Annotated in this window: 113 protein-coding genes, 1 pseudogene and 1 riboswitch (1 of these 115 running past the window's edge); of the genes and pseudogenes, 69 read left to right on the top strand and 45 right to left on the bottom strand. The window is 48.8% G+C overall.

Annotation, left to right across the window (positions count from 1 at the left end; genetic code table 11):
• Both dnaK and AC5JLB_RS07010 read left to right on the top strand, forming a co-directional pair.
• Positions 1-2,244 carry the 3' portion of a molecular chaperone DnaK gene (gene dnaK / locus AC5JLB_RS07015; RefSeq protein ID WP_495873120.1) on the top strand. The gene continues 639 nt to the left of window position 1, outside the view, so 2,244 of the gene's 2,883 nt are visible here — the last part of the coding sequence; its start codon lies off the left edge, out of view; the stop codon is at positions 2,242-2,244.
• A gap of 82 nt (positions 2,245-2,326) precedes the next feature.
• Positions 2,327-3,337 (top strand): DnaJ C-terminal domain-containing protein, encoded by a 1,011-nt coding sequence (locus AC5JLB_RS07010; RefSeq protein ID WP_495873119.1) that lies wholly within the window; start codon positions 2,327-2,329, stop codon positions 3,335-3,337.
• A gap of 15 nt (positions 3,338-3,352) precedes the next feature.
• On the opposite strand, the gene AC5JLB_RS07005 is transcribed toward AC5JLB_RS07010, so the two are convergent.
• On the bottom strand, positions 3,353-4,165 hold the full coding sequence (locus AC5JLB_RS07005) for a sulfurtransferase (protein ID WP_495873118.1): 813 nt from the start codon (positions 4,163-4,165) through the stop codon (positions 3,353-3,355).
• A gap of 205 nt (positions 4,166-4,370) precedes the next feature.
• On the opposite strand from AC5JLB_RS07005, the gene AC5JLB_RS07000 reads away from it, so the two are divergent.
• Positions 4,371-4,553, top strand: coding sequence for a YqaE/Pmp3 family membrane protein (locus AC5JLB_RS07000; RefSeq protein WP_495873117.1), 183 nt, complete (start codon positions 4,371-4,373; stop codon positions 4,551-4,553).
• Positions 4,554-4,638: 85 nt separating this feature from the next.
• Here AC5JLB_RS07000 and AC5JLB_RS06995 read toward each other — a convergent pair whose 3' ends face one another.
• The 4 genes from AC5JLB_RS06995 to purH all read right to left on the bottom strand — a co-directional run bounded on the left by AC5JLB_RS06995 (position 4,639) and on the right by purH (position 8,311).
• Positions 4,639-5,205 carry a hypothetical protein gene (locus AC5JLB_RS06995; protein WP_495873116.1) on the bottom strand — a complete coding sequence of 189 codons (567 nt, stop codon included), beginning with the start codon at positions 5,203-5,205 and terminating at the stop codon, positions 4,639-4,641.
• A gap of 138 nt (positions 5,206-5,343) precedes the next feature.
• Entirely contained in the window at positions 5,344-6,060 is a 717-nt protein-coding gene (locus tag AC5JLB_RS06990; RefSeq protein ID WP_495873115.1) for a rhomboid family intramembrane serine protease, read from the bottom strand.
• A 114-nt stretch (positions 6,061-6,174) separates the two neighbouring features.
• Entirely contained in the window at positions 6,175-6,651 is a 477-nt protein-coding gene (locus AC5JLB_RS06985; RefSeq protein WP_495873114.1) for a DUF4079 domain-containing protein, read from the bottom strand.
• Between the two features lie 106 nt (positions 6,652-6,757).
• The gene (gene purH / locus AC5JLB_RS06980) at positions 6,758-8,311 is read right to left on the bottom strand and encodes a bifunctional phosphoribosylaminoimidazolecarboxamide formyltransferase/IMP cyclohydrolase (RefSeq protein WP_495873113.1); all 1,554 of its coding nucleotides are present in this window, start codon (positions 8,309-8,311) and stop codon (positions 6,758-6,760) included.
• A gap of 92 nt (positions 8,312-8,403) precedes the next feature.
• Here purH and AC5JLB_RS06975 point away from each other — a divergent pair, with 92 nt between their 5' ends.
• On the top strand, positions 8,404-8,844 hold the full coding sequence (locus AC5JLB_RS06975) for a PIN domain-containing protein (RefSeq protein ID WP_495873112.1): 441 nt from the start codon (positions 8,404-8,406) through the stop codon (positions 8,842-8,844).
• Positions 8,841-9,038 carry a hypothetical protein gene (locus tag AC5JLB_RS06970; protein WP_495873111.1) on the top strand — a complete coding sequence of 66 codons (198 nt, stop codon included), beginning with the start codon at positions 8,841-8,843 and terminating at the stop codon, positions 9,036-9,038. Before AC5JLB_RS06975 ends, AC5JLB_RS06970 begins: the two co-directional genes overlap by 4 nt.
• A gap of 235 nt (positions 9,039-9,273) precedes the next feature.
• Here the strand turns inward: AC5JLB_RS06970 and AC5JLB_RS06965 are convergent, their stop codons facing one another.
• Positions 9,274-9,576, bottom strand: a complete 303-nt coding sequence (locus AC5JLB_RS06965; protein ID WP_495873110.1) for a hypothetical protein — start codon at positions 9,574-9,576, stop codon at positions 9,274-9,276.
• A gap of 63 nt (positions 9,577-9,639) precedes the next feature.
• On the opposite strand from AC5JLB_RS06965, the gene AC5JLB_RS06960 reads away from it, so the two are divergent.
• The 34 genes from AC5JLB_RS06960 to prfA all read left to right on the top strand — a co-directional run bounded on the left by AC5JLB_RS06960 (position 9,640) and on the right by prfA (position 29,837).
• On the top strand, positions 9,640-10,308 hold the full coding sequence (locus AC5JLB_RS06960; RefSeq protein WP_495873109.1) for an alpha/beta hydrolase: 669 nt from the start codon (positions 9,640-9,642) through the stop codon (positions 10,306-10,308).
• A 156-nt stretch (positions 10,309-10,464) separates the two neighbouring features.
• The gene (gene isiD / locus AC5JLB_RS06955) at positions 10,465-10,677 is read left to right on the top strand and encodes a protein IsiD (RefSeq protein WP_495873108.1); all 213 of its coding nucleotides are present in this window, start codon (positions 10,465-10,467) and stop codon (positions 10,675-10,677) included.
• Between the two features lie 99 nt (positions 10,678-10,776).
• Positions 10,777-12,000 (top strand): bifunctional phosphopantothenoylcysteine decarboxylase/phosphopantothenate--cysteine ligase CoaBC, encoded by a 1,224-nt coding sequence (coaBC, locus tag AC5JLB_RS06950; protein WP_495873107.1) that lies wholly within the window; start codon positions 10,777-10,779, stop codon positions 11,998-12,000.
• A gap of 701 nt (positions 12,001-12,701) precedes the next feature.
• Positions 12,702-13,343 (top strand): 50S ribosomal protein L3, encoded by a 642-nt coding sequence (gene rplC, locus AC5JLB_RS06945; RefSeq protein ID WP_495873106.1) that lies wholly within the window; start codon positions 12,702-12,704, stop codon positions 13,341-13,343.
• 10 nt (positions 13,344-13,353) lie between these two features.
• Positions 13,354-13,986, top strand: a complete 633-nt coding sequence (gene rplD, locus AC5JLB_RS06940; protein ID WP_495873105.1) for a 50S ribosomal protein L4 — start codon at positions 13,354-13,356, stop codon at positions 13,984-13,986.
• On the top strand, positions 13,976-14,281 hold the full coding sequence (locus AC5JLB_RS06935) for a 50S ribosomal protein L23 (RefSeq protein ID WP_495696692.1): 306 nt from the start codon (positions 13,976-13,978) through the stop codon (positions 14,279-14,281). The genes rplD and AC5JLB_RS06935 overlap by 11 nt, the downstream gene beginning before the upstream one ends.
• 21 nt (positions 14,282-14,302) lie before the next feature.
• On the top strand, positions 14,303-15,166 hold the full coding sequence (gene rplB, locus AC5JLB_RS06930) for a 50S ribosomal protein L2 (protein ID WP_495696693.1): 864 nt from the start codon (positions 14,303-14,305) through the stop codon (positions 15,164-15,166).
• An 18-nt stretch (positions 15,167-15,184) separates the two neighbouring features.
• The gene (rpsS, locus tag AC5JLB_RS06925) at positions 15,185-15,463 is read left to right on the top strand and encodes a 30S ribosomal protein S19 (protein WP_495696694.1); all 279 of its coding nucleotides are present in this window, start codon (positions 15,185-15,187) and stop codon (positions 15,461-15,463) included.
• A gap of 10 nt (positions 15,464-15,473) precedes the next feature.
• Entirely contained in the window at positions 15,474-15,836 is a 363-nt protein-coding gene (rplV, locus tag AC5JLB_RS06920; RefSeq protein WP_495696695.1) for a 50S ribosomal protein L22, read from the top strand.
• Positions 15,837-15,868: 32 nt separating this feature from the next.
• Positions 15,869-16,621, top strand: a complete 753-nt coding sequence (gene rpsC, locus AC5JLB_RS06915; RefSeq protein WP_495873104.1) for a 30S ribosomal protein S3 — start codon at positions 15,869-15,871, stop codon at positions 16,619-16,621.
• A gap of 88 nt (positions 16,622-16,709) precedes the next feature.
• Positions 16,710-17,141: a 50S ribosomal protein L16 gene (gene rplP / locus AC5JLB_RS06910; protein ID WP_495873103.1), complete on the top strand. Its 432-nt coding sequence runs from the start codon at positions 16,710-16,712 to the stop codon at positions 17,139-17,141.
• A 3-nt stretch (positions 17,142-17,144) separates the two neighbouring features.
• Positions 17,145-17,357 carry a 50S ribosomal protein L29 gene (gene rpmC / locus AC5JLB_RS06905; protein WP_495873102.1) on the top strand — a complete coding sequence of 71 codons (213 nt, stop codon included), beginning with the start codon at positions 17,145-17,147 and terminating at the stop codon, positions 17,355-17,357.
• A 16-nt stretch (positions 17,358-17,373) separates the two neighbouring features.
• A complete protein-coding gene (gene rpsQ, locus AC5JLB_RS06900; protein WP_495873101.1) occupies positions 17,374-17,622 on the top strand; it encodes a 30S ribosomal protein S17 in 249 nt (82 codons plus the stop codon).
• Between the two features lie 17 nt (positions 17,623-17,639).
• Positions 17,640-18,008, top strand: coding sequence for a 50S ribosomal protein L14 (gene rplN, locus AC5JLB_RS06895; protein WP_495696700.1), 369 nt, complete (start codon positions 17,640-17,642; stop codon positions 18,006-18,008).
• Entirely contained in the window at positions 18,008-18,355 is a 348-nt protein-coding gene (rplX, locus tag AC5JLB_RS06890; RefSeq protein ID WP_495696701.1) for a 50S ribosomal protein L24, read from the top strand. The genes rplN and rplX overlap by 1 nt, the downstream gene beginning before the upstream one ends.
• A gap of 60 nt (positions 18,356-18,415) precedes the next feature.
• Positions 18,416-18,961: a 50S ribosomal protein L5 gene (gene rplE / locus AC5JLB_RS06885; protein WP_495873100.1), complete on the top strand. Its 546-nt coding sequence runs from the start codon at positions 18,416-18,418 to the stop codon at positions 18,959-18,961.
• 21 nt (positions 18,962-18,982) lie between these two features.
• A complete protein-coding gene (gene rpsH / locus AC5JLB_RS06880; RefSeq protein ID WP_495873099.1) occupies positions 18,983-19,384 on the top strand; it encodes a 30S ribosomal protein S8 in 402 nt (133 codons plus the stop codon).
• Between the two features lie 74 nt (positions 19,385-19,458).
• Positions 19,459-20,007 (top strand): 50S ribosomal protein L6, encoded by a 549-nt coding sequence (gene rplF, locus AC5JLB_RS06875; RefSeq protein WP_495873098.1) that lies wholly within the window; start codon positions 19,459-19,461, stop codon positions 20,005-20,007.
• Between the two features lie 3 nt (positions 20,008-20,010).
• Entirely contained in the window at positions 20,011-20,373 is a 363-nt protein-coding gene (gene rplR, locus AC5JLB_RS06870) for a 50S ribosomal protein L18 (protein WP_495873097.1), read from the top strand.
• A gap of 13 nt (positions 20,374-20,386) precedes the next feature.
• Complete coding sequence (rpsE, locus tag AC5JLB_RS06865) at positions 20,387-20,908, top strand: 30S ribosomal protein S5 (protein ID WP_495696706.1); 522 nt, start codon at positions 20,387-20,389, stop codon at positions 20,906-20,908.
• 59 nt (positions 20,909-20,967) lie between these two features.
• Complete coding sequence (gene rplO, locus AC5JLB_RS06860; protein ID WP_495873096.1) at positions 20,968-21,420, top strand: 50S ribosomal protein L15; 453 nt, start codon at positions 20,968-20,970, stop codon at positions 21,418-21,420.
• A 165-nt stretch (positions 21,421-21,585) separates the two neighbouring features.
• A complete protein-coding gene (gene secY, locus AC5JLB_RS06855) occupies positions 21,586-22,890 on the top strand; it encodes a preprotein translocase subunit SecY (protein ID WP_495696708.1) in 1,305 nt (434 codons plus the stop codon).
• Positions 22,890-23,438, top strand: coding sequence for an adenylate kinase (locus AC5JLB_RS06850; RefSeq protein WP_495873095.1), 549 nt, complete (start codon positions 22,890-22,892; stop codon positions 23,436-23,438). Before secY ends, AC5JLB_RS06850 begins: the two co-directional genes overlap by 1 nt.
• A gap of 191 nt (positions 23,439-23,629) precedes the next feature.
• Positions 23,630-23,860 carry a translation initiation factor IF-1 gene (gene infA, locus AC5JLB_RS06845; protein WP_026148794.1) on the top strand — a complete coding sequence of 77 codons (231 nt, stop codon included), beginning with the start codon at positions 23,630-23,632 and terminating at the stop codon, positions 23,858-23,860.
• Between the two features lie 101 nt (positions 23,861-23,961).
• Positions 23,962-24,075, top strand: coding sequence for a 50S ribosomal protein L36 (gene rpmJ / locus AC5JLB_RS06840; RefSeq protein ID WP_162424848.1), 114 nt, complete (start codon positions 23,962-23,964; stop codon positions 24,073-24,075).
• Between the two features lie 139 nt (positions 24,076-24,214).
• Positions 24,215-24,598 (top strand): 30S ribosomal protein S13, encoded by a 384-nt coding sequence (gene rpsM / locus AC5JLB_RS06835; protein ID WP_495873094.1) that lies wholly within the window; start codon positions 24,215-24,217, stop codon positions 24,596-24,598.
• A 111-nt stretch (positions 24,599-24,709) separates the two neighbouring features.
• Positions 24,710-25,105, top strand: a complete 396-nt coding sequence (gene rpsK / locus AC5JLB_RS06830; protein WP_495873093.1) for a 30S ribosomal protein S11 — start codon at positions 24,710-24,712, stop codon at positions 25,103-25,105.
• 127 nt (positions 25,106-25,232) lie between these two features.
• Entirely contained in the window at positions 25,233-26,171 is a 939-nt protein-coding gene (locus AC5JLB_RS06825) for a DNA-directed RNA polymerase subunit alpha (protein ID WP_495873092.1), read from the top strand.
• Positions 26,172-26,242: 71 nt separating this feature from the next.
• Positions 26,243-26,593, top strand: coding sequence for a 50S ribosomal protein L17 (gene rplQ, locus AC5JLB_RS06820; protein ID WP_495873091.1), 351 nt, complete (start codon positions 26,243-26,245; stop codon positions 26,591-26,593).
• A gap of 7 nt (positions 26,594-26,600) precedes the next feature.
• On the top strand, positions 26,601-27,452 hold the full coding sequence (gene truA, locus AC5JLB_RS06815) for a tRNA pseudouridine(38-40) synthase TruA (RefSeq protein ID WP_495873090.1): 852 nt from the start codon (positions 26,601-26,603) through the stop codon (positions 27,450-27,452).
• A 25-nt stretch (positions 27,453-27,477) separates the two neighbouring features.
• Positions 27,478-27,936 (top strand): 50S ribosomal protein L13, encoded by a 459-nt coding sequence (gene rplM / locus AC5JLB_RS06810; protein WP_495873089.1) that lies wholly within the window; start codon positions 27,478-27,480, stop codon positions 27,934-27,936.
• The gene (gene rpsI / locus AC5JLB_RS06805) at positions 27,936-28,343 is read left to right on the top strand and encodes a 30S ribosomal protein S9 (RefSeq protein ID WP_495696716.1); all 408 of its coding nucleotides are present in this window, start codon (positions 27,936-27,938) and stop codon (positions 28,341-28,343) included. Before rplM ends, rpsI begins: the two co-directional genes overlap by 1 nt.
• A gap of 68 nt (positions 28,344-28,411) precedes the next feature.
• A complete protein-coding gene (gene rpmE / locus AC5JLB_RS06800; protein ID WP_495696717.1) occupies positions 28,412-28,636 on the top strand; it encodes a 50S ribosomal protein L31 in 225 nt (74 codons plus the stop codon).
• Positions 28,637-28,715: 79 nt separating this feature from the next.
• Positions 28,716-29,837 carry a peptide chain release factor 1 gene (prfA, locus tag AC5JLB_RS06795; RefSeq protein ID WP_495873088.1) on the top strand — a complete coding sequence of 374 codons (1,122 nt, stop codon included), beginning with the start codon at positions 28,716-28,718 and terminating at the stop codon, positions 29,835-29,837.
• 225 nt (positions 29,838-30,062) lie between these two features.
• On the opposite strand, the gene AC5JLB_RS06790 is transcribed toward prfA, so the two are convergent.
• Complete coding sequence (locus AC5JLB_RS06790; protein WP_495873087.1) at positions 30,063-31,010, bottom strand: FkbM family methyltransferase; 948 nt, start codon at positions 31,008-31,010, stop codon at positions 30,063-30,065.
• Positions 31,011-31,258: 248 nt separating this feature from the next.
• Positions 31,259-31,666, bottom strand: a complete 408-nt coding sequence (locus tag AC5JLB_RS06785; RefSeq protein WP_495873086.1) for a VOC family protein — start codon at positions 31,664-31,666, stop codon at positions 31,259-31,261.
• Positions 31,667-31,859: 193 nt separating this feature from the next.
• Positions 31,860-31,952, top strand: a riboswitch (TPP riboswitch).
• A 7-nt stretch (positions 31,953-31,959) separates the two neighbouring features.
• Between AC5JLB_RS06785 and thiC the strand changes: the two genes are divergently transcribed.
• Positions 31,960-33,342, top strand: coding sequence for a phosphomethylpyrimidine synthase (gene thiC, locus AC5JLB_RS06780; protein WP_495873085.1), 1,383 nt, complete (start codon positions 31,960-31,962; stop codon positions 33,340-33,342).
• Positions 33,343-33,937: 595 nt separating this feature from the next.
• On the opposite strand, the gene AC5JLB_RS06775 is transcribed toward thiC, so the two are convergent.
• Positions 33,938-34,294, bottom strand: coding sequence for an Hpt domain-containing protein (locus tag AC5JLB_RS06775; RefSeq protein ID WP_495873084.1), 357 nt, complete (start codon positions 34,292-34,294; stop codon positions 33,938-33,940).
• A gap of 121 nt (positions 34,295-34,415) precedes the next feature.
• Positions 34,416-34,577 (bottom strand): hypothetical protein, encoded by a 162-nt coding sequence (locus AC5JLB_RS06770; RefSeq protein ID WP_495873083.1) that lies wholly within the window; start codon positions 34,575-34,577, stop codon positions 34,416-34,418.
• 243 nt (positions 34,578-34,820) lie between these two features.
• Here AC5JLB_RS06770 and AC5JLB_RS06765 point away from each other — a divergent pair, with 243 nt between their 5' ends.
• The gene (locus tag AC5JLB_RS06765) at positions 34,821-35,291 is read left to right on the top strand and encodes a hypothetical protein (protein ID WP_495873082.1); all 471 of its coding nucleotides are present in this window, start codon (positions 34,821-34,823) and stop codon (positions 35,289-35,291) included.
• A 72-nt stretch (positions 35,292-35,363) separates the two neighbouring features.
• On the opposite strand, the gene nrdJ is transcribed toward AC5JLB_RS06765, so the two are convergent.
• The 7 genes from nrdJ to AC5JLB_RS06730 all read right to left on the bottom strand — a co-directional run bounded on the left by nrdJ (position 35,364) and on the right by AC5JLB_RS06730 (position 42,892).
• Entirely contained in the window at positions 35,364-37,697 is a 2,334-nt protein-coding gene (gene nrdJ, locus AC5JLB_RS06760) for a ribonucleoside-triphosphate reductase, adenosylcobalamin-dependent (RefSeq protein ID WP_495873081.1), read from the bottom strand.
• A 222-nt stretch (positions 37,698-37,919) separates the two neighbouring features.
• On the bottom strand, positions 37,920-39,197 hold the full coding sequence (sbcD, locus tag AC5JLB_RS06755) for an exonuclease subunit SbcD (protein WP_495873080.1): 1,278 nt from the start codon (positions 39,195-39,197) through the stop codon (positions 37,920-37,922).
• Between the two features lie 17 nt (positions 39,198-39,214).
• Positions 39,215-40,027, bottom strand: coding sequence for an SDR family oxidoreductase (locus tag AC5JLB_RS06750; protein WP_495873079.1), 813 nt, complete (start codon positions 40,025-40,027; stop codon positions 39,215-39,217).
• A 235-nt stretch (positions 40,028-40,262) separates the two neighbouring features.
• A complete protein-coding gene (locus AC5JLB_RS06745; RefSeq protein ID WP_495873078.1) occupies positions 40,263-40,508 on the bottom strand; it encodes a hypothetical protein in 246 nt (81 codons plus the stop codon).
• A gap of 75 nt (positions 40,509-40,583) precedes the next feature.
• Positions 40,584-41,699, bottom strand: coding sequence for a non-hydrolyzing UDP-N-acetylglucosamine 2-epimerase (gene wecB / locus AC5JLB_RS06740; RefSeq protein WP_495873077.1), 1,116 nt, complete (start codon positions 41,697-41,699; stop codon positions 40,584-40,586).
• A 300-nt stretch (positions 41,700-41,999) separates the two neighbouring features.
• Positions 42,000-42,383, bottom strand: coding sequence for a hypothetical protein (locus AC5JLB_RS06735; protein WP_495873076.1), 384 nt, complete (start codon positions 42,381-42,383; stop codon positions 42,000-42,002).
• Between the two features lie 368 nt (positions 42,384-42,751).
• Positions 42,752-42,892, bottom strand: a complete 141-nt coding sequence (locus AC5JLB_RS06730; protein WP_495873075.1) for a hypothetical protein — start codon at positions 42,890-42,892, stop codon at positions 42,752-42,754.
• A gap of 218 nt (positions 42,893-43,110) precedes the next feature.
• Between AC5JLB_RS06730 and AC5JLB_RS06725 the strand changes: the two genes are divergently transcribed.
• A complete protein-coding gene (locus AC5JLB_RS06725; protein ID WP_495873074.1) occupies positions 43,111-46,611 on the top strand; it encodes a HEAT repeat domain-containing protein in 3,501 nt (1,166 codons plus the stop codon).
• 194 nt (positions 46,612-46,805) lie between these two features.
• Here the strand turns inward: AC5JLB_RS06725 and AC5JLB_RS06720 are convergent, their stop codons facing one another.
• Complete coding sequence (locus tag AC5JLB_RS06720; protein WP_495873073.1) at positions 46,806-49,232, bottom strand: CHASE2 domain-containing protein; 2,427 nt, start codon at positions 49,230-49,232, stop codon at positions 46,806-46,808.
• A gap of 648 nt (positions 49,233-49,880) precedes the next feature.
• Here AC5JLB_RS06720 and labA point away from each other — a divergent pair.
• From labA to AC5JLB_RS06695, 5 genes are all read left to right on the top strand, one after another.
• The gene (labA, locus tag AC5JLB_RS06715; RefSeq protein ID WP_495696732.1) at positions 49,881-50,399 is read left to right on the top strand and encodes a low amplitude/bright protein LabA; all 519 of its coding nucleotides are present in this window, start codon (positions 49,881-49,883) and stop codon (positions 50,397-50,399) included.
• 193 nt (positions 50,400-50,592) lie between these two features.
• The gene (locus AC5JLB_RS06710; protein ID WP_495873072.1) at positions 50,593-52,197 is read left to right on the top strand and encodes a 2-isopropylmalate synthase; all 1,605 of its coding nucleotides are present in this window, start codon (positions 50,593-50,595) and stop codon (positions 52,195-52,197) included.
• 101 nt (positions 52,198-52,298) lie between these two features.
• Entirely contained in the window at positions 52,299-53,099 is an 801-nt protein-coding gene (locus tag AC5JLB_RS06705) for a class I SAM-dependent methyltransferase (protein ID WP_495873071.1), read from the top strand.
• A gap of 25 nt (positions 53,100-53,124) precedes the next feature.
• Positions 53,125-53,958, top strand: coding sequence for a carbohydrate ABC transporter permease (locus tag AC5JLB_RS06700; protein ID WP_495873070.1), 834 nt, complete (start codon positions 53,125-53,127; stop codon positions 53,956-53,958).
• A gap of 99 nt (positions 53,959-54,057) precedes the next feature.
• Complete coding sequence (locus AC5JLB_RS06695) at positions 54,058-54,843, top strand: Uma2 family endonuclease (RefSeq protein ID WP_495873069.1); 786 nt, start codon at positions 54,058-54,060, stop codon at positions 54,841-54,843.
• 1 nt (position 54,844) lies between these two features.
• Here the strand turns inward: AC5JLB_RS06695 and AC5JLB_RS06690 are convergent, their stop codons facing one another.
• Positions 54,845-56,512 carry an ABC transporter substrate-binding protein gene (locus AC5JLB_RS06690; RefSeq protein WP_495873068.1) on the bottom strand — a complete coding sequence of 556 codons (1,668 nt, stop codon included), beginning with the start codon at positions 56,510-56,512 and terminating at the stop codon, positions 54,845-54,847.
• 88 nt (positions 56,513-56,600) lie between these two features.
• Between AC5JLB_RS06690 and AC5JLB_RS06685 the strand changes: the two genes are divergently transcribed.
• Entirely contained in the window at positions 56,601-56,774 is a 174-nt protein-coding gene (locus tag AC5JLB_RS06685; RefSeq protein WP_495873067.1) for a hypothetical protein, read from the top strand.
• On the opposite strand, the gene AC5JLB_RS06680 is transcribed toward AC5JLB_RS06685, so the two are convergent.
• Entirely contained in the window at positions 56,771-57,664 is an 894-nt protein-coding gene (locus AC5JLB_RS06680) for an MBL fold metallo-hydrolase (protein WP_495873066.1), read from the bottom strand. The genes AC5JLB_RS06685 and AC5JLB_RS06680 overlap by 4 nt on opposite strands.
• Before the next feature lie 295 nt (positions 57,665-57,959).
• Between AC5JLB_RS06680 and AC5JLB_RS06675 the strand changes: the two genes are divergently transcribed.
• The gene (locus AC5JLB_RS06675) at positions 57,960-59,708 is read left to right on the top strand and encodes a caspase, EACC1-associated type (protein ID WP_495873065.1); all 1,749 of its coding nucleotides are present in this window, start codon (positions 57,960-57,962) and stop codon (positions 59,706-59,708) included.
• Positions 59,709-59,784: 76 nt separating this feature from the next.
• Here the strand turns inward: AC5JLB_RS06675 and AC5JLB_RS06670 are convergent, their stop codons facing one another.
• Positions 59,785-60,396 (bottom strand): TetR/AcrR family transcriptional regulator, encoded by a 612-nt coding sequence (locus AC5JLB_RS06670; protein WP_495873064.1) that lies wholly within the window; start codon positions 60,394-60,396, stop codon positions 59,785-59,787.
• A 129-nt stretch (positions 60,397-60,525) separates the two neighbouring features.
• Here AC5JLB_RS06670 and AC5JLB_RS06665 point away from each other — a divergent pair, with 129 nt between their 5' ends.
• The 7 genes from AC5JLB_RS06665 (at position 60,526) to AC5JLB_RS06635 (ending at position 71,685) form a co-directional block, all read left to right on the top strand.
• Positions 60,526-61,830 (top strand): HlyD family secretion protein, encoded by a 1,305-nt coding sequence (locus tag AC5JLB_RS06665; protein WP_495873063.1) that lies wholly within the window; start codon positions 60,526-60,528, stop codon positions 61,828-61,830.
• 50 nt (positions 61,831-61,880) lie between these two features.
• Positions 61,881-63,872 carry an ATP-binding cassette domain-containing protein gene (locus tag AC5JLB_RS06660; RefSeq protein ID WP_495873062.1) on the top strand — a complete coding sequence of 664 codons (1,992 nt, stop codon included), beginning with the start codon at positions 61,881-61,883 and terminating at the stop codon, positions 63,870-63,872.
• Positions 63,869-64,975 (top strand): ABC transporter permease, encoded by a 1,107-nt coding sequence (locus AC5JLB_RS06655; RefSeq protein ID WP_495873061.1) that lies wholly within the window; start codon positions 63,869-63,871, stop codon positions 64,973-64,975. Before AC5JLB_RS06660 ends, AC5JLB_RS06655 begins: the two co-directional genes overlap by 4 nt.
• Positions 64,976-65,131: 156 nt before the next feature.
• Complete coding sequence (locus AC5JLB_RS06650; protein ID WP_495873060.1) at positions 65,132-66,253, top strand: ABC transporter permease; 1,122 nt, start codon at positions 65,132-65,134, stop codon at positions 66,251-66,253.
• Between the two features lie 337 nt (positions 66,254-66,590).
• A complete protein-coding gene (locus AC5JLB_RS06645) occupies positions 66,591-68,696 on the top strand; it encodes a TolC family protein (protein WP_495873059.1) in 2,106 nt (701 codons plus the stop codon).
• A gap of 337 nt (positions 68,697-69,033) precedes the next feature.
• Complete coding sequence (locus tag AC5JLB_RS06640; RefSeq protein ID WP_495873058.1) at positions 69,034-70,089, top strand: M23 family metallopeptidase; 1,056 nt, start codon at positions 69,034-69,036, stop codon at positions 70,087-70,089.
• A gap of 153 nt (positions 70,090-70,242) precedes the next feature.
• Entirely contained in the window at positions 70,243-71,685 is a 1,443-nt protein-coding gene (locus AC5JLB_RS06635) for a tetratricopeptide repeat protein (protein ID WP_495873057.1), read from the top strand.
• Between the two features lie 14 nt (positions 71,686-71,699).
• Here AC5JLB_RS06635 and AC5JLB_RS06630 read toward each other — a convergent pair whose 3' ends face one another.
• Together AC5JLB_RS06630 and zds are read right to left on the bottom strand one after the other, a co-directional pair.
• Entirely contained in the window at positions 71,700-72,152 is a 453-nt protein-coding gene (locus AC5JLB_RS06630) for an SRPBCC family protein (RefSeq protein ID WP_495873056.1), read from the bottom strand.
• 28 nt (positions 72,153-72,180) lie between these two features.
• Positions 72,181-73,650, bottom strand: coding sequence for a 9,9'-di-cis-zeta-carotene desaturase (gene zds, locus AC5JLB_RS06625; RefSeq protein WP_495873055.1), 1,470 nt, complete (start codon positions 73,648-73,650; stop codon positions 72,181-72,183).
• A 126-nt stretch (positions 73,651-73,776) separates the two neighbouring features.
• On the opposite strand from zds, the gene AC5JLB_RS06620 reads away from it, so the two are divergent.
• The 4 genes from AC5JLB_RS06620 (at position 73,777) to AC5JLB_RS06605 (ending at position 77,375) form a co-directional block, all read left to right on the top strand.
• Positions 73,777-74,463, top strand: coding sequence for a hypothetical protein (locus AC5JLB_RS06620; protein ID WP_495873054.1), 687 nt, complete (start codon positions 73,777-73,779; stop codon positions 74,461-74,463).
• Between the two features lie 401 nt (positions 74,464-74,864).
• Entirely contained in the window at positions 74,865-75,026 is a 162-nt protein-coding gene (locus AC5JLB_RS06615) for a hypothetical protein (protein ID WP_495696749.1), read from the top strand.
• 158 nt (positions 75,027-75,184) lie between these two features.
• Positions 75,185-75,553, top strand: a complete 369-nt coding sequence (locus AC5JLB_RS06610; RefSeq protein WP_495873053.1) for a hypothetical protein — start codon at positions 75,185-75,187, stop codon at positions 75,551-75,553.
• A gap of 427 nt (positions 75,554-75,980) precedes the next feature.
• Entirely contained in the window at positions 75,981-77,375 is a 1,395-nt protein-coding gene (locus AC5JLB_RS06605) for a sugar porter family MFS transporter (protein ID WP_495873052.1), read from the top strand.
• Between the two features lie 71 nt (positions 77,376-77,446).
• Here the strand turns inward: AC5JLB_RS06605 and AC5JLB_RS06600 are convergent, their stop codons facing one another.
• The 6 genes from AC5JLB_RS06600 to AC5JLB_RS06575 all read right to left on the bottom strand — a co-directional run bounded on the left by AC5JLB_RS06600 (position 77,447) and on the right by AC5JLB_RS06575 (position 84,152).
• A complete protein-coding gene (locus AC5JLB_RS06600) occupies positions 77,447-77,995 on the bottom strand; it encodes a PadR family transcriptional regulator (RefSeq protein WP_495873051.1) in 549 nt (182 codons plus the stop codon).
• Between the two features lie 198 nt (positions 77,996-78,193).
• Positions 78,194-79,111: a DUF8738 domain-containing protein gene (locus AC5JLB_RS06595; protein ID WP_495873050.1), complete on the bottom strand. Its 918-nt coding sequence runs from the start codon at positions 79,109-79,111 to the stop codon at positions 78,194-78,196.
• 399 nt (positions 79,112-79,510) lie between these two features.
• Positions 79,511-79,951, bottom strand: coding sequence for a hypothetical protein (locus AC5JLB_RS06590; protein ID WP_495873049.1), 441 nt, complete (start codon positions 79,949-79,951; stop codon positions 79,511-79,513).
• Between the two features lie 173 nt (positions 79,952-80,124).
• The gene (locus tag AC5JLB_RS06585) at positions 80,125-81,303 is read right to left on the bottom strand and encodes an acyltransferase family protein (RefSeq protein ID WP_495873048.1); all 1,179 of its coding nucleotides are present in this window, start codon (positions 81,301-81,303) and stop codon (positions 80,125-80,127) included.
• Between the two features lie 326 nt (positions 81,304-81,629).
• Positions 81,630-83,705 (bottom strand): prolyl oligopeptidase family serine peptidase, encoded by a 2,076-nt coding sequence (locus tag AC5JLB_RS06580; protein ID WP_495873047.1) that lies wholly within the window; start codon positions 83,703-83,705, stop codon positions 81,630-81,632.
• Positions 83,706-83,909: 204 nt separating this feature from the next.
• Positions 83,910-84,152 carry a hypothetical protein gene (locus tag AC5JLB_RS06575; RefSeq protein ID WP_495873046.1) on the bottom strand — a complete coding sequence of 81 codons (243 nt, stop codon included), beginning with the start codon at positions 84,150-84,152 and terminating at the stop codon, positions 83,910-83,912.
• 314 nt (positions 84,153-84,466) lie between these two features.
• On the opposite strand from AC5JLB_RS06575, the gene AC5JLB_RS06570 reads away from it, so the two are divergent.
• Positions 84,467-85,882 carry a DUF697 domain-containing protein gene (locus tag AC5JLB_RS06570; RefSeq protein ID WP_495873045.1) on the top strand — a complete coding sequence of 472 codons (1,416 nt, stop codon included), beginning with the start codon at positions 84,467-84,469 and terminating at the stop codon, positions 85,880-85,882.
• A gap of 237 nt (positions 85,883-86,119) precedes the next feature.
• Here the strand turns inward: AC5JLB_RS06570 and AC5JLB_RS06565 are convergent, their stop codons facing one another.
• Positions 86,120-87,001: a DUF2267 domain-containing protein gene (locus AC5JLB_RS06565; protein ID WP_495873044.1), complete on the bottom strand. Its 882-nt coding sequence runs from the start codon at positions 86,999-87,001 to the stop codon at positions 86,120-86,122.
• Positions 87,002-87,310: 309 nt separating this feature from the next.
• Here AC5JLB_RS06565 and AC5JLB_RS06560 point away from each other — a divergent pair, with 309 nt between their 5' ends.
• A complete protein-coding gene (locus AC5JLB_RS06560) occupies positions 87,311-87,769 on the top strand; it encodes a YbjN domain-containing protein (protein WP_495873043.1) in 459 nt (152 codons plus the stop codon).
• A 103-nt stretch (positions 87,770-87,872) separates the two neighbouring features.
• Here the strand turns inward: AC5JLB_RS06560 and AC5JLB_RS06555 are convergent, their stop codons facing one another.
• Positions 87,873-88,334: an orange carotenoid protein N-terminal domain-containing protein gene (locus AC5JLB_RS06555; RefSeq protein WP_495873042.1), complete on the bottom strand. Its 462-nt coding sequence runs from the start codon at positions 88,332-88,334 to the stop codon at positions 87,873-87,875.
• Between the two features lie 240 nt (positions 88,335-88,574).
• Between AC5JLB_RS06555 and AC5JLB_RS06550 the strand changes: the two genes are divergently transcribed.
• Complete coding sequence (locus AC5JLB_RS06550) at positions 88,575-89,339, top strand: lipoate--protein ligase family protein (RefSeq protein WP_495873041.1); 765 nt, start codon at positions 88,575-88,577, stop codon at positions 89,337-89,339.
• Positions 89,340-89,412: 73 nt separating this feature from the next.
• Positions 89,413-91,416, top strand: a complete 2,004-nt coding sequence (locus tag AC5JLB_RS06545) for an amylo-alpha-1,6-glucosidase (protein ID WP_495873040.1) — start codon at positions 89,413-89,415, stop codon at positions 91,414-91,416.
• 170 nt (positions 91,417-91,586) lie between these two features.
• On the opposite strand, the gene AC5JLB_RS06540 is transcribed toward AC5JLB_RS06545, so the two are convergent.
• The 3 genes from AC5JLB_RS06540 to AC5JLB_RS06530 form a co-directional block, all read right to left on the bottom strand.
• Positions 91,587-92,633 (bottom strand): DnaJ C-terminal domain-containing protein, encoded by a 1,047-nt coding sequence (locus AC5JLB_RS06540; protein ID WP_495873039.1) that lies wholly within the window; start codon positions 92,631-92,633, stop codon positions 91,587-91,589.
• Between the two features lie 319 nt (positions 92,634-92,952).
• Positions 92,953-93,141, bottom strand: coding sequence for a hypothetical protein (locus tag AC5JLB_RS06535; RefSeq protein WP_495873038.1), 189 nt, complete (start codon positions 93,139-93,141; stop codon positions 92,953-92,955).
• Between the two features lie 32 nt (positions 93,142-93,173).
• Positions 93,174-93,797 (bottom strand): hypothetical protein, encoded by a 624-nt coding sequence (locus AC5JLB_RS06530; RefSeq protein WP_495873037.1) that lies wholly within the window; start codon positions 93,795-93,797, stop codon positions 93,174-93,176.
• Positions 93,798-94,350: 553 nt separating this feature from the next.
• On the opposite strand from AC5JLB_RS06530, the gene trxA reads away from it, so the two are divergent.
• Positions 94,351-94,668 carry a thioredoxin gene (gene trxA, locus AC5JLB_RS06525; protein ID WP_495873036.1) on the top strand — a complete coding sequence of 106 codons (318 nt, stop codon included), beginning with the start codon at positions 94,351-94,353 and terminating at the stop codon, positions 94,666-94,668.
• A 77-nt stretch (positions 94,669-94,745) separates the two neighbouring features.
• On the opposite strand, the gene AC5JLB_RS06520 is transcribed toward trxA, so the two are convergent.
• The 3 genes from AC5JLB_RS06520 to AC5JLB_RS06510 all read right to left on the bottom strand — a co-directional run bounded on the left by AC5JLB_RS06520 (position 94,746) and on the right by AC5JLB_RS06510 (position 102,258).
• The gene (locus AC5JLB_RS06520; RefSeq protein WP_495873035.1) at positions 94,746-99,794 is read right to left on the bottom strand and encodes a translocation/assembly module TamB domain-containing protein; all 5,049 of its coding nucleotides are present in this window, start codon (positions 99,792-99,794) and stop codon (positions 94,746-94,748) included.
• Positions 99,795-100,039: 245 nt separating this feature from the next.
• On the bottom strand, positions 100,040-101,035 hold the full coding sequence (locus tag AC5JLB_RS06515; protein WP_495873034.1) for a pentapeptide repeat-containing protein: 996 nt from the start codon (positions 101,033-101,035) through the stop codon (positions 100,040-100,042).
• Positions 101,032-102,258, bottom strand: a complete 1,227-nt coding sequence (locus tag AC5JLB_RS06510) for a hypothetical protein (RefSeq protein WP_495873033.1) — start codon at positions 102,256-102,258, stop codon at positions 101,032-101,034. Before AC5JLB_RS06510 ends, AC5JLB_RS06515 begins: the two co-directional genes overlap by 4 nt.
• Between AC5JLB_RS06510 and AC5JLB_RS06505 the strand changes: the two genes are divergently transcribed.
• On the top strand, positions 102,246-102,908 hold the full coding sequence (locus tag AC5JLB_RS06505) for a vitamin K epoxide reductase family protein (protein ID WP_495873032.1): 663 nt from the start codon (positions 102,246-102,248) through the stop codon (positions 102,906-102,908). The genes AC5JLB_RS06510 and AC5JLB_RS06505 overlap by 13 nt on opposite strands.
• Positions 102,909-102,939: 31 nt before the next feature.
• Here the strand turns inward: AC5JLB_RS06505 and ccmO are convergent, their stop codons facing one another.
• From ccmO to AC5JLB_RS06490, 3 genes are all read right to left on the bottom strand, one after another.
• Entirely contained in the window at positions 102,940-103,803 is an 864-nt protein-coding gene (gene ccmO / locus AC5JLB_RS06500; protein WP_495873031.1) for a beta-carboxysome assembly protein CcmO, read from the bottom strand.
• A gap of 384 nt (positions 103,804-104,187) precedes the next feature.
• A complete protein-coding gene (locus tag AC5JLB_RS06495; protein ID WP_495873030.1) occupies positions 104,188-106,017 on the bottom strand; it encodes a mechanosensitive ion channel family protein in 1,830 nt (609 codons plus the stop codon).
• 231 nt (positions 106,018-106,248) lie between these two features.
• Entirely contained in the window at positions 106,249-107,034 is a 786-nt protein-coding gene (locus AC5JLB_RS06490) for an RNA polymerase sigma factor SigF (protein WP_495873029.1), read from the bottom strand.
• A gap of 402 nt (positions 107,035-107,436) precedes the next feature.
• Here AC5JLB_RS06490 and AC5JLB_RS06485 point away from each other — a divergent pair, with 402 nt between their 5' ends.
• The gene (locus AC5JLB_RS06485) at positions 107,437-107,892 is read left to right on the top strand and encodes a hypothetical protein (RefSeq protein WP_495873028.1); all 456 of its coding nucleotides are present in this window, start codon (positions 107,437-107,439) and stop codon (positions 107,890-107,892) included.
• A gap of 211 nt (positions 107,893-108,103) precedes the next feature.
• Here the strand turns inward: AC5JLB_RS06485 and AC5JLB_RS06480 are convergent, their stop codons facing one another.
• A complete protein-coding gene (locus AC5JLB_RS06480) occupies positions 108,104-109,339 on the bottom strand; it encodes an LL-diaminopimelate aminotransferase (RefSeq protein WP_495873027.1) in 1,236 nt (411 codons plus the stop codon).
• Between the two features lie 102 nt (positions 109,340-109,441).
• The gene (gene hisA / locus AC5JLB_RS06475) at positions 109,442-110,215 is read right to left on the bottom strand and encodes a 1-(5-phosphoribosyl)-5-[(5-phosphoribosylamino)methylideneamino]imidazole-4-carboxamide isomerase (RefSeq protein WP_495873026.1); all 774 of its coding nucleotides are present in this window, start codon (positions 110,213-110,215) and stop codon (positions 109,442-109,444) included.
• 192 nt (positions 110,216-110,407) lie between these two features.
• Here hisA and AC5JLB_RS06470 point away from each other — a divergent pair, with 192 nt between their 5' ends.
• The gene (locus tag AC5JLB_RS06470) at positions 110,408-111,220 is read left to right on the top strand and encodes a hypothetical protein (RefSeq protein ID WP_495873025.1); all 813 of its coding nucleotides are present in this window, start codon (positions 110,408-110,410) and stop codon (positions 111,218-111,220) included.
• Between the two features lie 351 nt (positions 111,221-111,571).
• Here AC5JLB_RS06470 and AC5JLB_RS06465 read toward each other — a convergent pair whose 3' ends face one another.
• Positions 111,572-112,549: a glutathione S-transferase family protein gene (locus AC5JLB_RS06465; RefSeq protein ID WP_495873024.1), complete on the bottom strand. Its 978-nt coding sequence runs from the start codon at positions 112,547-112,549 to the stop codon at positions 111,572-111,574.
• Between the two features lie 106 nt (positions 112,550-112,655).
• Positions 112,656-113,351 (bottom strand): pirin family protein, encoded by a 696-nt coding sequence (locus AC5JLB_RS06460; RefSeq protein ID WP_495873023.1) that lies wholly within the window; start codon positions 113,349-113,351, stop codon positions 112,656-112,658.
• A gap of 654 nt (positions 113,352-114,005) precedes the next feature.
• Between AC5JLB_RS06460 and AC5JLB_RS06455 the strand changes: the two genes are divergently transcribed.
• Complete coding sequence (locus tag AC5JLB_RS06455; RefSeq protein WP_495873022.1) at positions 114,006-114,650, top strand: M23 family metallopeptidase; 645 nt, start codon at positions 114,006-114,008, stop codon at positions 114,648-114,650.
• Between the two features lie 100 nt (positions 114,651-114,750).
• Here the strand turns inward: AC5JLB_RS06455 and AC5JLB_RS06450 are convergent.
• A pseudogene (locus tag AC5JLB_RS06450) lies at positions 114,751-115,343 on the bottom strand (hypothetical protein); the annotation flags it as partial.

Here is a 115,343-nt window from a genome sequence, read left to right as displayed (position 1 = left end):
AGAGGCACGAGCGGTGACACACAGCTGGGCGGCAATGACTTTGATAATAAAATTGTCGATTGGCTGGCAGAGCAGTTCTTAGAGCAAGAAGGCATTGATTTACGCAAAGATCGTCAAGCGCTGCAGCGTCTCACCGAAGCTGCAGAGAAAGCGAAGATTGAGCTTTCCGGAGTTAGTGTAACTGCCATTAATTTGCCGTTTATTACCGCAACAGAAGACGGTCCCAAGCATTTAGAAACCCGGATGACGCGATCGCAGTTTGAGGGATTGTGTGGTGATCTCTTGAGCCGTTTGCGGGGTCCTCTGCGTCAAGCGTTTCGCGATGCCGAAATGATGCCCGATGATATTGATGAAGTGGTGCTAGTCGGCGGTTCGACCCGAATTCCGATGGTGCAAGAAGTCGTGCGATCGCTGATCAATCTCGAACCAAATCAGAATGTCAATCCTGATGAAGTCGTTGCTGTCGGAGCCGCAATTCAAGCTGGGATTTTAGCGGGCGATTTAAAGGACATTTTGTTGCTCGATGTGACCCCAATTTCGGTTGGCTTAGAAACGATCGGCGGCGTGATGAAAAAGCTGATTCCACGCGGCACAACGATTCCTACTCGCCGATCCGACACCTTCTCAACATCAGAAGATAACCAAACGATGGTCGAAGTCCACGTTCTGCAAGGCGAACGGGAGATGGCATCGGGTAACAAATCGCTGGGGCGCTTCAAGCTGATGGGCATTCCACCGGCACCGCGTGGAATTCCGCAAATTCAAGTGTCATTTGATGTAGACGCTAACGGCATTCTGCAAGTTACCGCGATGGATCGCACCACCGGGCGCGAGCAGAGTATTACCATTCAAGGTGCATCGAATCTGAGCGAAGATGAAATCCGGCAAATGATTCGCAGCGCTGAAGAATATGCCGAAATCGATCGGCTCCGTAAAGAAAAAGTTGAGAAGCGAAATCGAGCAGAAGCGCTGACCTTTCAAGCTGAGCGTCAACTGCGAGAAGCAACGCTTGACTTCGGCATGACGTTTGTGAGCCCCTATCGCAATCGTATTGAACCGCAAGTGCAGCGCCTCCGAGAAGCATTGGCAAACAACGACGATCGCGGCGTAGACATTGCTGAGGCAGATCTCAAAGATGCTCTGTACGATCTCAATCGTGAGGTCTATCAACAGACCAAACTTGATGAAGGCGAAGGCGGCTTCTTCGAGTCGATCAAAAACTTTTTCCTCGAAGACGACGAAGATTACTACTACCCCGAACCTCGTGATCCTTATGGGTCATCTCGTGATTACTGGAATGCCGGACAAAGTAGCTATGGGCAAGGTAGCTATGGGCAAGGTAACTACGGACGTGATAACAATAGTTACGGACGTGATAACTATACCTACGGGCGCGACAACTACACCTATGGACGGGATAGCAGTAGCCGCGATCGCGATAATGCTGCTGCTAGTCGAGATAGCTATGGTCGGGATAGCTATAGCCAGAATGATAGTAGGCGTGATTCCTTCGATGGTGTACCCAACGATCGCTATGATTCTTCAGAGCTTGGCGGAGCTAGTCGCGATCCTTACAGCGGTCAAACTTCGCCGAATCGAGATCCATATCAAGATCCATACAATGATCCTGCGGAGTTTGGCAGAACCAATCGTCCTCCAGCCAGTCGTGACCCGTATGCCAATTCAGACTCCTCTAGAGGCCGCGATTCTTCATTGGGCAGAGCCAATCGTGATATAAACCGCGACTCCTACGATTCGACGGAGTTGGGCAGAGCTAATCGCCCCTCAACTAGCCGCGATCCATACGCGAATCCAGACCGCTCTAGAAGCCGAGACCCCTACAGCGCTCCGTCTTATGGCGATGATCCTGCGGAGTTTGGCGGAGCCAATCGCACCCCTTCACAAGATCCTTACGGCAGTCGAGATACTTCTAGAAACCGAGGTAACGGGACTCGGCGCGATTCTGATTTCTATGATCCGGCGGAGTTTGGCGGAGCCAGTCGTGGTTCTCAGCAGAACTACGGCTCACCGAGACAAGATCCTCCCCGCCGAAATCCAGATCTAGATGCTCCTCGACGCGATAATGGTTCTGGTTACTCGTCCAGTCGACCTGAAATTGGCAGCCGCCGCTCACCTGATGCTCCAGACTTTGGCAGAGCCAATCGTAGCGATTCCTCTAAAAAACGTCCCGCTCGTCCCAACTACGCTCAAGATAACTGGGATGACGAAGACGATTGGCTGTAAAAAAAAGTGAGTGCAGAGCGAAGAAGTGAGGTATTCTTTCAGTCTTCGCTCTGCACTCATGCTCTATTTCTAACCACGCTCTATGCAAAATTTCCGTAACTATTATGAAATCTTAGAAGTTGCTAGAGATGCGTCAATGGACGAGATCAAGCGCTCCTACCGTCGGCTTGCGAGACAATATCATCCCGATGTCAATCAAGGTGACAAAGCGGCTGAGGAAAAATTTAAAGACCTCAGTGAGGCGTATGCCGTGCTATCGGATGTAGCAAAGCGATCGCAGTATGACCAATATGGAAATTTTTGGCAGCAGCGCGGGTTTCAGAAGAATGGACGGAACGGACGAGGGGGAGAGGTCGATTTTGGCGCGTTTCGCAACTTCAATGACTTCTTCGATCAGTTTTTAAGCCGGACTTCTGCCAGTTCTACCGCATCCCCACGAACTACAACTACAACTACAACCAGAACTGCCCCTCGCCGTGAACCGCCCCGCGCGCCAGTGGAAGATGTTTTTCGTCCGGGCACGAGCAAAACGAGTTATACCGTCAGCACCCCTCGTCCGCCTGCTCGTCGGGATGCGGAAGCCAGGTTAACGGTTCCCCTAGAAAAAGCCTACGCAGGTGGGCGAGAGCGAATTCGCCTAGAAGACGGGCGATCGCTAGAAGTTAATATGCCGTCCGGAATGGTGTCAGGTCAACGCGTTCGGCTGAAAGGACAGGGGGTAAACGGCGGCGATCTGTATCTAAAAATTGAAGTTTCTCCCCATTCTTTTTTCAAAGTTGAGGATGCCGACATCGTGTGTCAACTGCCGATCACGCCCAGTGAAGCGGTGCTAGGTGGCGCAATCGAGGTGCCAACATTGGATGGCATGGTGAAAATGAATATTCCGGCGGGGGTACGATCGGGGCAACGGCTGCGATTAGCGAATAAAGGCTACCCAGTCGCAAGTACTTCAGAAGATGGAATCACTCGAGGCGACCAGATTGTTGAAATTCAGATTGCGTTTCCGAAAGAACTAACCGAGCAAGAGCGTGAGTTATACGAAAAATTACGCCAGTTTGAAACCTTCAATCCCCGTCAGAATTTGATTCAATAATTTCTGATAGAAGAGTCACAGTTGATAAGAACACCAATCACTCCAGCTCCCGCCGTACAGCTTACCGTCTCGATTGATCGCGGCAAGAGAAAGCAAATTAACGCAGGCTGAAACACCCGAACCGCAGTAGACTAAAATTTCTTCTGCGGACTGAAGATCTGACCAGCGATCGCGCAATTGATCATCTGACTTCAAATACCCTTGCTCGGTCGTTACCTCTTGCCAAGGATAATTGACTGCACCCGGAATGTGACCTGCGATCGGGTCGATTGGCTCTCGCTCTCCTCGATAACGTTCTGGTTCGCGAGAATCGACTAATGCAACAACAGGGGAGTCCTTTTTGGCTTTCACTGCTTCTATGTCTACAACCCAGTCAGGACGGGGACTTGGGATGAATCTTCCTGATGTCTGGGGTGGAATGTCAAGAGTGACTGCGCCTCCTGCTGCTTTCCAAGCTTGGAATCCGCCATCTAAAACGGCAGCGCGGTCATGACCTAAATATCGCAATAGCCACCACAACCGAGCTGCGAATGCAAACCGAGAATCATCGTAGGCAACGACCAAGTTAGAGTCGGTAATGCCCATTGCAGAAAGTTTGGCACTTAGCTTTTTCGGATCTGGTAACGGATGCCGTCCGCCATGTTTTTGAACTGCGCTCGATAAATCCTGATCGAGATCTAAATAGTAGGCTCCTGGAATATGCTCCGCTTCGTACTGTTGCCCTCCGAGTGTCGGCTCCATCAAAGCAAAGCGACAGTCGATTACAACGACTTGAGCTAAGTTTTCTTGGAGCCATTTGGCAGAAACAATTGGAGACTGGCTGATCATGATCTCTATCTTTCAGTTTTAAGGTGCTTGGCAAAGCCAATGGCACAGCCTCTACTCTATCTCACGGGCGAGTCAGCCTTGAAGCTTTCACTCCTGATCAAACCTGCAAATGAAGTTTGATCCTGTCTAAAGAGAGAAGCTATGCGATCGTAGATTGATGAGAATTGAAGCATGTTGTATAAAACGAATGCGTTAGAGAAATCCTATGAAATTTTTACGTCTTGTATCGGCTATTTTGCTTCCGCCCCTGGCTGTGTTTCTGACTACAGGCATTAGCACAGGCTTAATTGTTAGTGTTCTTCTAACTGCTCTAGGCTGGGTTCCGGGTATTATTCACGCCCTTTGGCTAATTCAAAAAACAGAAGAGCGACGGGAAGGCGTTTACTAAGGTTTTACTAAATTAGAAAAGCCTCTCGATCCTTGGATCGAGAGGCTTTTTTGGTAATGCACACCTACCTTCAATCAAAGAAGAACTAGGTTGAAGGCTTTACATTCTTTGCCATTTCAAGGAAAGAATTCATATTTGCACCAGGCCGACGACGAGTGCTGGTTGGTTTGGGCGCTAGGTACTCGCTTGCAAAGCTAACTGTTGGCTTCGGCATGTTGAGAGCAACATTGGCAGGAGCCGGAGGCTGTGAACCGTTGGTGGATGCAGCATCTTGTTTGGCAGATTCTGCCTTGGCGGGTGCTGCTTTCTCCTTATCTGCACCTGTAGCCGACTTGAGTGAAGCTTGAACCGCTTTTGCTGAATCCCCTACAGAGTTTTTAACTGCTTTGACAGGTTCTGCATTTGATAACTCCGCCACGGAAGCTTTGGCCGCCTTGACTGGCTCTGCTTTTGCTCCGCTAGAGGTAGCCTCGACTTTAGCGGGTTCTGGTTTAGCGGAATTTTCTGCGTCTGACTTGCTAGGAAGCGGCGCAAACTTAGATTCGTCTGCCTCCATGTAATAACCGCCGTTTTTTTTGCCGCCTAGCAGCCCACCAACAAATGAAAAAATGCCGCTAAATAGTTTTTTGATGAGATTAATTAAACCGCCCATGTATCAATGCTCCTGGGATGAGTGCTGAATCCTGAAGTTTCTGCCAAATGAAAGCAAATTTAGATAAGACTTCCTTAATTTCATTATCAGTCTCTCCTGGATCTCCTTGCAATACTTCATCCCAGTTTTTTAGATAATTTAGTAGGTTTTTTCTGCCTCACTGCTGTCCGAGAAGAGTCCTAGCAGAGGGCCAAGAACCGCTCCAAATAGGAATCCACCAGCGTGTGCCCAATAGGCGACGCCGCCCCGCTCCATTCCAATATTTGCTGGAACGCCAAGACTAGCAATGCCATAGAGCGCTTGTTGCAGAAACCAGATGCCAAGGTAAGCGTAGGCAGGCAACCGAACTGGAATGAGAATACCTAGCGGAATGAGCGTTAGAACACTAGCTTTTGGAAATCGCAGAATGTATGCGCCCATCACGCCCGCGATCGCGCCACTCGCACCCAGCGATGGAATCGTCGAGTTGGATGAGAAATACCATTGCGAAAGCGCCGCTAGCGCTCCACAGGTCAAGTAGAAAATCAAGAATTTGACGTGCCCTAATCGATCTTCTACGTTGTTGCCAAAAATCCACAGAAACAGCATGTTTCCAGCGACATGGAGAAAACCACCATGTAGAAACTGCGAGGTGAATAGTGTAATCCATTCGGGAAAGGGCTGATACCCCAGTTCTCCACCGCTAAAGTGCCGCGATAGCTCTTGAGGGATGACGGCCCACGTGTAGAAGAAATTTTCGAGTTGCGGTGGCGTTAAGCTGAGTTCGTATGCAAAAACTAAGATGTTGACTGCAATCAACCCATACGTCACATAGGGTTTAATGCGAGTTGGATTGTCGTCGCTAATCGGAAACACGAATTTTGCCCCATAGTAATCCTTTAGCTGGAAGAATAGCGAACTTATAGCGATCGCGTCTGTTGATCTGAAGACAGATTCCGACTACAGGTAGCTTGAGGAAGTGGGTAGATCTTACGATCCCATGCGTTTAATGATGTTCTGCACAATGGTGATGCCGGTAATTGCTTGGTACCCAAATAAACCCATGATGGCGACGTTGATTGCAATGTGGCTATACCGCGCCCAGTCTTGTCCCTTCTGCATAAAGGGCGAGAGCGATGCGGAAACGGCAATCATTCCAGTCATGCCTAGTCCAATGAGCAAGTGTGGAGCGACGAATAACTTACCGCTGTTAATGTACGTTGCTCCCATTGCGCCGATTGAACCAATGACCATAATGGCAAGCACTACTGAACCAATTTGGTAATGTTTGACATTAAATTTTTCTTTGAGGAGGTTCTTCTTCAGGTCTCCAGTGGCAGTGCGGGTACGACGCCATTGCAGTCCCGAATACAAAGCGTAGATGGTTAATGCTAGTAGCACCCACATCAAAACGGGATGGACAAACTGACTATAAACTTTGAGGAACTGAAGTAGCTCAGAAGACATAGAGGTTCTTTGTCTAAGCGAGGAGGTTAATAAAACTTAGCATATCGTACCTCCTCTCAGTTTCTGGCGCTCTGCGAACCTCTGCTCTAGATTTTTGCTCTTGGTTTTAGTGCAAGAAATGGCGAATTCCGGTGAATGCCATGACGATTCCAAGTTCGTTCGCCGCATCGATGGACTCTTGATCACGCAAACTGCCACCCGGTTGAACGATCGCACTAATTCCGGCAGCCGCAGCCGTGCGAACCGAGTCATCAAATGGAAAAAATCCATCACTGGCGAGGATGGCTCCTTGAACCTGTTCACCGGCCTGTTCAAGCGCAATTTTGACAGAGCCAACGCGATTCATCTGTCCTGCTCCGACGCCGATCGTTGTACGATCGCGGCTCACAACGATCGCATTCGATTTCACATGCTTACAGATCTTCCACGCAAACAGTAGTTCGGCGAGTTGTTCGGGCGTCGGTTTCTTCTCGGTAACGAGGTTCCACTGGGTCACATCTGCAACGATGTCATCGGCGGCTTGAACCAGAAAGCCACCTGCGATCGCTTTGATCTGTTCGAGTGCGCCTGTCGTCAGATCTGATAGAGTCAGCACCCGAACTTTTGACTTTCCCTGCAAAATCTCTTGCGCGTCGGGGTCGCAGGCCGGGGCGACAACGCATTCTAGAAAGGTTTTCATCATGGCGGTAGCAGTGGGGGCATCAATCGGACGATTCAGCGCCACAATTCCACCAAACGCCGAGATTGAATCTGCATTAAAGGCTTTTTCGTAGGCTTCGAGCAAGGTTGCTGCCATTGCCGAGCCACAAGGATTGTTGTGCTTGATGATAGTAACGGCGGGGTCGCTATCTGGATCGGCGAACTCAGCGATAATTGATCGCGCTGCTTCTAGATCAACCAAATTGTTGTAGCTCAGTTCTTTGCCTTGTAACTTGGTAGCGGCAGCCCAGCCAGTCGGAGTAGCGCCCATTTGATACCAAGATGCCTCTTGGTGCGGATTTTCTCCGTAGCGCAAGGGTTGAACTTGCTGACCGGTGAGGGTAAAAGCGTCAGGAAGCACGCCTGCTTGTGCTCCTTGATGTTCAAGATAAGCAGAGATGGCGCGATCGTAGCTTGCGGTGTGTTTGAATGCTTGCAATGCACACGTTTGCCGGAAGGCCAAGGATGCGACTCCATCATGCTGACGCAACTCTTCTAAATAGGAGCCGTATTGATCGGGACTGCAAAGAATAGTGAGATGAGCGAAGTTCTTAGCGGAGGCGCGGATCATTGCAGGCCCGCCAATGTCGATCTGCTCGATCGCTTCGGGTAACGTAACTCCCGTTTTAGCGATCGTGGCTTCAAAGGGATAGAGATTCACTACAACGAGATCGATCGGACGAATCTGCTGAGCTTCTAAATCTGCAATATCCTGCGGTTCATCTCGCCGCGCCAAGATTCCACCATGAATTCGGGGATGGAGGGTCTTCACCCGTCCTCCCAAAATCTCCGGCGACCCTGTGTAATCTGAAACCTTAGTGACAGGTAAGCCTGCCTCCTTCAAAGCTTGTGCAGTTCCTCCACTGCTGATCAGGTCAAACCCAAATTCTTCTACCAAACTCCGAGCTAAATCAATCAGCCCAGTTTTATTTGAGACGCTCAGTAGAGCTAAACGTGCCATGAGTTTAATCCTGTCGGTTGAGTAGGTAGGCATCTCTCAGGATAAAGGATGATGGTGAAACAGAAAGGAATGATGAGATTAAGGCTCAGGTTATGAGGATCTATCTAGATATGTGCAGTCTTCAACGCCCGCTTGATACAAAGACACAAGTTCGAGTAGCGGTTGAGGCAGAGGCAATTCTGAGTATCATCACGCTTTGGGAATCTGGGCAGCTTGAGCTTGTTTCGTCGTCAGTGTTGGTATTTGAAGCAGAGCAGATTCCGCTTTCCCAAAGAAGAACGTATATTCTAGAGACGTTACTCAAAGCGAATTTATTTGTCTCAAGTAGTGCGTTGGTTGAGGAACGAGCGCAAAGATTTGTGGATTTGGGAATTAAACCGTTGGATGCGCTGCACTTAGCCTCTTCAATAGAAGCAAAGGCAGATTATTTTTGTACGTGTGACGACCGCTTCTTGAGACGAGCAAAGGAAGCAGACACCGAATCGACGAAAGTTGTGTCACCTTTGGAACTGATTACGGAGATAACAGAATGAGTGTCCAACCAAAATCTCTTAATGAAATTACTCAAGAAGCGATCGCAATCCTCTCTAGAGAAATTGGGACTGCCAATACGCTTCGGTTTCTGAATCAGTTTTCATCTGGATATGGAAACTACACAGAAGAACGCAAGGAGCTTTTCAAAGATCTGACGTTGGATCAGATTTTGCAGCAAATCAAAGAGCGTTGAGATGCGATCGCTGCAATTTTGAAGTCAATCAGCCAGTTTTATTTGAAACGCTCAGTAGAGCTAAATGTGCCGCGAGTTCAATCCTGTCAGTTAAGTCTGTTTTTCAGGATAATGGATGATGGCAATGTCGAAGAGGTCGAGGAGATTAGAAAGACGCGAGGAGCAAAAACGATATAGAAGAGTAGTCTGAAGTTCTAGCGTAAGCCTTTGAGCTTCATCGTGGATGCTTAAAGGTTCATCGTTGATAGTACAAAGCATCAAGCGTGAATGTTTGAGCTTCATCGTTGATGGTCTGAGCTTCGAGCGTGAATGTCTGAACATCAAGCGTGAATGTTTGAGCTTCGTCGCTGATGGTGTGAGCATCAAGCGTGAATGTTTGAAGTTCATCACTGATACTCAGAGCTTCGTCGTTGATAGTTTGAGCTTCGAGCGTGAATGTTTGAACATCAAGCGTGAAAGTTTGAGCTTCGTCGCTGATGGTGTGAGCATCAAGCGTGAATGTTTGAGGTTCAAGCGCGATCGTTTGAGGTTCAAACAAGAACGATTTAGAGAAATCATCCCCCTCATTTATCTTCTCTGCCGAACTCCCACCATCCCCTCTATGATCGAAGACACAGAGTTACCCGCTAAATCAGTGTCTTTGCAAGCTATCACCATTCCACCCCAATCTGGTCAGTCGCCTACAGGCTTAATTGTCATCCTCCACGGTTGGGGCGCAAGTGCTCAAGATGTCGCCTTCTTGTGTTCCTTACTAAAACTACCCAACATTCAATTCATGGTGCCTGACGCACCTTTCTCGCATCCCTACAGCACCACTGGAAGAATGTGGTACGACCTCTCGAACATCGTGAACTTTCGGAGCGACATGAGCCAGCAACCCGATTTGAAGAAGAGCCGTCAACTCCTAATTGATTGGCTTAAATCTTTAGAAGCCAGCACCGGAGTTCCTTTGTCGCGAACCATTTTGGGTGGCTTCTCCCAAGGTGGCGCGATGACGCTTGACATTGGAACCCAGCTTCCATTAGCCGGACTGATGGTGATGAGCGGTTATCTGCACAGCGCAATTTCTCCCCAGTCCAGCTACCCACCTATTTTGCTGGTGCATGGTCGTCAAGACTCCGTTGTGCCACTATCTGCCGCCCAGCTTGCAAAACAACAGCTAAACGCGATCGGGGCAAAGGTAGACTACAAAGAATTTGATATGGGGCACGAAGTTTCTCCCCTAGTCCTGAATGAAGCGCAGCAATTCGTTGAAAAGATTTTGCTCTAAGTTTGAAGGATTGCGAACCGAGATTAACGAAACCTTTACTCTAGGTTCCAACGGAGGAAGCTGAAGTAAACTTTAGTTAGGGGTCAGCCATCTGTTTCATTAGTTCAGTACAGTAGTCAATACAGCAACGGATGGATTTAGAGGGAGGTGAAAGCCGTGCAGACATTCAAATATACAGAACTCGATGTGGCCAAGCTCACAGAGTTAGACATTCAAACGTTGGCAATTCGGTTAGAGCAAGATGACTACAGCAGTGTCTTCGATGGCTTAAACGATTGGCATTTGCTCAGAGCGATCGCATTCCAGCGCCCTGAACTGGTCGAACCTTACCTCTATCTTCTAGACTTAGAAGCCTACGATGAAGCATGACCGCCTAATGTTGAAGTACAAATTTAAGCCGACGCCGCTCGCTATTCGGGCGGTTTTTCATTTTAATCGCACCTCAATCTATTAATTGCGCTTCAAGTCATGCAGGGTAAACGAATTCTCTTTGGCATTGGCGGCGGCATTGCTGCTTACAAAGTCTGTCATCTTGTCTCAGCGCTGGCAAAATCTGGGGCAGAGGTACGGGTCGTGCTCACAAAGTCTGCCCAATTCTTTATCACACCCCTAACGTTCGCTACCCTCAGTCGTCATGCTGCATACACCGACGATGATTTTTGGAGTCCGGCTCATCATCGCCCCCTCCACATCGAGCTTGGTGAATGGGCAGAACTCTTTGTTATTGCACCGTTAACCGCGAATACTCTCGCCAAACTGAGTTACGGTATGGCGGATAATCTACTAACCAATACGGTATTAGCATCCACCTGCCCAGTGTTATTAGCTCCGGCAATGAATACAGACATGTGGGAGCAACAGAGTGTTCAACGCAATTGGAATCAGCTTTTACTTGACTCGCGCTATCATGCTGCGAATCCAGGAGCCGGAATTTTAGCGTGCGATCGCGTCGGTACAGGACGCATAGCAGAACCCGAAGAACTCTTGCCTCATATTCAATCGCTGCTCTACACCGGAGGAACTCGCGACCTCAGTGGCAAACACATTCTCATTAGCGCAGGTGGAACCCGCGAGCATTTTGATCCAGTGCGCTTCATTGGCAATCCCTCGACTGGAAAGATGGGAATTGCGATTGCGCAAGCAGCCCTACATCGCGGCGCACACGTCACCCTAGTTCATGCCCCAATCGACGCGCACTTGCTGGCTCCCCTCAAATCGATTCGTCTTGTTCCGGTCACTAGTTCTGCCGACATGAGGCACGTGATGAAAAAACACTTACTAGACGCCGATTGGATTGTTATGTCTGCGGCGGTTGGAGATGTACAACCCACCCTCTACAGCACAGAAAAACTACCCAAAAAAGATTTGCCCACTGCTCTACCGCTCGAACCGATTCCCGACATTGTGGCGGAGTTAGCCACCCTAAAACGTCCTGATCAGCGATTAATCGGATTTGCCGCCCAAACCGGAGATTTTGTCACCCCTGCGATCGCGAAGCTAGAGCGAAAAGGACTAGATGCGATCGCCGCCAATCCGATCGATCAACTTAATAGCGGGTTTGGCAGCGATACCAATCACGCTGTTTTCATCGATTGCACAGGTCGCCATGTTGAAATCCCGTCGTGCAGCAAATTAGAAATGGCGCATCGTCTGCTCAGCTTTGTTGACGCGATCGACAACATTAATCGCTAGTGAACTTCGCCTAAGACGAATTGGTTGGGCAGATTGTATCGGTAGTTAAACTTTGCGAGCAGGAGAGCGTAGACTACGATCGCACGTTATTTTCGCTGGTAGCGGTCAAAACGACCTCACGCTTTATCACAGCCGCGTAATTCATCTGTTCTCCTCGATCTTCAGAGCGGAAGTAGTCGCCCTCAAATCTATTTACCGTCCCACCTAAAAAACTTGAAAATGTGTAGACAATACTGACTTTATTAATCTATAGTGTTTAATTGTCGCTAAAATTTCAGTTATACGATTTCCTGACAAAGTTTATCAGATTGGCTTTTTGCAGAGAGAATCTGAGCGGTGCTTTGAAACGCTGTTTAATCAGGAAATTTTTAGAGCGATCGCATCTTCAGGCGAGAAAGCTGAGAATTCCGTCAAGGTTTCCATTTAGCTTCGCGTTTGATCCCAGCAACCGTTGGATACTGACTAGTGCGCTAGCCAAGTCCATCGCTGGTGAAAGCATCCTAGAGTCTAGCTCCAAAACAGCTTTGAGTCGGTTGCCTGAAGTTCAACTCAAAAAAGCGGAATCCGCTACCTCTTGATCTCCTAGAGGCAAGATTCTTTCGGTCTCTAGACCGTAGAGTCCATTGGAGTGACTCAAATCTGCGATATCCAAAATCGCAAGTTTGACATGTTTACATGTAAGAAAAAGGAGACCCGTTACCGTGACAGTCGGTATTCTCGGAACAAAACTTGGCATGACTCAAGTGTTTGACCCAACAGGAAAATCTATTCCTGTCACCGTCATTCAAGCTGGTCCATGCCCGATTACCCAAGTCAAAACCAAATCAACAGACGGCTACTCCGCCATTCAAATTGGGTTTGGTGAAGCGAGAACAAAAGTTCTTAACAAGCCGTTGCTGGGACACTTGGCCAAGACCAACACCGATCCTGTGCGTCACCTGATTGAGTGCCGCGTTGAGGATGCCAGCCAGTACGAACCTGGTCAGCACCTCAAAGCTGACTTGTTTGAAGCAGGTCAATTAGTTGATGTCGTCGGTACGAGTATCGGTCGCGGCTTTGCAGGCTACCAAAAGCGCCATAACTTCAAACGCGGTCCGATGGCCCACGGTTCTAAAAACCACCGCGCCCCCGGTTCTACTGGAGCTGGAACGACCCCCGGACGGGTCTACCCCGGTAAGCGGATGGCAGGTCGCCTCGGTGGAACCCGCACCACGATTCGGAAATTGACCGTCGTCCGTATTGATGCTGAGCGCAACCTCATCCTAATTAAAGGGGCAGTTCCTGGTAAGCCCGGTGCTTTAGTGCAAATTATGCCTGCAAACATTCGTGGCAAGAAGGGCTAAGGAGAGAGACATGGTGGATTGTGTAGTCAAAGATTGGCAGGGAGCCGAGAACGGTACGGCGTCGTTTGAACTCAAAGTGGCGAGAGAAGAAACCGCGAAAAGTGTGGTTCATCGCGCCTTGGTTCGTCAGTTAGCTAATGCTCGTCAAGGAACCGTTTCGACCAAGACTCGCGCTGAAGTGCGCGGAGGCGGACGGAAGCCTTGGCGTCAGAAGGGGACAGGTCGCGCTCGTGCTGGATCGAATCGTTCTCCGCTATGGCGGGGCGGCGGCGTTATCTTTGGACCAAAACCCAGAGACTACTCGCTGAAGATGAACCGCAAAGAGCGGAGACTGGCGTTGAGAACTGCCTTTCAGAGCCGAGTCGAGCAGTTGATTGTGGTAGAGGATTTCGCCTCCAACCTAGCGCGTCCCAAAACAAAAGAACTGGTTGGAGCATTGTCTCGCTGGGGCATTGAGCCAGAATCGAAAGTGCTAATGATTGTCGCAGAGCGCAACGAGAATGTGTATCTCTCGGCTCGAAACGTCGCCAATCTCAGACTAATTTCAGCAGACAACCTCAACATTTTTGATTTGCTCCACGCAGATCATATTGTGGCAACAGCGTCTGCGATCGCGAAAATTCAGGAGGTTTATGGTGACTGAACTCGACCCCCGCAACCTAGCGGATATTATTCGTCGCCCCATTATTACGGAGAAGGCCACCCGCTTGCTGGAACTCAACCAATACACGTTTGAAGTTCCTCCTAAAGCGAAAAAGCCTGAAATCAAAGCGGCAGTCGAATATCTATTTGATGTGAAAGTGACGGGCGTAAGTACGATGCTTCCTCCTCGCAAAAAGCGTAGAGTCGGTAAGTACCAAGGGTTTAAGCCTCAGTACAAGAAAGCGATCGTCACGCTTGCCGAAGGCAACTCAATTACACTATTCCCCGAAGTATAAATTCTCAGAGAGTAACCAGTTATGGGTATCCGAAGTTATCGACCCTACACCGCTGGCACACGAGAGCGCAGCGTTTCTGACTTTGCGGAAATTACAAAGTCAACCCCTGAAAAGTCTTTGACCATCTCTAAACATAGACATAAAGGGCGTAACAATCGCGGTGTTATCACCTGTCGCCATCATGGGGGCGGACACAAACAGCTTTATCGCATCATTGATTTCAAGCGAGACAAGCGCAATATGCCCGCAAAGGTTGCTGCTGTTGAGTATGATCCCAACCGTAACGCTCGTCTCGCGCTGCTGTTTTACCAAGATGGTGAGAAGCGCTATATCATTCATCCCGCCGGATTGAAGGTGGGTACAACGATTCAGGCGGGTGCGGATGCGCCCATCGAAGTGGGTAACGCGCTACCGTTGGAAAAGATTCCTCTCGGCACAATCGTTCATAATGTCGAGCTTCAGCCCGGCAAAGGCGCTCAGATGGTGCGCGCGGCTGGGGCACAGGCTCAAGTGGCGGCGAAAGAAGGCGACTATGTGACGCTGAAACTACCTTCAACTGAAGTTCGGATGGTGCGTAAAGAGTGTTACGCCACGATCGGACAAGTCGGAAATTCAGAACATCGCAACATTAGCTTGGGTAAAGCGGGTCGAACTCGTCATAGAGGTCGCCGTCCTCAAGTTCGCGGAAGTGTGATGAACCCTGTGGATCACCCACATGGTGGTGGTGAGGGACGCGCTCCAATCGGTCGTCCGGGTCCTGTAACTCCTTGGGGTAAACCGACCTTGGGTGCGAAGACTCGCAACAAGAAAAAGCTTAGTAGTGCGCTGATTGTGCGTCGTCGTCGGAAGACCTCGAAGCGTGGACGTGGCGGACGGGAATCGTAATTTAGGGAGACTGTAAATATGGCACGTTCACTAAAGAAGGGTCCGTTCGTTGCAGACCACTTGATGAAAAAGGTTGAGGCAGCCAGAGCAAAGGGCGATAACCAGGTGATCAAAACTTGGTCTCGTGCTTCAACAATTCTGCCTCAGATGATTGGATTGACGATCGCGGTCCACAACGGTCGTCAGCATGTTCCGGTATTTGTATCCGAACAGATGGTTGGGCACAAATTAGGTGAATTCGCGCCGACTCGGACATTCCGGGGTCATGCAGGCGGCGATCGCAAGGCGCGTCGATAGGAGATAAATTATGGCAACTCAAACAGCAGGAGAAGTAAAAGCGATCGCACGATACATCCGCATGTCACCGTTCAAGGTGCGGCGGGTACTCGATCAAATTCGAGGGCTATCGTACCGTGAAGCGCTAATCATTCTCGAATTTATGCCTTATCGCGCCTGCGAGCCGGTTCTCAAGGTGCTGCGATCGGCGGCAGCAAACGCTGAACACAATGAAGGCTACAACCGTGCCGATCTGATCGTCAGCCAAGCCTTTGCTGATCAAGGACCTGTCCTCAAGCGATTTCGACCGAGAGCGCAAGGACGCGCCTACCAAATTCGCAAGCCGACTTGTCACATCACAGTGGCAGTGATGCCTGGTGCTTCCGATTCATAACCGTTCTTTACTGCGTTTCTGAGGACATATTTGTGGGACAAAAGATTCATCCAAATGGTTTTCGGCTTGGGATCATTAAAGATCACCAGTCCCGTTGGTTCGCGGATGCAGAGCGCTACCCTGATCTATTGCAAGAGGATTACAAGATTCGCGAGTTCTTCACCAAGAATCCGAAAAATCTTGACAACTTGAAGAAGCCGGGAATCTCTGAGATTCGGGTTGAGCGTAAAGCCGATCAAATCGATCTCGAAATTCGCACCTCGCGTCCTGGCGTTGTTGTCGGTCGTGGCGGTGCTGGGATTGAAGTGTTGCGCACCAACTTGCAAAACGCATTAGGCGACAGCGATCGCGCCATCCGAATCAACGTCGTTGAAGTCGCTCGCGTTGATGCTGATGCTGCCCTAATCGGGGAGTACATTGCTGAGCAGCTAGAGCGGCGGGTTTCCTTTCGACGTGTGGTTCGCCAAGCGATTCAACGCGCTCAGCGGGCTGGCATTGAAGGGATCAAGATTCAGGTTAGTGGTCGTTTGAATGGGGCTGAGATTGCGCGTCCTGAATGGACTCGTGAGGGCCGCGTTCCGCTACACACCCTGCGGGCTGATATCGATTACGCGTACTGCACTGCCGCCACAATCTATGGCACGCTTGGCATTAAGGTGTGGGTCTTTAAGGGTGAAATTATTCCTGGACAAGAGCGAGTTGAAGAAGCGCCGACCAACCAACAGCCGCGTCGTCGCCAACAGCGTCGTCGTCAGCAATTTGAAGACCGATCAAACGAGGGATGAGGGATGAAGGATGAGGGATGAGAGATAAATTCTTTCGACCTTCTATTCTGCATCTCGCCTCCTGACTCTTATTCATTGGTATCGAGTCATGTTAAGCCCAAGAAGAACAAAATTCCGCAAACAACAGCGCGGTCGGATGGCAGGATTGGCAACACGCGGCAGTGATCTGAACTTTGGAGATTTCGGATTGCAGGCGCTAGAGCCATCCTGGATTACCGCTCGTCAGATTGAAGCGGGTCGTCGTGCGATGACTCGTTACATCCGTCGCGGCGGAAAAATCTGGATTCGCGTCTTTCCCGACAAACCTGTAACCGCACGCCCTGCTGAAACCCGGATGGGTTCTGGTAAAGGTGCGCCCGAGTTCTGGGTTGCCGTCGTCAAGCCCGGTCGGATCTTATTTGAAATTGCAGGCGTGCCCGAAGCAACCGCTCGGGAAGCGATGCGCCTTGCCTCGTTCAAAATGCCGATCAAAACTAAATTTATTGTTCGTCAACAAATTGAAGCCACGGAGGAGTCCTAACTTATGTCTCTTCCCAACGTTGAAGATGCAAGAAAACTAAACGACGAAGAACTTTCTGAGCAAATTTTGGCCTCGAAGCGAGAGCTATTTGAGCTGCGGATGCAGAAAGGGACTCGTCAGCTCGAAAAGCCGCACCTGTTCAAACACGCCAAGCACCGCTTAGCTCAGTTGTTGACAGTTGAACGCGAACGACAGTTGAAACAAGGCGAGAGCTAAACGGAGTCGAAACCCAATGGCAGTGAAAGAAAGAGTTGGCTTAGTTGTCAGCGACAAAATGGATAAAACCGTAGTGGTTGCCGTGGAAAACCGCGCTCAACACCCTAAATACGGAAAAATCATGGTTCGGACAAAGCGCTATAAAGTGCACGACGAAGAAAACAAATGCAAAATGGGCGATCGCGTCCGTATTCTGGAAACTCGCCCTCTGAGCCGTACTAAGCGCTGGGCTGTTGCCGAAATTCTAAGCAGTTCCAAGATCTAAGGTCGCCGGAGGCGGACATGATTCAACAAGAAAGTTACTTAAATGTGGCAGACAACAGTGGCGCACGCAAACTGATGTGTATCCGCGTGGTGGGCGGCGGTAATCGCCGTTACGCTGCCGTGGGAGATGTCATCGTCGCCGTTGTCAAAGATGCCCTACCCAATATGGCCGTCAAAAAATCGGATGTGGTCAAAGCCGTGGTCGTGCGAACGAAAAAAACCATTCGTCGCGACAGCGGCATGAGCATTCGGTTTGATGACAATGCTGCCGTGATTATCAACCAAGACGGCAACCCCAGAGGCACCCGTGTCTTTGGTCCGGTTGCGCGTGAATTGCGCGATAAGAACTACACCAAAATCGTTTCCTTGGCTCCGGAGGTGCTGTAATGGCGACGAAAAAGAAGACCGTCACCCGTCACAGAATGCATGTGAAAAAGGGCGACACGGTGCAAGTGATTGCAGGTAACGATAAAGGCAAAGTCGGTGCGATCGAAGAAGTGTTTCCCAAAACCAGCAAAGTGCTGATCAAAGGGGTAAACGTCAAAACAAAGCACATTAAGCCTCAAGGCGAAGGTGAATCCGGGCGGATTGAGACCCTAGAGTTTCCGATTCATAGTTCCAATGTGATGCTGTATTCCGAGAAGCAAAAGGTCAGAAGTCGCGTCTGCTACACCTTTACTGAAGACGGCCGTAAGGTGCGAATGCTGAAGAAAACCGGCGAGATCATTGACTAACTTCAGCCCCGATACTCTCTATAGCTCCCTGACCAAGCCCAGGGAAAGGATTAAATCAGTATGGCGACAGGACTAAAAGCGATCTACCAAGATAAGGTCGTTCCAACGATGATGGAACAGTTCAATTATGCGAACATCCATCAGGTTCCGAAGCTCGTGAAAATCACGGTGAACCGGGGTTTGGGAGAAGCCTCCCAAAATGCCAAGGCGCTAGAAGCTTCGGTAGCAGAAATTGCAACCATTACAGGGCAAAAGCCAGTCGTAACCAGAGCCAAAAAAGCGATCGCTGCGTTTAAACTCCGCGAGGGAATGCCCGTCGGAGTCATGGTGACATTGAGAAGCGATCGTATGTATGCCTTTATGGATCGCCTGGTGAATCTTGCCTTACCTCGCATTCGCGACTTTCGCGGCATCAGTCCGAAAAGTTTTGACGGTCGAGGAAACTATACGCTCGGTCTGAGAGAACAGTTGATTTTCCCAGAAATCGAATACGACAGTATTGATCAGATTCGCGGCATGGACATTTCAATCATCACCACTGCAAATACTGACGAAGAAGGTCGTGCCCTGCTCAAGGAATTGGGTATGCCTTTCCGGGACAACTGATGCAGCATCACAGAGGAAACTATGGCAGTTAACGACACAATTTCAGACATGCTGACGCGCATCCGCAACGCGAGCTTGGCGCGGCATCAAACGACGGAGATTCCGGCAACTCGCATGACTCGCAGCATTGCCCAAGTGCTAAAAGCAGAAGGATTTATTGGCGACGTTGAGGAAGTTGGCGAAGGCGTCAAGCGCAACATCGTCCTCACCCTCAAGTACAAAGGCAAAACCCGCAAGCCGATCATCACTGCCTTGAAGCGTGTTTCCACTCCAGGACTGCGAGTGTACTCCAACACCAAGGATTTGCCGCGCGTGTTAGGCGGCATTGGCATTGCGATCGTCTCTACGTCAAGCGGCGTGATGACTGATCGCGACGCTCGACGGTCGGGTGTGGGTGGCGAAGTCCTCTGCTATGTCTGGTAAAGCAGGTTGTTGTCGCAGTTTACTAGAGCAACCATAAAAGAAGTCAGCAGAAACAGTCAAAAGAGGAATCAGCTATGTCTCGGATTGGAAAACGTCCTATCCCCATTCCCGCCAAAGTAACGGTCACGATCGACGGGCAACACGTTACGGTCAAAGGACCGAAAGGTGAACTCTCACGGGTTTTGCCTCCTGAAGCCATTGTTGCGATGGAAGGAGAAACGGTTACGGTGACTCGCCGTGATGAATCTCGCGCCGCTCGTCAGCGTCACGGATTGTGTCGCACCTTAGTTGCCAATATGGTAGATGGCGTATCTCAAGGCTTTCAGCGCAAGCTTGAAATTCAAGGGGTTGGCTATCGTGCGGCCGTTCAAGGAAAAAACTTGAATCTCAATATGGGGTACAGCCATCCTGTGTTGATCGAGCCACCAGACGGCATTCAATTTGTAGTTGAAAACAACGTCAACGTCACGGTGACCGGAATCGACAAGGAAATTGTTGGTAACACTGCCGCTAAGATTCGTGCCGTTCGTCCGCCTGAACCGTATAAAGGCAAAGGCATTCGCTATGCGGGTGAAGCGGTCAGACGCAAGGTTGGTAAGGCTAGTGGTAAAGGGAAGAAGTAAACTATGAAATTAAGTCGTCGAGATTCTGTTCGTCGTCGTCACAGCCGCATTCGCCGTTCCCTCTCTGGCACACCGGAGCGTCCCCGGATGGCTGTATTTCGGTCTAATCAGCACATTTATGTGCAGGTGATTGACGATGTAGCTCAAAGTACATTGGTTTCTGCTTCTACAGTCGATAAAGACCTTAAGGAGAAGCTGGAATCGGGTTCAAACTGCGATGCTTCAGTAGCAGTAGGCAAACTAATTGCTGAGCGAGCGAAGGCAAAGGGGATTGATCAAGTCGTGTTTGATCGGGGCGGAAACCTGTATCACGGTCGTGTGAAAGCGTTAGCAGACGCCGCTCGTGAAGCGGGCTTAAATTTCTAGGAGAACTTGAATCATGGCAAAGGCTAGAAAAGAAAAGCGCACCCGTGAAAAGGAAAGCGACTGGCAAGAGCGCGTTGTGCAGATCCGTCGGGTGACTAAAGTGGTCAAGGGTGGTAAAAAGCTCAGCTTCCGTGCGATCGTCGTGGTCGGAAACGAGCGCGGTCAAGTCGGCGTTGGCGTTGGCAAAGCGGCAGACGTGATCGGCGCAGTGAAGAAAGGCGTGGCTGACGGCAAGAAGCACTTGGTTGAAGTGCCGCTCACCAGAGCCAATTCGATTCCTCACCCTGCGACTGGTGCAGGCGGCGGTGCGAAAGTGATGATGCGCCCAGCGGCTCCAGGTACAGGGGTAATTGCTGGGGGTGCGGTACGCACAGTGCTTGAGTTGGCTGGTGTAAAGAACATTCTCGCAAAACAACTCGGTTCTGATAATCCGCTCAACAACGCTCGTGCAACGGTCACGGCGTTGGATAATCTGCGTACCCTCCAGGATGTGGCTGAAGAGCGCGGCATTCCGGTTGAGAATCTCTATGGCTAGAGCGCATCAGCAAAGGCGTTAACCCATCCGTTTATAAACACTTACCCGAAGCGAACATCATGAGAATAGAAGATGCTCAACCCCAAGAGGGGTCAACAAAGCGCGGTCGTCGGGTCGGTCGAGGAATCGCAGCAGGACAAGGGGCAAGCTGCGGTTTTGGTATGAGAGGTCAGAAATCCCGTTCTGGTCGCCCGACTCGCCCTGGATTTGAAGGTGGACAAACGCCGCTCTATCGTCGTTTGCCCAAGATGAAGTATTTCACCGTCGTTAACCCGAAGGTGTACTCGATCGTCAATGTTGAAGATTTGGCTGAGTTACCTGCTAATGCTGAAGTCACCCTAGAATCATTGCTTGAAGCGGGAATTTTGACGAGCGATCGCGCTCCGCTTAAAGTTTTGGGGAACGGCGATCTGTCTGTAGCGCTGAAGGTGAGAGCGGCAGCATTTACATCTGGTGCTCGCGCTAAAATTGAAGCAGCAGGCGGAAGCTGTGAAGTTGTGACTGGAGCATAATTTCACCTAACTCTAAGACACCCCTTAAAATGTGCGTGGTGAAGTCGTCCTTCTGTGCCGTTCTGGTTGAGGGACGTTTTGCCGTTCTAAGATTATTTCATCTGCAATTCTGTTAATCGTACTGTCATTAAGAACATTCAAATTAATGTAAGAGGTACACCCTTCATGGTCGTTAGTCGAGATAAAACGCCCAGTGCACAGGAAACCTTTGCTCAAATGGCACAAGCCTCTGGGCTAAGAGGTCGTCTCCTGTTGACGATCGGGGCACTCATCCTGGTTCGTTTAGGAATCTTCATTCCGATTCCGGGCATCGATCGCGCGGCATTTTCTGCCAGCATTGCCAGTAATAGCGCTTTGGGCTTCTTGGACTTGTTTGCAGGCGGCGGTCTGAAAACCCTCGGTATTTTTGCCCTCGGTATTCTGCCGTTTATTAACGCATCGATTATTCTACAATTGCTCACGGCTGCCATTCCTGCTCTCGAGGACTTGCAGAAGAATGAAGGTGAGGCCGGACGCCGCAAGATTTCCCAAATTACACGTTATGTCGCCGCCGCTTGGGCTGTTATTCAAAGCACGCTGCTGACCGTCGGCTTGCTCAAGCCATTTGCAGAACAGTGGGGACCTGCTTTCGTTGTTGAAACGGTTCTGGCACTTTCCGCTGGCTCCATGTTTGTCATGTGGATTGGCGAACTGATTACAGAACGCGGGATTGGCAACGGGGCGTCACTGCTGATTTTCTTAAACATTGTCTCGTCGTTGCCGCAGTCGCTAGGAAGGACCTTCGACTTGGCGCAGACGGGCGATCGCACCATTGTTGGGGGTATCGTCGTTCTGTTGCTCGTCTTCCTGGCAATGGTTGTTGGCATCGTTTTTGTTCAAGAAGGCACTCGCCGGATTCCGATTATCTCGGCTCGTCGTCAGGTTGGGCGTCGCCAATATATGGAAAGAAGCAGCTATTTACCATTGCGCCTCAACCAAGGCGGCGTGATGCCAATTATTTTTGCCTCTACCGTTCTGACGCTACCTGCGTTGATCGCCAACTCATTTAGAAATAACGTCACGGTTGCCCAGTTTGCTAATTTCTTCAGCCCAACATCTTGGTTCTACAACATTCTGTATCTTGTAATGATCTTGTTCTTCAGTTATTTCTATGCGTCGCTGGTCGTTCAACCAGAGGACATGTCGAAGAACTTAAAGAAAATGGGGTCAAGCATTCCGGGGATTCGTCCTGGAAAGGCGACAACAGAATATATTGAGCGTGTTTTAAACCGTTTGACCTTCTTGGGTGCTATCTTCTTAGGGGTCGTCGCGATCGTTCCAACGGTGATTGAAACTGCAACGAAAGTCCCTACATTTCAGGGCTTTGGAGCAACCTCACTGTTGATCTTGGTAGGGGTGGCGATCGATACGGCGAAACAGATTCAAACCTATGTGATTTCTCAGCGATATGAAGGAATGGTGAAACAATAGTGGCGCGACTGATTTTTCTAGGACCACCGGGAGCCGGAAAAGGCACACAATCGAAAGTCTTGGCAGACTCTCATTTGATTCCGCACATCTCGACCGGAGAAATTTTGCGGGAGGCGGTGACGGGCCAAACGCCGCTAGGCATGAAGGCTCAACGCTATATGGAACGGGGTGAACTTGTGCCTGACCAACTAGTTGTTGACCTGATTCAAGAGCGGCTAGATAAGCCCGATACTCAGTCTGGTTGGATTCTCGATGGTTTTCCTCGAAATGTCATTCAAGCTCAGATCCTAGACTTTATTCTGAGTAAGCTCAGTCATGACTACGATCGCGTGATCAATCTCGACGTTCCGGATGAGACGCTGGTAGCTCGGTTGCTCAGCCGTGGTCGCAAGGACGATAACGAAGAGGTGATTCGGCGGCGTCTGGAGGTCTATCGCGATCAAACGGCTCCTCTAATCAGCTATTACGAGTCTCGTGAAAAGCTCGTGACAGTCGACGGTAATCAGTCGATGGAGGCTGTTTCCTCGGCACTGAACAATCTCGCTTAAAGTCTCGCTTAGAGTTGAAATAGAAATCAAACTGGCTAGGAAGCAACATTCTTAGCCAGTTTTTGATTGAGCATCGCATCATTTTTGAGTACGGACATCCCGAATGTTGAATCACTGCTGAAAATCAATTTAATGATCTACACTCAAATAGGGTATGATTTGACCCCAACTGTCTTTGGAGGAATTTCCGTTTGTCTAAACAAGATTTAATTGAGATGGAAGGTACGGTTGTTGATTCCTTGCCCAACGCGATGTTCCGCGTTGATTTGGACAATGGATTCAATGTCCTTGCTCACATCTCAGGTAAAATTCGTCGTAACTACATCAAGATTCTTCCTGGTGATCGCGTCAAAGTCGAACTGACGCCCTACGACCTCACAAAAGGTAGAATTACTTATCGCCTCAAGAATAAAGGCAGATAAACGCTCCATCATCACAAAATATGCTAGATAGCAAGATATCTTTGACAAATGCTATAAAAAATTGTTAGGATGCTGTGTTTGTAGTGTTGCCGGAATTAGGCATGAAAGTTCGAGCATCAGTCAAACCAATTTGTGAAAAATGCCGCGTCATTCGTCGTCGCGGTCGCGTCATGGTGATTTGCTCTAATCCTAAGCACAAACAGCGTCAAGGTTAGGCAGTCAAAGATTAGTCGCCTGTTGCAAGAAGGAGTTGCTCTTGCAGCAGGCGCTTCGAGTTGTTCACAGAGTGTTGTTCACACAATTTTAAGTGTTGTTCACACGATTTAAGTCATCACACGTTAGGGAGATACGAGCGTGGCACGGATTGCCGGGGTAGACCTGCCTCGCGATAAGCGGGTTGAAATTGGTCTGACATATATTTTTGGAATTGGACTTACACGCGCCCACGAAGTAATCGCAAAAACAGGCGTTAACCCAGATACTCGCGTGAAGGATCTGAGTGATGCTGACGTTGCGGCGCTTCGGGAAGCGGTTGAAGGCGGCTATCAGATTGAAGGGGATTTGCGACGATTTGAATCGTTGAACGTCAAGCGATTGATGGACATTGGATGCTATCGCGGTCGTCGTCATCGAATGGGTTTACCAGTACGAGGTCAAAGAACCCGGACAAATGCCCGGACTCGTCGCGGCGGTCGTCGCACCGTTGCCGGTAAGAAGAAAGCACCAGGTAAGAAATAACGGATGGCTGCCACAGGACGCCTTTTATGAGTCTGGCTTGTGGCAGCTTTCCCTGAGTTTATAGAGAAACAATTCAACATTTTCCTCGATCGACGTACTTGAGAATTTGACATGGCAAGACAACCAGCACGGAAAACGGGACCGCGTAAGGCAAAGAAAAATGTGCCGAGCGGTGTAGCGCATATTCAGTCCACCTTCAACAATACGATCGTGACCATTTCGGATGTTCAAGGAGAAGTGATCTCTTGGGCATCCGCTGGGTCAAGTGGTTTCAAAGGAGCGAAAAAAGGGACGCCATTCGCGGCTCAAACCGCCGCTGAAGCTGCCGCTCGTCGAGCGATGGATCAGGGAATGCGCCAACTTGAAGTCATGGTGAGCGGACCTGGTGCAGGACGAGAAACTGCGATCCGGGCATTGCAGGGATCTGGGCTAGAAATCACTCTGATTCGCGATGTTACCCCCATTCCGCATAACGGTTGCCGTCCGCCCAAACGTCGTCGAGTCTAAGGATCGCCCGTTGCAAAAGGGCTGACCGTGTTTGTTTTATTTTGCTGATATTGAGCAGCGAAACTCAGTTTCGGAGTCATAACAGAGGGCGTTGACCCTCGCAACGAAGGAAAAGGGAGGTTACTCCGTGGCACAGTTTCAGGTTGAATGTGTAGAGTCTAGTTCAGAGAACGACCAGAGCCAATATAGCCGATTTGTGTTAGAACCCCTCGATCGGGGTCAAGGAATGACCGTTGGTAATGCGCTGCGTCGAGTGCTGCTTTCTAATTTAGAAGGCGCTTCGGTGACCGCCATTAGAATTGCAGGCGTCACTCACGAATTTGCGACCGTTCCAGGCGTTCGAGAAGATGTGTTAGACATCATGCTGAACATGAAGAAGTTGGTGTTTAAAACCTTTTCTTCCCAGCCTCATATTGGTCGCTTATTGGTGCAGGGTCCGGCGACAGTGACCGCCGAGCAGTTCGATGTGCCCTCGGAAATTGAGATTGTTGATCCTGATCAATACATCGCCACTCTTTCCGCTGGGGCAACCCTGGAAATGGAGTTTCGGATTGAGAAAGGAAAAGGCTATCGCGGCGTCGAGAAAATTCGCGATGAAACGGCGATGGACTTTCTGCAAATCGACTCTGTATTTATGCCAGTGCGGAAAGTAAACTACAGTGTTGAAGATGGTCGGATCGGCGGAACGCTTGAAAAAGACCGCTTGATCATGGAAATCTGGACAAATGGCAGCATGACTCCGCAAGAAGCGCTAAGTCAAGCCGCTAATATTCTGGTCGACCTATTTAATCCTCTTAAGGATATTACCTTTGAGCCATCAGATGATGACTCGGCTTCAGACGACCATCCTGAAAGCCAAATTCCGATCGAAGAGTTGCAGCTTTCAGTTCGAGCTTACAACTGTCTCAAGCGGGCTCAGATCAACTCGGTTGCTGATTTACTTGACTACAGCCAAGAAGACTTACTGGAGATTAAGAACTTCGGTGCAAAGTCAGCTGAGGAAGTCGTCGAAGCGCTCCAACAACGGTTGGGCATTACCCTTCCTCACTCGAAGTCGGCAAGCTAGGACTGAGGGATCAAGAAGCTTTCTCCGTCCCAATTTTTCACATCCTGTTCACATTCATCACACCAAATCTCATGCGTCACCGTTGCCGAGTCCCCATGTTGGGCAGACCTGCGGATCAGCGCAAAGCACTCCTACGAGCGCTTACAACTGAGCTGATTCGCAATGGTCGAATTACTACGACCAAAGTTCGTGCTAAAGCTGTCCGCTCTGAAGCGGAAAAAATGATTACGTTGGCGAAAGACGGTTCTTTGTCAGCTCGTCGTCAGGCGATGGGCTATATCTATGACAAGCAGCTTGTTCATGCTCTGTTTGAGCAAGCACCGGAACGTTACGGTACTCGCGAGGGCGGCTACACTCGAATTTTAAGAACGGTGAGTCGTCGCGGTGACAACGCGGACATGGCAATCATTGAATTGACCTAACTGCACTATGAAATCGATGCCTCAGCCAACGACTCAGAGAGTTGCCTTAGTAATTCAATACTTGGGCACTCGATTTCATGGTTGGCAACGGCAACCGAATCAGCGCACGGTGCAAGAGGAGATTGAGCAGGCGATCGCATCAATGGTTAACTACCCAGTTGTCATCCATGCCGCTGGTCGAACTGATACAGGCGTTCATGCAGCAGCACAAGTGGCTCACTTTGATGTCGTATCTCAAATCCCGGCGCATCGTTGGGCGAGTGTGATCAATGCTCGACTGCCAGACGATATCTTGATCCGGGCTTCTGTCGAGGTAGAGTCTACCTGGCACGCTCGATTTTCCGCCTCTTGGCGGCGGTATCGATATACTCTCTATACCGATCCGCGTCCGAATTTATTTGTGCGATCACAGGCGTGGCATTACTACTATGAGCCGATCAATGAGACGATCATTCAAAAGGCTCTTGATCCGCTAATCGGTCGGCATCATCTGGCGGCATTTCACCGCGCCGGGTCGAGTCGCCCCCACTCGTGGGTCGATGTGCAAGAAGCAATCTGTCAGCGCGACGGCTCATTTGTGTATATCGAAGTGCAAGCTAGTGGATTCTTGTACGGCATGATGCGGCTTTTGATTGGTCTGCTAGTGCAAGTCGGACGAGGAGCGCTGTCACTGAGTGAGTTTACTCGGCTGTGGACAGAGCAATGTCGAGAAGAGGTCAAATATGCGGCTCCCGCTCAAGGATTATGTCTTTTACGAGTGGGATATCCTGACACGCCATTCTCGCCAGACATCTGGTTTGACACGCAGCCAAAGCTTACCTTACCGTCTGTCACCTCGCCCAAATATTGCCTCACCTAATTCAACTTCAACCTGAAACACTCTCATGGACAACAAAACTTATCTTCCCTCTGTTGCCACGATGGAGCGCAATTGGTACGTCGTAGACGCTACCGATAAACGCCTCGGTCGTTTGGCTACCGAAGTCGCCAGTGTATTGCGCGGCAAAAATAAACCCCACTTTACTCCCCATTTAGATACGGGCGATTTCGTCATTATCGTCAACGCTGAGAAAGTGGTTGTGACGGGCAAAAAGAGTACTCAAAAGCTCTATCGTCGCCACTCGGGTCGCCCCGGCGGTATGAAGACCGAAACGTTCGATAAGTTGCAAGCTCGCTTGCCCGAACGGATTGTTGAAAAAGCGATCAAGGGAATGCTGCCCAAAAACTCGTTGGGTCGTCAGCTATTCACTAAGCTGAGCGTGTATGCAGGACCGAGTCATCCCCACGCGGCTCAAAAGCCTCAAGTTCTAGAAATTAACACCATTCCTGGAGGAGAAGGGTAATGCAAGCGACTGAAGGACGGGTAATGTATCAAGGAACGGGTCGCCGAAAGACCTCGATCGCGCGGGTTCGTCTCGTTCCGGGTGACGGTCAAATCGTCGTGAACGGCAAGCCTGGCGATTTGTATCTCCAATTCAATGCGGGTTATCTAGCGGCAGCTAAAGCTCCTTTAGAAACATTAGGTCTTGAAGGGGAATATGACATTCTTGTGAATGCGCACGGTGGTGGCTTGACTGGCCAAGCGGATGCCATTCGGATGGGCGTAGCTCGCGCCTTGTGCCAGCTTGACCCTGAGAATCGTAAGCCGCTCAAGGTTGAAGGGTACTTAACTCGTGATCCGAGAGCGAAAGAGCGTCGCAAATACGGTTTGAGAAAGGCGCGTAAGGCTCCTCAGTTCTCGAAGCGCTAAGTTTTGGCGTTGGGTCAATTGTTAGAATAGATCAAGCGATTAACGCGGCTTAAACCAGGAGACAGAAAATGGCAAAAGACGGAATTCACCCGAAGTGGTATCCCGAAGCAAAAGTAATTTGCAATGGCGAAGTGGTAGCAACCGTTGGGTCTACCAAGCCTGAACTACATGTGGATGTGTGGTCTGGAAATCATCCGTTCTACACCGGCACTCAGAAGATTATTGACACTGAGGGACGAGTTGAGCGCTTCTTACGCAAATATGGCATGAGCGACGATCGCGCTAACGGCTAGGGCAGCTAGGTTGTGTTGACGGTCGATCCCCGTTCCGATCGTCCTCTCCTAGCGGTAAACCCTATTTTGGCGGTAACTCATGGCTGAAGCATATCTTATAAGCAAGCTCAACTCGGTTGAGCAGACATTTAACGAATTGACAAGACGATTGGCTGACCCAGATGTTGCAAAAGATCCGGGTGAGTTTCAGCGTGTTGCAAAGATGCGATCGTCTCTAGAAGAGGTGGTAAACACCTACGAAGAATGGCGCAAGGCGGAAGAGGATTTAGCAGGCGCACGCCAGGTTGTTAAAGAGTCGGGAAACGATCTCGAATTGCAAGAAATGGCGGCGATGGAGGCGGAAGAACTCCAGCAAAAAATTAAAGATCTCGAAGTTCGGCTCAAGATTCTGCTGTTGCCTAGCGATCCGAATGATGACCGAAATATCATGCTGGAAATTCGCGCTGGTACAGGTGGTGACGAAGCCAGCATTTGGGCGAGCGACTTAGTGAGAATGTATTCTCGCTATGCAGAGCAAGAAGGCTGGCGCATTAAAATGGCGAGTGAATCTCTGGCAGATTTGGGTGGTTTTCGAGAAGCCATTATGGAGATTCAAGGCGATCGCGTCTACAGCAAACTCAAGTTTGAAGCAGGAGTGCATCGGGTTCAGCGGGTTCCGGTGACGGAAACTCAAGGCCGAGTTCATACCTCAACCGCAACAGTGGCTGTGATGCCAGAGGTAGATGAGGTCGAAATCAAAATCGATCCAAAAGATATCGAATTGACGACTGCAAGATCTGGCGGTGCGGGTGGTCAGAACGTTAACAAGGTAGAAACAGCGGTTGACCTGATGCACAAGCCAACCGGAATTCGGATCTTTTGCACCGAGGAGCGATCGCAGCTTCAAAACCGAGAGCGGGCAATGCAAATTCTGCGGGCGAAGCTATACGAGATCAAACTGCGGGAGCAGCAGGAAGAGGTCACGTCGCGGCGAAAATTGCAGGTCGGTACAGGCTCTCGCTCAGAAAAGATTCGCACCTACAATTACAAAGATAATCGCGTGACGGATCATCGGCTGGGTCAAAACTTCGCGCTTGCCCCTGTGCTAGAAGGCAACTTGGAAGAAGTAATCCAGACCTGCATTTCGCAAGATCAGCAGGATCGCTTAGAACAGTTGGCAGCCGAGACGGGTGAAGAAGCGATTGCTTCGCAAGCTCCGTAGGATCGCGAAATAAGCACAATGAGGGTGTCTGTCTCCTAAAGATTGTCAAAATCAGCTAAATTACTTCGTCTAATGTTTAACCTACAAGAGGTTAGGCGGAGTGGTTTGAGCAGATGCGATCGCGCTTTGTAAAGCAGTATCTTGGTTAGCAGGTTCTTCTTGAAAAGGCTTACGTAGAGGCGCTTGGGAATGGGGGCAAGGAGCGATCGCAAAATAGCAAAATGCCTAGCGGTGTGCTGGAATAAAAACCATGTCGAAGCCGTCTTCGGTTTCTTGATCAAGGTTGTATTCAACCAAATCTTGCACAGTTATATCCCATCGAAACCCCTCATAACCCCATGACTGAAACCGTTTGAAGATACTGGTAGGTTTTAGTCCTGACTGACTCAGCTTAGGTGGATTGATCTCGCAACACACAATCGGCTGTACGTTGCTAAAAAACTTTTCTCCCCCTTCAAGGGCAAAGGGTTCGTATCCTTCAATATCTATCTTGACAAACCCAATCTGAGGGCAACCTTGACTTTCCCAAATTCGATCTAAACGTTGAATCTTGATTTGTTCAGCGGCATCGTTAGGGGTTCCCGGTGCGATCGAAGAGCTTCCTGGATCATGAGAAGGGGTATAGAGGGTAACTTCTCCCTCATGAGCGCCGATCGCAGTAGGAACAATTTCAGTATTGCTTACCTGAGAAAGCTCGAGATTTGATTTGAGCACCGCTAAGTTTTTGGACAGTGGCTCAAACGCGTACACTTTTCCTGACTGTTCTACTATTTCCTGGAGGCGCAGCGTCCAAAGACCAATATTTGCTCCAATGTCGTAGCACTTCATGCCCGGTGAAACATAGCGATCGATGGCACAACGAACAGCAGGCTCAAATCCATCTCGGAAAATATAAATGTATCCATGAATTCCAATTCTTTTGCCAGGAAACAACTTCATTCTTGAAGCCCGGTGAATTTGGATTGTAGGATTCCAACGCACAATCTTCAGAGCTTGCCACAGAAGTATTCGAGCTATGACTGTAATGGGATGATCTCGAAACGCTTGGTGTGTTGTCAGAAAACTAAACTTCGCTGAGGCATTTTGGTAGAGATTCTGATATGGATTTGCATTCATTTCTAGCTTTTCAGGAGGGCGATTTTCAGGATTTCCAAAAGTTACCAAATTGAGCATGAATTCTACATTGCACCCTAATCCTGAGTACCTGTCCTTTGGTTGAAACTAGAAAGTTTCCGTGACTTATGGCATATGTTTTTTGATTCCTAAGAATAGGCGGAGCGGTCATGCTTTTCAGTAGAAAGCTGAAAAGCATGACCGCTACAAAGAATTTCAGGGTAGTAGGTTTGCTTTTGGTTAGAAGAATGTCTTAGTAGATACTTAAATACTTGTTGCTGTTACTACACCTCAGCGTCAGGAGATGATTATGTCATTCCTAAGAATTCATAAAAAGTAATGCAAACGCCATTTGGATCAAGAATTGAGAACTCTTGGCTACCCCAAGCTTTATGTTCTAATGCGCCATTAGGGTGAATCAGGACGCGATTAGCTCTGCCCTCTACTGGATCGCGACTCAAATATTCCTGATACAGTGCCTCAATGTTTTTTACTTCGATTCTTAACAGCGTCCATTCTGCGATCGACGAATCTGGATTTTTTTGAAGAAAGATTTCAATTCCGTCTCTTGCAACAAGTGCTAATTCTGGAACATCACTATCTTGCCATTGTTTTTTGAAGCCTAACTTTTGTTCGTAGAATGCGATTGCAACCAACACATCCTCACCGGCTGGAATAAATGGACAAACTTTCTTTAAGACAGGTGCAGAAGGCATGTCAAAACTTAGTGCAAAAGTACTAAATTTTAGAAGGTTCACCCAGCGATTGCAATACTTCTTCAAGAGCAAATACGCAGATTTGCGATCAAGTCTGGTCGCGCAACAAAAGGCAAGAGTTCGTAGACTATCGCAGCACTTATTGACATTTGTTCATCACCCACTCCAGCTTCTGCTCAAGGTGCTAAGCTTATCGATCAGCTAGGGGTGTCCAAATGGGCTGAGAACAAACCCTTAGAACCTGAGACTGGGTAATGCCAGCGAAGGGAAGCTGTTTATTTGAGGAACCGAATATGCGGACAGACTGGATCGCAAAGCGTCGCGGGCAAGCTAACGTCAGCCAAATGTATTATGCACGGCAGGGCGTTATCACCGAAGAGATGCACTATGTGGCTAAACGGGAGAACCTCCCGGTCGAGCTAATTCGCGATGAAGTAGCGCGGGGGCGGATGATCATTCCGGCGAATATCAATCATCCTAATTTAGAACCAATGGCGATCGGCATCGCCTCTAAATGTAAGGTCAATGCCAACATCGGTGCATCTCCCAATTCCTCAGACATCTCCGAGGAAATTGCGAAGCTGAATCTAGCCGTCAAATATGGCGCAGATACGCTGATGGATTTGTCGACAGGCGGCGGCAACTTAGACGAGATTCGGACTGCTATTATCAACGCGTCTCCCATTCCGATCGGTACGGTTCCGATTTACCAAGTACTAGAGAGCGTTCATGGCAATTTAGAAAATCTCACGCCTGATGACTTTCTGCATGTGATCGAAAAGCACGCTCAACAAGGCGTGGATTATATGACGATTCATGCCGGGTTATTGATTGAGTATTTGCCGCTCGTCAAATCTCGAATTACTGGAATTGTGTCTCGGGGTGGTGGCATCATTGCTCGGTGGATGCTGCAACACCACAAGCAAAATCCGCTCTACACTCACTTTGATGACATTATCGAAATCTTCAAGAAGTACGATGTGTCGTTTAGCTTAGGCGATTCGCTGCGCCCTGGCTGTCAACACGATGCCTCCGATGATGCACAGCTTTCCGAACTCAAAACCCTTGGACAACTCACCCGCAAAGCGTGGGAACACGATGTCCAGGTGATGGTGGAAGGTCCGGGACATGTGCCAATGGATCAGATCGAGTTCAACGTCCGCAAGCAGATGGAAGAGTGTTCGGAAGCCCCGTTCTATGTATTAGGTCCGTTGGTGACTGACATTGCACCGGGATACGATCATATTACCTCGGCGATCGGGGCAGCAATGGCGGGCTGGTATGGCACAGCTATGCTCTGTTATGTCACACCGAAAGAGCATCTCGGCTTACCCAATGCTGAAGATGTGCGGAACGGACTGATTGCCTACAAGATTGCGGCACATGCGGCGGATATTGCGCGGCATCGTCCGGGAGCACGCGATCGCGATGATCAACTCTCCCACGCTCGCTACAACTTCGACTGGAGTAAGCAGTTTGAGTTGTCGCTTGACCCCGATCGCGCCAAAGAATATCACGACGAAACGCTTCCGGCAGATATCTACAAGACTGCAGAATTCTGCTCGATGTGTGGTCCTAAGTTCTGCCCGATGCAAACCAAAATGGATGCAGATGCCATCACTGAGCTAGAGAAATTTCTGGCGAAGGAGAAAGATACGGCGACGGCTCAAAGCTAAACAATTGGCTCTCCGTTAAATCTGATCAAAATCGTTGTAGTAGGGTGGTTATTTGCTCGCCCTACTACAACGATTTTAAGTTTAGATCCCATGCGCTGTTTTTATGGTTCAAGCTAACCTTGCTGAAGTAGTTAAACTAGCAGGCCTCTATCCTCAATTCGGGTTTAACAACAAGGATGAAACGTTCTTCTATAAATGCTAGAAGATTTGCCAGAGCTAACCAAACTAGAACAGCAAAGGCTAGATGCTGTCCGTAGGAGAAATCATTCAAGGCAATATTGACATGTTGCTATTGCAGCATCAAATTTGGATTACTGTTATCGAATCCAAAACTTCGGAACTAGCGTTGACTAAGGCAATTCTTTAAGCGTTGATTTATAGGTTGACAGATTTGAAACAAGAAAATTCTATCTTTGGTGTTGTTCTGAATGGCCATGAATTTCTGTTTCTCAAATTAGCATTGTTGCCGGAACCGCGCTATGCGTTGTCAAACGTGTCTTCTCTACAAAACTGAAGTAATGACTTGTACAGAGTTTTACAGATTTTTAAGAAGTTGGGCAGATTGATACTAAATTAGATTGCTGTAAAACATTCCTCATTCCTTTAAATACTTTTGTATTTCCCCCAGCATATTTGTTAGCTGTGTTAATAGCGTTGTAATTTCTGTCAACTTATTATCTTCAATATATTGCTCAAGCTGTAGCGCAACCTTCTGCATTTGATGGAGTCCGACGTTGGCACTAGAGCCTTTAACATGATGTGCTACTTGTGCCAATTGCGCTTTATTTTGCTGTGCAGTTGCTTGAGCATCCTGCCAGGCGATTACTGCAACCTTCGCTGTGGCTAGATGCTGCTCGGTATCTTCTACAAAAATTTCTAGCAACTCCCGCTCAAATGCAGCATTTCCATCTGAAATTGCGTGCAGATGCTCCCAATCGATCGCTAAATTCATGGGTCTTGATCAAGTGAAAACTTCCTAAGATATCGCTCCAATACCCTAGTTTCTCCCTCAGCTTCTACTTAGAACAGGGTGTGCAGAGGTGTTTGCAATAATTGTTACACAGTATCGGTGGCTATGGATCTCCTAAGCACCAGGTCAGCAGTGCGACGATGCTGATTCCTAGGAGCCACATGGGAACATGTAGTCCGTGAAGGAGGTCTAAAGGAACTAGGATGATCCGGGTGAGCAGCACTCCAACGAATAAAACTAAGAGTGAGAGAACGACTAGCAGCATGATGACTCTTCAGGTGCGTTTTTAGACTTTGATTGCGTGTGGCACTCTCAGAAACTGGATCAAGCTGGAGAGTGCATCTACAAGACAACGTATAAATTTTGAATGGAAGAAATTGGTCCGAAATTTCGCGATCGCCCCCAGAACAATATTTCGTTGCTTATACCAAGTTCTTAAGCCAAAAACTTACATGAAACTAGTCGGCTTGCAAACCCCTTGATCAACAACTTTAACCAGGAGTGGAAAGTGAAATTTTGGCAGAAATGGTTTATTAAACGGCAATATATCAGCAGCGGATGTATTGGTTTTATTCTTCTAGGAACAGTTCCTACGTTAGCGCAACCTGCAACTTTTGGATCGCTCACGTTGGGATTAAAATCAATGTCTGGAGTGCTGGCTGGATCAACGGGGGGAAATACGTCCCTCCCTGCGGTCGTCAGTAATCGCGATCGCCACGGTCGAAATTGCCTCGGCTATGGTGACCCCACACCCGATCACACTTTAATTTTGCAGAAGCCCGCTTCAACCCTGCGATTTGCGATCGCAGCGGGAGGCAGTGATCTAACCCTAGCGGTTGTGGGACCGAATGGAGTACTTCGATGCAGCGATGGTGCTTTAGAAGATACCGACTGGCAAGTAGGCACGTATCAGGTGTGGGTCGGTACAGTTGAGCCAAATAAAAGCCGAAATTATCGCTTGGCGGTGCAGGGAAAGTGATTAATTTCTAATAGCAAAAAAGATAGAGGAAACGCAAATCTCCTCTATCCCCAAATGCTATTGACGAAAGAACTATCCTTTCTTCTCAGGCAACATGCATTTATCGCTGTCGCATCCTGCTGGGCCTTCTGCAATCTCTTCGCCCGAATCGTATCGGCTCAAAGCGCTATAAAAATCGTTAGTGCGCTGACGAGTTAACACTTCCGCTTGTAGCTGCTCGTAGGTGGCTTGGTCAATCTTCTCAAACGGCAACCGAGGGAACGGTGCGTCAAATCGGGCTAACAAAGCAGCACTGATGTAACCTTCATTCTGTGCGATCGCTTGATGAATTCGAGCGGCTAAAGCATCAATTTCATCCTCGCGCAGTTCGATCGTGGCGCTAGTGTTGTGAGCGGTGTAGTACTTCTGGACTTGCAGATAGAAATCCATTTGCGCCACGGCTGAAAACTTCTCGATCTCGATCTGGTCGGCTCCGGGCAGCGTCGCCCACGGCACTTCGACCGGAATTTCGACCAGCCACTCTGTACACCGGGGATCAAACGGGTCAGTTAACAGATTGCCGTTTTCATCTTTGTCAGACTGAGATGGCACGATGCTGTATCCGTAATCTAAACATGCCTTGGCGACCGGATCGTTTTTACGGAAGGTGATTCGGCGAATAAAGCGCTGGGCTTTAGGAGGATGCCATCCAGGGCTAGCGCCTGTGAGCAGCGATTTTGTTCCCGCAGGCTGAACGGTGGTGCAGCGATTGGGGCGGCGCAGTCCGTGGCGATCGCAGTAGTCCCACACGACGCGATGCACGATCGCGTTCCAACGGGTGAGATACTCTTTCTCACGCTCCTTGAACTGCAAGCCTGTCACCGTATCGGGTCTGCCTGCTTCCCACCACCGCAGCCACTCCACTCCGAAGGCATGAACAAAGAAGTCAAATAAGCCAGTGAAAGAGACGCCAACGATCGGATCGAGTTCGCGAGAGTACTGATAGCGAGGCTCGGTGAATTGGTGATTCAGTAAAGCCGCGACGGAGAGCGCTCCGGCTGTAAACGCTTGCTCTTGCGCATCGTAATCTAGCGGATCAATCTGATTGAGGTGAACTTCGGATAAGTTGCAGTGGAAATTTTCACCAATTATTTCTCCGCACGGATTTAATCCGTAGCGTCCCAAGCGGTGTTCAATTTCTGCGTCTGACATTTGAGCGTTAGTATTCTGAAGCCACTGCTGTCCTTGACCCGCTTCATACGCTTCAATAAATGCCGCTTTCTGCTGGGGTGTGGTTAGAAGATCAGCATTGGAACGTGCGATCGCTTCCGGTGCATACTGAATTGCGCCCTCACCTGAGTAAAACTGTTTGCGAACCGCATCAATCGATTCTTGCAAGCTTGGCTTGTGGTGATAGACGCGCGTATGATTTGCCATCCGCAACACATCGCGATCGGGGTCAATTCTCCAGTTGCCGTTCGCATCTTGCTGCCACAGATTGTCTTTCGCTGATGCAAACCCAGCATCGTCACTGCTGCCTTGACGCATCCCTGCCGATCGCCGGATATTACCAGCAACCACGCAGGCCGCCGCTTCATCAATTAGCAAGCAGCACTCAACGGGCGATAATTTTCGACCGATTGCACGATTGAGAACCTTTGCACAGCGATCGTACAATTCCGGGAGCTTCACCGGATTGGCAACGCCACCAAAGCCTTTGAGCCGCTCTCCTGCGGGGCGCACGTGGCTAAGGTTAACCGAAACTTCGATCTCTTCCGCCGCAAACCGAGTGTCGCTCGATAGCTCTAGTAATTTTTGATAGGACTCTACCCAACCCTGACGACTATCGCCGACGCGAATCGTGACATGATTGCCGTTGACTGTCATCTCGGTTTTGTCTTGGCGCAGGTCGGCTATTGCAGTTCCAATCTCGCCCACGAGGTTCACGTTCAGCCGATTCCGAATGGCCGGAAGTTGCTCGGTGTACTTCGGCTCTAAAACGGCTCCCGTGCCGCTTCCCATCATGGCAAGATCCATCATCAAGCCGAAAGAACGCCAGTCAGTGACATTGGTGCTGGTGCAGTTGTAAGCTCCCGAGAAGTTTTCAGGCTTGGCAATCCAGCCTGTGCCGCCGACCCACAACCACCGCCCTGAGGGAAGACACCGCATCGTCTGCTGCATCTTCTGAATTAGAGCTTTTTCTTCAGGGGTAAACTTGCCCAGTTCGGCGAGTCCGTTCAGGGTGCGATCGCTCACCTCTTGCCAAGACTCGCGACGAGTTTCTCCCAACTTGCGACTGTAGGTGCGGTAGAAAACGGGATTTGCGGCGGGAGCCGTTGCCGGAAATTGCCCATTCAAGTTGTCTTGAATCGAAATATTCTGGCTATCTGAGCCAGAATGCTTTGTGCGTGCGATGTCTTGAACCATGAGGGACTCCGTAGGACAGCAGATGTAGAGGCAGATTGATTAAATCTGGGATTGTGACTCCATATCTGGGGTCACGCTATATGTGGTGTTTAATGTACACGCTGTTTCAATTTTGTGCAACCTTTCATTTGATTAACTCTACTTAATGTTAGAGATGGCGGAGTTCAAGTGTACTAGATAAATTCTATGGTGATGAGCCTCAAAATTACTGCTGCGAACGGTTTACAGTAATCGCAACTGTGTTTGGGCTGGCTCTAGTTCTTCTGCCAAAACAACCTCGACAAGTGGCTCTTGTTGGGCAAGTAACCGTCTTGCGGCCTCTAAAATCGGCTCTTCGAGTTCTCGCAAATCCTCTCGATTGGACAGGTAAGCTTTTAGCGCATCAAAGGGCGCGATCGTAGATCCTACGCCCAGTTCTGGCAAGCGCGATCGCGACAAGTTGTTGGTTAATTCTGACTGAATCGTATAGCTGTGAGCCAGCTCTAGCGCTTTGTGAATCCGAGCATCATCAAGGTGATCTAGTTGTTCTGGACGAATTTGATAATTGAGGCGTACTACTGCGTTCTCAATCAACTCAGGTTTGAGCGCTCGAATTAACGCCGCTTGCGGATCTTTCTTTTCGGAAAGATCAACTTCGATCGTGCGGAACGATCGCACAGGCAACGGACAAAATTCCACCGTTGTAGAATCGCCGTCTAGCTCAACAAGCACAAATCCTTTATCTTCTTTTTCTTCGCTAAAATCAACTCGCTCAATGCTACCGGGATAAACAACAAACGGATTTTCACACAAAACTTGATGCTTATGGACATGCCCTAGCGCAACATAGTCGAAACATTCGCGCGTAAGAAATGACAACGGAATCGTAAATCCTTTTCCAACCGCTAAAAATTTCTCTGCCCCATAGTTAGCTGTATCGGTCATCAGATGCGCCAACAGCACCGTCGGAAGGTCAGGATTGAGTTTACGAATTTCTCCTTCTAAGGCAACGCGCAAGCGATCGAGCAACAACTGCCCAACTTCCGTCATGGACAGTCCTTCGGTTTCAGGGCGAGTCAACAGTGTCGATCGCGTCAACCAAGGCAGCGTGATCACCTGAACAGCACCATTTCTGGTGTCAATTGTATAAGTATCGAGGCGATCGCCAACAATCACATTCGGCACGCCCAAGGTGCGATAAATACACAAACTCGCGCCGCCTGCGCCTTGAGAATGTTGATCATGATTCCCCACCAGTAAAACTGTAGGAATTTGGGCTTCCACAAGACGGTGAAACTGACGCGCAAATGCTTGTTGAATGTAAGGCGGCGGCGTCGCATCGGGAAAGGCGTCTCCACCAAATAACACCAGATCCACAGGTTCAGACAGGGCGCGATCGATACAGCGTCCCAATGTGGCAACAAAATCTTCTAAGCGAGTATTTAACCCTGTTTCAGGGTTGATCCGTCCGTGGGAAAACCCGCTACCTAAGTGAATGTCGGAGAGGTGAAGAACTTTCATAGAAGAACTTTCAAAGATCAGCGAACCGTGCTACGACGAACCATGCTACTGAAAATGCGATCGGGGAGAAGCTTTCGCAGTAGTAAAAGTGTACCTGCATTTCCGCCTGCTGGATACCGCAGTTTGGCCGATCCATCGGTAGCAGCCCGATAAATAATTTCTGCAACCGTTGCCGGAGTGCCGCCAGATTCGCCTGCTTTACTGAGGTTAGGCAAGATCTGCTTCACAAACGAATCATACGCTGTTAGCCCAGGACGATTCGCAATGTCGGCAGATCGGCTGTAAAACTCTGTCTTGATGGGGCCTGGTTCAATCAGTTTGACGCGAATGTTGAACGGTTCTAATTCGTACTGCAACGATTCTGAGAAGCCTTCAACTGCCCATTTGGTACTGTGATAGAGGCTATAGAGCGGAAACGCCATCTTTCCACCAATCGAGGCGATATTAATAATCGTGCCTGACTTGCGATCGCGAAAATGAGGTAGGAGCGATCGCGTCATGTTCATCAAGCCAAACACGTTTGTCTGAAACTGGCGCTCAATCTGTTCGGGTGTGCAAGCTTCAAACGCGCCTACTAAGCTGTACCCAGCGTTATTAATCAGAACATCAATATCGCCAATCTCCGTGGCCTTCGTTACAGCGTTTTGAATGGAGGTTTGATCCGTTACATCCAACGTTAAGCAGTGAACATTTTCGAGCGTGGTAAGTTCACCTGCTTTTTCGAGCGATCGCATCGTTGCGATCGCGTTCCATCCCTGCTGCTGAAATTTTAGGACAGTGGCTAACCCAATGCCAGACGATGCGCCTGTAATCAATACTGTTTTTGTCACAACGATCAAAATGTCGATTCACATCTTCTCACCATAACAAGGGTACGTGATGTCAACAAAACAGCAGAAATAAGGATGAAGCGAACATAGTCATTCTTTCATCCCTCGGCGTTGCTAAATCCAAGTAGATTTGCCCTAATTATGAAGTGGACAAAACCCTATTTAGATACCTACTTTTCAGATAAGAGAGTTGCTTGAAAATAGTGTTCATTACTATGAGGAACGTTGTTTCGCTTCATCCAGTCGCTAATGCTTCTTTGAGAGGTCTTCCGTTTGCTTCGGGAGTTCTCAGATTGTCTTCGGGAGTTGTCAAATTCTCTTTCGGAGTTCTCGGATTGTCTTCGGGAGTTGTCAAATTGTCTTCCGGAGTTGTCAAATTGTCTTCCGGAGTTCTCAGATTGTCTTCGGGAGTTCTCAGATTGTCTTCGGGAGTTGTCAAATTCTCTTTCGGAGTTCTCGGATTGTCTTCCGGAGTTGTCAAATTCTGAAGCGAAAGTCGCAATGAGCAAACTACATCTGGAACGCAATACCGAGATCCAAAGCAGGATACTATTTCTTAGCAAGTCCCTAAGTACTGCTCCACAATTCGCACAATTCGCTCCGACGCTAACCCATCACCAAATGGGCTAATTGCATTGGCCATCGCGGCGTATGACTGGGAATCGCTCAACAACTCAGCCGCTTCACGAAAAATGATATCGGGATTTGTTCCAATTAACTTTGCGGTTCCTGCCATCACCGCTTCTGGACGTTCGGTGGTTTCTCGCAATACCAAAACAGGCTTGCCCAAACTAGGCGCTTCTTCCTGAATGCCGCCAGAATCGGTTAATAGCAAATAGCAGCGTTGCATTGCCCCGACTAACTGAGTGTAATCTAGCGGTTCTGTCAGAAATACGCGGGGATGACTGCCCAACAACGCCGTCAGAGGTTCGCGCACGGTCGGATTACGGTGTAACGGCAATAGTAGCGCTGTGTCTTCAAACCGATCTAACACCTTAAGAAAGCCGTGAGCAATATCTTCTAACGGTTGTCCCCAATTTTCTCGGCGATGTACCGTTGCGAGAATTGTGCGGTAGTTGCTCCACTCTAACCCTGGAATGTCACAGGCAGGCTGACGATTTGCCACTGCCAGCAGCGCATCAATGACTGTGTTTCCGGTTTGATGAATCTCGCCCAACACCTGCGATCGCTGTAAATTCTCTACCGATAGCGATGTTGGCGCAAAGTGGAGTTGCGTCACCTGCGATACCAATCGTCGATTTGCTTCTTCCGGATAAGGATTAAATAAGTCCTCAGTCCGCAGGCCCGCTTCCACATGTCCAACCGGAATTTTCTGATAAAACGCGGCTAATGCGGCGGCAAAGGCCGTTGTTGTATCCCCTTGCACCAGCACTATGCGCGGCTGAAGCGATTGAAACAATGATTCTAACCCGCGCAATGCTCCGCAGGTAATATCAGTCAGCGTTTGTTTGGGCTGCATGATTGCCAGATCTTGATCCGCAGATAAGTCAAACAACTGCATCACCTGATCCACCATTTCGCGGTGTTGCCCCGTCAGCACAACCTGAGTTTTGAACGTCTCAGAACGCTGAAATGCTTGAATGACAGGAGCCATTTTAATCGCTTCAGGGCGAGTCCCCACAATGAGGCAAACCGGAATTGGATTCAGCATGGAATTTATCGAGTCATACGAACAGGAACATATTCAGCACAGCCGTTAAGCGCTTCGCTAATCAAGCTTTCCGCATTGACCCCAGAATCTGGATCACCTCGGTAACCCGATTAAGCAGGACTTGTCTTCACTAGAAATTGTCTTCATCAGGAATTGTCTCCACTATGGTACAGGAATTCTGCCTGAGGAATGAGATGGGGGGATGATCCTAATTTTCATAAAAAAATTCCCAGCCGAAGCCAGGAATAGTCAGACCAGTTCACCGAAAGACGACAACTCTTGAATGCTAAATCTGTAATGCTAAATCGATAACTGATTGATATCGCAGGTCAAAGGACAAGACGCATAAACAGACGTATGCAATGGGTTCGCTTGACCATTTAACCAACGTAACCACTCGACTTCTTGGGGATGAATCCCTTTCGAGGTTAGTAAACCTGCCATAAACATAATGGCTAAAGCATGAATGCCGATCACAGAAATAATGGCAAATAGAACTCCACTTAATGGCAGAATAGCGTGCAGTGCACCTGCCAACAAAGCGCCGACTGAAACAACTAAAACTAACAGCGGAAAACCGATAACAATCATGCAAACAGTCAGGGTAAACGTCCAAAGCAGAAAGCTTTTGACGGATGACAAGAAATACAAATTGCCCAAATTTTGGCTGCGTGCTAAGGTCATATCGATTCTCCCAGAGCTAGATTTATCAGTGTGATTAAAAATCTGTTTTAGCGATCCCCGCGACCGCTTCAAGTGAATTTCAGTATAGGTAAATCTTCTTGGGGTGGGAATACTAGTTCAAAAAAAGTTAAACTTCAGTGTCCGTAAATCCTCTTTTAAGCAATTATGCTTACTCCGTAAAATTTAAGGTTAAAAGCGCAATTTTCGGCTCTAATTCAAACACTTTCACTGATATCTCAAGCCTTTCAGAGCTTCGATTCAAACGCCAAAAAAGAAATGCAGCAGTGATACTTTGATTTGTCAATCATCTAAAGAAAGACTATAAATTTATTGAATTGTGAACTATTAGCGCGGAAAGTTCACAATATTCATGAGAGATTCAGGGAATGATCCTTCGGAGCTTCACTCGGAACCTCGTAATGCGAATCGCTTTCTAACCCGATGACCGCCCTCTCTAAATTTTCACATTCCGCTCCTGACGCGATCGCACTACTGAATTTTTGAGACATTTTCCCTAATCTCTACTTCTCAAGACGTTACTCCGTACAAACGACTGGGAATAATCACGGGGTCAAGGTTGCATCTTCATCAAAACTTACCCTTAAACATCACATCGTCTGGTTAGCTCCACGGAGTAACGCCCCTTGCTTCGTCTGTATTACTTGCTTCAACTGTGTTAGGTGGCAACCTTGTACCGTAGCCCACCTATTTGCTTTGCAGTGTTTTTATGGCAGTGCGTAACCGACAACTTTTTCTACTTGCGTGTCAGATCAGCCTCCTCTGTACGTCTGTAATACTGCATCCGCCTAACCGAGATGAGAGTGAACGCGCCGACGCGATCGAGCTTTCTGCTTGGACTTGGCAACAGGCGAAGCACGAAGCGTCTGACCTAGCGGACACCTCGGCGAAGAAATCAAGCGTCCCGGTTGCAGACTTGATCCTTATTCTCAAGAACGATAAAGCAAACCTCGGCGCTCGGTTGAGCGCGATCGCAGCCCTGGGTAAACGGGGAGCCGATGCCAAACCAGCGGTTCTTGTTTTGGCGAAAGGAATCAATTCTAGGCAGAAAGAAGTTCGGGTCAAGACATTAGAAGCGTTAGGGGAAATCGGGCTTGCCGCTAAAGCTGCTGTGCCTGGCATCGCAAAAGCCCTGAAAGATGATCAGCTAGAGGTGCAGATCGCGGCGGCCCGTGCCTTGGCAAGCATTGGAAGTAACCCAGGAATCGCTGTGCCAAGTTTGGTCGAAGCTTTGAGCGATCCGAGTAAATCGGTGAGAATGGAGGTGATCGACGCGATTTCTAGTCTAGGAACGGAGGCAAAGCCTGCCATTCCAGAACTAATTCAAGCCCTATCGACCTCAGAACTAGAGGTGCGCTTAGCCGCGATCGCAGCGCTTGGAAAACTGGGAGCGGAGGCAAAATCAGCCGTGCCGTTTCTGGCGCAGTCGCTCGCTGACCCCGATACGGATATTCGGCTCAACTCTGCCAGCGCTCTTGGCAGTATTGGCGCTGAAGCGAGTCCCGCCGTGCCGCAGTTAATTCGAGCGCTGAGTCATGCCGATCACAAAACGCGATCGTTTGCTGCGATCGCGCTGAACAGAATTGGCAGTCCTGCCAAAGCGGCAGTTCCTCAACTCACAAAAACGCTGAGCGATGCTGACAAAGATGTGCGATCGCAATCGGCGGTGGCACTGGGGCGCATTGGGCTAGAGGCGAGAGAAGCCCTGCCCGAATTAGTCAAATTGCTGAGCGACGAGAATACTGGAGTGCGGCTCAACGCGGCGAATGCCGTCCGCCTGATCGCAGCAAGTCTGCAAGACAAAGCGCCATCCCTATCCGTCGTCGAAATCCATACCGCTTATACGATTCTAGGAACGGCCTTACCTCTGTTAGAAGATCCCAAAGCTCAGTTCAACGAAGAATTAGTGATTTCGGTGCGGCGATCGATTAGCGTACTGAAAAACGAAAAAGATTCCCGTCCGTTTGAGCGGGTGGTTGAGTGGGGACAGGCCAATCCTGCGATCGCAGGCGTGCTGCTCTATCTGATCGCCATGCCGAGCCTGTGGCTCGCTATTCTATTGGTCCGTCCGTCTTGGCTGCTCAAACTGAACAACGCCCTCAAGCCCTACACCGATTTTGAAATTCCCAGTCCAATGGGCGGCAGCATCAAAGTACCCCTGCGGTTTGTCTTATTCGTGGGCTGGTTTCACTACCATCCCAGAGTGCTAGATGCATGGGTCGGTCAGCAAATCGATGGGGCACGCGAAGGCTTTGCGCACAAAAACACCGTCAGCGATCGTAAGGTCTACATTCCGATTCCAGTCGTTCTCGACGGCAACACCGTTCCGGAACTAGCGAATCATGATCTGCACACGACGTTTTGGGATGGGCGGCAATGTCTGCTGATTTGGGGAGAAGGGGGAATTGGTAAAACAAGTTTGGCGTGTCACTTAGCCAAATGGGCAATGGCAGATAAACGACCCCAACGCCTCTGCGGTCATCGCATGTTGCCCGTGTTGATCGAGCAGGAACTAGACTTCAAACTTCCTGAGGGCAAAAATCCCTTTCGCGAAGCGATTCGCGGACAGCTACAGGCGCTAATCGATGCGTCAGAACCCATTTCAGATGACTTTCTAGAAAAGCTACTGAGGCAGCGACGCATCTTGGTGATTGTCGATCGCTTGTCAGAACTGAGTGAAGAAACTCGGCAGCAGATTCGTCCTGGACATCCAGACTTCCCGGCGAATGCGCTGATCGTCACGTCACGGGTTGAAGAGACGCTCGACGAAGTGCCAAAAACAACGATCAAACCGCTCCGCATTGAAGGCAATCGCCTGTCTTCCTTTCTAGAGGCGTATTTGATGCAACGCAGCAAGCGCGAACTCTTTACCGATTCTGAATATTTCGACGCCTGTAGTCAATTATCAAAAATGGTTGGTCAGCGCCACATCACCGTGCTTCTCGCGACCCTCTATGCTGAACAAATGATCGGCAAAAAAGAAGGTATTAACGACGAAAGCACGCTGCCCGATAACATTCCTGACTTGATGCTGAGCTATTTAAATGAACTCAATCGCGACGCCGCCGCCGATGAGCCAACCAATCTAACGGTGCATGAAGACGCGAAAATCATTGCCTGGGAATGCTTAAAGCAATACTATCGCCCTGCCCCTGCCAAACGCGAAGCGATTCTAGCAGAACTGCAATCCTTTGGAGCGTCGCAGGGTGAAACCAGTCTTAATGAAGAAGCGGCCAAAGCGCGGCTGAAGCATTTAGAGAAACGCTTGCGGATCGTGCAAGCGATCGGTCCGGCTCAAGATCAAATTTGCTTTGCCCTCGACCCGTTAGCTGAATGTTTAGCGGCACTGCACCTTGTCGAACGCTATGGCAGCGACAGAACGTTGTGGCAGGACTGGTTATTGTTAGCCGATGCGATGCCGGGTGCGCCCGAGAGTATTCAAGGCTTTCTCCTGGCAATGCGAGACTGCTGCTTGACGCGAGGCACAGAAATCAATATTCCTGATTTTGTATTAGAAGGGTTGGGTCAGCGAGTGGGTCTCAGCCCTGAAACGCTGCGAAAATCTCAAATTGAGCAACGAATGCGGCGGTTAGCGCCGCTCTTGTCTACTGGAGATACCACAGCGCGGCTAGATGCGATTCGAGAACTGGGCGAACTAGGTGCTGCCGCAAAAGGCGTATTGCCTGCTTTGATCCGAGAGCTTCAAGATCGCGAATGGCAAATTCGGCGAGAAGTGGCTCGGTCGATGGGCCACATTGGCCCAGAAGCGCGACTAGCAATTCCCGCGTTAATGGAGCGATTACGCGATCCAGATCGACGAGTGAGCGGAGAAGCGATCGCAGCGCTGGGCAAAATGGGAACGGGTGCTCTTCCTGCCTTGGTGACAGCACTGGAATCTCAGCCTGCTCATGTTCGCAGTACAGCCGCCTGGGTACTGGCGAGCTTTAATTCTGCCGCCAAATCAGCCGTTCCAGCGCTCATTGCCGCCCTCAAAGATGACGACTGGCAGGTGCGGTGGGTAGCTGCCTATGCATTGGGCTGCATTGGCCCAGATGCCAAGTCTGCCATTCCTGCTTTGATCGAAGCGTTTAGAGGCGAGTATGAATTAGTCAGCAAAGAGGCCAGTCGGACGCTTTGGCGCATCAGCGGAGAAGCAGAAGCGATCGTCGCCGCGCTCAGTGACTTGGGACACGCAAACAACAGAAACTGAGCGATGTCTTCCTGATTTGCACTCTGAACTAGAGGAACACCTTTAACGCAAAGATGAAAGAGTGAGGGATGAGAAACCAGAAGTAGATCTAATGTGGAAGACCAACACTACCGCTCACCTGTTGTAAATCAGAGCATCACAACCCATTCCCAAAAACAATTCATCCCTTATCCCTCATCCCTTTCTCAAACCTTCTATTCCATTTGCGGCGGCTCCGTTTGCGGTAGTTCGTCAGACACAAAAGTTTCGGGCCAAGGTCGAGTCGTCGTGATGTCTTCCTCACCCGTTCCCTCGATCCGCAAATCGTCTAGCATCAACGAAAGTGTAGACAAATCAGTTAACTTCATCAAATCTTGCAGTGCCGTGATCGCCGATTGATAGCGCTTCTGAAAATCGTAATGCACCATTTTTGTCAAAATGGCGGCTAAAGGAGGACTGACGATCGCTTTCTCTCGCCATTGCACCTCGCCCGTTTGCGGATCATCCTTGAGTTGGCTGGGCGGCAAGCCTGTTAGCGCCTGAATGCCCATCATGCCCACAGCGTAAATGTCACTATTGAAGCGGGGATTTCCGGCGCATTGCTCTGGCGGCATATAGCCCTGCGTGCCGATTCCAATCGTTCCTGAAAACAAACGATCGTCTAAAATCTGATCGTGCAACGCCTTGACGGCCCCAAAATCAATCAGCACTAGTCTGCCATCGGACTGCCGCTTAATCACATTACTCGGTTTGATATCGCGGTGAATCACATTTTTGCTATGAACAAAGCTCAGGACTTCCAGAAGCTCTTTCAAAATGGTGACGATTCGAGATTCGGGCAAGTGTCTGCCCAACGACAACTCTTCACTAAGCGGCGGACCGGAAATGAATTCCTGCGCTAAATAAAATTCTTGATCTTCCTCAAAATACGCCAGGAGACGCGGAATTTGCTCGTGTTCTCCCAAGCGTTCGAGTGTCTCTGCTTCCACCTGAAACAGACGCCGCGCTAACTGCAAATGCTTCGGATTATTTGTGCTAGGACGCAATTGCTTCACCACGCACTGAGGCGTACCAGGTCGCTGAATGTCTTCTGCAATATACGTTTCTCCAAAACCGCCCGATCCAAGAACTTTCGTAATTTTGTAGCGTCCGCCTAAATTTTTGCCCAAAATTTCGAGTTCTCGTTCCTGCAATAGATCCTTAAAATCGTCTTGCCCACTAATCAGTTCTTGCACCAAGGGCGATCGCGAGTAATGCTTGAGAGTCTTCCGAAACCGCTGCTTGTTGCGATAGTCGCTGACAAGTCCGGTTCCTAGATATGAGATGCCGACGAGCGCGATCGCACCCATTGGCGCAACTATCGGCACAATGATTGAGGCTTGAGTGAACAGCACATAAGCAACGCCAGACCAAAACAGCGCGATCGCAAGTGCCCATCCTAATCGAGCGGTTGGTAGCTTGGTCAACCGGAGTAGCCCTCCAGCACTCGCAACCATCAAACATACTGCTAATCCGGTGATTTCTGGATTGGGAAACGCCGTGCGCAGCGACCGGAATTCTAGAAGAGATGCGATCGCATTGGCATGAAGCTCAACCCCTGGCATCGTCCCCATCGGCGTGCTGATTTCATCCCCTACTCTAGAGGCGACCGGACCTATTAGCACAATTTTGTCTTTAAAGATGCGACCTTGTTGGAGGTAAGCATCGTTCCAGTTTTCTGGCGATAGCACGGTCCAAAACGGGATTCGTTTAAAGGTTCCAGCCCCACCGTAGAAAAAAATATTTTCTCCCTGAGGGTGGGCATACTTCACGCCACTCGCTTTCAGCGTTGCGTCTGCAAACGACTCAATCTTTTCGGCTCGCAGCAAGTCCATACCAGACGACTCTTGCCGGATAAACTCACTTCCAAACCGATGCACCCGCTCGTCTGGCTCTACGGGAAATTTGATTAAGCCATAGGAAGCGTTGGCGGTGCGAAACGGGCAGAACGGTAGACTAATGCGCGATTGCGCTCCTTGCCGCTGCTTCAATTGGTCTAAATCGGTCGCGAGAGTAACTTTTCCGTCGTAGCGTTCTAATACCGATTGCAGTTGCTGATCATCGTCCGACACTAGAATATTGTCGTTAGAGCAATCAGAAGAAGCTTGACTATCGCCCCCAAAACTACTGGGCAAATCCCACCGCACATCGACCGCCACCGATTTTGCGCCCGCTTGCAGCACCTTCTCGATCGCTTCAGCATACGTCGCTCGTCTGAGCGGCCAACTCGACCCGGATAGCTGCAACAGAGATTCATCATCGACTGCCAAAATTACCACCTGCGTGGGAGAAGGAACTGATCCCCGAACGCGTAGGAGGACACTTTGCGCCTGCCGCTCCCAAGCTTGCAGCGGCGCAAACTGAGTCGCGATCGCAGAGCCTGCCGCGATCGCCCAAAATATCATCAATCCATGACCCAACTGCTTCAGTCTTAGCGGTGACCCCCGACCTTGCTCTGGCAGCGTGGGGGCTGCTTCATCAGACAGCGTCAGGGTGCGCTTAGCCGTTGTAGACGAGATAGGAGCGGTTGATTTCAGTATGCCTGAGCGCAACGTTAGCGTCAGCGATTGCAGAAACCCTGCCGATGATCGTTTCTTGGGCATAAGCGGTTTGGTGGCAATTTAGATCAGTTTAGATCGTTGGGCAACTGAATCGTGTTAGGAGAATTTGATTCTCATCAATTTAGACTGCATCCTAGCCCCAGTCGGTTCTCTGTAAGCTCGCTCTTTGGTCTACTTAATTCTACGACGAGCATTCGATAAATTCTGAAACCGCACATTCCCTCCCTATTGTTTGAAGAATTGGTGCTCTCAAAAGTAAAGAAATCTATCTATAAGATGAGGAATTCATCTGATTGATCGCAGTTCACTTTATTGAAAGGGTCTGTATCCAGCGCAAGTTTACCTTGCACACTCAATGTTATAGAAACCTGAATGTTAGAAAAACCGCCGTCTACAGTCGCTGCCAATTTTCTTGTATATCCACTCTCTATATCGTTTTCCTATCCAACTGTTTCTCTGTATCTCTTTCTGGCTCAGCGACTTCGGTGGTTAGAGCAAAGTTCCGGCTTATCAGGCGGCGCTTTCTAGATTTCAAGAGAAGCATATCGTCAGTAGTTTTACATAAATACGTCTGATGCGGGGCAAATCGTCATCCCCGAATCAATTTGGTTTCGCGTTTTCCTTTGTTTTCCGTTGTTAGAATTAATTATTCACATGCTAGTTTCTACAAATTCTGGGTCTAAGCCTGCTATGCGTTATTTGATGAACCGTCTATCCATATTTGTGGACGGCAATAATATGTTTTATGCTCAGCAGAAAAATGGGTGGTTCTTCGATCCAAAACGAGTACTGGAGCATTTTACAACTGAGCGCGGAGTTGAATTAGTCAATGCGTTTTGGTACACCGGACTGAAAGATCCGCAAGACCAGCGGGGCTTTCGCGATGCGCTGATCAGTCTCGGCTACACGGTTAGAACTAAAATATTGAAAGAATATTATGACGATACCTCTGGGCGCTACTCGCAAAAAGCGAACTTAGATATCGAAATTGTGGTGGATATGTTTAATACGGTCGAGCAGTACGATCGCGTCATTTTATTTAGCGGAGATGGCGATTTTGAACGCGCGATCGAGTTTCTCAGGTCAAAGAATACTCACATTACGGTCGTCTCGACCGAAGGCATGATCGCCCGTGAGCTGAGGAATGTCACCGACCGCTATATTGATCTCAACGATATTCGAGCCAAGATCGAAAAAGCTGATTATTAAAACCGCCTACTATCTCGCTACTATCTACTTACAGTAAAAGTCTCCAAACGAGATTAAAGTCCATACTAAAGTCTAAAATAAGGGCTATACGATCGCCATTAGCGATAGCGTTTGATCGAGATGCAGGTTGCCAATCCATGAAGGGCGACTTGCCAAGATCTGCTATGCCCGTTCTCTACCCCCTAATTGAGCCATGAACGTTCAATCACAGCCGAATCGAATTATCATTTTTGACACGACCTTGCGCGATGGCGAACAGTGCCCTGGCGCAACGCTTAATGTCGATGAAAAACTGACGATCGCACGGCAACTTGCTCGCCTCGGCGTAGATGTGATTGAAGCGGGATTTGCGTTTGCCAGTCCAGGCGACTTTGAAGCGGTGCAAAAAATTGCTCAAACAGTGGGCACGCCTGACGGCCCTGTGATCTGTAGCTTGGCGCGGGCGATTCCAAACGATATCAAAGCGGCAGCCGAAGCGCTTAAACCCGCCGCGAAGGGCAGAATTCACACCTTTATCTCAACGTCGGATATTCATCTGGAATATCAGTTGAAGAAGACTCGCGCGGAAGTCTTGTCGATCGCAGAAGAAATGGTTGCCTATGCCAAGTCGTTTGTGAATGATGTCGAGTTTTCACCAATGGATGCCGCGCGATCAGATCCAGAGTATCTGTATCAGGTGTTGGAACGCGCGATCGCAGCGGGTGCTACCACAATTAACATCCCCGACACGGTGGGATACATGACGCCGAGCGAGTTTGGTGAGATGATTCGCGGCATCCGAGACCATGTGCCGAACGTCGATCAAGCGATTATTTCCGTCCACGGTCACAACGACTTAGGCTTAGCTGTGGCGTGCTTCTTAGAAGCCGTTAAAAATGGCGCACGACAGCTTGAATGTACGATTAATGGCATTGGCGAACGCGCCGGAAATGCGTCTCTCGAAGAATTGGTGATGGCGCTGCATGTGCGTCGTCAGTACTTTAATTCGTTCTTAGGGCGTCCGGTTGAGTCGGACGCGCCTCTGACGCAGATTAACACTCAAGAAATCTATAAAACCTCTCGCATGGTTTCGACCTTGACGGGAATGTTAGTCCAGCCGAATAAAGCGATCGTTGGGGCGAATGCGTTTGCTCATGAGTCGGGCATTCACCAAGACGGAATGCTGAAGAATCGGCAAACCTACGAGATTATGGATGCTCAAACGATCGGGCTAACCAATACGCAGCAGCTTGTATTGGGCAAGCATTCTGGTCGCAATGCCTTCCGCACTCGTCTGAAGGAACTGGGCTACGAGCTATCCGAGCAAGACCTCAACAAAGCCTTCTTGCGGTTTAAAGAACTGGCGGACAAGAAAAAAGAAGTCGGCGATCGCGATATAGAAGCGATTGTCAATGATGAAGTCCAGCAAGTTCCCGATCTATTTCGATTGGAGTTGGTGCAGGTTTCCTGCGGAAATCGCTCTTGTCCGACCGCAACAGTATCGTTGATCAATCCTGACGGTGAAGAATTGACGGATGCGGCGACCGGAACCGGCCCCGTCGATGCGGTGTACAAAGCCATTAACCGCGTGGTGAATGTGCCCAACCAGCTGATTGAGTATTCGGTGCAGTCGGTGACGGCAGGAATTGATGCGATCGGGGAAGTGACGATTCGGTTGAAATATGGCGATCGTATTTTCTCTGGTCATGCCGCTAATACAGACATTATTGTGGCGTCGGCTCAAGCCTATGTGAATGCATTAAATCGCTTGTATGCCTCGTTGCAGCCTGCTGAACTCGTAGCAGCACCCGTTAACTAACGAAGAATTTGTAGAATTTCACTCTTGGTTCTACAAAGCTTCATTCAGTGTTATTTTGGGGTGGTTTATCGCCGCCCCTTTTTGATGTTGTCCTGAACCCTATGCAAGACGATTTACTCCGCCGAGAGCAAGATTTTCACGATCAGTGGGCAAGCACGATCGACATCGACGGAATTCAAGTCAGAGACTATTTTGAAGCCTGTACTGCTCCTGAAAATCGGTTTATTTTGAGGCAGTTGGGCGATGTGCGAGGGAAATATCTGCTCGATTTGGGGTGCGGTGCAGGAGAGAACAGCGTTTATTTTGCTCAACTAGGAGCGCGGTGTGTCGCGACCGATTATTCACCTGGAATGGTGGAAGTTGCGACGAAGTTAGCGGCGCGCAACGGAGTTCATGTCGAGGGTAAAGTGATCAATGCGATGGCGATCGACTTTCCTGACAACACGTTTGATATTATTTACGCCTCTAACTTGTTGCATCATATTCCCCATCCTAAAGTGACGCTGCGAGAAATGCATCGCGTCTTAAAACCCGGTGGCAAAGCCTGTTTTTGGGATCCGTTAAAACACAATCCAGTAATTAATGTCTATCGCAGAATGGCAACGGAAGTGCGAACCGAAGATGAAACGCCGTTAGATATCAATCTTGTCAATTATATTGAATCGCTGTATTCACAAACAAACTATGACACCTTTTGGTTAGCCAGTTTATGGATTTTTCTGCGATTTTATCTCATTGAAAAAGTGAATCCAAATGAAGAACGATATTGGAAAAAAATCATTGTCGAGCAAGCAAGACTAGAGAAAACGTATCTCCGGTTAGAAAAGCTCGATAAGATTCTGAAAAAGCTGCCATTGATGAAACGCATGGCTTGGAATCTGGCAGTGGTGACGACAAAATAATTTTTTGACAGGCGTTTGAAGTGCGATGATTCAGCGTAATCAGAGGTGGCGATCGTGGGGAATGTATGGCGTGCTCAGTGCGATCGCGCTAGTCATGCTGATTCCTTTAGTGTGGTTGGTGAGTACATCGTTTAAGTCGCCTACCGAAGATATTTTTCAGTTTCCGCCGCAGTTAATTCCCTCTCAGCCGACGTTTGAGAATTTTGTTACTGTTTGGCGAAGCAATCCGTTTGGGCGATATTTATTTAACAGCACGTTAGTTTCTGTATTAACAGTTGCGTTGAATTTACTGTTCTGCTCGCTGGCTGCTTATCCACTAGCAAGGCTTGCATTTCGAGGTCGAGAAATTATTTTTAGCGCGATCGTGGCGACGATTCTAATTCCGTTTCAGATTGTGATGATTCCGCTATATGTGTTAGCGGTGAAATTGGAGTTGCTCAACACCTATCTAGGCGTAATCTTTCCCGGAATTGCTTCTGCGTTTGGAATCTTTCTACTTCGACAAGCCTTTCAAGGGGTTCCCAAAGAGCTTGAAGAAGCGGCACGAATGGATGGCTGCTCAGAATTGGGCGTGTGGTGGCATGTGATGATTCCGTCTATTCGTCCTGCACTCGTCACCCTGGCGATCTTTGTGTTTATCGGCTCGTGGAGCGATTTTCTGTGGCCTCTTTTAGTGTTGGATCGTCCTGAATTATTTACACTTCCTCTTGGTGTCGCCAATCTTGCTGGCACCTTTACTTTAGATTGGCGATTGATTGCCGCCGGATCGGTCATTTCGATCGTGCCGATTCTCGTGTTTTTCGTGGCAATGCAGCACTACATTGTGCCAACTGAATCGGGCAGTGGCGTGAAGGGTTAACTAGGGCAGTCAAGTAGAACAATCAAATAGAACAACTGTGCTAGGCTGAAGATGCGTTAGGCTGGCAACCAAGCAACGGAAATTTGCGAAGGTACAGTTATGTCAACAGACACGTCTGAACAAGTTCCACCGTGGGAAATTCACGATTGGGTCAGTCCTCCTCCCACCGATCTGATTTTTGATGACGGAGAACCTTTGGAAACGAATCGTCACCGCCACGCGATGAATGTTCTGATTGATTCTGCCCTGTCTGCTTTGCGACATCGCACAGACAGCTTTGTGGGCGGCAATATGTTCGTCTACTACAGCCGCAATCAAACCATGAACCGGGATTTCCGAGGACCTGATTTCTTTGCGGTGCTAAACGTCGATGGTAATCGAGAGCGCAAGGGCTGGATCGTGTGGGAAGAAGAGGGGCGCTACCCAGATGTGATTGTAGAATTCATGTCGCCGAGTACCGCCAAAATCGATACAGGCATCAAGAAAACCCTTTACTCAGAGACCTTCCACACTGCAAATTACTTTGTCTACGATCCATTCGACTCCGATTCACTGCAAGGTTGGCACTTAGATTCGACGCAACAGTATCAGCCGCTTATCCCCAATGATCGCGGCTGGCTGTGGTGTGAAAAACTAGGACTCTGGATCGGAACGTGGGAGGGTAGAATTCGCCGGGAACCTGCTTCTGGGGCGTGCTACTGGTTGCGTTTTTATGACGAAGAAAGAGGATTGATTCCACTCTTTGACGAGGAGGCGCAACAGCAAGCAGAAGCAGAACGATTACGAGCAGAAGTGGCAGAGCAAGAAGCAGAAGCAGAACGATCACGAGCAGAGCGATTGGTACAACGATTACGCTCTCTTGGAATCGATCCAGACGACATTTAACTTATTTTTTCGCGATCGCTTCAAACGGTTCAGTCCCTAACGGGCTAGGCGTCCATCCATCAATTGTTTTACGCTGCACCAGTAGGGGTTCCGCATGAACGATGGGCAGTCTCACCGCTTCTCGATGAATAATTTCATCGACTTGAGCATAAAGCCGCGATCGCGCTGTTCGCTCTGACGTAGTTCTCGCTTGTTCTAACAGTTGCAAAACCTGATCGTTTTTCCATTTGCCTAAATCATTCGTCGCATCAGGCCCGAAATGCGGGTAGTAGAACGTATCCGGGTCGCCATAGTCTCCGATCCAGCCGAACATAAACGCTTGATAGCCTGGAGTTTTGAGGCGATCGCCCAGATAAGATGCCCAATCTTTCGTCTTGAGGTTGACCCGAATCCCAACTGCGCTCAAATCTGCGGCAAACGCTTCTGCGATCGGCTTAGGCGTTGGAAAATAAGGACGCGACACAGGCATATACCACAGGTCTAAATCAAACCCATTGGCATAACCTGCTTGCCGCAGCAAATCTTTTGCTTTTTGTGCATTAAACTCGTATTTCTGCAAGTTTTTAGCCTGCGCCCACTCCAGCGATGGCGGCACAAAGTGAGCATCGCTGACGGCTGCCCCTTTCCAAAACGCTTGAACGATCGCTTGCTGATTAATCGCGTGAGCGATCGCTTGTCTCACTCGCACATCAGAAAATGGTTTGTAGCTGGGATTGAGCGCCAAATAACCAACGTTGAACGACGGACGGGCAACGACCGAAACCGCTGCATCTCGCTCAATTTCACCCTTTTGATCAGGAGCAAGATCAACCGTAAAATCAAGCTGTCCAGCCCGGAGTTGAGCAAGTCTAGCGCTGGCATCTGTGACAAAGCGCATGACTAGTTGATTGGACTTTGGCAGTCCTGGCTTCCAGTAGTTAGGATTTTTTTCCAGAACAATGCGATCGCCGCTCCGCCATTCTTTAAACACAAATGCGCCTGTTCCAACTGCGCCGCCTGCCGGAGTGCCATAATTTGCGCCTGCTTTTTGAATTGCCGTCGGGCTAGCGATGCTGAAATAACCCGATGCGATCGTGGATGGAAACGCAGCAAACGGTTGCTTCAAGACAAACTGAACCGTAGACGAATCAACAGCTTTAACATCTTGAATTAACGAATTTGGTTCACCTTTATATCCGCCAAAAATTTGGCCCCAAATCTCGTAAGTCTTTCCAGCATTACGAAAACTATTGGGGTTATTTTTGTCCCACCAGCGATCGAAGTTAAATTTCACAGCTTCTGCGTTGAAGTCAGTTCCGTCGTGGAATTTTACGCCTTGACGCAGCTTAAATGTATAGGTCTTACCGTCTGAAGAAGCATTCCAAGCGGTGGCTAAGCTCGGCTGTAGCTCTGTTGTTCCAGGTTTAAACTCCAGCAAACGGTTGTAAATTTGGTTGTGAACAATGAGCGAATTTCCATCAGTGACATTGCCCGCTTCTAAATTCACAGGTTGCCCGCCCGACCCATACACCAAAACACCAGATGAGCCAGCAGTCCCACTTGTAGCAGGATTCGAGGCGTTTTGGTTTTGAGTGCAGTTCGTCAGGATCACCGACAAGGCAAACAACGTTGCGAGAAATCCGATGCGCCAATGTCTAAACAGAGGAAGTGAGCGTTTACGCTGTGCCATTGCCGTGTGTATTGCTATTACAGCCGAGATAGTCGATTTCTAAGCATAGTATCAATTGCGTTTAGAAAGGGAGTTGACAGCTTTCGTGATGCTTCATGCGATTAGCGCAGAGCGCAACTCCGAAGGAACTGTGGGATTCATCGTAAATGACCTGAGATCGCTAGTTGATAACGAATTTTTAGCAGATGTTGCAGATGAAATTATTTCCGTCATCTGCTCATCCGCTACATCCGCTACCAAATCTGCTGCCAACACTCTTTAATCCCACTCTCCCGTACGCGCATCCAGCCCCATCCAAGATAAACACTTCAGCATTTCTTGGTGCATCGTTTTCTCGTCTGCATGAAAGCGTCGTCCGTGACCGGGAAGCACCCACTCAAACGAATAGTGGCTGAGTTTTTCCATCGATTTCTTCAACTCATCCCACGAATACCAACACGCTTCTCGGAACCCAACCAAGTGATTTTGCTTGGTAGACCACGCGAGATGATCGCCCGTGAACAAGAATCGATTTTGGTAAAGCAGAACCGTATGTCCTTTGGTATGTCCAGGAACCGGAATGATCAGCAATTCTGGATCGAGTTGGATCGGCTCAAGCCCAGTCAATTTGAGTTCAACGCTCTCAGTGCTGCGAGTAATTTCGTCGGTGTGAAGGATACGATCGCAGCCAAAATGATCATGAAATTTCTGGTGATCGGCAACATCATCACGATGGGTTAGGTACAGATAGCGCACGCCTCCCATTGCTTCGATTCGCTTCACAAGCGGCGGTGTAAATCGAGGGGAATCAACCAAAATGTTTCCTTCCGGTCGCTGGATCAGATAGCTTGCCGCCCCAAAGGAATTCTCAGCGTGATAGCCGCAGTGATATACATTCTCTGCCACCAGAATCGGAAAGCTCGCTTGAGCGATTTTAATATCGGTCGGTTTGTCAACGGTTCCAATCGATGCGGTAGGACAGGACAAAAGTGCCTGCATTGCGCTTAGGCGTTCGGGTTCGGTTTGAGGCTGATGATAGACGATCGATTGAGCGCGATCGCGAGAAAAAATGTCTGGAGCCATCCAACGACAGGTATCGCAATCAATGCAGGAGCGATCGACGTAAAAATCACCGTCTGCGTTCTCAGGTCTTCGTTCAGTGAGGTGAGCCATAGAACATTCAGCATTAAAAGGACAAATTTTAAACCGTATCTCTTTAATCATACTCATTACGAGTATGATTTAGCGCAATTTTTCATCATTCTCGATCCGTGTAGTGGGATCGCAAAAATCTTGTGCAAAGATCTGCTTCGAGAAATCGCAGATTTGGATGCGCTATTTCTGTATTCGCGCTATTTCTAGCTGCTTCTCGTGCTGATACACCCCTTTTCAGAAGAAATTCTGATAATCTTCTTTACCAAGGGATTGCTTGATAGTTTGACGGTTAGCACATCGATCGGGGGCTTGCATGACAGCAGCACTGCTTATTGGGGTTGGTCAGTACGAAGACAAAAGTTTTAGCGCGTTGCCTGCCGCGACAGAAGACGTAAAGAAACTGCAAGACGTTCTGCAACATCCACACATTGGCGCGGTTCGTGCATCAGAAGTGGCGTCGCTGCTCGATCCAGATTTGCAACAGGTGCGCTCTGCCCTGAAAATGCTGACCAACTGCTCATCAAATGAAGTTGTTCTGGTTTACTTTTCTGGATATGGCATTGTCGATGACTCTGGGCAATTATTTTTAGCAAGCCGCACGACTCGACGCGATACCCTAAACGAAACCGCGCTCTCGATGGCAGAGGTGCAAGAGAGCTTAGAGAACTGTCGATCGCAGCAGCAGGTTCTCATTCTCGACGGCTGTTTTAGTGGTGCCTATGCTCAAGGTATGGTTGCAGACAGCGATATTGACAAAATCGGACAACAGCTTAGCGGTAAACGCCGCGTCCTGCTCACATCGCCGTGGTCACTCGACTACTCGCCTCAAGAGAAATCTGACCTCTCTACCTACACTCAATGTCTGATCGAGGGTTTATCGACGGGGATGGCAGACGGAATCGGGCATCGAACTCTTGACGGACAAATTTCGATCATCGAGTTGCACGACTATATTTGCGATCGCATTGCCACAAAGCTGCCTGCTGCCAAACCTAGGCTCTACACAACGGGTCATGGCTACGAAATTCCGATCGCTCAAGCTCCGTATCTTGACTTCCGCAAAGAAGCGCTGAGTTTAGCCAGTCAAGGAGGAATTTCTCCGGTCGGAAACAAAATTTTGGATGCACTACAAATTAAGCACAGTGTTCCAGATGCGATCGCGAATCAAATCAAAGCAGAAGCAGTTCAGCCGTTTGAGATCCAACGGGACAAGCGCAAGCAGCTAGAAGACCTCCGCACCAACATTGCCCAAGGTGGACAAATTAGCGACAACACTCAAACCGAGTTGATGCGATTGCAAGAAGTCTACGATCTAAGCCCAGACTCTGGTTCTCGATACGCTCTACAACCCGACTCTAATGCTAAAAGGGATACTCCTACTCTCGCTCCTTACCCTATGGCAGGCATGGCAGCCGCAGGAGTGGCTGATCCGGGTCAACAAACTATAGCTCCCCCACCCGAAACGTCTCTTAACAATCCTGATCCTCCAGTTGCCCCAACAGAACTCGACAATCGCCCTTCCACTCGTTTAGAGCGGATGAACCAGTTCATTCAAGAGCGAAATTTGCCGCGCGATTTTTCTTCGGATGGCTGGCTGATTGCACTCGCAGGACTCGCCGTTCTAGCATTGCTCGGAGCCGTTCTATTTGCTGTGTTTCAGCCGCTGCTTCCCCGCTCCGCCAATAATTTCTCTAACGCTGAAGAATTTTTTCAAGATGGCTATCGCAAAAGTCAGGGGATCGATCGCCAAGGTGCGATCGATGCCTATACTCAGGCGATCGATCTTGATTCTAATAATTCCAACTTCTATTACAACCGGGGCATTGAGCATGCGAAAGCGGGCAATCGACCGCAGGCGATCGCAGACTACAATCGCGCAATTAGCCTCGACCCTGCGTTTGCTGATGCCTATTTCAATCGTGCTAACACCTCCCTTGCTTCTGGAGACAATAGCGCAGCGCTTCGGGACTATCAGCAAGCCGCAAAACTGTACGGGGAGCAGAAACTGACTGATGAACAGAAACGCGCTCAGAATGCGGCTACAAGGCTACAAGGGCAGTAAGCTTGTACGGAACCCGTCAGTAAAGCTACGTGAATGGGAATTAATCCAGAAAGGATGCAAAATTTGGCTTAATCGTTCAGTTAGAGCGCCCTAAAATCAAATCGATCAGCGTATTAATCAAGCGATCGCTCTCCAACGGCATCAATTCTCGACCGTGCATGATGTTTTGAAACATCACATGAGAGACGAGGGAGCCAAAGAAAATGTGAGCGATCGCTTCTGGATCAGAAATATTTAGCTCTGGGTGAGCCTTGAGATACTCAATGAGCAGCGATTTTCCACGCAGAATCACAGTTTGAGAAAACAACTTTGCAAGGTCTGGAAATCGCTCTGATTCAGCAATCGTTATCCGCATCAGAGAAATGTATTCTGGGTTGCCTGCAACCTTCGTTAGATACGTCGTTGCAAGTTCTCGTAGCAGCGTTTCAGGCGCTTTTGCGTGAGACTCAGACCCGATCAGATCCCGAAATCGCCCAATTGTGATGCGTTCAATCAACGCAATGAACAAATTTTCCTTATCGCCAAAGTGACTGTAGATCGTCTGCTTAGAAACGCCTGCTTCGGCTGCTACCCGATCCATACTGGTTCGGGCATACCCAAAGGTCAAGAAAATTCGCGTTGCCCCTTGAAGAATCTGTTCTTGCTTTTGAGTGAGGGGCGGATCTGATTTAGTCTCTGATTTAGTCATAGTGAGAAACCCGAATCGAGATTAATTTTTTCAAATCAGACTTGTTTAATCATACTAGACCGTCTAGTATGATTCGTATAAATCATCAGAAACGTTCGCGATTTGCCGCGATCGCAAGGTGTACTGATTATGACTCAGACTCTTCCTCAACCGGCTGACAGCCCTGCTGCGGCTGCACCTCAGAAATCTGCGAGACGCAAGCCAAATCCTAGACTACTCATTCCAGTGGTGCTAGCGATCGCGGCGATCAGTTACGGCATTTGGTTGCTGATTCCGCGCCCGGCTGCCACAAGTCTCAAGTTGAGCGGACGCATCGAAGCGAATGAAACCGACATTGGCGCGAAAACTGCTGGACGCATCACCTCAATGAAATTTCGGGAAGGAGATGAAGTACAGCCAGGGCAAGTTGTGGCTCAACTAACCGATGAAGAAGTCAATGCTCAACTGCTAGCGGCAACGTCAGAGGTTGCCGCGGCAAGGCAGGCAGAACAGCAAGCCAAACTCGACATTGCCGTCGTCGATAGTCGGATTCAAGAAGCGCAACTCAATCTGGTGCAGTCTAGAGGAGATGCACGAGGTCGGATTGAGCAAGCGTCTTCTACCGTGTCGTCTGCGCGGGCACAACTGTCGCAGGCAGAGGCACAGGTGAAACAGGCACAAGCGCAGGTAAAAGAAGCCGAGTCGCGATTGAAATTTGCTCAGAAAGACCGCGATCGCTATGCTCAACTCGTCGCTCAAGGCGCAATTGATCGCCAGCAGTTTGAGCAGTCGCAAACCAATCTTGAAGTCGCTCAAGCCTCCGTTGGAACGGCTCAAGCCACTCTGCAAGCTCGTCAAGATGCCGCTAGAGCCGCCCGTGATCAGCTTAATGCTGCCTCTGGCAGTCTGACTCAAGTTGAAACCACGCGACTCAATCCTCAAATCCGAGATGCTCAGCTAGAAGGACTTTCTCAACAACGTCAGCAAGCTCAAGCAAAACTCGCGGCGGCTCAAGCCAACGTTAAAACTGCGATCGCCAATCAGCAGCAATATCAGAAACGCTTAGATTCATTCGAGATTAAAAGCCCCATTCATGGAGTCGTAACGGCGCGACCTGTGGAGCCTGGAGCCGTTGTTGCAACAGGTCGAACACTACTAACAGTCATCGATTTGAACACGGTTTATTTACGCGGATTCGTTCCAGAAGGAGACATCGGAAAGATTCGAGTAGGGCAGCAAGCGAGTGTCTTTCTCGATTCCAATCCGTCTCAGCCATTGACTGCTAGAGTCGCTGCGATCGATCCCAAAGCGTCGTTCACGCCAGAGAACATTTATTTTCGCGACGATCGCGTGAAACAAGTTTTTGGAATCAAACTATCGATTGACGATCCATCGGGGTTTGCAAAACCTGGAATGCCTGCGGATGGAGAGATTAGGTTGAGGGATGAAGGATGAGGGATGAGGGATGAAACACTAGGAGTAGAGCCATTTGGGAGGACAACCGTATGAGTCAGAGTGCCACAACATATTCTCAAAACCCAATTCATCCCTCATCCTTCATCCCTCATCCCTCCAACTGCGTTCTCCACGTCCACGATCTTCACAAACACTACGGACGAGTTGCCGCTGTTCGAGGAATCGACTTTACAGTGCAGCAGGGCGAAATTTTTGGCTTGATTGGTCCTGATGGTGCTGGAAAAACGACAACCTTTCATATTCTTGGCGGCGTTTTAGAAGCGACGGCGGGAGAGGTTCAGGTCTTGGGGCAACCTGCGCGAGATGCGCGGCTCAAAATTGGCTACCTGACACAGCAGTTTTCGCTGTACCTAGATTTGAGCCTTGATGAGAATTTGCGCTATGTGGCGGGCTTGCGCGAAGTCGATGCTCAGATTTTTCAAGAGCGGCGACGCAAGTATCTCCAGCTAATGAGTTTGGATTGGTTCAGCGATCGCTTAGCGGGGCAGCTCTCAGGCGGAATGAAGCAAAAGCTGGCGCTCTGCTGTGCCTTAGTGTCTCAACCCGAACTGCTGCTGCTCGACGAACCCACGACCGGTGTTGATCCGGTGTCTCGCCGGGAGTTTTGGGATGTTCTCGCGGCGCTTGCAGCAGAAGGGGTTACTGTCGTGGTTGCTACGCCTTATCTCGATGAAGCCGAACGCTGCGATCGCGTTGCCCTGATGTACGACGGTCAAATTCAAGAAATCGGAACGCCTGCCGAACTTAAGCGCAACTTAGGCTTGCATCGTCTAGAAGTTCACACGCCCGACCTCGCCAGCGCCGAACGCATTCTCACGAGTGCCCCATCCACGCACCTGATTGATACTCAAACCTTTGGCGATCGCTTAGATGTTCTCGTCAGCGATCCTCAAGCTGGGGAAGCTCAAGTCAAACAACTGTTTGCCCAACACAATTTAGACCTCTCCGCCCTTGAATCTGCTGAGCCGACGTTAGAAAACGTCTTCGTCACTCGTCTCCGTCAACAGGGTTCTGCTCCTGGATTTTTTGAATTTCCTAGAGCGCGAGGCGGGCAAAGACGAGCCACCGATCAAATTGCGATTTACGCGAACAAGCTCGATCGTAGGTTTGGCGAGTTTCAGGCGGTTAAAAACGTCAACATTGAGATCCGCTACGGCGAAATTTTTGGGTTACTTGGAGCCAACGGCGCAGGTAAAACCACAACGATTAAAATGCTGTGTGGGTTACTTCCTGCCAGCGCTGGCGATATCTCGTTAGGCGGAGAGCGTGGCAATCTACGCACAAGCGAACTGAGACGCAGAATCGGCTACATGAGCCAAAAATTTACGCTGTACGATGACCTCACCATTCTTCAGAACCTAGAGTTTTATAGCGGGGTCTACGGAGTGCCGCGTAAACTCCGCCGCGAGAAAATCGATTGGGTGATCGCCACGTGCGGACTCGAAGGACAAGAAAACATGCTGACCGGACAACTTCCCGGCGGTTGGAAGCAGCGCGTCGCCTTTGGGTCATCTGTAATGCACGAACCAGACATTCTGTTTCTTGATGAACCCACATCGGGTGTTGATCCGTTGGCGCGTCGCCAGTTTTGGCGACTCATCAACGACTTCGCCCGCAACGGAACCGCGATTCTTGTGACCACCCACTACCTCGAAGAAGCTGAGCAGTGTAATCGTATGAGCTTTATGGTGGCAGGAGAAACCGTGCTAGAAGGCTCTCCTAGCCAAATCAAAGCCGCACAGCCGGGACAACTCCTTGAAGTGGTTGTTACTGCTTCAGAGCGTCATGAACCAAATCCAACTCAAGCGGCGTCTAATGTGCTGAAACAGCAAATGGAGCCGTGGCGGGTGTCGATTTTTGCCGATCGCTTACATGTTGCGATCAATGATCCAGCAGAAATAGACGCGGTGCGATCGCGCCTCCAAGCAGCTCACCTGACGATTTCCTCAATTCGCCCGATCCCTTACTCTCTTGAAGATGCTTTTATCGGTGTGGTTCAACGCACGCAGGTCAAGCCATGAAGCGAATTTTAGCTCAATGCAGCAAAGAACTGGCTCAATTTCGGCGCGATCGCTTGACGTTAGCGTTAGCGTTCATCCTGCCTGTGATGACGCTATTTATCTTCGGCTTTGCAATTCGGTTAGAAGCCAAGAACATCACCCTGATTGTGCAAGATTTTGATCACAGTAATCTTAGCCAAAGTTATGTTGAACGCTTATACGCAACGAATCAATTTCTTCCCGTTCAATGGAGCGGCACTGATCCGGTTCGAGATGGAATTGAACGAGGATTGGCAAAAGCGGCTGTAATTATCTCTCCAGAGTTTAGCCGAGATGTTAAAGCTGGAAAAACTAGTGTTGTTCAAGTCTTGATTGACGGAACCGATGTCAACAATGCTCGTGTGATTAAAAATAGTATTCAAGCGTTCACAAATGCTTTTATCCAAGATCAAAATCTATTGCAGTCGCCTAGCAAAATTTTACCTCGCATTAGGCTTTGGTTTAATCCAGGGCGTCAAGAGTCGCTTTATATTGTTCCAGGGGTTTTTGGGGTAATTTTGGCGATTTATCCATCGTTGCTGGCCGCCCTGGCAATGTCTCGTGAGAAGGAGCAGGGAACGATTCTGCAAATCTATGCATCCAGCGTCAGCGCGGCTGAGCTACTGCTGGGGAAAGGGCTTGCCTATTTTATCGTTGCGATCGGACAAACGTTGTTTGTTATGGGATTAGGCTGTGCGATTTGGCAACTCGGATTTGTTGGAGATCCAACTCCGTTGCTGATTGGTTCGCTTGCGTTTTTGGCTGCTAGCGTCATGTTCGGATTGTTTATCGGCGTGCGTGCGAGTAATCGATCCGTTGCTGTTCAGGGAGTGGCTACCGTAGGCTTTCTGTTATCACTGTTGTTGTCTGGTTTTATCTATCCTCTCAACAACATTCCGTTTCCGCTATCACTGATCACAAACTTAGTTCCAGCCCGGTACTACATCGAGTTAACCCGTGATGCCTTTGTGCGAGGAACGGGTTGGTCAGGCGTATGGTCGGCTCCTTTGCTGTTGGCTCTACTAGCGTTTCTTCTATTTAGTATTGCTCGCAAAATTATTAGTCGAATGCAGCTATCTGGGTAGGAAACGGAGGTGAAAGCAGTAGATGGAGTTTAACAAGCACGATTTTTGGAAGCACAATTTTTGAACAAGCACACCTTTAAATACTCTAACTAAAGAACGAATGGTTCTTGTATCACTAATCTTTCGGTTTTTGCCAATCTTGTCCTATGCAGTCCTATGAAACTTTTTCGACGATTGATTGAGAGTCGGTTTTGGGTGCTGTCTGTCAAAGAAATTAGTCAAATTCTTCGCAACAAGCAACTCATCTTTCTCCTGGTGTTTCCTCCCACCATTCAATTGCTGATCTTTGGATTGGCACTCAATCCCGATGTGCAGCATCTCAAACTGGGCGTTACCGACTATTCCAATACACCCATGAGTCGTGAGTTAATTTCTGCCTTAACCGCCAACGAGGTCTTTGAGGTGAAATCAGTTACTCTCGACGAACATGCTCTAGGCGAACAAGTCCGACGAGGACAAATCACTGCTGGACTGGTCATTCCGCCAAATTTCAATCGTCTGTTGAAGAGCGATCAGCCCGCCGAAGTTCAGGTACTGATTGATGCGGTTGATGCAAATACAGCAGGAATCGCCAACGGATATATGAGCCAGATCATCAATCAGTTCGGTCGCCAATTCATGCCAAACGTTGTGCCGCCGATCCAAACGCAAGCGACAATTTTGTACAATCCTGGATTAGTTTCTAGCTGGTTTATTGTGCCGGGAGTGATTGGATTGGTTCTCAATTTAGGCAGTTCTCTTGTGTCTACGGCGGCAGTTGTGCGAGAAAAAGATACGGGTACGCTCGAACAGCTATTGATGACGCCTGCTGCCGCGTGGGAAATTATTTTAGCGAAAGTGGTTCCATTGTTTGTTTTGTTGCTAGGAGAAGTGATTTTAGCGCTGAGTGTTGCCACCTTCATCTTCCAAGTTCCCTTTAGAGGAAATATCTTTTTATACCTGTTTTTTGCGGGGCTGTATGCCTGCGTCGGTATCGGAATTGGCTTTCTACTCGCAACGGTGTGTCGGACGCAGCAGCAGGCGATTTTGACTTCATTCTTTATCAATCTGCCCCTGATTCAGCTATCAGGCGCGATCGCGCCTGTGGAAAGTATGCCAAAATTCTTCCAAATCTTCTCGCTCGCGAATCCCTTACGCCATTTTGTCACCATCTCACGCGGCGTTCTTCTAAAAGGAAACGGTCTCGATGTACTGTATCCTGAGGCACTTGCATTATTTGCGTTTGCGATCGTTCTCCTAACGATCAGTACTAATAAATTCCGCACACAGCTTAGTTAGACGCCTGATTAGACAACTGAATCCTTCTTATGCTAAGCAATGTACTTAAAGGGCGAATAATCATCCGTTCTAAGCAAATTACAAAAAGGTTTGGCGATTTTCTGCGTCAAACGGTATCCTGCTTAAGGTTGCTGACGTTCAAGGTAAAATCTGGACTGATTAAATCTGGACTTAAGGGGTGAGAGGTGAGTGCTTGACTTATAATCCTAAATCTCTAATCCTAAAGCCTCGGTTTCTCCTAGACGTTTCATTGTGGGCTAATCGAAATCGTATGAAAACGTGTCTTCATTTATTTGCATTCGGTGTAGGAGCGTTGATCGTCCTGGGTCATACGGAAATGACACACGCAAAGCCTGCTTCTAGTCGTGCTGCCCAAGATGAGCCAGAACCGCCCATCTCGCTTGCTCCTGTTGCAATGGCGACATTAGCGCCGTCTGCGATCGCTCAAATTGCGAATGAGTTTGGCGCTCCTCTGCCATTGGCTCAGTCTGTTAACCAGCCACGGGTAAATGCGGCGAACCCTGGTAACACGGCTAAGCCCGTTACAATCAGCCAAGCTGCCATCAGCCAAGCAACCCCCGCTCCAGCCCAAACCACTCCTTTTCCACCTGCTGGTACCTCCACTCCCCCATCCAGCACAACAGCCCCTACTCGACCCAGCCCTGCGCCCAGCCCAGCAACCGTAACGCCCACTCCTCAACCCGGTTCGGCTCCTTCAAGCGCCCCATCTACTCCACCGACTAAATCTGTTCCTGTTCCAGAACAACTCAATCCATCTGCAAATCCGCTTTCATTTCCCACCCGACCCAGCGAAGTCCAACTTCGTGATACTCGGCAAATTTCTTTACAGCAAGCCATTGAACTTGCCGAGCGCAACAACCGAGATATCGAAATCTCTCGCCTAGAGGTAGAACGCAGTCAGGCAACCTTACGGGAAGCGCGGTCATCCTTTCTGCCAACCTTGAGTTTCCGGGCAGGTCTAGGTCGCTCTGGTAGCAATGTGGGCGGCTCATCGTCGTCCTTTAATTCTTTGGGTTCCTCTAGAACAGGGTTGTCTACGGGTAGTACGGTTGGTGGTACTGGGGTTAGTGGTATTGTAGCAACGCCGCAAACCCAAACGCCGTCTCTCTCAGGTCAGACCACGGGCAACACAACAGGTAACACAACGGGTACTACTTCGGGAAATACAACAGGTACTACCACAAACAATACAGGTACCACAACTGGCGGCACGACAACAGGTACTACGACTGGCGCAACTGGCCCAACGAGTAGTGTAACCAGTGCTAGTCGGGTTGCCGCTCAGACGGTCGATGGTGGTGATACGAGCGGCACGGTGCAGCAACCTCAGACCTCCCCATCTACAGGCGTTACATCGCCAACTACTGTAAATGACTTCTCTAGTTTGGGCAGTACCAGTTCGGTGCGAACCTCCTTGAGCGGCTCACTGCAACTAAACTATGATCTGTATACGTCTGGCTTACGCAACGCGAATTTGCGAGCTGCCGAACGACAAGTGCGAGCGAGCGAGCTAGCCTTAGAACGCACTCGGCAACAACTCCGGCTCGATGTATCGGGTGACTACTACGATTTGCAAGATGCCGATGAGCAGGTGCGGATCAATCAGGCCGCCGTTGCCAATGCCCAAGCAAACGTGAATGATGCGCTTGCACAAGAAAGGGCTGGACTGGGAACTCGATTTGATGTTTTGCGTGCCCAAGTGAACCTTGCCAATGCTCAACAGCAGCTCACCAACGCGCAAGCCACTCAGGTGATTCGGCGGCGTCAGCTATCACAGCGATTGAGTTTACCTGAATATGCTAATGTGACGGCGGCTGATCCGGTGGAAGTGGCTGGAAGTTGGGCACTACCGCTTGAAGACAGCATTGTTTTAGCCTACAGAAATCGGTCTGAGTTAGAAGAGCAACTAGTGCAACGAGACATTAGCGAGCAACAGCGCCGCGCGGTTTTGTCGGCCAACGGTCCAACCCTCAGTGCAAGTGCTGATTACGGCTTTTCTCAAGGCTTTGGCAGCGATGCATCAACAGGCGATAACTACACCTTTGCTCTGCAAGCGCAGTGGAACCTGTTTGATGGGGGAGCAACGATCGCAAGAGCGAGACAACGAGAGAAAGATAAAGAAATTGCTGAAAGCCGGTTTGCTCAAAACCGCAATACGATTCGGTTTGAAGTTGAGCAATCCTATGCGAATCTCCAAGCGAACCTCGTTAACATTGCAACTACCGAGCAAGCCGTGACACAGGCGCTAGAAGCGTTACGATTAGCGGTTCTAAGATTGCAGGCGGGAGTCGGAACGCAAACCGAGCGAATTAACGCTGAAACGGATTTGACTCGTGCCCGTGGTAACCGAGTCAGCGCCATCATTGGCTACAACCGCTCTCTAGCGCAATTGCGGCGGGCCGTTAGCAATCTGGCTCAATAGTTCTAAGGGTGCAAGCTTGTTGACATCCGCGATCGCATCAATCGTGCCCCTCACCAATCGTGTCCCTCTAGAGAAATGGTACTGGCTAACCTGTACTCCGTTTAGAGCCTCAACATGACTGACTTTTGAGCAACTAGAAAATGTTCTGCTGAGTTAAGCCATTTTTTTGAATGGATTTTGAATGGATGAGGCAAAATAGACAATGTGAAGTTTTTATGACTTGCGTTGATCCATTCTCTGTTTCCCAGACGTTTATTTTTAGGTGCATATGTAGAGTCGCAGTTGGAAATAGAACGCTTGTAAGTATTTGCTTCTTTACGTTAAAGGACTTGATGACATGACTCTTCGCACTGCCGCTCAGACATTTCTGGCTCGACGTTTACTGTGGCTACAGGGTTTAGGATGGATCGTTGGGATAGTCGTATTGAGTACAAGCAGCGGCTTGGCACAAGAGGCGATCGATACTCTTCCTGCGGCGCAGCCTGACCTTGCTGTACCAACGGCTCCTGCTCCTTCTGCCCCCGCCGAGGCGTTACCAGAGCCATCTGTTGCTCCTAATGAGGCTAGCGGTGGAGATGCAGGTTCATTCATCGATCGCACCGATTACAGCTTAGGTGCAACGGAACGTTACGAAACACCTGCAATCAGTGCAGAACGGAACTCTGAAAGAACCATTTCCCGTCGATCGCAACCTGCTCCAGAATATAGCGCTCCCGCTTGGTCATCGAGAGACGCGGTGAGTGTGGCTCCAGTGCAAGTGGGACCCATTCGTTTATCCTCTAGTGGAATCGGCTGGAGTTCTGGGGAATCAGCACAGGTTGAAGCGCCCTACACTCCGTCAGTGGGACAAGCCTACAGTACGGTAAAAGCCTATTACAATCGCACGGTCAGACCGATCGGGCAAGTTGGTAATGGCGATATAAAGCTGCTGTTTCCGTTGTCGCTTCCCGCCTCGATCACGTCTTTATTTGGCTGGCGCATTCACCCCATCACCGGAAATAGCCGCTTCCATTCTGGAACGGATCTCGGTGCGCCAATGGGAACGCCTGTCTTAGCCGCTTTAACGGGTCGCGTGATTATGGCGGACTTTTTTGGCGGATATGGATTGGCAGTGGCGCTAGAGCATGGTCAGGGTAGCCAGCAGACTCTGTACGCTCACCTGTCTGAAGTGTTTGTGAAACCGGGTGAGGTGATTAAGCAGGGAAATGCGATCGGGCGAGTGGGAAGTACAGGAAATTCTACCGGGCCGCACCTCCACTTTGAGTTTCGACAAGAAACAACGGAAGGTTGGGTCGCGATGGATGCGGGGCTTGCGTTAGAGACAGCCGTGGCAGAATTAGCAAAGTCGCTTCAGGTGGCTCAGGCTCAACCGGGTTCGGCGACAAGCAAATAAGCTCTGTTTCCAATTAGAGTCGCATATCAACATCCCGTTAAGTTCAAGGCTGCATATTGCTTTGAGCTACAGAGTTTGGGGAAAATTAAGCTCTAGAAACTTGTCAGAATTCTAATGATCTTCTACAGCTTACGATTCCTTCGGAGTTGCTCTTTGCGTCGATCTCTTGTAGTTTGTCTGATTACCGCTATTTGTTTAGGGATTCCACCTTTAACTAAGGCTCAAGAACCATCTGTTCCAGCAACCACTCGACCCACTCCGCAAAGCTTTTACGAACTAGGATTGCGCAAGGTTCGAGCAAAAGACTTTAAGGACGCGATCGCAGATTTCACAACCGCCATTCGCCTAAAACCCGATTTTGCCGATGCTTATTATCAACGTGCTCTCGCAAAGTATCAGCCCGATGAGAAGGGCGAGTACGAAGGAGCAGATTTTGAGGGCGCGATCGCAGATCTTACAGAGGTGATCCGTTTACAGCCAAATTCTGCTGACGCTTACTACCAGCGTGGATGGATTCAGATGAACTCTGGTGAGGGAAGACAAGTAGCGCTCCGGGATTTCGATCAAGCCATTCGCCTCAATCCAAACCATGAAGAGGCTTACTTTAGCCGTGCTAACCTACGGCGTGATGAAGAGGACTTTAAGGGCGCGATCGCGGACTTCACTCAAGTCATTCGCATTAACCCAAAAAGCATTTACGCTTATTTCAATCGCGCTACTATCAAAGCCGAGCTAGGCGATCTCCAAGGTGCGACTCAAGATGAATTGCTAGCGGTACAAATAAATCCTAACGACAATGAAGCCTATGCCCACCGAGCTTACCTTCGTTCTCGTCGGAAAGACTTTCAAGGTGCGATCGCAGATTACACAAAAGCAATTCAATTGAATCCGAATGATGCTTTCCTGTATCACAGTCGTGCTTCAGCGCGAGGGGATATTCGTGACTTTCGAGGCGTGATCGCAGACTATGCTGAAATACGGCGCATCAAACGGTCTAATCCTGATAATACTTATCCTGACATCGTTGATACATATACATTACAAGCTGAAGTTCATGAGCAGATGGGATATCTGAAAGCTGCGATCGCAGCTTCTAGCGAGGCGATTCAGCTTAAGCCTGATGATGATGCTCTATATGCAATCCGAGCTAGATATCAAGCCGACATTGGAGACAAGCAAGGAGCATTAGCAGACTACACCCGAATCATTCAACTGCTTCCTTGTGACAGACAGGGGTATAGAAGTCGAGCAGGGTTACGCGCTAACCTAGCTGACAAGCAAGGCGCGATCGCTGATCTTACGCAAGCGATTCGATTTGAGGATTCAGACAAGTTGCTGTTCTGGGATTATTCGCAGCGTGGAAGTTTGCGTTTGGAGATGAAGGACTTTGAGGGTGCGATCGCTGACTTCACCGAAGCCATTCGCTTAGCGCCAGAAGAGCGCTTCGTCTATAAGCAGCGCAGCAAAGTCCGGACTCTAGTAGGAGACGCAGCAGGTGCGAGAGAAGATTTGCGTAAAGCCGCTACTCTTCCACCACCAGCTAACGAAGGAACTATTGAATATGTAAGAAGAGCAAATCGTCAATGCCCATCTTAGGCTTTCGATTGAGCCTAGATCGCCGTGCTTTGAGCATTGAGCGCATAGGCTCTAAAGCGCTCCAAGTCCGACTTTAGCGTTGCCTCGACTGCGCGACCGAGAAAAAGGTTGTCCATCAACTGACCGAGAAATCCAGGAATCGCATAGGCAATGCTCATTTTGACAATGCTGCCGCGATCGCCGCGATCGTAGAACCGAATTGCCCCCCGATTCGGCAATCCATCAACCGATTCCCATTGAATAATCTGATTCGGAATCTTCTTGGTAATCCGGGACTTCCAGCTAAATTCAAGTCCACCCGTCGCCAATTTCCAGCGCGACAGTTCTGGATCTTCCGGCAACACCGTTACTGACTCAATCCATTTCATCCACTTGGGCATTTGTTCTAAGTCCGACCAGAGACTCCAAACTTGATCGATCGGAGCCTCAACTTCAACTTGAACCGTGTGTTCCAACCAGTCAGACATAAAGCAAATCAGTTAGTGAGCAACTCAATTAGTACTTGAACAATCCTACACCCTGAACTTTATGACCTGTCGGTTCAAGAATGGCTTGTGCCGCTTGCTTACCGGAGATCGTCGCGCCTTCCATACTATCGATGTAGTCTTGTGCAGTGTAGCTACCTGCTAAGAAGAAGTTGGAAACGGGCGTTTTTTGAGTGGGGCGATAAGGCTCCATGCCCGGATTTTCGCGATACAGCGATTGTGCGAGTTTGACCACGTTAAACCAAGTCATATTTAGTTCACGAGAGGAAGGGAACAGATCGTGAATTTGCTTCAGAGCATGTTGCGCGATCGCGTCATTACTCATGGGCACAAACGGATCACCAGGCGTCAGCACAACCTGCATGAGTGAGCCTTGCCCTTCTCGGTAGTAGTCTTTCGGGCTTGAGAGCGCTAAATCTGCAAAACACGAGAAGTCGGCATCGGCACTATAGAGCAAGTTATCAATGCCCGCCGCATGGTCAACTTGTTGACGCGCTTCCGGATCGCTCAATTCTGTCACCCAACCATCAAATCGCATTTGAACCGTAGCCACCGGAACCGCTTCGAGCTTGTAGATGTTGTCGAAGGATTTGATGGTGCGCCATTCTTTGGGCAAAAGGCGCTGGATGCCAGGAACATCGCAGGCAGCAAGGTAAACGTCGGCAGTCACGATCGCTTCTGAGTCACCGTTGGCAATGGCTAATCCAGTTACTTTTGTATTCTCGCCTTCGCCCTCAAATAGAATTTTGCGCGTTTGGCGACGGGTATGAACCGTTGCCCCTTTTGACTCAATGTATTGAACAATTGGTTTGACCAGATATTCCGCAGGCGATCCAGCCAGCAGATTCAGCCGCGATGCCTCTGTTTTAGAGGCGAACATCATAAAGATCGTCAACATACATCGCGCCGAAATCTCTTCGGTATCAATGAAGCCAAGCGCTAGCGCGATCGGATCCCACATCCGCTTGAGACTATTCTGCGATCCACCGTGACGGCGAAACCAATCGGCAAAGCTAATATCGTCAAGGTCGCGAATCATTTTCATAGCGACATCAGCATTCACCAAACCCGGAACAATCGGACTTGTGCCCAGCGCGATCGCATTCTGTACTTTGTCTTGTAGCGTTAATTGTCCGGTGGTAAAAAATGCTTTCAGTCCATGAAACGGTGCACCGAGCAAAAACCGAAAATCGAGCGTACTAATCTCGCCGCCTCGATTAACGAAGGTATGCACATGCTCTTTGGGCAGCAAATTCTCAAATGCGCCAATTTTCTTTAGTAGAGCAAACAAGTTGTAGTAGTTGTTGAAGAAGACGTGCAGGCCCATTTCAATATGGTTGCCGTTGGCATCAACCCAGCTACCCACCTTACCGCCCACAAACGGACGAGCTTCAAAAAGTTCAACCTCGTGTCCTGCGTCTACCAGTTCTACCGCCGCCGCTAACCCTGCCAATCCTGCCCCAACGATCGCAACACGCATTCCGTAATCTCACCTACAACATCCTTTACAGATTTTAACGGTAATGCAGAACCAAGGGAAGCAGATGCGATCAAACCAGAAGATGAAGGCACAATAACGAGCAGTAGTGAAATGGTGTAATCGTCGATGTCTGCTTCTAACCGTACGATTAGCGCAAGGCGCAACTTCCAAAGAGACGGCTGGATCAAGCCTGCCAGCCTTGCGCTGATGGTGCTGATGGGAGGTTGTTCGACCTTGCCTACCGCTTACTCGTCGCCTCCGACTCCGCGCCCAGTGGAGCCGCTCCCGTTTGAGAAGAAAGGCTATACGATCGTAACTCCGAGTCCAGCGATCGCGCCGCTCACCAGTAATGGCGCTCCGGTTCGGACAGTCATTGCTGTCAAACTTGGAAAGAAGCTCTCTCAAGCGGATCTTGCCGCACTTCTGGAACAGGCAGATGATAAAGCGGTGAGTGCTTCAAGCTTGGCAGAATCGGCTCAATCTAAAGACGATTGGCTACTGGCCGTGAGCCAATGGCAAAAAGCGATCGCGCTCCTCAAACCGATCGCTAATCAAAACTCGACTGTCAGGCAAAAACTATCTCAATATCAGCGCAATCTCGCTGATGCTCAAACTCGCTCAACCACGAATCCCAGGCAACTCGTGACGGAAGGCACAAGCGGCGGATATGGAGTCCCTCTCGTCATTCAATCTGGAAATCAAACCCCATCTCCGAGTGCCTCTCCTTCTCCTGGTGCTTCTCCAGCAGCGTCAACGGCTCCAGCTTCCGATGGGCCGCCTCCTGCGTCTCCTGCGCCTTCTACAAAGCAGTGATGCCAGAAAAAATTAGTAGGCCAGTGTGATCAGCGCACAGTGCAATTTAAAGGAATGGCGTGATTCTTCGGAGCCTGCAAAGTCGTTTCCTCTAAAGTTGCGCGTTGTGCTAATTGCAGTTCAGATATTTTACTTTATTAGAAAATTTCCTCCGTATCTAGAGAGAGAAGCTCAATCTGAAAAGTCTTTCAAACGTTCACTGGCTTCTTATTACTTATGAAGGAAGAGTTAAGGGCAGCGTTTGACTACTGTGATATACGACAGTACAAGGTCGTGAACTTACTCAAACTAAGAGAACGACGTTGATTTTGAAGAAGCTTTCTCACTGACAGCTTTCTCACCAACGGCGAAGAAGCCACTCAGTAGTAAGTGCTTATTACAGTACGAAAGTGGTCAATACAATGAAAACAGATTCAGATCAAGTTAAAACTCCTGGAGTTCAGCATGACAGCGAAACTCCACTTCCCCAAAAGCCTTCATTGCTTTTTATCGTTAGCACTTCGATCGGAGTCCTCACTCTAATTGCTGTTGCTGCCGGTGCTTATTACGGTGTTGCTCAATAAGGTCGGGCTGTTATTGGATTCTAGTTTGGATTCATCAATCTGCTCAGATTGCTAGTGTCTAGCTCCTCTCAGTAAATTGCACGACCTGTGTAAGAGCCTTGAGCGGTTCACCGTTTTATAGCTTGTGTCAATCAATTGAAAAATGGATGGAATGTATTATGAAAGATTTGATTTCTAAGGCAGTTACTTACGTTGGTTCTTTACTTCAAACTCTTCAAGTTAAAAGTTTCTTGGCCGTTGCTCTTGTTGGTTTTCTATTGCTAACGACGAATCCCAATTTAGAGAGCGGTAGCAAGGCTGCAACCAAAGAGATCGACAAGATAGCTCATCAAAATAATTCTGATCGACCCAAAACGACCGGGGAATGGAACAAAGAAGCTCGCGAGACAAAAGGCGAGTCTGGGGACCGGCTGGGGCGAATTGGCAAAGAGTCCGTAGAAGCTGTCAAAGATTTTGGACAGATGTATTCTGATACGGCTGAGCGGAGCGTTGACGCGTTGAAGGATAACGCCGCACGATCAAACTAAGTAAGCTCGCCATTAGTTATAGTCTTTGATGAAAAGCGTCTGATACAGAATATCAGACGCTTTTTTATGTATGCCACAGAGTTCACTGAGGATTATGTTTCGGTCGATTAAACATGGGTACGGAGTTTTATCGATCGCATCATTTGATCACTCAAGCTATGAACGTGCGATCGCAGATCGGCATAAACACCTCCAAAACTTCTAACAGCCCCTAGAACCTATCCTAGAGGGTAGGATATCTCAGTCAGCTAACTCTAATCTTGAGTACAAGAGCATCTACGCTGCATAGAGTAACCTCTAAAGGATGCCAAAACTCCTAAACAGACTGAGAGGCAGAAAAGTTCTAATAGCCTTACTAGAAAGCTTTCAGCCACTGCGTAGCACTTCATCGCGGCTTGTACACTTCTAGACTTTAAAGGGAGTATCCATGTCCTCTACAACTCGTAAAGCTGGCACATACTATGTCATTTTGATCGCTGGGGCTGCGGCTCTCGGCGGTTTTTTGTTTGGGTTTGACACTGCTGTGGTCAACGGTGCGGTCGCTGCTTTGACAAAAGCCTACAATGCCACCAGTTGGCTCACAGGTCTTGCAGTGTCTTTAGCGCTATTAGCATCTGCGATCGGAGCCTTCTGTGCTGGACAAATCGCAGACCGTTATGGCCGAGTCAAGGCAATGGTCATCGCATCCGTGCTGTTTACCATTAGTGCCATTGGTTCTGGAATAGCCTTCACTATTTGGGATTTTATTCTTTGGAGGGCGTTAGGTGGGCTTGCCGTTGGAGCTGCCAGCGTGATTGCGCCCGCCTACATTGCCGAGTGTTCTCCCTCCAACTTGAGAGGACGGCTTGGATCACTTCAGCAACTCGCGATCGTTGTTGGGATCTTCATTGCCTTACTGACCGACTACTTTATTGCTGTATCAGCCGGTTCAGCAGAATTGCCATTCTTGTTCGGAGTTGCCGCTTGGCGCTGGATGTTTTGGACAGAAGCCTTTCCAGCCGTACTTTATGGAATGGCAGCCCTATCGATTCCCGAATCCCCCCGCTACTTGGTCGCCCAAGGACGGGAACAAGAAGCATCTTCCGTTCTTGGCAAGATTTTGGGAGGCAATGTCCAGTCAAAGATTGAGGAAATTCGGGAAACAGTCCTACGAGAGCGCAAGCCCAACTTTTCTGACTTGTTAGGCAGAAACAACAGGCTGTTACCGATCGTTTGGGTAGGTATCGGCTTATCGGTACTGCAGCAGTTCGTTGGCATTAATGTGATCTTCTACTACAGCAGCGTGTTGTGGAGAGCTGTTGGTTTCTCTGAACAAGACTCCCTCAAGCTCACTGTGCTGACCGGAGCCGTCAACATTATTACAACCCTGATTGCAATTTCTTCTATAGATAAATTTGGTCGCAAACCCTTGCTCCTGCTAGGCTCGGTTGGCATGACCATCACTCTAGGGATACTGACCGTTATTTTTGGGCAGGCTCAGGTGGATGCGGCAGGCAACCCTACGTTGGCTGGGTCGTCAGGCATTATCGCTCTTCTCGCCGCCAACCTCTACGTGTTCTGCTTCGGGTTCTCCTGGGGGCCTGTAGTCTGGGTGCTACTAGGAGAAATGTTTAATAACAAGATTCGCGCGGCGGCATTGTCGATCGCAGCGGCGGCTCAGTGGATAGCCAACTTTATTGTCTCTACAACGTTTCCTCCGCTATTGCAATATTTCGGCTTGGGTACTGCCTATGGTCTTTACACACTAGCTGCCGCAATCTCGATCTTTTTCGTTGCCTTTTTCATTAAGGAAACCAAAGGGATGGAGTTGGAAGAGATGTAATTAATCGGGGTGCAAAATTTCGACTGTAATCACTCTACTGGATCAATAGGATTGAGCCGTCGTCCGTGGCATTAGCAGTGTTCGTGCGGTATGCTCAAAAACTGAATTGCCTCATCGCACCAGTTCAACCATTCCATCTCCTGCCGAATGCCGTAGCGTAGCGTCATGTATTGAAACTTGCTCTGTGTAGAAAGGGCATCTGGGTTCTCAAAATAGCGTTGCTCGATTCCTTGATAGGTTGATAACTGTTGCAAGTGTTGCTGTCGATGTTGCTCTAGCTCCGCTACGATCGTCTGCGTAGGCACTAAATATCCAGCAAACAGCTTTACCAATAGATCATCTTTCAAGGAACTGACTTCAGACGGGTGAGTGATCCAATCCCTTAAATACTGCTTACCCGCTTCAGTGACCGAATAAATCTTCTTATCGGGGCGATTCTCCTGTTGGACAACTTGAGACTGTAATAGTCCCTGTTCTTCTAATTTGGTCAACTCTCGATAGATCTGTTGAAAGCTAGTTTTCCAAAAGAACCCGACCGAGCCTTCAAACCGCTTTCTCAAGTCATATCCGCTACAGGGCTGCTCGACTAAGACCGCCAAAATTGTATGTACTAATGCCATAGGTTCTTGCTTGACATCATCGGGGTGAGGTGAATGAACATTTAATTGAATATGCAACAAGCTGATTGGTTCTATTCAATCATTAAACTTGCATCAGAAAAATGTAGCCACTCCTCTATTCACTTCAATAGCAGTACGTCTTGTTGATCAATGCGTAGCGGTTGCTCGATGTAGTCCTGGCTGCGATCGCACCTTCGCTTACGATCGGATCAACGCTTGCCAGAGGCTGTTGACTTCCTGCAACGCTAACGGCAATTGATTAGGCTCGACATCTGTAAACTCGACTGCTAGTCCGCTTCTCGTACTGATCTGCGTAGTCGTTAAGTCCGCTCCTCGATTGAGAAGATACCGGAGACGATTCAAGTGGTTCAGTTTTTGTTGCTCGACTTGTTGTATAAATGCAGCTACTTGCCCAGGTGTGACGCGCTTGAGAATCACAGGTTGAGAACGAATGTTAGGGGTGATTGTTTGCTGAGACACAGTTCCTTCAGCCGTTAGCTTTGTAACGACTGTTCTTCCTGTAATGCCACCTTGGGTTACGGCTTGAAACACGACCGATTCATCTGAAATCGGCGTGATCTGATCGTCTGGCAAGAAGCTAGGAACAATTTCTGATCCTTGGGGGAGACTTGCCGTTTCATTGAGTCGGATCTGGGAGCCATCTTGAGTGGTGTGATAAACCCAACTCTGCTGTTGCCCAGTCACAACGACCTGCCATCCAGGAAGGGCAATCATGGTACAAAATGCAAGAGGATCGGGCAGTCCTAAACAGCCATTCCACGTCCGTGCTTGGGCGGCTGTAGTTCGCAGTTTTGCAACAGGAATGTTGAAGCTACGAGAAATTTCTCGTTTAACACGGCGAGCCACGATCGGGGGAAGAGCATTAGTCGAGCGCTCCAAGTCCGTTGGAGCTTGGCTGAGCCAATCGCTCTGTGATTCCTGTAAGGGCAAACGGCTTTGGAATTGCAAACGATTTGAAGCGTATGCTTCTGACACAGCTTGAGCGGGCATTGCTTTTGGCAAGGTTGCACCGATTGCGACTTGAGGCAATGCTGCACTCATCAAAAGGCTTCCGGTAAAGAGAAGAGTCGAATAACGACGAATTGAGAGTTTCATGGTCACAAATTTCTTGAGGTTGAGAGTCAGCTTGAGCCAATAGCCCAAAGATGTCTCTATCCTGGCTGAACTGTGACCCATGTTAGGGAACGGTTACAAAATCAGAAACTCTAATCATCCTAAGCTGCTGCAACTGACGCTGTTGTTTTCGGCAATGGATTAACGTTTAGCATTGAGTTAGCGGTGAATAGTGAATTGCGTATCAAATTTGTTATTAGAGCCTATTAAAAGGCTCAGCGCGATCGCTTGTTTAAGTGCGATCGCGCTGAGCTTTATCTTTACGTTCTATCTTCTGTTGACGGAAGTAGAATCATAGTCAATCAATGCGCATCCTTTCTTCAGATTTGAGTAGATGCAGTGATGAAACAACGTACATTGACTGTTTAAACTAGTGGCAATCTAGTTACCAAAAGCATCCTTGATACCTTCTACAGTTCGCTCAATAACGTTCTTGTTGTTATCGATCGCTTCCTGAGTCCGACTCGCATCTTCCTCTGCTCTCTTCTGAATTCGAGCCGCATCTCGCTTGGCTTTGCCTGCAATAGCGCTATCATCATCAGTTGCCCGATCAACTTTAGCGGCATTGCTCTTGGCCGCGTCCTGAACTTTATTTTTCACATCTCGGACAAAACTCTTGTTTTCTCCAGCAACTTCACTTGCTTTCCCTTCAGCCTTGCTGCCTGCATTTGCAATCAATGTTGAAGCAGGACTAGCCAAAGCTGAGGTGTTCGAGAAGAATGCACCCTGCCAAACAAATGCGATCGCGGATACACAGAACAAGGTTGTAGCGATCCAGCGTCCCATCATCGAAAGCGTTTTCGTTAAATAGTTCAGTTTCATAGAATACAATCTCCATAAGATTTATACTCTAACGTTCTACTGCATCTGGTTCATCAGCCAAATCGCCCCTTGGGCAGAGGTTCTGGCATAAAAATGCGCTAAACAAACTCATTCTTTAGATAGCTTAAAATGAACGGGCGTCATGCAACCGGTCTAAAGTATTCTCACCCTGTTTACTTTTGAATAGGTTGATCAGTTGTTTTCTGCGGCTGAATAGGCTTCAGTCCAAGACAGAATCTTGTGAAATTGATGCGCCGAACCAATCCCTCATACAAGCCGAGCGTTCCTATAAGCGAACCTGTACTGATGACGATAAACTTCTCCAAGATTCCTGCATTCCACTGCACAACATAAAATCCAATCATGACAACCACCGTCTGATGAAGGATGTAGAACGGGTAGGATGCTTCGTTCGCGTATTGCAGCAGCCGAGTCTTAACGTTTAGGTGCGATCGCGCTAGACTCAGCAGCAGCAGCACCCAACACCAGGAAGTGAAGCCCCGAAATACTTGGTAGCTCATATAAGCAGGGGAATAGCTTCGGTCTGGAACCGTGTCGGTGATCCACAATCCAACCAGAATCGACATGCTAGCGATCGCAATCCCCCTGATCCATACTCGCTGTCGATCGATAATATGCCCGAATCGGCGATCGCTGCAAAAAATGTAGCCATACCCAAAGTAAGTAAGATAGAGCAAAACATTTGCCCAATCATCGTAGAGATTCTGAAAGCCAATCCATCTAGGGCGAAGCAGTCCTTCAATCAACGCTAGAGGCAACGCAGGATAAGCGATCGCACCTGATTGTTCTAGCCTGGTTGCAATTGAGGTGTACCAACGCTGTGTAGATTGCTGCTTCAAATAAATAAAAATGGGAAGGGCAATGAGCGAAAACACAAAAAGATAAACAATAAACCACAGATGTGCCCATTCAAAATTTCCAGTTGGGCGAATGCCATTAAAAAACTGCGGATAAAACTGGAGGTAAGAAGTCTTATATTCGCGTGTATTCAACAATCGGTAGTAAACCTGGGGAGGAACCAAAACCAGCGTGCCAAATACAAAAGGAATAAACAATCGCCGGAATCGCTCCCCTGCATACTGGCTCGCTGTACGAGTTTCTAGAGAAAACCAAGCGGCGGCTCCCGATAGAAAGAAGAACATTGGCATATGCCACTGATGCACAAACGAGACAAAGACTCCCAATGCCGGACTCGGCACGGCATTTGTCACATAAAATTCTCCCAAGTTGCCCCGATAAAAAATGGTGGCGGTGTGGAAATAAATCAGGAGCAGCACTGCCAGTACTCTGAGCCAATCGAGGTCATAGCGTCTTTCAGGAATACTCTTCATAGCGGGTAATGCTTCCTCTCCGGCTACTACAGAGGATTCTACTGATTTCGGCATCAAGTTGAACAAGATGTTGCCCGCGATTAACAAAGAGTGCAACTCCTAGTGACTTCTTGCGGTTGCTTGAGATAGCGCCAACGTTGCACTGAATGAGCGCGATCGCATGGCTACGATCGCGCTCATTACACTTATCCAGACACAATTTGTGTGAGTATGTTCTACCTACAACTGGATTGTTTTGAACCGTGTTATCAGGGCTAGGCGGTTGTAGTGATCCGACTCTAGCATTTCAAAATGCTGGATCAACTCAGACGCTTGTCCTTAATAAATCACCCCAGGGTTTCTCTCAAAAACGCCCATTTATCAGCAATTTCTTCGATTACCTTTGCTGTCGGTTTGCCTGCACCATGTCCCGCTTTCGTCTCAATCCGAATTAGAACAGGATTCGTTCCGGTGTGCGCCGTTTGTAATGCCGCCGCAAATTTAAAGCTGTGGGCAGGAACAACGCGATCGTCATGATCTGCCGTCGTGATCAGCGTCGCCGGATAATTAGCAGACTTTAAATTGTGCAGTGGAGAATAGGCGTACAGTGCCTTGAATTCCTCTGGGTCTTCCGGCGAACCATACTCAGACATCCACGCCCAGCCAATTGTAAACTTGTGAAAGCGCAACATATCCATCACGCCCACAGCGGGTAGGGCGGCTCCAAATAAGTCAGGACGTTGCGTCATGCACGCGCCTACGAGCAAACCGCCATTACTGCCACCTGCGATCGCGAGTTTAGCAGAAGACGTATAGTTGTTTTGGATCAGCCATTCTGCAGCCGCAATAAAGTCATCAAACACATTCTGTTTTTTGAGCTTTGTGCCCGCCTGATGCCATTCTTCGCCATACTCGCCGCCACCGCGTAAGTTAGCGACCGCATAGATGCCGCCTAGTTCCATCCAGACGAGATTGCCAACCGAAAAGCTTGGCGTCAGAGGAATGTTAAAGCCGCCATAGGCATAGAGACAGGTGGGATTGCTTCCGTCTAGCACCAGTCCCTTTTTGTGGGTGATAAACATAGGAATCTGCGTGCCGTCTTTGCTGCTGTAGAAGACTTGCTGAGTTTCGTAATCATCCGGATTGAAATCTACTTGCGGCTGACGAAAGACAGTGCTTTCCCCGGTCTCTAAGTTGTAGCGATAGATCGTGTTTGGCGTAGTGAAACTCGTGAAACTATAAAAGGTTTCTGTATCCTCGCGTTTTCCATCAAATCCCCCGACAGAGCCAATGCCGGGTAGTTCGACTTCTCGCACGAATGCGCCGTTGAGGTCAAAGATTTTGATTTGACTGCGGGCATCTTTGAGGTAAGAAGCGACGAACTGATGGTTAAGAACGCTAATGCCTTGCAGGGTTTCAGCCGCTTGAGGAATGATTTCTTGCCAATGAGTACGATCGGGAGTGGTTGTTGGAATTGCGATCGCGCGTCCTCGCGGTGCATCCAAATCAGTTTGAAACCAAAACACACTGCCATCATTATCAATAAAGCTGAACTCCGCTTCAAACGTGTTGATCAGTTCAACAACCGGAGCCTCTGGGACAGACAGCTCTTTGTAAAACACTAGGTTGCGGGAATCTGTGCCCAGCCACACCGAGACGATGAGATAAAGCCCATCTTCAGTGACCCCGCCGCTAAAACCCCATTCTTTGTGGTCAGACCGTTCGTAAATCAGCAGATCTTCAGATTGCTCTGTGCCTAAGCGGTGGTAGTAGAGCTTCTGAAAATAGTTTGTATCTTCTAGCTTGGTGGCGGCGTTGGGTTCGTCGTAGCGCGAGTAGAAAAAGCCTTGACCATCATGTGTCCAGGATGCACCAGAAAATTTAATCCATTTCAAGCCGTCTTTTGCATGACCCGACTCGCGGCTGTCGTCTCCTGTTTCGATGTTGCGAATAAACCATTCTTGCCAGTCTGATCCAGACGTCGATAGACCATACGCCATCTGTTGCCCATCTTCACTAATGGCAAATCCAGATAGGGCAACGGTTCCATCGTCTGATAGTTTGTTTGGATCGAGTAAAACTTTCGGTTCATCGTCTAATGAAGTCAGCGTGTAGAGGACGCTTTGATTTTGCAAGCCGTCATTTTTGAAATAGAAATAGCGCTTGCCCTGCTTAAACGGAATGCCGTACTTTTCATAGTCCCATAGTTGGGTGAGACGTTGTTGGATCTGCGATCGCTCCGAAAGATTCTGCAAATAGCCAAACGTCAATTGATTTTGTGCCTCGATCCAAGCTTGGCTTTCGTCTGAATCTGGGTCTTCAAGCCACCGATAGGGATCTGCAACCGAGGTTTCGTGATAGGTGTCGGTTTGGTCGGCGGTACGGGTGACAGGATAACGCAGTGACCCAGCAGAATTCGTCATGGCACATCTTCAACGACTACAAACTCAGTTGTAGCGCAGTCGGAGAATTCTGAACATGAGCAACCCTTGCGCCTCTCCAATGCTCAAGATGAATGAAGGGCGTGGCTGAGTCCGGGTATGAATCGATGATGTGCCTTGATCTAAACAATATCAATTCCCTAAACCATCGGGATTGCACAGAGATGCTGAAGGGAACCAATCATCTCACCTCCTCGATCGCACGAACTGATCGCTTGAGAGGCCGAATTGACCCGCCAATAGAATGAATTGACCTATCAACAGAATGAATTGGCTCATCGAGAGAACAAATTGACCCGTCAACAGAATGAATCGACTCGCCAATAGAATGAATTGACCCGCCAATAGAATGAATTGACCCGCCAACAGAACGAATTGACTCGCCAACAGAATGAATTGACCTACTAACAGAATGAATCGACCCGTCAAAACGAAGTAATGGTAAGCTCTGTGCTTCTCTATCCCCTAGGTTCGACTGCTTTGTGAAGACTGGTGAAAGGGAATTGGGACAATTCATAGCTAGATTCAGCAAAGCCGAATGAAGAAGCCGCGATCGCGGGTTTAGTCGGTGTAAGAGTCGGTGCAAGAATAGCGCCTGTGAAATCTACGTTCTTAATTCAGAACTGGTACGAGTCTCACCATTCAACTTCATATCGCAAAGGTGCGCCAACTGATAGAGCGGTAAATTGAAGCATTTTAGATGAGAATAGAGATATGCAGTGCATTCGTTCTCATGTTAAGCCTTGAATCAGCCCTCTTCTAAAGCCAATCGGTCTAACCCTCAAGAAACGCATTTCAATCGGGCGCGGGGGAGCTTGCGACAGGCATTTACAAGCTACTCGCAGTATCTGCGATCGACAAAAAATGCTGTTTTGCAAGCCACGCTCAAACGCGAGCTAGACACACTTTCAGACAATTTAAATAAGCTCGATACGTTTGTCGTGCGTATTGCGGTGTTCGGCTTAGTCAGTCGCGGAAAATCGGCGGTGCTGAATGCGCTGATGGACGACAAGGTATTTGAAACAGGCCCAATCAATGGAGTCACGCAGCAGCCGCGCACGATTCGATGGTCGCCTACAGGTGGATGGGTGTCACAGCAGAGCGCGATCGCACCTCAGCAACTCGGCAACGTTCAAATTGAGTTGATTGATACTCCCGGACTCGATGAAGTAGACGGACAAGTGCGGGCAGAGATGGCGCAAGAGGTAGCAGAACGCGCTGATTTAATTCTGTTTGTTGTCGCTGGAGACATCACGCGCACAGAATATAAAGCGCTATGCGATTTGCGGCAGGCTCAGAAGCCAATCATCATTGTGTTTAACAAAATCGATCTCTATCCCGATCAAAGTCGTCAAGCGGTGTATGCCAATCTGCAAAAGCTAGGTGGCAGAACGGGCAGCAGCGAACGGTTAGAACAACTGCTGACGCCTGATGAAATTGTTATGGTCGCGGCAGAACCCGCACCGCTCCAAATGCGAGTGGAATATCCCGACGGTCGGATCGCGACTGAATGGGAAACCCCGCCGCCCGACATTGATCAACTGAAGTATAAAATCTTGACGATCTTGAATCGGGAAGGGCGATCGCTCCTAGCACTCAATGCGCTGTCTCAAGCGCGAACGGCTGAAACGCACATGGCACAGCGAATTGTAGAACTCCGCGACGGTGAAGCAGAGGCGCTGATTTGGAAATTTACACGCTACAAAGCCCTTGCGATCGCGCTCAACCCGATCGCCGTACTTGACCTCATTGGCGGCGCAATTTCGGACGTGGTCATGATTCGTGCCCTCGCCGATTTATACGGTCTACCAATGACGCGCTACGAAGCTGGAAAACTGCTGCAAACAATTTTAGTTAGTTCGGGCAGTTTGCTACTAGGAGAACTCGGTAGCGGACTTGTGTTTGGACTCGGCAAAAGCGCGTCGGCACTCGCTACCGGAATAGATGGATCAACCAGTCTGTCGGCAATGGCAGGAGCCGCGATCGCGCAAGCTGGAATCGCGGGATACGGTTCTTACTCGGTTGGTCGAGCCGCCCAAGTTTATTTAGAGCAGGGCTGCACGTGGGGAGCGCAAGGCGCAAATACAGTGATTCGCGAAATTCTCAGTCAAGTCGAACCCAACACGATCATCTACCGACTGCGCCAAGAACTGCTGTAAAACTGCGATCTCATCACCTCCAACAGCACTGATGCGCAGAGCGCAATGCAAGAACCGCTCCCCAATCTGCTCAATTCAGGGATGGGGCAATCTGGTGTAACCCCTACTGCTCTTTAAACTGGCAACAAATTCTAGAGCAGACGAGATGAATGGCTCTACTCATCTGCTACATCTGCTAAAAAAATCCGTTGCCAATGGAACTTACAAACTGAGACTTACAAACGGTCTGCACCCGCTTTACGCGGTTTCCCAAATGTGCCGAATTTCATCGGGAAGAAAGCCTGCAATTTCCTGAACTCGCTCTTGAGAAAGTTCCTCTTTGGTGGCTGAGAACACCGCCGCCACTACTTCCTCTGGAGGAATAGCGCGAGATAATCCTCCTTCTTGACGAACCCGGAACAGGAACGTATCTGCCTTGATTTTCAACGGCGGACGCACGCGGCTTAGGAAGTGAACAATTGGATTGGTGTCTTCCCACAAATCGGAAACTTCAGTCGCCAGCGGAGTGGCTGTGTAAAGCGTCTTATCGTCGGTGCCTTCCTCGATCGGCACGTGTAATTCTTCAGAAACCTTGTCTACGGCCTCGTTCGTCATCATGTCACGCATCGTGCGGAACACGACCTCGGTCAGGTCTCTTGCATCATACAAGTCAGAGAGTTCCGCCTTGATCTTGATTTTCTCTAAGAACGGCGTATCTTTCGTTGGGATTGGGGTCGCCTCGCCCTTCTTCTTCATTAGTGCTTTTGGCGGATTGGCAATCATATCTGCCAGCATCTCCCGCCCCCTCTCAGTCAATTCTGCTTTTTTAAACTCAATCAAATGGGGCAACGGGCCATCGGGCGCACCATAGGTATTCGCAATTCGGAATCCAGACCGTTCGGCATTGACCACATCGGGCACGTCATCTTGGTTAGCGTAGGCGTTCCCCGAGAATTCAGCATTAATATATTGACGCTGATTTAAGAAATCTAGATGTCCCAAAAACTGGGCTGGTGTCAGTTCAATGCTCGCAAAGTCACCTTCAGTAAATTTGACTGGATCAGCTCCAGGACCGCGATCGCTCTCGTCGATGCGCTTCAGCATGATGTACACGACATCATCACGAATGGAAATCGGCATACAAATCTCCTATAGAGTGTCTTTTAGTTGAGTCAATAGCTTTGCTAGCCCATGACTCTCAAAAACTATTGCGCACTGCCTCTATTAGCCTCATCTATCAGGGGGATCATTCCACTCAAAGGAAATTCTGTCAGCAGTCAGATTTATATTTTGCGATGTCAAAAATATAAATTTTGAATTCAAACTCTCCATTCTTTGCTACAAAGATGAAGAGAAGTGGGCTGAGCTGTCACCGCTAAAAGAAGCGCTACCGTAAATCTCAGTCCCCGCTCAGTCCCCACTGTAGACAACATATAAACAAGCGTACTTATGGTGAACTATCAATCTGATCCAGACATGACCGAATCATCATCAAGCGAATTGAACGTCATTGAGGTGATCGAAACTGTGATCGATAGCCTCGATCAGAGCGATAGCGCCATGGTGAACCAAACCGAGGGCGGACACCTCTGGAAGTTTAAATACGGCAGCGTTGAGGTGTTTGTTCAACTTACAGGCGAGACGGATGAAGACACGTTCACCGTTTGGTCTACGGTATTGGCTCTGCCTGCTCAGAACGAACCGCAGTTAATGAAAAAACTGCTAGAGATGAACTGGATGAGTACTTTTGAAGCGTGTTTTGGGATCTTTAACGATCAAATTGTTGTGCTGTCGAGTCGAACCGTTGCAGAACTATCGCCGGGTGAAGTTTCGCGCTTGATTACCGTCGTCGCAACGATCGCAGATGACAATGATGAATTACTGCAATCTGAATTTGGTATGAAATAGCACAAAGGCGGGGTTGTTCGGTGTCATATACAGACAACTGAACAACCCCGCCCTACGCTCATCTAATGATCTTGATCTAATGATCTATTAAATCATTACTCTATTATCCTGCTGGAGCACCCATTTCCATGACGGCGCTTCTCATGAAGTTGATCCGTTGCTCAAACGACAGCTTAGCAATAGCTTCCGTAAACTTGTTGGTTTCGCTGGGCAACTGGTAGTCAGAAGGCACTTGGATGATTGAGCCATCTTCCATTCCTTGTCCTAACAGCAGCCAAACTTCTAGTCTGCCACTCGAACTGAGGGAAGTATATTCACGTCCCCATTCGCTGCTTGCACCACTAAGAATGTCTTGCTGCGCTTGCAACTGTTGCTCTTTAGGGAGTTCACGAATGCGATCGCAGTAGGCGTGAGCCGCGACATCAGCGCTGTGAGCAGGGTCAGGAGATAGATCATCTTTGATATCTAAATAACCGAACCACAGCAATGCGAGTTGCGTATCGACATCGTATTGACGAAATTGCTCCAACGCTTGGGTTGTGTCTTGATCGGTTGCGTAAGTCATAGAGTCCTCCAAAAATCAATTAAAACTCTCAGTGATTAGTAACTCTGAAAGGTTCAATCGTTGTTTTTATTTTCTTTACATACCTTAATGACTGCATCTCAATCATTAACCTAGAAAAAGGTAGAGACACTACATCAAGCGTAAGATAGACGTATTCGTGGATAGCTGTTCAGAGTAAGGGTTCTAGCCGTCTCTACCAAAAGAATGAGTATTTTATTAAACGTGGACAAATAGCGAAAGATGGAAACGTGGCGGCTAATTCCTCTGATGCAAGCGTCGGGACAAGTGCAGATGGCGATCGATAGTTGGCTCTTAGAGCAACATCGATTGGGTCAACATCCACCCACCCTCCGGTTTTACACTTGGTCGCCTGTTACCCTGTCGCTGGGCTATCATCAGCGTCAATATCCAGCGTTCTGGAATCATTTATGGCAAGACTCAAGCATTGCCCTGGTTCGACGCCCCAGTGGAGGACGGGCGGTGCTGCATCAAGGCGACCTCACCTATGCGATCGTCACTTCTGGACTGTCCGGTAGCCGATTGCAAGCCTACCAAACGATTTCTAAATTTCTGATTCGAGGCTGGCATACGCTTGGTGTTGATCTCCACTATGGGCAGGCGGGACGCGATTATCGGCGCAACCCCAACTGCTTTGGAACAGCAACCGTCGCGGATCTAGTAACTTCGGACGGGGCAAAACTGATTGGCAGCGCCCAACTGCGAAAAGAATCGGCCATTTTGCAGCACGGCTCAATGCGCCTAGAACCGGATGCCCAGCTTTTCCAGCAGGTGTTTGAGGAAGAGATTACGCCATTGAATTTAGTGGATCTAGCCATAACAGGTGATGTGCTGGTTAACACAGTTATGGATGCTTTAATTGCTAGCGCGATCGCACAGTTTCAAATCGACCTCGTGGAGCAACCGTTGACCCCATCCGAATGGAATCAAATTGAGGAATCAACTTTCTCGTGGCGAAATCAGGCTATATTCAGCAACGCCAACTAGAATTTCAAAGGGCGACTGGTAGTTCTGGCGAACGGCGTTAATACTCGATGGATGCAGTACGGGAGCGAATGGGATGGTGATCGATTTTGGGCGCGAAATTTGCGGTGCATTAGAAACGGCGGAAACGCGAGAATGGTTAGTCACAAATGGAATTGGAGGATTTGCATCAGGGACGATCGCAGGTCTGCTGAACCGTCGCTACCACGGATTATTAATTGCCGCCCTCAAGCCACCTCTGCAACGCACCCTGCTGTTAGCCAAGCTAGAAGACTCAGTGCGCTATGGGGAAGATAGTTATCCGTTAACTACCAACCGTTGGTCTGATGGAACGGTTAGACCTGAAGGCTATCAGCATATTGAGCGATTTTATTTAACAGGAACGATTCCGGTTTGGCGCTATGCTTGCGGCGACGCGCTGCTCGAAAAGCGCATTTGGATGCAGCAAGGGGAAAACACAACGTATGTTCAGTATCATTTACATCGTTCAACGCAGCCGCTAACGCTGACGTTGAAAACCATGATCAATTATCGTGATTACCACGGTGATACATCAGCTAATGACTGGCAAATGGATGTTGAATCTGTGCCGCATGGTGTTCGCGTATCTGCTTTTCCTCAAGCTGTACCATTTTATCTGCTGTGTGGTGGCAATATTTCGCTATTCCACGATTGGTATTACGGGTTTGACCTAGCCGCAGAACGATCGCGGGGACTGCGCGATCGCGAGGATCATCTTCATGTTGCAACCTTTCAAGCTACGCTAGAACCCGGTCAATCGTTGACCTTGGTTGCGAGTACAGAGGCAACTCCAAATTTAGAGGGAGAGAGCGCCCTGCGATCTCAGCAAGTGTACGAACAGCGCTTGCACGATCGCTGGAAAATTGACTTACAGGGACGGCTGCAAAGCCCTCGCCTCAAACAAATTGAAAGTAGTCCTCCCTGGATTCGTCATCTCATTTCGGCAGCAGATCAGTTCATTGTGAATCGCCCTCAGCCTAACAATCCTAACGGTAAGACAATCATTGCGGGCTATCCCTGGTTCAGTGACTGGGGACGAGATACGATGATTAGTCTACCTGGGCTAACGCTGGCAACAGGACGCACCGAAATTGCGCGATCGATTATTCAAACCTTTGCTCAGTCTGTGGATCAAGGCATGTTGCCCAATCGCTTCCCCGATGCTGGAGAACTGCCCGACTACAATACCGCTGATGCCACCCTTTGGTATTTCGTTGCAATTTATCATTACTACATCGCTACTGACGACCAAGATCTGATCGAAGCGTTGTTTCCTGTGTTGGCAGATATTATTGATTGGCATTGTCGCGGCACTCGTTTTGGTATTCATCTTGACGCAGCAGATGGGTTACTATATGCCGGAAAACCAGGTACGCAACTGACGTGGATGGATGCCAAAGTCGGCGATTGGGTGGTAACGCCGCGTATTGGTAAACCAATTGAGGTGAATGCGCTGTGGTACAATGCGCTCCGCATTTTGGCGAAGTTTGCCCGTCAAATTGGCAAACCTCATCGCGAGTATGATGCGATGGCAGAGCGAACATTAGTACGATTTTCGCGCTTTTGGAATGAGTCGGTCGGCTACTGCTATGACCTGCTCGATAGCCCAGATGGGGATGATGCCGCGTTACGTCCGAATCAAATTTTTGCGGTGTCGTTGCCGGAAAGTCCGCTGTCTGCGCCTCAGCAAAAAGCCGTTGTAGATGCCTGTTCGCGATCGCTGCTAACCTCTTACGGGCTGCGATCGCTAGACCCGAAACATCCCAATTACAAAGGGCAATATGGCGGTGATCCGGTGCAGCGTGATGGAGCTTACCATCAGGGCACAGTCTGGGGCTGGTTGATTGGGCCGTATGCGATCGCGCACTATCGCGTGTATGACGATGCAATCAAAGCGCGTGAATTTTTAGAACCGATGGCAAATCATCTGTCATCTCATGGTTTGGGAAGCTTGAGTGAGATTTTTGATGGCGACGCGCCAATGATTCCGAATGGATGTTTTGCTCAAGCGTGGACGGTGGCTGAAGTGTTGCGGGCTTGGTTTGAGATCGGCAATTAATCCTGACTAATAAGGGCATAGCAGTGCCGTGCCCCTACACAAATCGGTCACATTAATTTAGGAAATTGACATAAGATCAGCGTGTGTATCACGGCTCTCAATGCGACGGTGTTAAGGGCAACGGTGTTAAGGGCAACGGTGTTAAAGATAGAGACACGGTATTGATTCGATTAGAGCTTCACGGACTTGATATGGCTGCGCGGATCGTAGCTGCGATGCGTGCGAATGGTTTCATAGGCTTCGCGCTCGATCGCGGTTAACTCTTTTGGAGGTGCGATCGTAATTTTCACCATTTGATCGCTGCGCTCTCCTTTAAGATTACGCCAGCCTTTCCCTCGCAGGCGTAACGATTGCCCTGAGCGAATTCCAGCAGGCACATTGACCTTGACGTTACCATCGGGTGTTGGCACATCGATTTGAGTTCCTAACACGGCTTCATCCGGTGCGATCGGGACTTCACACACCAAGTTGTCGCCATCAAACTGAAAGAATGCATGAGGAATCAGTTCAACGGTGAGGTAGAGATCTCCGCGTTGGCTTGTGTAGTGCGGGCTAAAGCGTCCTTTACCACGAACTCGAATTCGATTGCCGGCCTTGGTACCCGACGGAATGCGAACCGTGATGTTGTCTTCACTGCCAATTTGCAGTCGTTTCTCAACGCCGTTAAACGCTTCAGAAAATGTGAGCTTGATCGAGGCTTCGGTGTCAAGACTTGTGCCTGCTGGGGCGCGATTGGCTCTGCCAAAATCTGAGGGATCGCTGCGTGTCCCTCCATCAAATCCAGCACCGCCCGGAGTCCGAAATCCACCACCGAAGGGATCGGCAGTCCGTCCGTAGCCGCCTGCCGATTTACCGAGCAAATCGTTGATAAAATCCTCGAAGCTACCGTAGCGTCCAAACTCAAACTCATCAAATCCTGCCGAGCCTCCGGTGTTGAATGGCGATCGCCCGCCGGAGGGACGCCCTGCGCCTGCTTGTTCAGCTTGACGCCAGTATTGTCCAAACTGATCGTATTTCTTCCGCTTGTCGGGATCAGAGAGGACTTCGTTGGCTTCGTTGATTTCTTTAAAGCGAGCTTCTGCGACCTTATCCCCTGGATTGACGTCAGGGTGATACTGCCGCGCCAGTTTCCGAAATGCCTTTTTGATTTCATCGGCACTGGCGGTTTTACTCACACCCAGAAGGGAATAGTAATCTTTGAAATTGGTTGCAGCCACTCGCTCATCCCCTCGCAAAATTAGTCATTTTTTAAAGTCACGCACTCTAAGTTTAGAAGCTAATTTAGAATGCTCAACCTGATTGCTTCTCTAGGCTATCAAAATGTCTCTGTGACTAGGGTAGGTTAGATAGCGAAAATACCGTAATTTCGGGTGGTGTTGATAACCCATCACTCGACGATACTATTCGTCTGCTTATGTCGCGTTTCCTGTAGAGTTGCGTTTGCGCTAATCGCTCAATTTAGTCAAGCCTAAAATCACCAATCCTAAAACTAACCCATAACGACCCGCTTCACCTGCCGCTAGTAACCTCTCAGACTTAACGAAGAGGCTGTGCCTTTGGGGCAAACCGAACGTGATGAAACGCTGCTCTCTGTGGCTGTAGCGCGTTCTCAACCGTCACCGTATCTCCATCGAACACTGCTAAAACGTCAATAAAATCAATCCCATGCTTGCGGAGATTGACAAGGCGCTTATCTTTCAACTCAGCACCAATGATCGCCGTCAATCTGCTGCACTAACCTTAAGTTGGCTGCCTCCTTAACTACCTCCAACCAATATCTCCTCATTTTTCTCGTCTGCTGAAAGATATAATCCTCTCCACCGCTCTAAGTGGTTAAGGCACCATCCTTCCCAACCTTCGTCTCTTGCGAACAGCGTTGCGGGATTGATCTGTCGAAAAATGCTGGCTCCTCCACTCACTAGCTCACGGGATATCAGCCCCAATGATTCCTTTGCTGGCAATAGAGTTGGGGCGAGAGTTTGATCTCCGAATATGAGCCTTTTAACAATCCTATCAGCATTCGCAATCTGTCTTCTCGATAACTCATGCACTAAACGTTTCTCAATCTCAACAGATGAGCTTTCTAATAATGCACTTCTATCTTCAATCCCCGGATAGGCTTGACGAGTCTGCCTCAACTCAGACCGAAACTCAGCAATTGCCTGACTTGCTTCTAGTTCAGATCCAAATGTCTCGTGATGTCTTTCGATAACATCTGCAAGGATTTCATCAATCTCGTACTCAATTTCAAAAACGCGAAAGATGCCACAACCATGAGGGAAAAGAGAAACCATGAGGACGCTGAGTGCCTTTTCACGCTGAAGCCGTGCGTACAGCGTACTGTTAGGAGGAATTGCGCTATAGAGTATGGAAATGCTCATAATAGGATCGCTCGATTGCTTCGACAACTTTTCAGTATTCCGAATGGTAGCCTAGATAATTCAGTACACAGATACTCAGCATCTTTTCCAATCTTCGATCGCACGTCTCATCCTTACGATCGCTCTCCTCTACAAAGTTCGCCCTTCGCTTGTCGAGATCCAAATGCGGCTATCTCAATCTCACCATTCTGTATCAAGCTTTGCATTGACCCAACTCGATTTTCTCAATCTCACATCGAGTTTGCACAAAACCTTCCTTGATACAGCTTCGCGGTATCGAGTTCACGCAAAAATTTTCTCGATACAGCTTGGTGATATTGAGTTCGCGATACTCTTTCTCGATACAGCATCTCGGTACTTGATAACACGTTCACACGTCACAACCGCAAGCTAAAACTCCCCTTTACCGTTAATTAAGTTGAAGAACGGCTCAGTTTTCTTGATACTGCAATCATTTTTCAGCGGTCGCAGTAACAAATCTCCATCTTTCAAACAAGCCGAATTGCAGAACACGCGCTAGTGTTGGAGAGTACGTCATTTAAGGGTCGGACAAATGGCAACAAAGCAGCAATTTAATAGCTTCCAGGAGCTAATCGCCAGTTCGGACATGCCAATTCTGGTAGACTTTTATGCTCCGTGGTGCGGTCCCTGTCAAATGATGGCAGGCTTTTTAGACCAAGCCAACGAGCAGTTGAAAGACAAAATTAAAGTTGTCAAGATCAACGTCGATAACTATCCTGATTTAGCCTCTCAGTACCAGATTTTTGCGTTGCCTACTTTAGTCTTATTCAAAAAAGGGCAACCTGCTCATCGGATTGAAGGCGTCATCCGACCTCAACAGCTAGTCGAACGGATACAAACACATCTATAAGGTGGTTGTAATTCGCAATTCAGTCAGAATCGAACCCAAATCCTAGCGATCGCTACGATTGATTGCGAATTACCTCCTTAAAACCGAGTCTCATATTCAAAAATGGCCCGACTGTCGCCAGAAAAATCGGTTGAACCTCGAAAAAGCAGACCATCGTTGATGCGATAGCGAATTCCAAACTGGGTGGGTTGATCGGACGTGAGAATGCGAAGCGCCGACGCCGACAGACGACCTGTGATATCAACGCCGACCTCTGCGGCTAAACCAAGAGTCGATTCGCGACGACGATCGCTGCGCTGGAGAGTTGGAAAGAGTCGAAATTCGCTCAGCCCGATCGCGTTACCAATAAAGCCTTGAATGTTGGTTAGTAGCGCAGAACCCGCAAGATTCGCAATGCCCAACGTACTATCGCCGCGACCAAGAGTATTGACAAAGCCACCGCCAATCAAGCCAATGATCTCGCCACGGCTTCGACCGGGACTGCTCGTAAGGTCTAAGTTTTCAAATAGTTGACTCGCCCGCCCGGTCGCTTTTGCTTGAATTCGCACCGTTTGCAGTGATCCTAAGCCAGTGGCTAACAGCGAATCATCTCTAACTTCAGAAGAAATATTAGTGGTGGAAATGCGGTTTCGCGTCACTTCGGGAACGGACGCAATGAGGCGGACATCGAGTGTAGGATCCAGCCCCTGCGATCGCGTGAACGTTGCTGTCTGCGGATAGCCCCGCGCCAACACAAATTGGGTTGTAAATAGATTGACCTGTCCGGCTTTCAGTGCAATTGTCCCTTCGGGTTCAGGATTGCTAAGCGTGCCGTTGACGAATAGGTTTCCTCGCGCCAAAAAATTGATGATGGGAGGACTGACAACGCGGACGCGATCGCCTAACACCAGCTTGAGATTGTTAAATTCTAACGGCTGTTGTAATGAGGCTCCGCTTGCTCCATCGCCGCTTGCTTCATCAGGAGAGGAGCCGCCTGCGGTGAGAGAGGCAGTATTGTCGGGAATTAAAACCTGTCCATCCGTCAACCGGACTTCCCCGCTCAATTGAGGCGCAAAGGCAGTCCCTCCTACGGAAACATTACCGTTAACTGCGCCTCGATAAAGTCCTTTAAGGTTAATTGCCAAGCGATCCAGCGAAACCCCTAAGAGATTGGCAGCGTCAGGATCAGACGAATCTAATGTGCCAAATATGGGAAGCACACCTTGAGCCGATACTTCACCCTGGCTATACTGTCCCTTGAGCGATTGAACCCGGATGCGATCGCGATCAAATTGAATCGAACCCGTCACGCCAGTTAATGGATCGGGTAATGCTTGAGCCGCGATGGTGGCATTGCTAAAGGTAGCGGTTCCAGTTGCCACAGGTTGAAGCAAACGACCCGTGACTTGCAGTTGAACTGCGCCCTGTCCGCCTTGCCATGCGACTTGCGGTGTCAACAGATTGAGAAACGCTAACCCTTCATTCTTGACATCAAGTTTGAGATCGATTTGATCGCTTTCGGGAAACGTTGTTGCAAACGGTAAACGATAGGGAATGCTACCCTCAATTTGTATGGGTTCCGGCCCTGCAATGGCAATAGTACTGCTCACACTTAAGCGAGCATTTGTGTAGTTGAAATTGCCCGTGGCAGATTGAATTTGAGTTCCATTGAGAAAGCCATCCGTGAGGTTTACTTCTCCTAGAGCAAAGGGATTATCGCGCCGTCCTTGAATAAACGCAGAAGCATTGAGCTTACCGCTAATGCCTAAGGGCAAAGGATAAATTCGATTAATCTCATCAACGGGCAGATTTGCGATCGTCAATTGTCCTGACTGCTGTTCGCCGCCAAACTGTCCGCGCAGCGTGATGGCTGCTTCACCTGACCGCAGTTGCAAGGGCGATAAGTTGACGACACCATTTTCTAACGTGCCTTTTGCGATCGCTTGTTCAGCCGTGAAAATGCGGTTTGGATCGCGTTGCACTTGCCCGTTTACTACGTCAGCAAAAGACGGGTAGGGACGCCACTCAATGTTTTTTCCACTCAGATCAAACTCCGCCTGGACTCCCGATTGCAACGAGGCAGAAAAATCAATCGTGCCGTTAAATTCGCCGCGAACGTCGGCCAGTTCTGGAATGGTCTGTTCTTGGCGAACCGTTGCCCGTTGTCTGAGCAACGCGATAATTTCCGAAAACCGTTTGATCTGGTCGTCTAGCGATCGTTCTGGTGTTCCTACAGCAGCGGTTTTCAAGTCGGCAGCACTGCCATAGGTCGGCGATTGCATCCCACGAGACAGATCGCTAATTTGAGAGATTTGTAACGTTTGCAGAATGTCTTCGAGTCTGCCCTGAGAGACCACAACCTGTCCATCAAATCGGGGTTGCGATCGCAGATCTAGATTTCCTGACAACGCATATTGGCTGTTGTCTCTTCTGACGATGGTTTCATCAAACTGAAACACATTGTTGCGATTGACAAAGCGAGTGCTAATTCGCTCTCCTCTAAACGTTCCGAGGCGAGGATTGTCTACGGCTAACGCTCCATTCACCACACGCAGTCGATCTAAATCAATGTTGAAATTTCCTGAGAGCTGTCCACCAAAACCGCCCAAAGCCGCCGTATTAACTCCTGGAAGAATAAATCCATTCAGTTCTAGTTGTCGAACGTTAACCGCAAACAAATTATTTGCCGTCGCTCTGCCGATGACCGTTGCGCCACCCCGCTGCACATCGAGCGAAATCGGTCGATACGCCGGATTCAGCGCTAGCGCAATGCGATCCGGAGCTTCGCGGAGCGAATCGCGAGTGCCTGCTACCTGGACGTTAAATCCTCCAGTTGAATTCAGTTGTAAATTGCCGCGCAAGATCGGATCAAAAGCAATCCCATTTAGCGATAGTCCCCGCACCGTTGTACTTCCCACCACTCTAGGAGCCGCAGGCGTTCCGGTCAGGCGTCCAGTCAGGTCAACGACTCCGCTCAGTTGGGTGACAGGGGGACGAGGAATCGGGAGATTCGCGAGAGCATAGCCTGTAGTACGGATGTTGAGATCGAGCGCGGTGATATCAAGACGTGGCTCGAGGCGGGTAAAGAGCGTGCCGTTAGCGCTAAATCCGGGAGCTGTGGCTTGCTGAACATTAATGTTGCGACCATTCCAGGCGATTTGAGCCGCGATCGGGTCAGTGATCAGCGAAATGCCTTCAGACAGTTGCACTCGTCCATTAGCGCGAATATTTGAGGGACTGAAAGAATTCACAGTTCCGGTCACGTTCAGATTTCCGGTTAACTGACCGCGCAAGTCTGGAGAAAATTGTTTTAGCCCAATTCCTGCGATTTGCGTATCGGCTTTCCACTGTCCTCGAATGGCACTGATCTTAGCGTTGATGTTGCCAATGCCTTCAGTGAGTCTAGCTTGTCCATTAATTTGAATATCAGCTAGGTTAAATGAACTCAATTGCCCTGATAACTTAAAGTTGCCGCTTACCCGCCCTGCTACAGATCGAACAAACTGAGCCGCTCGAATACCCGATGCTCCAACCGTTGCTTCCCAGCGCTGTCCAACGGTTTGTCCGGTTGCGATTACGGTTCCGCCTGCCACTTGCAAAACGGTGTTGCGCAGCGTTGCGTTTCCGTTCGCGATCGCAACTTCTCCAGTGCCCGGATAGGTTGCTTCGGGGGCTTGCCACTGCGCGATTGTTTGCACATTATCTAACGTGCCGCTAATTCGCGCTTGAGTGTTGACACGACCGACGGTAATTGCAGGAGCCGCATTATAGAGTTTTGCAATTTGATCTCCCGGTAATTTCTCACCCCGGACGCTGAACGCGATTGTTCGAGACGTGCCCAGATTCAGAGCACCATCTCCACTGATCTGTCCGCCTACCGTAGGCGTTGCTCGCAGGTTAGAAATGGCGAGATTCTGAGTTCGGGTATTGAGTCGAAAGTCTGCGATCGCTTGACTCAAGGTGAACCTATCCATTTTGGTGAGTTTTGCAGTGCGAACATTGCCGGACACAATTGGTTGATCGATCGCTCCAGTCAATTTTACGTCTGCATTGACTACTCCAGAGGTCGCCACCGGAAGCTGAACCTTAAAGGTGTTTACGAAATCTGCGATCGCTAAGTTTCTGACGGTCGCGGCGAGATCAAATCCTTTTTGAGTATCTATCTTTCCATTAGCAATGAATGGAATTTTTCCTAACGTTCCTGTTGTTTTCTCTAAAGTAATTACTGTATCGTTAACTTGTAGATTTCCTGTTGCCCTGGTCAATGTTTGTGGCAATTGAGGAACTTGTAGCGCTACATCTTTAAACTCAGCCGTGCCTTTTACAACAGAGCGAACATTTGGACGGAGAATAACGTCGAAGTTTCCGTTTCCTCGCCCTTGCGTTAGATCAATCGGCAACTTCACTAATCGATCGATCTCTGCGACTAAAAAGTTTTGTCCTCTAACGTTGAAATTAAAATTTGCGCCCTTATTATTGAGCAGTTCACCCTTGAGATTAAAATTACCGCCTGTGGTCGATTGTCCGGCTAAGTCAAACGCGATTCGGCGGCTGCGATCGAAGATGTCGGCGTCACCGTTTATGCGGTTTAGATTGACAGAAACTCTCTTTTTCCCCAGTTTTGGAAACGGGGCTAATTCCAGCGTGGCATCTTCAAATCGAAGTGATTTCAGTTCTGTGGTGACAGTTCCAGTGTCCGTTTGGGCAGAAATTTGTGTTCTGATCCACGCTCCGTCTTTATCTTGATCCAGATAAAGATTTGGTTTACTTAGCGTGACATCTAGATCTAATTTACGGGTCAACATCACTTGCCATAAATTAAACCCAACCTTGACTGACTCAATCGCCGCGCGATCGCGATCGGTCGCTGTTGCTGGAATGTCGCTTTTGCCAAATCGCAGACTTGCCAGCGAAACGCCCTCGATCTTACCTAACCGAACCGGACGATCGAGCGATTTACTCAGACTCTCTTCGACTAACGGCGCAAGTTTCTGAGTGATAAAAAACCACCCGTAGATCATACCCCCTACGATCGCAAGCAATCCAACGAGGACAAGCGGAACGCCGACGCGGCTGAGCAACACGAGCCACAAGCGTTTACTAGAGGGGGTTCGGGGATTATTTTGAGGTTCGGGCGATGGAGTCATCTACACGAGGACACAAAAGAGCCAATATATAGTTAGCACACCCCCGAATTTCTGAGCCGAAGAATTTCTAAAAAGATGTCAAAAATAAAGCATGTGGACAAGTATCCAACAGAGTATAAACCGTGATCATCATCTCCGACACGGCAATCACAGTCTCTACTGGCACAAAAATCTAGATCGATGAAGCGCGATCGCTTAGCTGTTAAAATTGTTACCTTTCCAGCTGTGTTCCGATCTGCCCCTCGTCATTCCTCCACACTTCCATCGGGCAGTGTTGCCCCTGTTAAGATCGCTTCTCCTAGTAGAGCACTACTGAGTTCTGCTTTGGCAAGATTGGCTCGCGTGAGGTTTGCACCTTGAAGATTTGCCCGACCCAAGTACGCTTCAATTAAAACCGCTTCGACTAAGTAGGCATTTTTCAAGTTGGCGCGGCTCAGGTCAGCTTGGTTCAGCCGGACTCGGTAAAGATTGGCATGCTGCAAGCTTGCTTTGTGCAGGTTGACAGCGTTGAGGGTCGCATCTGCTAAATCTGCGTCATTTAGATTGGCGTCACTCAGCCTTGCGCGATTCAGCTTTGCGTCCCGCAAACTCGCTTGGCTAAGATTTGCTCCGCTCAAGTTGGCGTCAGTTAGAAACGCGCCGTTCAAGCGAGTTTCACTCAGATTGGCTTGGCTCAGATCGACTTCTCGCAAATTGGCCTCATTCAAATTCGCACCTGCAAGATTGGCTCGACTGAGATCGGCTCCTGCCAAGTTGGCCCCGCGCAAATCAGCCCCGCGCAAATCCGTTCCTCGCAAGTTTGAGCCGTCGTAGCAGCGTTTCTCTTCCCGGAAGTTTGCCCCCTTTAAACAGGCTCCCCGCAAGTCGGCTCCGCTCAAATTGACGTTACGCAAGTCTGCCCCGATCAAATTTGCATCTAGTAGTACGGCTAGACCTAAATCAGCCCCTCGTAAATCGGCATTGTAGAGAACAGCTCCTTGCAAGTCAGCATCTCGCAAGTTTGCGTTTAGTAAGTCGGCTTGGCTCAGGTTTGCCCCACATAGCTTTGTGCCCAGCAAATTTGCCGAGGTTAAGTTCGATCGGTTGAGGTAGGCCAAGACCAGAGTCGCGTTGTGGAGATCAGCATGGCTCAAATCTACTCCAATGAGGTCTGCTCCCATCAAGTTTGCGCTACTTAGATTTTGTTTAGAGAAATTAGTTTCTCCTGCTTCATAGCGTTGTAGTAATTCTTCAGCGTTCATGGAGTTCTCCCCGAAATTTCCTGGCGATCCTTCGGATCTGCACGGAGCGAATCGCGGTTTTGATGCGATTCTGGAGACGCAGAAGGCTGGGTCACAACTTGAGTGGGACTGGCACAAGTGGTATCGGCAGCGCTACCTGACTGTAAAGTGTGCTGAATCTGCTGCTGTAGCACACTATAGTTTGGCTTTAGCGCCTTGATTAGCGCCTGTCCAACGTCGAGATACTCGTTGCCATTGCTGCCTCCTAGTTCAGACGGATCACTAAACTGTTGTGCCATCTCTTGGAGCCTGTGTTGCAGATCTTCTAGTGCAGTTCGGTCTAGGTTGCGCTCTACGCTAACCGCTTGACTCAATATCGTTCGCAGTAACCCTTCTAAACTGTAGAGCTTAAGGTTTGACCAATCTTGCGATCGAAACTCAAACCGATAGTAAGCCAGCGAAAACAGCAAAATTTTAGCGCGGAGTGGATTGGTGTACTTGAAAATCTCTAACCTCAGATCAAATAAATCGATGGGAAGCGGCTTTGATGGGGAATAGGCTGCCGCTGTTGGCACTAAATTCGTTGCTGTCGGCTTGAGCGGCTTCGCAGCAGGGATCTCAATAGAATACAACGGCTCGATCACCTGCAAAATGGCTTCTGCAATCAGGGCATACTCGATCGGCTTATTCAAAGTTTTGACCGCAGCGGCTAATCCAACTCGGAGGCAGTCAAGCGTGGCGTATGCTTTTGTTAGCTCCTGAAGCAAATCTGTTAGCAACGTTTGCTCAATTACATAAGGATTCGCTTCCCAATATTTTCGACACACACAAATCAATAGTTTCTTGATGCGGCTGAGATTGGCATCAGATTCTAAAAGGTGTGCAATTTTTGCGTGAGGGGTTACAGGCTGCGATGGGTTGACAATCTGAGTCATTGCTTCACCATCAGAACCGCTCGTCACGTAAAGCACGGATAGCCCAGTGGTGATGAACTGTGCAACAACCTGGTATTCAGCGGATTTGTTCAGCATGCCGACTAAATGGTTGAGACGCGATCGCAGTCGCTCTAAAGTCGGGTAGCGCTGGTGAAGTTCGTCTACTAATTCTTCTAAATCAATAGTACTTAAACGGGCAGAATCATTCTCCCACCAGTCTTTGCAGGCATAGAGCATTAATTTCTTAATCCGAACGGCATGGGTGTCGCGTTCAAATTGATGAGCAATTAGGGCAGATGCATCCGACATCAAACCATACGGAAACTACAGGCGTAGAGTGCCCTTTTAGAGGAAGGTTCTCACGGAGGGAGAAAATTGAGGGATGCAGACTGGAGCCACGACAGCTTGGCGAGGAACTGCGTAAAGGGCAGAGCGACAACCTCACTCGCCGCCGCTTAATTGTTGAACTATCTACGTTGGGAGGAGCGATGGGACAAATCTTTACGCTCTATCAAACTGGAGTGGTCAGTGACTTACTTGCGCCCCCCATCCCCATTTTTGATTCAAGCAAAGTTGATGCTTCTAACTACGCCTACAGCTGCTTTAATTCGCCAGATCGTCCGCTGATGATACTCAATTACGCAATCACCGCTTGGCTTGCGAGTGCAGGTGGCAAGAATCGAGCGCAGAACAGTCCCTGGCTACCGATCGCGATCGCAGGCAAAATGATGGACTCGTTGCTGTCTGCGGAGCTAGCGCGCGAGGAGTGGAGCGAGAACGAAGCCCTCTGCGCCTACTGCCAAGTCGCAACGTTGGGTCCTTTGCCTCCTTCGTCTCGGTACCCGAAGCATTGGCAGCAACTCGGTATTGGCTTGGAAAGCGCAATTCAGTCAAAAATTCGTAAGCGATCAGTGAGGGATGAAATCAGCTCTGATCCTTTTTTCATCCCTCGTCTTTGACTTGACGCAGCACTAGATTAAGCAACGCCCACTATTCCTCAGGGAATTGAAGGGATTCGTTTTCGACGATCGGTTCAATAACAGGTTCGGCGATAGGTTCAGCAACAGGCTCGGCTGTTGGCTCAGGGAATTCTACTGCTCGTGCTTCGGGGAGTTGTTTGTCTTGAGAAAGAGGAGCCGCTAAGGGGATAGGCGCTTTCTGAAGCTCTGGAAGGGCGACTAGCTCTCGTTCTACTTCGCGAACTTGAATTGGAATTTGGAGTGGCTGTAGTTCTTCGAGCCAGCATTTCGCAAGTGGTAAGGTCTGATCTAAATCTTCTAGTGCGCGGGGAATCACCATCACAGAGTGCAGTTCTCCGATGCGATCGGCTTCTTGCATACCCACATCAACCGCCATCGCCACATTCGCAACCGTGCCTCGAATAATCGCAGTACATAGCCCCGCGCCAATCGAGTGGTACGCTGTGAACGTTACATCAGCAGATTTGAGCATCGCATCTGCCGCACCGACCATCGCTGGAAATCCGCGCGTTTCTAGGAGTCCCACTGCTAAGTTTCGGAACCGATTACCTTCTTGCCCCAACGCGAGTTGTGCAAGCCTACTACCAATCGGCAACACGGCTTCTAAATTTGCCATTGGTCGAGCAATCACAATCGTTGAAACCTCTTGCCCAAATTGCTCGGCAGTGTCTTTGCCCACGTCGATCGCTAATCGCACATCAGAAATGCCACCCCGAACAACGGCAGTACAAAAGCCGCCGCCAATCATTTCATAGCCGACAAGCGTTACCCCGGCTGACTTCAGCATCATGTCTGCCGTCCCTACGATCGCAGGGAAACTTTGGGTCGAAATGAGACCAAGGGCGGTATCGGTAAAGCGGTCTGAGCGATTCATCAGCAAGGGAGAGGTGAGGGTGATCTAATCTTAACGTTGGATCTTCTCAAAAATCCGACCCAAGATTTTTAGGGCTTCGGAAGTTCGCGTCTGAGCCGAGGTATGAACGCAGGCTAAAGTACTCTATTGAAGGATTGGAATATTTAGATATTGTGCAACCAATGAGTCTCCAGAAATGATGAAATTGTGACCTATCGTAACGGGGATTGCCACACCCCATCTCGCACAGTGTCACTCTAGAACGATGCGAACCGCTAGAGAAGCCCTCAAATACGTCAACACCTCCTCAATTCTATGGGCATTATTGTCGCTGCCTAACTAACGATGAGAGCTTAATCCCTTGAAACAGAGCGTTGAAACAAAGCAATGACCCAAGCTTCCGTTTTACCGATTGTTACTCAACGAGTTTGTTTTCTTACTCAGCGGATTCAAGCTGCCATCTCGATCGCCTCTATTTTCCTTGTCGTCTGAAGTTTCGTGGAGTGAGAAAATCTGCTGCGGTACTCCGATTTCAATCCCTTCTGAATCTAAAGCCAACTTCAAGCGACGGCGAAACTCGCGTCCTACGTTCCACTGTTGTAGTGGCTGCGTTTTAATCCAGACCCGAATCGTGATGCCATTACTACTGAAATCTTCTACTCCTAGTACCTCTGGTGGCTCTACAATCTTCTCCTGCCAGTCCTGAGATCGGCTCAATTCAGTACCGATCTTTTGAATCAATTGCATGGCACGATCCAAGTTCGTATCAGATGAAATTACGATCGACAAATCTACCCGTGACCAATCTTTCGACAAATTTTCTACAACAGTGATAGTACTATTTGGAATAGTAATCAAGCGCCCTTCTGCATTGCGTAACTGCGTGATTCTCAAGTTAAGAGATTCAACTAAACCACTAACTTTACCAACCTGAATAATGTCACCTACAGCGTACTGATCTTCTAATAAAATTAAGAACCCATTAATTATATCTTTGATTAAACTTTGAGAAGCTAGCGAAATTCCTAAACCAACAATTCCTGCTCCTGCTAGTAGTGGAATAATTTGGATGCCGATCGAAGATAAAACTAGTAGAATCGCAATACTAACAAGTACAATTGCAGCTAGACTTTTCGCCACTCTAGAAAAGGTAGACAATCGTAGAAAAACTCGCTGAGAGTCTTCTAGAGAGATGAATTCTCCTTTCTCTAATACGCGAAATAATCGATCGATCAATACATCACTAACTCGCATCAAAACATAGGTCACTAATATAATCGTGACCACTCTTAAGGGCGTCGATAGCACAATTGGCTGTAGCCAGCGAGTGTAAGGAAACAATCCCAACAGCACGAACCCGCCGCTACTCCAAATCATTGCTTGTCCAAGTCTTAGGAGACGACGTTGGACATCCTTGAAGTTACGCTGCTGCCGCTTCATCATCTGTTGCTGCACAATCAGATGCGTTTCATGAGGAGATAATTCTTGAGTCGGCGGAACAGGTGGGATCTCCGAGGCAATGCGATCGCGCTGCTCTTTGAGCCGTCGCTGAACGTGAGCCAACGCTCGACTCGCAATAGCTAGGCTAAGCAGAATCCCCAGCGCCACAAGAACCTGTCGACCCAAAAACTCGGACTGTCGTTCTTGCCGCGATCGCAGCAACGCCGACCGAATGATTTGGGTTAACTCTTCGGCATAAGCAGATGGCTCTTGCCCTTGCAATTGAGCATCTAGGGTTGTTACCGTCATCAGATACTGGCCATTCACCGAAATGACCGGCAGATTGCTGCTCGAATCGATCGTTGAACTCACCTTCAAGTCGGCTTCGTCGAGGTTCCGTTTCGCAATTCGGTTGAGTGTCGCTTCAATTCCTTCAATGCGGACTTGCAGCGGCATTGCTGAATTATTTTGAGTTGAATTATTTTGAGTCGGGCTATTTTGAGGCGAATCGCGAACAACGGACGATGCGATCGTAAATAACCGATAACCATCTAAGCGCACCTCTCCCTTCTGTACTTCGGCATCAGGGGTCAGCGAACTACTGAGACGTTTTTGTAACTCTAGTGGCGACGCCAGTTTAGGCAGACTTAGAATAGGCGAGGCAGGTTCTTGTGCAGCAGGCTCTTGTGCAAGAGTAGGCTGGCTCAGGAATAATACTAGACTTAGCCCAATTGAGAGACCAACCGCGAGGTTGTTCTGTCGTACTTTTCTAGTGAAGCTCCTGCAAAACCGCACATCCATTCCTCCTAACTTAGCCAATATTAGTCAACGCTGTTCTGTCACAATTACGAATCGGAAGACCGAATCGTCTTCATTGTTACCGTACATTCACTTTGTCTGCAACTCAAAAAAACGTCTGCAAGCCCAAAAAAAGGAAGCCGGACTGAAGAATCTTCAATCCGGCAAAACTCGATAGACTTTAGATGATGGACCCAAACGCTCTGCTAGAGCGCTTCTTGGTCAAACTTAAGGATCAGATTGCAGTACCTGAGGCTGAAGCAATCCGACCATCTGCTGAATGCCGCGATGAATGCGACGAGTCACTGTCATTGGGCTGACTCCGATCTGTTCAGCGACTTCTTTACGCGACAAGTCGTGCAGAAAAACATATTCGATCGCTTGCCGAGTTTTATCTTCTAGCTGGTTCATGGCCTTCTGCAACTGCTGACGATCTTCTTCGAGATGTTGCAGAGCCTGATAGCGAGCATCGGGCAAGGTATCACCAAGCGTCATGGGAGAATCAAGCTGTTGACACACGGTTGCGTCCAAACTCAAGGGCAAGCGATTCTTGGCAGCTAACTTGCTCTCTCGCCATTCGTTGAGCGATACACCCAATACTGTTGCAATTTCGTCGTCGGTCGGTTGGCGACCATGCGCTTCGGATAGCTGTTCACGAACGCGCTGTCCTTCTTTATTGAGTTGTTGCCAACGACGGGGAATCTTAACAGTACCTGCGCGATCACGCAGGAAGTGCAGCATTTCACCCCGAATGTAAGGAACGGCAAAGGAGCTAAAAGCGCAGCCTTGATTGGGGTTAAATCGCTCGATAGCGCGAATCAAACCGAGATAGCCAATCTGCTCTAGATCTTCGTAGGGTTCTGCACATTGGTGACTAACCCGGTGAGCAATTTTCCGAACTAAGCCAGCATTCATCTGAACTAACTGGTTTCTGACTCGAACCGAGGGGTTTTGGTGATAGGAGACCAGTAATTCCATACCACGAGAGCGGAGAGAAGATTGAGTTGCCATCATCTGTACAAAGGTCCGTCGTTCACATCAGCGTTGAGTTTATTGTCGATTTAAGCCCTAGAAGAAACCATCGTCGATTTACGGTACTGAGCAAAGTTTCTTCTAGGTATGGTCGGCAGAAACACGGAAAGCCGTTTGCCTTTGTAGTGAGATGTTTTCAACTTTCTCTGTGTGTGATACAGATCATTGAAATCCTTTGAAAGTATGGTTAAATATGGGGCTAATTTAAGCAGGCTAAAGGGTTTTGAGCTTCGGACTTGAAAAAAGTGAATGCAAAATATCGTCACCAAAATCCTCATCCGATTGAATGATTTTGAAGTTGCTCTCTAGAGGGAGGGAAAGCAATTTTGCCTTTTTTACTGTGTTGTGTAGTGTTCAAAAAGCAGAAAAAAGGAATTTGTAAATATGGCAACTCAAAGCGGAAGTAAAGCTCACCACGATGAGAATGTTTCTAAAGAAGCGAAGCAACATCAGGCGGAAACGACTGAGCAAAACAATGCGCCTGACCTCGAATCCGCTGCTGAACTTCTACATGGTGATGTTACTGAGATAGAATCCGACACGGCGATCGATGCGATCGAAGAGTGGGTGGACTTCCTCAAAGGTCACAAGGAAGACGGCATCAAAGACCTGTCGGCGAGCTTGAAGGAACTGAAAAAGCTTTTGAAGGGCAAGAAGTCAGAAGCAACCGAAATTGCTGAGGTGCTGCACAAATTGGGCGAGCAGACCAATGCGATCGGTGACGAAGCTGAGCGGGGCGTAAAAGGTCCTCTGCATAAGCTTGGCAAAGGGTTGATTGCAGCAGCTGGCAAGATCGAGAAAATCGCCGAAAAAGCGGGCCAAGGATCTGAAACAAAATAAGTCGGTCTTCTAATTGTTGAACCGCTTGGAACAGTGCTTAGTTGCTCCAAGCGGTTCAGTTTTAGTGAACTCTTTGTCTACACCGTTGCTTGACTGCAAGCGGCGAGCTGATCATCGATCGTTTGGATTCCCCCATTTCTTCGCTGTTTAAACAGCACACAGAATTTTCTAACGAGTTTAATGAGAAAGTTGACCTACATCTGAAACTTCCCTACACCTTAAACTTCTCTGTGATTCGCTTCATTGCTTCATTTACATTCTCGCGACTGTTAAACGCTGAAATGCGGAAGTACCCTTCACCCGCTGCGCCAAAGCCCGAACCTGGAGTGCCAACAACATTGCAAGCATTGAGCAACTTATCGAAGAAATCCCAACTTGACAAACCGTTAGGTGTTTGTACCCAGACATAAGGCGCATTTGTACCGCCGTAAACTTTAATTCCCGCGGCTGTTAGTTGTTCGCGAATAATTTTGGCGTTCTCCATGTAGAAGTTTACCAGTGCTTTTGTTTGGGTTTGACCTTCAGGAGAGTAAACGGCTCCGGCTCCGCGTTGCACGATGTAAGACACGCCATTAAATTTGGTGGATTGACGGCGGTTCCAGAGTTTCCACAGTTCAACATCCGACCCGTCGGCAGCTTTAGCAGTGAGAGTCTTTGGTACGACGGTCAAGGCACAGCGCGTTCCGGTAAAGCCTGCATTTTTAGAGAACGATCGAAACTCGATCGCACAATCTCTTGCACCTTCAATCTCATAGATCGAGTGCGGCAAACTTGGATCAGTGATAAACGCTTCGTAAGCCGCATCGAAGAAGATAATTGAGCCGTTTGCGTTGGCGTAGTCAACCCACGCTTTGAGATGCTCTTTAGTTGCCGTTGCGCCTGTCGGATTGTTGGGGAAGCAGAGGTAAATCAAATCCACTTTCTGTGAGGGAATTTGCGCCGTAAACTGGTTCTCCGCCGTGATCGGTAAATAGACTAAGCCACCAAACTCACCTTTCTCGTTTGCCTCGCCCGTATGTCCTGCCATTACATTCGTATCGACATACACCGGATAAACCGGATCGGTGACAGCAATGGTGTTGCGATCGCCAAAGATGTCGAGCATATTTCCGGTATCGCATTTCGAACCATCGGAAATAAAAATTTCTGACGCATCAATGTCGCAACCACGAGCCTGAAAATCGTGGGTTGCGATCGCGCTTCTCAGCCATTCATACCCCTGCTCTGGGCCGTAGCCTTTAAAGTTAGTGCGATCGCCCATTTCTTCGACTGCCTTGATCATCGCCGTGCGGCAGGCTTCGGGCAGTGGCTCAGTTACGTCACCAATTCCTAACCGAATGATTGGCGCATCGGGATGGTCGGCGGCAAAGGCGTTAACACGACGGGCAATCTCAGGAAAAAGATAGCCCGCTTTGAGCTTCAGGTAATTGTCGTTGATGGTTGCCATAGATTGTGATTTGCGAGGTCGTTAGACAGTTTACTGCGAAAGCCCTTTCTCTGTAGGGCTAACTCAGCGGCAGCGGATTTATAGCGAATATTAATGAAATACTTAAGCGATCGCGGAGGAACCGAAGTCTGGTGGAATGTCTTGCCAACGTCCTTGACCTACTGCCCGCACGGCTTCTTTTAGCGATACATCCCCTGTGTAGATGGCTCGACCGACGATCACGCCCGTCACGCCTTGCGGTTCTAGCGCTAATAGACTCAGTAAATCGGTCATCGAACTGACGCCGCCCGATGCAATGACTGGAATGTCTACCACAGAAGCGATTTCTCGGAGTGCCTCTAGATTGGGGCCTTGAAGTGTGCCATCGCGGTGAATGTCGGTGTAGATGATGGCGGCAGCCCCCAGCTTTGCCATGCGATCGCTGAGATCGGTTGCCAACACTTCTGAGGTTTCTAGCCAACCTTTGGTCGCCACTTTGCCGTTGCGGGCATCAATGCCGACGATGATCTGTTCTGGAAATTGAGTGCAAAGCTCGGTGACTAGTCCGGGTTGCTCAACGGCAACCGTTCCGAGAATCGCCCAACGCACTCCAGTGGCAAGCAGATCGGCAACACTGCTGCGATCGCGCAACCCGCCGCCGACTTCTACGGGAATATCCACCGCTTGCACAATCGCTCGAATTGCGTCTAAATTGACTGGACGCCCCACCTTTGCGCCATCGAGGTCAACCAGATGTAACCGAGTCGCCCCGTCTTCTACCCACTGCCGCGCTACCGCCACAGGGTCGTCGTGAAAGACCTGTGACTGATTGTAATCTCCTTGATATAACCGTACACATTTACTGTCTAGTAGATCGATCGCAGGAATAACGTCCATAGAATGAGCAATTATAAAATGAGCAATTAGGGTATAGCGTACAAGGAATTATGGTTCGTGTTGAGTTGCGGTTCCTGCGAAGCTGCGCTCTGCGCTAATCGAAAGTCTTCTGACAAAAATGCTAAATTGAGATGAAATAAAGCTAGCTCTAGGGTGTAGGGTTTAGAGATAGAGCGATCTGAGGAAACACACATGGTAGCGCGTCGGCAGCAAAAACCGTTGGCAAATCTCTCCAAGCAAGCGCCTAAAGAGCAAGCGCCCAAAGAGAAAGCCCCTAAAGAAGCACCTGAAGATCAAGTGATTGAGGCAGAAGTCGTTCCAGAAAAAGAAGGTGCTCCGACCCCAGAAACGCTTGCCATAAAAGATGCTTCACCCCAAAAAGAAACCTCAACAAAAAACGTTTCAGCAAAAGATGTTTCAGAACTCGAATCAAAAATTGCTGAATTAAAAAGTTCTTTAGAAAAAGCTCAAACAACAGAAAAAGCGCTTCAGGATGCGATCGAACAGTTGCAAACACAATCAGATGCGCAAACGAAGACAACTGAAAAACTACAAAAAAGTTTAGAGAAGTCTAGCGCAGTTCAGACAGAGCTAGAGGAGGCACAAAAAGCGGCAGTGCGCCTCGCAGAAGCAAATCAAAAGCTGATTGACGAAAACAAAGCGCTTAAGGAAGCTCAACTCGCTGAGCAAACAAAAACTGGGAAACTACAGAAAAGTTTAGAGAAGTCTAGCGCAGTTCAGACAGAGCTAGAGGAGGCACAAAAAGCAGCAGTGCGCCTCGCAGAAGCAAATCAAAAGTTGATCGACGAGAACAAAGCGCTTAAGGAAGCGCAAAAGCCAGAACCAAAATCAGAAAAACTAGCAACATCGCAATCTAGGTCATTCCAATCAGCTTTAAGTCCTCAAGAGGACGTTCTTCGTCGTCGGCAAACGGCGGCGCTCTCTCATCCAGTATTTCCGGGCAGCCCACAGCAGACTGATTTAGATATTGGTTGGGCAGATTGAAATGCGATCGTTCTGCTAGTTGCTAAGCTTTTTTTATCAAACGCTGGGCAAACCTGAATTCTATCTCTATTGAGATAGAATTACTACCGTTATGGCAATTCCGGTAGAGTATTTTTAAGCGAAGAAATCAAAGGTTTGCCATTAGCAGTAAAGCTAAAGAGACATTCGAGGTGAACGCTGCGGAGACGTCAGAATCACAGAACAGATGTTACTAAAAGCAACCCTATGCCTCCAGCGTTATATCTGTAGTCCTGAAAAATTAAGCCGCGTAAGATTGCATCGCGAAGCGATCGCGGTTGTGTTGCTCTTCAAAATCAATTATTGGACCTTTCGGCACAATCTGGTTTGGGTTTACTTGGGTCTGATCGCGAAGCGATCACGGTTGTGTTGCTCTTCAAAATCAATTATTGGACCTTTCGGCACAATCTGGTTTGGGTTTACTTGGGTCTGACTGATGTAATAGTGGCGCTTAATGTGGTCTAAGTTGCACGTCACTTTGATGTCTGGATGCTGATACAGATCTTTTAGATAGTTCCACAGATTCGAGTAATCAACAAGCCGTCGTAAATTGCATTTGAAGTGACCGTGATACACCGAGTCAAATCGGTAGAGAGTTGTGAACATACAGATATCTGCCTCGGTCATTTGGTCGCCACACAAATAACGCTGTTGATCGAGGACGGTTTCCCACCGATCTAGATTTTCAAATAGTTCTGTCACTGCTTTTTCATAGGCTTCCTGAGATGTAGCAAATCCCGATCGATAAACACCATTGTTAATTGGAGTATAAATTGCGTCTATCGTCTCATCTATTTTCTGTTGAAGTTCACGTGGATAAAGATCTATTTTTTTCGTTGCTAATTCTGTAAACTCCACGTCAAACATCCGAATAATTTCACGAGATTCGTTATTGACGATCGTTTGTTTTTGCTTGTCCCACAATACCGGAACTGTAATGCGCCCTGTGTATTTTGGATCGGCTTTGAGATAAATCTCTTGCAAATATTGGGCGTGATTGACCGAATCAGGAATTGCGCCTGCCTCGTCAGAAAACATCCAGCCCTTGTCGCTTAGAATTGGATCAACGATCGACACGCCAATCGCCTCAGTTAAGCCTTTTAGCGATCGCATAATCAGGGTGCGATGCGCCCACGGACAAGCCAACGCGACATAGAGATGATATCGTCCTGCCTCTGGCTTAAATTCGCTAAAGCCGTCGGCTGTTACCTGATCCCGAAACATGGTTGGAGTGCGGTTAAATGCGCCCCCTTGATCTCGTTCATTCCACTCGGTCGTCCACTTCCCTTCGATCATTCTGCCTAATGCCATAATTTCCCCTTGTAGTAGTAATAACAACCGTGATTTTGCTACGTCAGTAATAAAAATCTTTTAAGTAAGGAGCGGCAGAGAAGTTAACTCCTCTGCCGCAACTGCGTTATGCCAGGTCAAACACTAAAACCTCTGCGTCTTCTTGACCCACGAGTTCTAGTGTTTCTTCGTCATCTAGCGCCGCTCCATCACCTTGATTCAGCAGATGACCGTTCAATGAAACCGAACCGCGTGCCACCTGAACCCACGCGTGACGATGATCAAGCGCATGATTGACCTGTTCATCATCTTGCAAAATAGTGCTGTAAAGATTGACATCCTGGTGAATTGTGACCGAGTCATCCCGTCCGTCCTGAGATGCAATCAGCCGTAGTTTGCCGCTCTTTTCCGCTTGGCTATACTCTTTCTGCTCGTACCCAGGCTCTAAATCGCGTTGAGATGGCAGCAGCCAAATTTGTAGCAGGTGAACATTTTCAGATTTGGAGTGATTGTACTCGCTGTGGGTCACTCCCGTTCCAGCGGTCATACGCTGCACTTCGCCAGGGCGAATGATGGAACTGTTGCCCATGCTGTCGCGATGCTCTAACGCGCCTTCCAAGACATAAGTGATGATCTCCATATCGCGGTGAGCATGTGTCGGAAATCCTTTGCTTGGTGTGACGCGGTCTTCGTTGATCACGCGCAAGCTCCGAAATCCCATGTGATTTGGGTCGTAGTAATTGGCAAACGAAAAGGTGTGGTAAGTGTTCAACCAGCCGTGATCTGCGTGTCCCCGCGCGATCGCTTTTCGTAGAGTAATCATAAGTGAACCCTATGTTTGGATATAGAATGTACTAACTCGTACTTTCTGATCTAAAGATAGCATCTAGATTGTTCTAGTGCAAACAATCAATCGAGCAATGTTAAGATTTCATGACAATTATCCGACAGCCCCTTAAACTCCGCAAAGCTGATGCTTCTAGAGCCAGCGTTAACCCAAATAACGAAAACTGACTGAAAGATACGACTTGCTTTTGACGTTCCGTAGAATCGCGTAAGGGTTCAAAGCACTTCCCTGTCATTTCGGGATTAGTACCGACAGAATTCGCGATTTGGGAAGGCAACATTAGCCATTTGAATGAATTTTTGCTTAACCAATATTTTTCTCAAAATTGAAGCCTATTACTCCAAACAAAAATCGTGCAATCACGTATTCTATCTATGGTTCCCGTGTGGTTTAATTTGACGAAATAAGCGATTCATTTAATAAAGATTTTACAAAGCATCCGCAAAACAACGGAATTAGTGATATCGGAAACGCAGGAAATCACGGGGGTTTTAGAAAAAGTCTGTGGTTAAATTAGGCGATGGTTAAGTTGCTACAGAAGTTGATCTTTGTATCCTGCTATACCACTTAGACCCACTTCTACAGCAGTCCAGTAGTTCTACCCGAATATCCTTAACGATGGGAAGTAAGATGAAGCCAGTTAAACCGTCTCTGATCCAATTTGGCGCTGTAGTTAAACGTCTGATGTTGCTTGCAGGAATTAGCTGTTTAAGCTCAGTTGCTCTAGGATCGAGTCAAAATATCGTTGCTGCTCTAGAAACTGGATCGCAGGGTCTAGCGTGGCAGGGTGCTTCGTTTCCGGTGGAGAATTTTCAGGGGTATACCTCTCCATTTGGGTATCGTCAGTCTCCTGATGGGTCTTACAATCAGGAGTTTCACCGGGGTTTAGATATGGCAGCCCCCCAAGGCAGTTATGTTCGCAGTTGGTGGGCGGGCAAGGTCATCGAGATTTCTGACAATAGTGCCTGTGGAACCTCGGTTGTGGTTCAGTCTGGCGATTGGATGCATATCTACTGCCACATGCAGGGGCGCATCGAACGAGATAGTCAAGGCGGACGCTATATCAGCGATCGCGCAGGCGGTCTTCAGATTCGGGAAAACCAAGCGATCGCGGCTGGTGCACGAATTGGTCGAGTTGGTATGACTGGTCGTACTACTGGACCTCATTTGCATTGGGGCTTGAAATATACAGGTCAATGGGTTGATCCTGCTATGGTGCTGCGAGCGATGTATGCAGAACAGGGCAGCCAATCTGTGTCGAGCAGACCTCGGTAATTGAAATCAAACCGCTTCATTAGTAAACGCCTAAATGCCTCTCCTACCAAAACGGTGGGAGAGGCATTTCTGTCGTTACTCTTAATCCAGAGTTTGTTGATTAAGGGTTTGTTTGAGTTGGCTGCAAATTAGGAGTCGGAAGATTTACATCTGCATTCACTTTCACAGCAGGCAGGGTTTCAACTGTAATAGGAACGATCGGAAGTTGTGAACTAGGTGTCTCTACAGGTTGACTGGGCAAAGCCTGAGTCGGGGCTAGATTCGGAGATGTGACAGGTTGCGGATTAGCGGCAGGAGTAACTGGATTAACAGCAGGAGTAACCGGATTAGCAGCAGGGGTAACTGGATTAGCAGCAGGGGTAACTGGATTAGCAGCAGGAGTAACCGGATTAGGATCTTTTGTGGCTGCTTGTCCGCCAGTAGATTCTAGTTGCTGACGCGGATTAGGAGGAGATGTGACAGGGGTGGAAGGGGGAGTAACCAAATTCGGAGCATTACCTCCTGCGCCGGGGTTAGCATTGCCTCCTGCATTAGGGTTAGCTCCACTAGGATCTTTTGTGGCTGCTTGTCCGCCAGTAGATTCTAGTTGCTGACGCGGAGGAGTTTGAACTGGGTTAGGACTTGGATTTACGACAGGATTAGGACTTGGATTTACGACAGGATTAGGACTTGGATTTACGACAGGATTAGGAC

The sequence above is a fragment of the Myxacorys chilensis genome (assembly GCF_059505265.1).
This window is presented reverse-complemented; position numbering and strand designations above follow the sequence as displayed.

Bases quoted from the DNA above. Each gene is read 5' to 3' on its own strand.
- AC5JLB_RS07010 (WP_495873119.1), top strand. From the start codon at position 2,327: ATGCAAAATTTCCGTAACTATTATGAAATCTTAGAAGTTGCTAGAGAT.
- AC5JLB_RS07005 (WP_495873118.1), bottom strand. From the start codon at position 4,165: ATGATCAGCCAGTCTCCAATTGTTTCTGCCAAATGGCTCCAAGAAAAC.
- AC5JLB_RS07000 (WP_495873117.1), top strand. From the start codon at position 4,371: ATGAAATTTTTACGTCTTGTATCGGCTATTTTGCTTCCGCCCCTGGCT.
- AC5JLB_RS06995 (WP_495873116.1), bottom strand. From the start codon at position 5,205: ATGGGCGGTTTAATTAATCTCATCAAAAAACTATTTAGCGGCATTTTT.
- AC5JLB_RS06985 (WP_495873114.1), bottom strand. From the start codon at position 6,651: ATGTCTTCTGAGCTACTTCAGTTCCTCAAAGTTTATAGTCAGTTTGTC.
- purH (WP_495873113.1), bottom strand. From the start codon at position 8,311: ATGGCACGTTTAGCTCTACTGAGCGTCTCAAATAAAACTGGGCTGATT.
- AC5JLB_RS06975 (WP_495873112.1), top strand. From the start codon at position 8,404: ATGAGGATCTATCTAGATATGTGCAGTCTTCAACGCCCGCTTGATACA.
- AC5JLB_RS06970 (WP_495873111.1), top strand. From the start codon at position 8,841: ATGAGTGTCCAACCAAAATCTCTTAATGAAATTACTCAAGAAGCGATC.
- AC5JLB_RS06960 (WP_495873109.1), top strand. From the start codon at position 9,640: ATGATCGAAGACACAGAGTTACCCGCTAAATCAGTGTCTTTGCAAGCT.
- coaBC (WP_495873107.1), top strand. From the start codon at position 10,777: ATGCAGGGTAAACGAATTCTCTTTGGCATTGGCGGCGGCATTGCTGCT.
- rplD (WP_495873105.1), top strand. From the start codon at position 13,354: ATGGTGGATTGTGTAGTCAAAGATTGGCAGGGAGCCGAGAACGGTACG.
- AC5JLB_RS06935 (WP_495696692.1), top strand. From the start codon at position 13,976: ATGGTGACTGAACTCGACCCCCGCAACCTAGCGGATATTATTCGTCGC.
- rplB (WP_495696693.1), top strand. From the start codon at position 14,303: ATGGGTATCCGAAGTTATCGACCCTACACCGCTGGCACACGAGAGCGC.
- rpsS (WP_495696694.1), top strand. From the start codon at position 15,185: ATGGCACGTTCACTAAAGAAGGGTCCGTTCGTTGCAGACCACTTGATG.
- rplV (WP_495696695.1), top strand. From the start codon at position 15,474: ATGGCAACTCAAACAGCAGGAGAAGTAAAAGCGATCGCACGATACATC.
- rplP (WP_495873103.1), top strand. From the start codon at position 16,710: ATGTTAAGCCCAAGAAGAACAAAATTCCGCAAACAACAGCGCGGTCGG.
- rpmC (WP_495873102.1), top strand. From the start codon at position 17,145: ATGTCTCTTCCCAACGTTGAAGATGCAAGAAAACTAAACGACGAAGAA.
- rpsQ (WP_495873101.1), top strand. From the start codon at position 17,374: ATGGCAGTGAAAGAAAGAGTTGGCTTAGTTGTCAGCGACAAAATGGAT.
- rplN (WP_495696700.1), top strand. From the start codon at position 17,640: ATGATTCAACAAGAAAGTTACTTAAATGTGGCAGACAACAGTGGCGCA.
- rplX (WP_495696701.1), top strand. From the start codon at position 18,008: ATGGCGACGAAAAAGAAGACCGTCACCCGTCACAGAATGCATGTGAAA.
- rplE (WP_495873100.1), top strand. From the start codon at position 18,416: ATGGCGACAGGACTAAAAGCGATCTACCAAGATAAGGTCGTTCCAACG.
- rpsH (WP_495873099.1), top strand. From the start codon at position 18,983: ATGGCAGTTAACGACACAATTTCAGACATGCTGACGCGCATCCGCAAC.
- rplF (WP_495873098.1), top strand. From the start codon at position 19,459: ATGTCTCGGATTGGAAAACGTCCTATCCCCATTCCCGCCAAAGTAACG.
- rplR (WP_495873097.1), top strand. From the start codon at position 20,011: ATGAAATTAAGTCGTCGAGATTCTGTTCGTCGTCGTCACAGCCGCATT.
- rpsE (WP_495696706.1), top strand. From the start codon at position 20,387: ATGGCAAAGGCTAGAAAAGAAAAGCGCACCCGTGAAAAGGAAAGCGAC.
- rplO (WP_495873096.1), top strand. From the start codon at position 20,968: ATGAGAATAGAAGATGCTCAACCCCAAGAGGGGTCAACAAAGCGCGGT.
- secY (WP_495696708.1), top strand. From the start codon at position 21,586: ATGGTCGTTAGTCGAGATAAAACGCCCAGTGCACAGGAAACCTTTGCT.
- rpmJ (WP_162424848.1), top strand. From the start codon at position 23,962: ATGAAAGTTCGAGCATCAGTCAAACCAATTTGTGAAAAATGCCGCGTC.
- rpsK (WP_495873093.1), top strand. From the start codon at position 24,710: ATGGCAAGACAACCAGCACGGAAAACGGGACCGCGTAAGGCAAAGAAA.
- rplQ (WP_495873091.1), top strand. From the start codon at position 26,243: ATGCGTCACCGTTGCCGAGTCCCCATGTTGGGCAGACCTGCGGATCAG.
- truA (WP_495873090.1), top strand. From the start codon at position 26,601: ATGAAATCGATGCCTCAGCCAACGACTCAGAGAGTTGCCTTAGTAATT.
- rplM (WP_495873089.1), top strand. From the start codon at position 27,478: ATGGACAACAAAACTTATCTTCCCTCTGTTGCCACGATGGAGCGCAAT.
- rpsI (WP_495696716.1), top strand. From the start codon at position 27,936: ATGCAAGCGACTGAAGGACGGGTAATGTATCAAGGAACGGGTCGCCGA.
- rpmE (WP_495696717.1), top strand. From the start codon at position 28,412: ATGGCAAAAGACGGAATTCACCCGAAGTGGTATCCCGAAGCAAAAGTA.
- prfA (WP_495873088.1), top strand. From the start codon at position 28,716: ATGGCTGAAGCATATCTTATAAGCAAGCTCAACTCGGTTGAGCAGACA.
- AC5JLB_RS06790 (WP_495873087.1), bottom strand. From the start codon at position 31,010: ATGCTCAATTTGGTAACTTTTGGAAATCCTGAAAATCGCCCTCCTGAA.
- AC5JLB_RS06785 (WP_495873086.1), bottom strand. From the start codon at position 31,666: ATGCCTTCTGCACCTGTCTTAAAGAAAGTTTGTCCATTTATTCCAGCC.
- thiC (WP_495873085.1), top strand. From the start codon at position 31,960: ATGCGGACAGACTGGATCGCAAAGCGTCGCGGGCAAGCTAACGTCAGC.
- AC5JLB_RS06775 (WP_495873084.1), bottom strand. From the start codon at position 34,294: ATGAATTTAGCGATCGATTGGGAGCATCTGCACGCAATTTCAGATGGA.
- AC5JLB_RS06770 (WP_495873083.1), bottom strand. From the start codon at position 34,577: ATGCTGCTAGTCGTTCTCTCACTCTTAGTTTTATTCGTTGGAGTGCTG.
- nrdJ (WP_495873081.1), bottom strand. From the start codon at position 37,697: ATGGTTCAAGACATCGCACGCACAAAGCATTCTGGCTCAGATAGCCAG.
- sbcD (WP_495873080.1), bottom strand. From the start codon at position 39,197: ATGAAAGTTCTTCACCTCTCCGACATTCACTTAGGTAGCGGGTTTTCC.
- wecB (WP_495873077.1), bottom strand. From the start codon at position 41,699: ATGCTGAATCCAATTCCGGTTTGCCTCATTGTGGGGACTCGCCCTGAA.
- AC5JLB_RS06735 (WP_495873076.1), bottom strand. From the start codon at position 42,383: ATGACCTTAGCACGCAGCCAAAATTTGGGCAATTTGTATTTCTTGTCA.
- AC5JLB_RS06730 (WP_495873075.1), bottom strand. From the start codon at position 42,892: ATGTCTCAAAAATTCAGTAGTGCGATCGCGTCAGGAGCGGAATGTGAA.
- AC5JLB_RS06725 (WP_495873074.1), top strand. From the start codon at position 43,111: ATGGCAGTGCGTAACCGACAACTTTTTCTACTTGCGTGTCAGATCAGC.
- AC5JLB_RS06720 (WP_495873073.1), bottom strand. From the start codon at position 49,232: ATGCCCAAGAAACGATCATCGGCAGGGTTTCTGCAATCGCTGACGCTA.
- labA (WP_495696732.1), top strand. From the start codon at position 49,881: ATGCGTTATTTGATGAACCGTCTATCCATATTTGTGGACGGCAATAAT.
- AC5JLB_RS06710 (WP_495873072.1), top strand. From the start codon at position 50,593: ATGAACGTTCAATCACAGCCGAATCGAATTATCATTTTTGACACGACC.
- AC5JLB_RS06705 (WP_495873071.1), top strand. From the start codon at position 52,299: ATGCAAGACGATTTACTCCGCCGAGAGCAAGATTTTCACGATCAGTGG.
- AC5JLB_RS06700 (WP_495873070.1), top strand. From the start codon at position 53,125: ATGATTCAGCGTAATCAGAGGTGGCGATCGTGGGGAATGTATGGCGTG.
- AC5JLB_RS06695 (WP_495873069.1), top strand. From the start codon at position 54,058: ATGTCAACAGACACGTCTGAACAAGTTCCACCGTGGGAAATTCACGAT.
- AC5JLB_RS06690 (WP_495873068.1), bottom strand. From the start codon at position 56,512: ATGGCACAGCGTAAACGCTCACTTCCTCTGTTTAGACATTGGCGCATC.
- AC5JLB_RS06685 (WP_495873067.1), top strand. From the start codon at position 56,601: ATGCTTCATGCGATTAGCGCAGAGCGCAACTCCGAAGGAACTGTGGGA.
- AC5JLB_RS06680 (WP_495873066.1), bottom strand. From the start codon at position 57,664: ATGGCTCACCTCACTGAACGAAGACCTGAGAACGCAGACGGTGATTTT.
- AC5JLB_RS06675 (WP_495873065.1), top strand. From the start codon at position 57,960: ATGACAGCAGCACTGCTTATTGGGGTTGGTCAGTACGAAGACAAAAGT.
- AC5JLB_RS06670 (WP_495873064.1), bottom strand. From the start codon at position 60,396: ATGACTAAATCAGAGACTAAATCAGATCCGCCCCTCACTCAAAAGCAA.
- AC5JLB_RS06665 (WP_495873063.1), top strand. From the start codon at position 60,526: ATGACTCAGACTCTTCCTCAACCGGCTGACAGCCCTGCTGCGGCTGCA.
- AC5JLB_RS06660 (WP_495873062.1), top strand. From the start codon at position 61,881: ATGAGTCAGAGTGCCACAACATATTCTCAAAACCCAATTCATCCCTCA.
- AC5JLB_RS06655 (WP_495873061.1), top strand. From the start codon at position 63,869: ATGAAGCGAATTTTAGCTCAATGCAGCAAAGAACTGGCTCAATTTCGG.
- AC5JLB_RS06650 (WP_495873060.1), top strand. From the start codon at position 65,132: ATGAAACTTTTTCGACGATTGATTGAGAGTCGGTTTTGGGTGCTGTCT.
- AC5JLB_RS06645 (WP_495873059.1), top strand. From the start codon at position 66,591: ATGACACACGCAAAGCCTGCTTCTAGTCGTGCTGCCCAAGATGAGCCA.
- AC5JLB_RS06640 (WP_495873058.1), top strand. From the start codon at position 69,034: ATGACTCTTCGCACTGCCGCTCAGACATTTCTGGCTCGACGTTTACTG.
- AC5JLB_RS06630 (WP_495873056.1), bottom strand. From the start codon at position 72,152: ATGTCTGACTGGTTGGAACACACGGTTCAAGTTGAAGTTGAGGCTCCG.
- zds (WP_495873055.1), bottom strand. From the start codon at position 73,650: ATGCGTGTTGCGATCGTTGGGGCAGGATTGGCAGGGTTAGCGGCGGCG.
- AC5JLB_RS06620 (WP_495873054.1), top strand. From the start codon at position 73,777: ATGTCTGCTTCTAACCGTACGATTAGCGCAAGGCGCAACTTCCAAAGA.
- AC5JLB_RS06615 (WP_495696749.1), top strand. From the start codon at position 74,865: ATGAAAACAGATTCAGATCAAGTTAAAACTCCTGGAGTTCAGCATGAC.
- AC5JLB_RS06610 (WP_495873053.1), top strand. From the start codon at position 75,185: ATGAAAGATTTGATTTCTAAGGCAGTTACTTACGTTGGTTCTTTACTT.
- AC5JLB_RS06605 (WP_495873052.1), top strand. From the start codon at position 75,981: ATGTCCTCTACAACTCGTAAAGCTGGCACATACTATGTCATTTTGATC.
- AC5JLB_RS06600 (WP_495873051.1), bottom strand. From the start codon at position 77,995: ATGGCATTAGTACATACAATTTTGGCGGTCTTAGTCGAGCAGCCCTGT.
- AC5JLB_RS06595 (WP_495873050.1), bottom strand. From the start codon at position 79,111: ATGAAACTCTCAATTCGTCGTTATTCGACTCTTCTCTTTACCGGAAGC.
- AC5JLB_RS06590 (WP_495873049.1), bottom strand. From the start codon at position 79,951: ATGAAACTGAACTATTTAACGAAAACGCTTTCGATGATGGGACGCTGG.
- AC5JLB_RS06585 (WP_495873048.1), bottom strand. From the start codon at position 81,303: ATGAAGAGTATTCCTGAAAGACGCTATGACCTCGATTGGCTCAGAGTA.
- AC5JLB_RS06580 (WP_495873047.1), bottom strand. From the start codon at position 83,705: ATGACGAATTCTGCTGGGTCACTGCGTTATCCTGTCACCCGTACCGCC.
- AC5JLB_RS06565 (WP_495873044.1), bottom strand. From the start codon at position 87,001: ATGCCGATTTCCATTCGTGATGATGTCGTGTACATCATGCTGAAGCGC.
- AC5JLB_RS06560 (WP_495873043.1), top strand. From the start codon at position 87,311: ATGGTGAACTATCAATCTGATCCAGACATGACCGAATCATCATCAAGC.
- AC5JLB_RS06555 (WP_495873042.1), bottom strand. From the start codon at position 88,334: ATGACTTACGCAACCGATCAAGACACAACCCAAGCGTTGGAGCAATTT.
- AC5JLB_RS06550 (WP_495873041.1), top strand. From the start codon at position 88,575: ATGGAAACGTGGCGGCTAATTCCTCTGATGCAAGCGTCGGGACAAGTG.
- AC5JLB_RS06545 (WP_495873040.1), top strand. From the start codon at position 89,413: ATGGTGATCGATTTTGGGCGCGAAATTTGCGGTGCATTAGAAACGGCG.
- AC5JLB_RS06530 (WP_495873037.1), bottom strand. From the start codon at position 93,797: ATGAGCATTTCCATACTCTATAGCGCAATTCCTCCTAACAGTACGCTG.
- trxA (WP_495873036.1), top strand. From the start codon at position 94,351: ATGGCAACAAAGCAGCAATTTAATAGCTTCCAGGAGCTAATCGCCAGT.
- AC5JLB_RS06520 (WP_495873035.1), bottom strand. From the start codon at position 99,794: ATGACTCCATCGCCCGAACCTCAAAATAATCCCCGAACCCCCTCTAGT.
- AC5JLB_RS06515 (WP_495873034.1), bottom strand. From the start codon at position 101,035: ATGAACGCTGAAGAATTACTACAACGCTATGAAGCAGGAGAAACTAAT.
- AC5JLB_RS06505 (WP_495873032.1), top strand. From the start codon at position 102,246: ATGCATCCGACATCAAACCATACGGAAACTACAGGCGTAGAGTGCCCT.
- AC5JLB_RS06510 (WP_495873033.1), bottom strand. From the start codon at position 102,258: ATGTCGGATGCATCTGCCCTAATTGCTCATCAATTTGAACGCGACACC.
- ccmO (WP_495873031.1), bottom strand. From the start codon at position 103,803: ATGAATCGCTCAGACCGCTTTACCGATACCGCCCTTGGTCTCATTTCG.
- AC5JLB_RS06490 (WP_495873029.1), bottom strand. From the start codon at position 107,034: ATGATGGCAACTCAATCTTCTCTCCGCTCTCGTGGTATGGAATTACTG.
- AC5JLB_RS06485 (WP_495873028.1), top strand. From the start codon at position 107,437: ATGGCAACTCAAAGCGGAAGTAAAGCTCACCACGATGAGAATGTTTCT.
- AC5JLB_RS06480 (WP_495873027.1), bottom strand. From the start codon at position 109,339: ATGGCAACCATCAACGACAATTACCTGAAGCTCAAAGCGGGCTATCTT.
- hisA (WP_495873026.1), bottom strand. From the start codon at position 110,215: ATGGACGTTATTCCTGCGATCGATCTACTAGACAGTAAATGTGTACGG.
- AC5JLB_RS06470 (WP_495873025.1), top strand. From the start codon at position 110,408: ATGGTAGCGCGTCGGCAGCAAAAACCGTTGGCAAATCTCTCCAAGCAA.
- AC5JLB_RS06465 (WP_495873024.1), bottom strand. From the start codon at position 112,549: ATGGCATTAGGCAGAATGATCGAAGGGAAGTGGACGACCGAGTGGAAT.
- AC5JLB_RS06460 (WP_495873023.1), bottom strand. From the start codon at position 113,351: ATGATTACTCTACGAAAAGCGATCGCGCGGGGACACGCAGATCACGGC.
- AC5JLB_RS06455 (WP_495873022.1), top strand. From the start codon at position 114,006: ATGAAGCCAGTTAAACCGTCTCTGATCCAATTTGGCGCTGTAGTTAAA.